Source organism: Paenarthrobacter histidinolovorans, assembly GCF_014647595.1.
GTDB lineage: Bacteria > Actinomycetota > Actinomycetes > Actinomycetales > Micrococcaceae > Arthrobacter > Arthrobacter histidinolovorans.
The window spans coordinates 689,395-773,265 of record NZ_BMPM01000002.1; the positions used below are offsets into that span (position 1 = coordinate 689,395).

At 63.9% G+C, this 83,871-nt stretch carries 77 protein-coding genes, 1 tRNA gene, 1 pseudogene and 2 riboswitches (1 of these 81 only partly in view); of the genes and pseudogenes, 30 read left to right on the forward strand and 49 right to left on the reverse strand.

The annotated features are described in order from the left end of the window. Positions 1-789 carry the 3' portion of a 5-deoxy-glucuronate isomerase gene (iolB, locus tag IEY62_RS07640; protein WP_189015530.1) on the forward strand. It extends 105 nt beyond the left edge of the window, so the window shows 789 of its 894 coding nt (coding positions 106-894); the start codon falls outside the window, past its left edge; it ends in the stop codon at positions 787-789. 65 nt (positions 790-854) lie between these two features. Here iolB and IEY62_RS07645 read toward each other — a convergent pair whose 3' ends face one another. From IEY62_RS07645 to IEY62_RS07705, 13 genes are all read right to left on the reverse strand, one after another. Beyond that, the gene (locus IEY62_RS07645; protein ID WP_189015532.1) at positions 855-1,727 is read right to left on the reverse strand and encodes a sugar phosphate isomerase/epimerase family protein; all 873 of its coding nucleotides are present in this window, start codon (positions 1,725-1,727) and stop codon (positions 855-857) included. A 9-nt stretch (positions 1,728-1,736) separates the two neighbouring features. Next, positions 1,737-2,750 carry a Gfo/Idh/MocA family protein gene (locus tag IEY62_RS07650; RefSeq protein WP_189015534.1) on the reverse strand — a complete coding sequence of 338 codons (1,014 nt, stop codon included), beginning with the start codon at positions 2,748-2,750 and terminating at the stop codon, positions 1,737-1,739. Positions 2,751-2,809: 59 nt separating this feature from the next. Continuing rightward, on the reverse strand, positions 2,810-3,727 hold the full coding sequence (locus IEY62_RS07655) for a sugar phosphate isomerase/epimerase family protein (protein ID WP_189015536.1): 918 nt from the start codon (positions 3,725-3,727) through the stop codon (positions 2,810-2,812). Between the two features lie 35 nt (positions 3,728-3,762). After that, positions 3,763-5,274 carry a CoA-acylating methylmalonate-semialdehyde dehydrogenase gene (locus IEY62_RS07660; RefSeq protein WP_189015538.1) on the reverse strand — a complete coding sequence of 504 codons (1,512 nt, stop codon included), beginning with the start codon at positions 5,272-5,274 and terminating at the stop codon, positions 3,763-3,765. A gap of 43 nt (positions 5,275-5,317) precedes the next feature. Next, positions 5,318-7,243: a 3D-(3,5/4)-trihydroxycyclohexane-1,2-dione acylhydrolase (decyclizing) gene (iolD, locus tag IEY62_RS07665; protein ID WP_189015760.1), complete on the reverse strand. Its 1,926-nt coding sequence runs from the start codon at positions 7,241-7,243 to the stop codon at positions 5,318-5,320. A gap of 21 nt (positions 7,244-7,264) precedes the next feature. Continuing rightward, positions 7,265-8,227 (reverse strand): Cgl0159 family (beta/alpha)8-fold protein, encoded by a 963-nt coding sequence (locus tag IEY62_RS07670; RefSeq protein ID WP_189015540.1) that lies wholly within the window; start codon positions 8,225-8,227, stop codon positions 7,265-7,267. Then, positions 8,224-9,264, reverse strand: a complete 1,041-nt coding sequence (gene iolC / locus IEY62_RS07675; RefSeq protein WP_189015542.1) for a 5-dehydro-2-deoxygluconokinase — start codon at positions 9,262-9,264, stop codon at positions 8,224-8,226. Before iolC ends, IEY62_RS07670 begins: the two co-directional genes overlap by 4 nt. 162 nt (positions 9,265-9,426) lie before the next feature. Next, positions 9,427-9,831: a tautomerase family protein gene (locus IEY62_RS07680; protein ID WP_189015544.1), complete on the reverse strand. Its 405-nt coding sequence runs from the start codon at positions 9,829-9,831 to the stop codon at positions 9,427-9,429. Between the two features lie 637 nt (positions 9,832-10,468). Continuing rightward, positions 10,469-11,371, reverse strand: coding sequence for a succinate--CoA ligase subunit alpha (gene sucD, locus IEY62_RS07685; protein WP_018779613.1), 903 nt, complete (start codon positions 11,369-11,371; stop codon positions 10,469-10,471). Positions 11,372-11,383: 12 nt separating this feature from the next. Beyond that, positions 11,384-12,553 (reverse strand): ADP-forming succinate--CoA ligase subunit beta, encoded by a 1,170-nt coding sequence (gene sucC, locus IEY62_RS07690; RefSeq protein WP_189015546.1) that lies wholly within the window; start codon positions 12,551-12,553, stop codon positions 11,384-11,386. A gap of 264 nt (positions 12,554-12,817) precedes the next feature. Further along, positions 12,818-13,507, reverse strand: coding sequence for a hypothetical protein (locus tag IEY62_RS07695; RefSeq protein ID WP_229785131.1), 690 nt, complete (start codon positions 13,505-13,507; stop codon positions 12,818-12,820). A gap of 23 nt (positions 13,508-13,530) precedes the next feature. After that, positions 13,531-16,065 (reverse strand): DNA helicase PcrA, encoded by a 2,535-nt coding sequence (pcrA, locus tag IEY62_RS07700; protein ID WP_189015548.1) that lies wholly within the window; start codon positions 16,063-16,065, stop codon positions 13,531-13,533. Positions 16,066-16,140: 75 nt separating this feature from the next. After that, a complete protein-coding gene (locus IEY62_RS07705) occupies positions 16,141-16,794 on the reverse strand; it encodes a response regulator transcription factor (protein WP_189015549.1) in 654 nt (217 codons plus the stop codon). 88 nt (positions 16,795-16,882) lie between these two features. On the opposite strand from IEY62_RS07705, the gene IEY62_RS07710 reads away from it, so the two are divergent. Genes IEY62_RS07710 through IEY62_RS07720 form a run of 3 tightly spaced genes read left to right on the forward strand, consistent with a single transcriptional unit; the run spans position 16,883 to position 19,892 of the window. Beyond that, positions 16,883-18,112, forward strand: coding sequence for a sensor histidine kinase (locus tag IEY62_RS07710; protein ID WP_189015550.1), 1,230 nt, complete (start codon positions 16,883-16,885; stop codon positions 18,110-18,112). Then, on the forward strand, positions 18,109-19,257 hold the full coding sequence (locus tag IEY62_RS07715) for a hypothetical protein (RefSeq protein ID WP_189015551.1): 1,149 nt from the start codon (positions 18,109-18,111) through the stop codon (positions 19,255-19,257). Before IEY62_RS07710 ends, IEY62_RS07715 begins: the two co-directional genes overlap by 4 nt. Then, the gene (locus IEY62_RS07720) at positions 19,251-19,892 is read left to right on the forward strand and encodes a LuxR C-terminal-related transcriptional regulator (RefSeq protein WP_189015553.1); all 642 of its coding nucleotides are present in this window, start codon (positions 19,251-19,253) and stop codon (positions 19,890-19,892) included. Before IEY62_RS07715 ends, IEY62_RS07720 begins: the two co-directional genes overlap by 7 nt. On the opposite strand, the gene wsfD is transcribed toward IEY62_RS07720, so the two are convergent. From wsfD to IEY62_RS07760, 8 genes are all read right to left on the reverse strand, one after another. Beyond that, a complete protein-coding gene (gene wsfD, locus IEY62_RS07725; protein ID WP_189015554.1) occupies positions 19,866-21,593 on the reverse strand; it encodes a glycan biosynthesis hexose transferase WsfD in 1,728 nt (575 codons plus the stop codon). The two genes, IEY62_RS07720 and wsfD, sit on opposite strands and share 27 nt — an antisense overlap. Next, entirely contained in the window at positions 21,586-22,374 is a 789-nt protein-coding gene (locus IEY62_RS07730; protein ID WP_189015556.1) for a septum formation family protein, read from the reverse strand. Before IEY62_RS07730 ends, wsfD begins: the two co-directional genes overlap by 8 nt. A gap of 79 nt (positions 22,375-22,453) precedes the next feature. Beyond that, positions 22,454-23,047, reverse strand: coding sequence for an exosortase S (gene xrtS, locus IEY62_RS07735; RefSeq protein WP_189015558.1), 594 nt, complete (start codon positions 23,045-23,047; stop codon positions 22,454-22,456). A gap of 5 nt (positions 23,048-23,052) precedes the next feature. Beyond that, positions 23,053-24,414 (reverse strand): glycosyltransferase, encoded by a 1,362-nt coding sequence (locus IEY62_RS07740; protein ID WP_189015560.1) that lies wholly within the window; start codon positions 24,412-24,414, stop codon positions 23,053-23,055. Positions 24,415-24,500: 86 nt separating this feature from the next. After that, the gene (locus IEY62_RS07745; protein ID WP_018779601.1) at positions 24,501-24,683 is read right to left on the reverse strand and encodes a hypothetical protein; all 183 of its coding nucleotides are present in this window, start codon (positions 24,681-24,683) and stop codon (positions 24,501-24,503) included. A gap of 40 nt (positions 24,684-24,723) precedes the next feature. Continuing rightward, entirely contained in the window at positions 24,724-26,013 is a 1,290-nt protein-coding gene (locus IEY62_RS07750) for a PVV-CTERM domain-containing choice-of-anchor G protein (protein ID WP_189015562.1), read from the reverse strand. A 154-nt stretch (positions 26,014-26,167) separates the two neighbouring features. Continuing rightward, on the reverse strand, positions 26,168-26,593 hold the full coding sequence (locus tag IEY62_RS07755) for a hypothetical protein (RefSeq protein WP_189015564.1): 426 nt from the start codon (positions 26,591-26,593) through the stop codon (positions 26,168-26,170). Between the two features lie 143 nt (positions 26,594-26,736). Next, positions 26,737-27,591 (reverse strand): inositol monophosphatase family protein, encoded by an 855-nt coding sequence (locus IEY62_RS07760; protein ID WP_189015566.1) that lies wholly within the window; start codon positions 27,589-27,591, stop codon positions 26,737-26,739. A 33-nt stretch (positions 27,592-27,624) separates the two neighbouring features. On the opposite strand from IEY62_RS07760, the gene IEY62_RS07765 reads away from it, so the two are divergent. From IEY62_RS07765 to IEY62_RS07780, 4 genes are all read left to right on the forward strand, one after another. Beyond that, the gene (locus IEY62_RS07765) at positions 27,625-28,245 is read left to right on the forward strand and encodes a hypothetical protein (protein ID WP_189015568.1); all 621 of its coding nucleotides are present in this window, start codon (positions 27,625-27,627) and stop codon (positions 28,243-28,245) included. A 177-nt stretch (positions 28,246-28,422) separates the two neighbouring features. Beyond that, positions 28,423-29,214 carry a hypothetical protein gene (locus IEY62_RS07770; RefSeq protein ID WP_189015570.1) on the forward strand — a complete coding sequence of 264 codons (792 nt, stop codon included), beginning with the start codon at positions 28,423-28,425 and terminating at the stop codon, positions 29,212-29,214. Further along, positions 29,211-30,665, forward strand: a complete 1,455-nt coding sequence (locus IEY62_RS07775; protein WP_189015572.1) for a PGAP1-like alpha/beta domain-containing protein — start codon at positions 29,211-29,213, stop codon at positions 30,663-30,665. The genes IEY62_RS07770 and IEY62_RS07775 overlap by 4 nt, the downstream gene beginning before the upstream one ends. Next, a complete protein-coding gene (locus tag IEY62_RS07780) occupies positions 30,662-31,084 on the forward strand; it encodes a hypothetical protein (protein WP_189015574.1) in 423 nt (140 codons plus the stop codon). Before IEY62_RS07775 ends, IEY62_RS07780 begins: the two co-directional genes overlap by 4 nt. Positions 31,085-31,138: 54 nt before the next feature. On the opposite strand, the gene IEY62_RS07785 is transcribed toward IEY62_RS07780, so the two are convergent. Further along, positions 31,139-31,924, reverse strand: coding sequence for a hypothetical protein (locus tag IEY62_RS07785; RefSeq protein WP_189015576.1), 786 nt, complete (start codon positions 31,922-31,924; stop codon positions 31,139-31,141). Positions 31,925-32,032: 108 nt separating this feature from the next. Here IEY62_RS07785 and IEY62_RS07790 point away from each other — a divergent pair. The 3 genes from IEY62_RS07790 (at position 32,033) to IEY62_RS07800 (ending at position 32,960) form a co-directional block, all read left to right on the forward strand. After that, positions 32,033-32,105, forward strand: a tRNA-Arg gene (locus IEY62_RS07790). A 1-nt stretch (position 32,106) separates the two neighbouring features. Next, positions 32,107-32,565, forward strand: a complete 459-nt coding sequence (locus IEY62_RS07795) for a DUF6314 family protein (protein ID WP_189015578.1) — start codon at positions 32,107-32,109, stop codon at positions 32,563-32,565. Continuing rightward, positions 32,562-32,960, forward strand: a complete 399-nt coding sequence (locus IEY62_RS07800; protein WP_189015580.1) for an NUDIX hydrolase — start codon at positions 32,562-32,564, stop codon at positions 32,958-32,960. Before IEY62_RS07795 ends, IEY62_RS07800 begins: the two co-directional genes overlap by 4 nt. 2 nt (positions 32,961-32,962) lie before the next feature. Here IEY62_RS07800 and IEY62_RS07805 read toward each other — a convergent pair whose 3' ends face one another. Then, positions 32,963-34,876 (reverse strand): ABC transporter ATP-binding protein, encoded by a 1,914-nt coding sequence (locus IEY62_RS07805; protein ID WP_189015582.1) that lies wholly within the window; start codon positions 34,874-34,876, stop codon positions 32,963-32,965. A gap of 3 nt (positions 34,877-34,879) precedes the next feature. Further along, complete coding sequence (locus IEY62_RS07810) at positions 34,880-36,541, reverse strand: ABC-F family ATP-binding cassette domain-containing protein (protein ID WP_189015584.1); 1,662 nt, start codon at positions 36,539-36,541, stop codon at positions 34,880-34,882. A gap of 210 nt (positions 36,542-36,751) precedes the next feature. Between IEY62_RS07810 and IEY62_RS07815 the strand changes: the two genes are divergently transcribed. The 7 genes and pseudogenes from IEY62_RS07815 (at position 36,752) to IEY62_RS07845 (ending at position 42,627) form a co-directional block, all read left to right on the forward strand. Then, entirely contained in the window at positions 36,752-37,474 is a 723-nt protein-coding gene (locus IEY62_RS07815; protein ID WP_189015586.1) for a hypothetical protein, read from the forward strand. Beyond that, a complete protein-coding gene (locus IEY62_RS07820; protein WP_189015588.1) occupies positions 37,471-38,178 on the forward strand; it encodes a hypothetical protein in 708 nt (235 codons plus the stop codon). The genes IEY62_RS07815 and IEY62_RS07820 overlap by 4 nt, the downstream gene beginning before the upstream one ends. 237 nt (positions 38,179-38,415) lie before the next feature. Beyond that, positions 38,416-39,231, forward strand: a pseudogene (locus tag IEY62_RS07825) (amino acid ABC transporter substrate-binding protein). Then, entirely contained in the window at positions 39,232-39,891 is a 660-nt protein-coding gene (locus tag IEY62_RS07830; protein WP_189015590.1) for an amino acid ABC transporter permease, read from the forward strand. Then, the gene (locus IEY62_RS07835; protein ID WP_189015592.1) at positions 39,878-40,666 is read left to right on the forward strand and encodes an amino acid ABC transporter ATP-binding protein; all 789 of its coding nucleotides are present in this window, start codon (positions 39,878-39,880) and stop codon (positions 40,664-40,666) included. Before IEY62_RS07830 ends, IEY62_RS07835 begins: the two co-directional genes overlap by 14 nt. A gap of 29 nt (positions 40,667-40,695) precedes the next feature. Next, complete coding sequence (locus IEY62_RS07840) at positions 40,696-41,592, forward strand: hypothetical protein (protein WP_189015594.1); 897 nt, start codon at positions 40,696-40,698, stop codon at positions 41,590-41,592. A 3-nt stretch (positions 41,593-41,595) separates the two neighbouring features. Beyond that, on the forward strand, positions 41,596-42,627 hold the full coding sequence (locus IEY62_RS07845) for a hypothetical protein (protein ID WP_189015596.1): 1,032 nt from the start codon (positions 41,596-41,598) through the stop codon (positions 42,625-42,627). A gap of 11 nt (positions 42,628-42,638) precedes the next feature. Here the strand turns inward: IEY62_RS07845 and IEY62_RS07850 are convergent, their stop codons facing one another. The 10 genes from IEY62_RS07850 to IEY62_RS07895 all read right to left on the reverse strand — a co-directional run bounded on the left by IEY62_RS07850 (position 42,639) and on the right by IEY62_RS07895 (position 56,113). Further along, positions 42,639-45,668 carry an alpha-mannosidase gene (locus IEY62_RS07850; protein WP_189015598.1) on the reverse strand — a complete coding sequence of 1,010 codons (3,030 nt, stop codon included), beginning with the start codon at positions 45,666-45,668 and terminating at the stop codon, positions 42,639-42,641. A 172-nt stretch (positions 45,669-45,840) separates the two neighbouring features. Next, entirely contained in the window at positions 45,841-46,704 is an 864-nt protein-coding gene (gene fdhD / locus IEY62_RS07855) for a formate dehydrogenase accessory sulfurtransferase FdhD (RefSeq protein ID WP_189015600.1), read from the reverse strand. 1 nt (position 46,705) lies between these two features. After that, positions 46,706-49,012, reverse strand: coding sequence for an FdhF/YdeP family oxidoreductase (locus IEY62_RS07860; protein ID WP_189015602.1), 2,307 nt, complete (start codon positions 49,010-49,012; stop codon positions 46,706-46,708). Between the two features lie 51 nt (positions 49,013-49,063). Further along, positions 49,064-50,407, reverse strand: coding sequence for a molybdopterin molybdotransferase MoeA (locus tag IEY62_RS07865; RefSeq protein ID WP_189015604.1), 1,344 nt, complete (start codon positions 50,405-50,407; stop codon positions 49,064-49,066). Then, complete coding sequence (locus IEY62_RS07870) at positions 50,404-51,300, reverse strand: NTP transferase domain-containing protein (RefSeq protein WP_189015606.1); 897 nt, start codon at positions 51,298-51,300, stop codon at positions 50,404-50,406. The genes IEY62_RS07865 and IEY62_RS07870 overlap by 4 nt, the downstream gene beginning before the upstream one ends. A 42-nt stretch (positions 51,301-51,342) precedes the next feature. After that, the gene (locus IEY62_RS07875; protein WP_039240018.1) at positions 51,343-51,843 is read right to left on the reverse strand and encodes an HNH endonuclease; all 501 of its coding nucleotides are present in this window, start codon (positions 51,841-51,843) and stop codon (positions 51,343-51,345) included. A 377-nt stretch (positions 51,844-52,220) separates the two neighbouring features. Further along, positions 52,221-53,003, reverse strand: a complete 783-nt coding sequence (locus IEY62_RS07880; RefSeq protein WP_189015608.1) for an NlpC/P60 family protein — start codon at positions 53,001-53,003, stop codon at positions 52,221-52,223. 94 nt (positions 53,004-53,097) lie between these two features. Further along, the gene (locus tag IEY62_RS07885) at positions 53,098-53,772 is read right to left on the reverse strand and encodes a C40 family peptidase (RefSeq protein WP_407671483.1); all 675 of its coding nucleotides are present in this window, start codon (positions 53,770-53,772) and stop codon (positions 53,098-53,100) included. Positions 53,773-53,833: 61 nt separating this feature from the next. Next, positions 53,834-53,995: riboswitch (cyclic di-AMP (ydaO/yuaA leader) on the reverse strand. 145 nt (positions 53,996-54,140) lie between these two features. Next, positions 54,141-54,977, reverse strand: a complete 837-nt coding sequence (locus tag IEY62_RS07890) for a M23 family metallopeptidase (RefSeq protein ID WP_189015612.1) — start codon at positions 54,975-54,977, stop codon at positions 54,141-54,143. Between the two features lie 4 nt (positions 54,978-54,981). Then, positions 54,982-55,222, reverse strand: a riboswitch (cyclic di-AMP (ydaO/yuaA leader). A gap of 195 nt (positions 55,223-55,417) precedes the next feature. Then, positions 55,418-56,113, reverse strand: coding sequence for a metal-dependent transcriptional regulator (locus IEY62_RS07895; RefSeq protein ID WP_189015614.1), 696 nt, complete (start codon positions 56,111-56,113; stop codon positions 55,418-55,420). Between the two features lie 302 nt (positions 56,114-56,415). Here IEY62_RS07895 and serC point away from each other — a divergent pair, with 302 nt between their 5' ends. After that, positions 56,416-57,546, forward strand: coding sequence for a phosphoserine transaminase (gene serC / locus IEY62_RS07900; RefSeq protein WP_189015616.1), 1,131 nt, complete (start codon positions 56,416-56,418; stop codon positions 57,544-57,546). A 78-nt stretch (positions 57,547-57,624) separates the two neighbouring features. Here serC and IEY62_RS07905 read toward each other — a convergent pair whose 3' ends face one another. Genes IEY62_RS07905 through IEY62_RS07915 form a run of 3 tightly spaced genes read right to left on the reverse strand, consistent with a single transcriptional unit; the run spans position 57,625 to position 59,988 of the window. After that, positions 57,625-58,935, reverse strand: coding sequence for an MFS transporter (locus IEY62_RS07905; protein WP_189015618.1), 1,311 nt, complete (start codon positions 58,933-58,935; stop codon positions 57,625-57,627). A gap of 43 nt (positions 58,936-58,978) precedes the next feature. Beyond that, positions 58,979-59,596 carry a DUF3027 domain-containing protein gene (locus tag IEY62_RS07910; protein ID WP_189015620.1) on the reverse strand — a complete coding sequence of 206 codons (618 nt, stop codon included), beginning with the start codon at positions 59,594-59,596 and terminating at the stop codon, positions 58,979-58,981. Between the two features lie 8 nt (positions 59,597-59,604). Next, entirely contained in the window at positions 59,605-59,988 is a 384-nt protein-coding gene (locus tag IEY62_RS07915; RefSeq protein WP_011773749.1) for a cold-shock protein, read from the reverse strand. A gap of 224 nt (positions 59,989-60,212) precedes the next feature. On the opposite strand from IEY62_RS07915, the gene IEY62_RS07920 reads away from it, so the two are divergent. The 5 genes from IEY62_RS07920 to IEY62_RS07940 all read left to right on the forward strand — a co-directional run bounded on the left by IEY62_RS07920 (position 60,213) and on the right by IEY62_RS07940 (position 67,511). Beyond that, positions 60,213-60,428, forward strand: coding sequence for a hypothetical protein (locus IEY62_RS07920; RefSeq protein ID WP_189015622.1), 216 nt, complete (start codon positions 60,213-60,215; stop codon positions 60,426-60,428). Positions 60,429-60,482: 54 nt separating this feature from the next. Beyond that, entirely contained in the window at positions 60,483-62,948 is a 2,466-nt protein-coding gene (locus IEY62_RS07925) for a helicase-associated domain-containing protein (RefSeq protein ID WP_189015624.1), read from the forward strand. Positions 62,949-63,058: 110 nt separating this feature from the next. Beyond that, on the forward strand, positions 63,059-64,717 hold the full coding sequence (locus tag IEY62_RS07930; protein WP_189015626.1) for a DNA repair helicase XPB: 1,659 nt from the start codon (positions 63,059-63,061) through the stop codon (positions 64,715-64,717). Between the two features lie 208 nt (positions 64,718-64,925). Next, the gene (locus IEY62_RS07935) at positions 64,926-65,399 is read left to right on the forward strand and encodes a hypothetical protein (RefSeq protein WP_189015628.1); all 474 of its coding nucleotides are present in this window, start codon (positions 64,926-64,928) and stop codon (positions 65,397-65,399) included. Positions 65,400-65,411: 12 nt separating this feature from the next. Then, positions 65,412-67,511 (forward strand): multicopper oxidase family protein, encoded by a 2,100-nt coding sequence (locus IEY62_RS07940; RefSeq protein WP_189015630.1) that lies wholly within the window; start codon positions 65,412-65,414, stop codon positions 67,509-67,511. A gap of 23 nt (positions 67,512-67,534) precedes the next feature. Here the strand turns inward: IEY62_RS07940 and IEY62_RS07945 are convergent, their stop codons facing one another. Then, positions 67,535-67,753 (reverse strand): hypothetical protein, encoded by a 219-nt coding sequence (locus IEY62_RS07945; RefSeq protein ID WP_189015632.1) that lies wholly within the window; start codon positions 67,751-67,753, stop codon positions 67,535-67,537. Positions 67,754-67,821: 68 nt separating this feature from the next. Beyond that, positions 67,822-68,745 carry a LysR family transcriptional regulator ArgP gene (locus IEY62_RS07950; RefSeq protein ID WP_189015634.1) on the reverse strand — a complete coding sequence of 308 codons (924 nt, stop codon included), beginning with the start codon at positions 68,743-68,745 and terminating at the stop codon, positions 67,822-67,824. A 69-nt stretch (positions 68,746-68,814) separates the two neighbouring features. Between IEY62_RS07950 and IEY62_RS07955 the strand changes: the two genes are divergently transcribed. The 4 genes from IEY62_RS07955 (at position 68,815) to IEY62_RS07970 (ending at position 72,127) form a co-directional block, all read left to right on the forward strand. Then, positions 68,815-69,450 (forward strand): LysE/ArgO family amino acid transporter, encoded by a 636-nt coding sequence (locus IEY62_RS07955; RefSeq protein ID WP_189015636.1) that lies wholly within the window; start codon positions 68,815-68,817, stop codon positions 69,448-69,450. 83 nt (positions 69,451-69,533) lie between these two features. Continuing rightward, positions 69,534-70,244, forward strand: a complete 711-nt coding sequence (locus tag IEY62_RS07960; protein WP_026267426.1) for a response regulator transcription factor — start codon at positions 69,534-69,536, stop codon at positions 70,242-70,244. Between the two features lie 2 nt (positions 70,245-70,246). Then, entirely contained in the window at positions 70,247-71,710 is a 1,464-nt protein-coding gene (locus IEY62_RS07965) for a sensor histidine kinase (RefSeq protein WP_189015638.1), read from the forward strand. A gap of 126 nt (positions 71,711-71,836) precedes the next feature. Beyond that, entirely contained in the window at positions 71,837-72,127 is a 291-nt protein-coding gene (locus IEY62_RS07970) for a WXG100 family type VII secretion target (RefSeq protein ID WP_189015641.1), read from the forward strand. A gap of 98 nt (positions 72,128-72,225) precedes the next feature. Here IEY62_RS07970 and IEY62_RS07975 read toward each other — a convergent pair whose 3' ends face one another. The 5 genes from IEY62_RS07975 to IEY62_RS07995 all read right to left on the reverse strand — a co-directional run bounded on the left by IEY62_RS07975 (position 72,226) and on the right by IEY62_RS07995 (position 76,834). Next, positions 72,226-73,290, reverse strand: a complete 1,065-nt coding sequence (locus IEY62_RS07975; protein ID WP_189015643.1) for a ribonuclease HI family protein — start codon at positions 73,288-73,290, stop codon at positions 72,226-72,228. Between the two features lie 208 nt (positions 73,291-73,498). After that, a complete protein-coding gene (groL, locus tag IEY62_RS07980; protein ID WP_018779556.1) occupies positions 73,499-75,124 on the reverse strand; it encodes a chaperonin GroEL in 1,626 nt (541 codons plus the stop codon). A 320-nt stretch (positions 75,125-75,444) separates the two neighbouring features. Continuing rightward, complete coding sequence (locus IEY62_RS07985; protein WP_011773737.1) at positions 75,445-75,648, reverse strand: cold-shock protein; 204 nt, start codon at positions 75,646-75,648, stop codon at positions 75,445-75,447. A gap of 168 nt (positions 75,649-75,816) precedes the next feature. Further along, positions 75,817-76,449, reverse strand: a complete 633-nt coding sequence (locus IEY62_RS07990) for a LytR C-terminal domain-containing protein (RefSeq protein WP_189015645.1) — start codon at positions 76,447-76,449, stop codon at positions 75,817-75,819. 49 nt (positions 76,450-76,498) lie between these two features. After that, on the reverse strand, positions 76,499-76,834 hold the full coding sequence (locus IEY62_RS07995; protein ID WP_404595049.1) for a DUF3263 domain-containing protein: 336 nt from the start codon (positions 76,832-76,834) through the stop codon (positions 76,499-76,501). A gap of 108 nt (positions 76,835-76,942) precedes the next feature. On the opposite strand from IEY62_RS07995, the gene IEY62_RS08000 reads away from it, so the two are divergent. Then, positions 76,943-77,710 carry a uracil-DNA glycosylase gene (locus IEY62_RS08000; protein ID WP_189015647.1) on the forward strand — a complete coding sequence of 256 codons (768 nt, stop codon included), beginning with the start codon at positions 76,943-76,945 and terminating at the stop codon, positions 77,708-77,710. 112 nt (positions 77,711-77,822) lie between these two features. Beyond that, positions 77,823-78,662, forward strand: coding sequence for a siderophore-interacting protein (locus tag IEY62_RS08005; protein ID WP_189015649.1), 840 nt, complete (start codon positions 77,823-77,825; stop codon positions 78,660-78,662). A gap of 73 nt (positions 78,663-78,735) precedes the next feature. On the opposite strand, the gene IEY62_RS08010 is transcribed toward IEY62_RS08005, so the two are convergent. From IEY62_RS08010 to IEY62_RS08030, 5 genes are all read right to left on the reverse strand, one after another. Further along, positions 78,736-80,223, reverse strand: a complete 1,488-nt coding sequence (locus IEY62_RS08010) for a threonine/serine exporter family protein (RefSeq protein WP_189015651.1) — start codon at positions 80,221-80,223, stop codon at positions 78,736-78,738. Between the two features lie 27 nt (positions 80,224-80,250). Next, positions 80,251-81,567, reverse strand: coding sequence for a peptidoglycan bridge formation glycyltransferase FemA/FemB family protein (locus tag IEY62_RS08015; RefSeq protein ID WP_189015653.1), 1,317 nt, complete (start codon positions 81,565-81,567; stop codon positions 80,251-80,253). Between the two features lie 111 nt (positions 81,568-81,678). Continuing rightward, positions 81,679-82,767, reverse strand: a complete 1,089-nt coding sequence (locus tag IEY62_RS08020) for a lipid II:glycine glycyltransferase FemX (RefSeq protein WP_189015661.1) — start codon at positions 82,765-82,767, stop codon at positions 81,679-81,681. Positions 82,768-82,884: 117 nt separating this feature from the next. Next, positions 82,885-83,706, reverse strand: a complete 822-nt coding sequence (locus tag IEY62_RS08025) for a DNA/RNA non-specific endonuclease (RefSeq protein WP_189015663.1) — start codon at positions 83,704-83,706, stop codon at positions 82,885-82,887. Between the two features lie 38 nt (positions 83,707-83,744). After that, a partial coding sequence (locus IEY62_RS08030) for an L-serine ammonia-lyase, iron-sulfur-dependent, subunit alpha (RefSeq protein WP_189015665.1) occupies positions 83,745-83,871 on the reverse strand: 127 nt, incomplete at its 5' end.

The following is an 83,871-nucleotide window of genomic DNA, read 5'->3' on the forward strand; positions in this document are numbered from 1 at the left end:
GGACTGAAGGTCGCGACGCTCGCCGCGGGCGCCGCCGTCGAACTTCCCGCCGCTCCTGAAGAGCGCATTGTGGTGCCGCTGAGCGGCTCGTTCACCGTAACCGTTGACGACGGCGAGTACGTCCTCGCCGGGCGGCAGTCCGTTTTCCACGGGCCCAGCGACGTCCTCTACACGGGAATCGGCAAGGCAGCCACCATCAGTTCGAACGACGGCGGCCGGGTGGCCATTGCGACCGCGCCGGCCAAGGCCGGGTACCCGACCCGCCTGATCACCGCAGCCGAGACGCCCGTGGAGCTTCGCGGTGCCGGTAACTGCTCGCGCCAGGTGCACAACTTCGGCACGCCAGCCGCGTTGGAAGCCGACCGTTTCATCGTCTGCGAAGTCATCACCCCGGCCGGCAACTGGTCCTCCTACCCTCCCCACAAGCACGATGAGGAGAAGGACGGCGAGACCAGCCTGGAGGAAATCTACTACTTCGAGACCCGGGTCGCTGCCGGCTCCCCCGCGCCTGAAGACGCCGACGCGTTCGGCCACGCCCGCGTCTATGCCTCCGACGAACGACCCATCGATGTCTCCGCTGAGGTCCGTACCGGCGATGTCGTGCTGGTTCCGTATGGCTGGCACGGCCCCGCCATGGCAGCACCCGGCTACGACCTCTACTACCTCAACGTCATGGCCGGCCCCGGCCGCGTCCGCGACTGGCTCATCAGCGACGACCCCCACCACGGCTGGATCCGCCAGACCTGGGAGGGCCAGGACATCGATCCCAGGCTTCCGTTTACGGCCTGAGCCCTTAGACAGCAAATGCCCCCAAGACGAGTTCTTGGGGGCATTTGCTGTAGGGACAATCCGCGTTACTTTGCCTGGGCGATGTAGTCGTTCATCGTCTTGAGCTGGTAGCGGGAAACGTCTTCAGCGTTCTCATCCTCGGCGAAGACCGACGAAACCATCACGGTGTTCGCCTTGTCCAGGAAGCCGATTTCTTTCAGCCCGCCAAAGAACTCATCCCAGTTCACATCCCCGTCACCGATCTTCAGATGCTGGTGTACCCGGACAGCATTGCCGGGCGGGTTGGTGATGTAGCGTAGGCCGTGTGACGCGTGGTGGTTCATGGTGTCCGAAACGTGGACCAGCCGGAGCTTGTCCCCGGCGGCCCGCATGATCTCCAGGGGCCGGTTGCCCATGTGGAACGTGTGCGAAGCGACATAGACCATGCCGATATTCGGCGAGTTCACGCCCCGGATAACCCGCAGGGCGGCCAGACCGTCCTCAACGAAGTCGTCCGGATGCGGATCGATCAGCACGTCCATGTCCTCGCGTTCGATGATGGGCAGAAGCTCTTCCATGGAACGGTAAAACGCGCGCTCGGACTCCTCTGCCTTCTCAGGACGCCCGCTGAACTCCGTGTTCATCGTCTGCACGCCAAGGTCCACCGCAATCTGGATGGCACGCTTCCAGTAGCGGACGGCAGCTTCGCGCGCGTCCTCGTCCGGACCGGACCAGCGCAGGACCGGCAGGACTGAGGCGATCTCGACGCCCGCGTCCTTGCAAGCTGCTTTCAGTTTGCCCACCAGCTCGTCGTCCGCTTTGGGGTGGTTGAAGAACGGGATGAGGTCCGCATGCGGGGTCATCTGCAGGTACTTGTAGCCCAGGTCCGCGGCCACGCGCGGGAACTCCAGCAGACTGTGACTGTGGTGGAACGGTGTGGGATCAAGTGCGATCTTCATGCTCAATCCCTACTTGTACAGGTCCGGTTTGGTGTTCAGCTGGACCTTGACCTTCTCGCCGGACTTCTGGGCCTCGACGCCGGCCTCGCAGCAGGCGGCGGTGGCGTAACCGTCCCAGGCGGTTGGACCGCCTATTTCGCCGCGCAGGGCGGCGTCCGCCCAAGCCTGAACCTCGACGTCGTACGCCGCTCCGAAACGCTCTTCAAAGCCCGGGGTGACGTTGCCACCCCACTTGCCTGCGGTCTGCACGTACGGGCCGTTGTCGCCGCCGATGCTCACGATGCCGTCCTCGAAGGATGCCTGGGTGGCCACCTGGTAGCCGAACTTGGCGTTGACGTAGATCTCGACGTCGGCCAGCACACCGGACTCGGTCTCCAGCAGAACGTGCTGGGGGTCGTGCTGGCCGTTCGGAGCGTTGCGTGTTGCCTTGCCCAGACGGACCTGTACGGAGGTGATTTCTTCACCGGTGAAGTAGCGGATCGCGTCGAACTCGTGGACCACGGAGTCGTTGATCAGCATCTCGTTGGTGAAGCCCTCGGGCGTTGTCGGGTTGCGGTGCTGGTGGTGCAGCATCAACAGCTCCCCCAATCCGCTGTTGCGGATGACCGATCCGAGCGCCGCGTACTCGGCGTCGAAGCGGCGCATGAACCCCACCTGGATCCTTTTGTGACCGAGCGCCTGCTCGGCCTCGACAACCTTCCAGGCGCTTTCCGCGTCCGGGGTCAGAGGCTTCTCGCAAAGAATCGGGAAGTCCTTTTCGAGTGCCTTGTAGAGGATTTCCTCGTGGAGGAATCCGGGGGTGGCAATCAGGACGGCGTTCACGTCACCGTTGTTGAGAGCCTCGTCGGCACTGGACAGCGCCACTGCGCCGTCAATGCCTTCGATGGCGGCTTGCGCCCGGGCGAGGTCGACGTCGACGACGGCGGCTACTTCAGCGCCGTGGATGCGGGTGCTGAGGCGCTTGATGTGGTCCGCACCCATGCGGCCCGCACCGATGACGGCAACGCGGAGAGTCTTGGTCACTGTTCTTATCCTTCGTGAGGTTCTTTTGGGGTGCTGCTGGCAGGCGTTACTGGAGTGCGTTACTCAACGCGGGTACGGGATCCGCAGGACAGCAGGTAGTTGCGGGTCCGCTTGGCGATGGGCATCGGAACATCGAAAGCTACCGGGTACATGTCCTGCTCCACGATGCCGAAAATGGGACGGTTGAGCGCCTCCACGGCGTCGATGACGGCGCGCAGGTCCGGGAGGCCGTTCGGCGGCTCAGTCATGACGCCGGCCAGGTTGGCAGCTGCCCAGGTCATGTTCTTCTCGTTGACCTCGGCAAGGATCTCGGGGTTGATCTGCTTCAAGTGCAGGTATCCGATGCGGTCCGGGTAGTTCTTGATGAGTTCCAGGCTGGATGCACCGCAGTACTCGGCGTGACCTGTGTCCAGGCAGAGGTTGAGGTACTGGGGATCCGTCGCGGCCAGCAGGGTCTCAATGTCCTTCTGCGCACCAACGTGGGAGTCCGCATGCGAGTGGAACTGCTGGTGCAGGCCGAAGTCCTCCAACAGGACCTTGCCCATCCGGTTGTGTCCGGCGAAAAGATCGGCCCACTGTTCGTCGGAGAGTTCACCGTTCTCCACGGCCTCGCCCGTGACATCGTCACGCCACATGGCGGGGATGACAACGATGTGTTCGCCGCCCATGGCTGCCGTCAGTTCGGCCACCTTGCGGGCCGGCTCCCACGCTTCGTCATACTGCCGGGCACCGCGGTGGAAAGCCGTGAAGACCGTGCCCGCAGTGACCTTGAGGTCACGTTGCTTGAGTTCTTCGGCCAAGTGGGTGGGGTCGTTCGGAAGGTAGCCGTAGGGACCCAGTTCAATCCATTTGTAGCCGGACTCCGCAACCTCGTCCAGGAAGCGTTCCCACGGTGTCTGCTGGGGGTCATCCGCGAACCAGACTCCCCAGGAGTCGGGGGCGGTGCCAATGATCAGCTTGTTCTCAACATCAGTCATTGCAGCGATTCTTTCTTCTGTGCCGGGCCGTGCCGCTAGTTGGACGGGAAGTTGTAGGAGGCTCCGGAGGCGTGGGCGGGTTCGGGCCAGCGTGAGGTGATGACTTTGCCGCGGGTGTAGAAGGAGACGCCTTCGGGGCCGTAGATGTGTTTGTCGCCGAAGAGTGAGTTCTTCCAGCCGCCGAAGGAGTGGTAGGCCACCGGGACGGGCAGGGGGACGTTGATGCCCACCATGCCCACGGTGACGGAGCGCTGGAACTTCCGGGCGTTGGCCCCTGAGGAGGTGAAGATTGCGGTGCCGTTGCCGTAGGGGTTGGAGTTGATCAGTTTGATGCCTTCATCGAGGTCGGCCACGCGGACCACCACGAGGACGGGTCCGAAGATTTCCTCGGTGTAGGCGGTCATTTCGGTGTTGACGTGGTCGATCACGGTGGGGCCCACCCAGAAGCCGTCTTCGTGGCCGGGGACCACCAGGTCGCGTCCGTCCACCACCATGGCCGCGCCGGCGGTTTCGGCTTCGGTGACGATCTTGACGATGCGTTCCTTGGAAGCCGGGGTGATGACCGGGCCCATTTCGGCGTCGGGTTCGGTGCCGTTGTTGACCTTGACGGCCAGGGCGCGTTCTTCGACTTTCTTCACGATCAGCTCGGCGGCGTCTCCGACGGCGACGGCGACGGAGATCGCCATGCAGCGCTCCCCCGCGGATCCGAAAGCAGCAGCGGCGAGGTGGTCGGCGGCGTTGTCGAGGTCCGCATCGGGCATCACGATGGCGTGGTTCTTCGCACCGCCCAGGGCCTGGACACGCTTGCCGTGCTTGGTGGCGGTTTCGTGGACGTACTGGGCGATCGGGGTGGACCCAACGAACGAGATGCCGTCCACGTCCGGGTGGGTCAACAGTCCGTCAACGGTTTCCTTGCCGCCGTGCAGGACCTGGAACACGCCGTCGGGCAGGCCGGCCTGCTTCCAGAGCTTGGCCAGGAGCATCGGCGCGGACGGGTCACGTTCGGAGGGCTTAAGGATGAACGCGTTGCCAGTGGCAATGGCCATTGGTGCCATCCACAACGGCACCATCACGGGGAAGTTGAACGGGGTAATACCGGCAACCACGCCCAGGGGTTCGCGGAAGGAGAAGACATCGATGCCCGTGGAGACCTGGTCCGAGTAATCACCCTTGAGCAGCTGCGGGATGCCACAGGCGAACTCGATGACTTCCAGGCCGCGGCCGATCTCGCCCTTGGCGTCGGAGAGGACCTTGCCGTGCTCGGCGGTGATCAGCTCGGCCAGTTCGTCCACGTGGGCAGCAACCAGCTCGCGGAACTTGAAGAGGACGGCGGTGCGCTTGGCCAGGGAAATATCACCCCAGGACTCGGCAGCTTTCTTCGCCGCGGCAACGGTGGTGTTCAGATCGGCTTCGTTGGCCAGGCGCAGCTCGGCAGTGACCTGGCCCGTCGCCGGGTTGTACACGGGCTGGGTACGCTCGCCCTCACCCGTGGTTTCAACACCGTTGATGAAATGGTGAATGGTGGTCAGTGTGGTCGTCGTCGACATGTGCGGACTTCCTTTGGTCTGTGGCTTTGAAGTGTGGGGGGAATCAGCCGAGCAGTTTGCGCTGGCGGTTCTTGTGGTCGGTATACGTTTTGTAGGCCTGTTGGGTGGATTCCAGATCCGAGACCTGCGAGACGGGGACGTCCCACCAGGATTCGGAGGATGGCGCATCCAACATCGGATCGGATTCCACGTGGATCACGATCGGGCCGGTTTCAGGGGCTGCCTTGGCTTCCTTGATGGCGGCGCCCAAAGACGAAATGACGTTCTCTCCAGGCTCGATCCGGATGACCTTGGCCCCCAGGGATTCGGCGTTCGTGGCGAGGTCGATGGGCAGGTGCTCACCGGCGTCGAAGCTGTGCTGTTCCTTGTCCAGGACGCGGTACTGCGTGCCGAAGCGCTGCGAGCCGAGGGACTCGGACAGCGAACCGATGGAGGCATAGCCGTGGTTCTGGATCAGGACCACGATCAGCTTGATGCGTTCGGCGACGGCGGTGACCAGTTCGGTGTGCATCATCAGGTAGGAGCCGTCCCCCACCATGACCACAACATCCCGTTCCGGGCCGCCTGCTGCGGCTTCGGCCAGCGCTGCGCGTTTGACGCCCAGGCCGCCGGGAATTTCGTAGCCCATGCAGGAGTACGCGTATTCCACGTGGTAGCCGAAGGGGTCACGGACGCGCCACATCTTGTGCAGGTCACCCGGAAGCGAACCCGCGGCACAGATGACGACGTCCTGGTCATCCATGGCCTTGTTGGTGGCTCCGATGATCTCGTTCTGGGCCGGCAGCGGGGTGTAACGGGTCTCGAAGGCCTCGTCCACAATCGCGTTCCAGCGCTTCTTCTCGGCAGCGATCTTCTCCTCGAGGTCGGCACCCACCCGGTAGCCACCCAGGGCCTCGTTGAGCTTCACCAGTGCTTTGCGGGCGTCGGCGACGATCGGCAGCGTGGTGCCGTGCTTGTAAGCATCAATCGGGGCGACGTTGATGTTCACGAACTTCACGTCCGGGTTCTGGAACGCCGTGCGGGAGGCGGTGGTGAAGTCCTCGTAGCGTGTGCCGATCCCGATGATGAGGTCCGCTTCGGCAGCGATGGCGTTGGCCGCCGTCGTGCCCGTTGAACCGATGGCTCCGAGGGAGAACTTGTGATCCCACGGGAGCACGCCCACGCCTGCCTGGGTGTTGCCCACCGGAATACCGGTCAGCTCAGCGAACTTGGCGAGTTCGTCGTTGGCGTACGCGTAAAGGACGCCGCCGCCGGCAATGACCAGCGGACGCTTGGCGGCACGGATGGCCTCCACTGCCCGCCTGATGTCGTCGTCCTCGGCCTCGGGGCGGCGGATCCGCCATTCACGCTCGGCCAGGAACTCCTCCGGGACGTCGAAGGCCTCAGCCTGGACATCCTGCGGCAGTGAAATGGTCACCGCACCCGTCTCCGCCGGGTCCGTCAGGACGCGCAGCCCGTGATGGAACGCGGAGAACAACTGCTCCGGACGCGAAACCCGGTCGAAGAACTTGGACAACGGACGGAAAGCATCGTTGACCGTGATGTCATACGCGTACGGCTGCTCCAGCTGCTGCAGCACAGGGTCGGCCGCGCGGGTGGCGAAGGTGTCACTCGGCAGCAGCAGGACAGGAAGCCGGTTGGTGGTGGCCAATGCGGCGCCCGTGAGCAGGTTCGAGGAACCCGGGCCGATGGAGGTGCTGATCGCGAAAGTTTGGCGGCGGCGTGTATGACGGGCGTAACCCACCGCCTGGTGCACCTGGGCCTGCTCATTGCGGCCTTGGTAGTACGGCATGATGGTGGGATCCGCAGCCTGGTACTGCTTCAGGGCCTGCCCCACGCCCGCCACGTTGCCGTGGCCGAAAATACCGAACGTGCCCGGGATCAGCCGCTCACGGTATTCCACGCCATTGATGGAATCCACGGTGTACTGCTTGGACAGGAACTCGACCACAGCCTGCGCCACGGTCATCCGACGGGAAGACATCTGTTCTTACTCCGATACTTTCACTGGAATGCGGGCATCCGCGCCGTTCTGCGCCGCATCGGCGGGCAGCGGCGCAGTGTTGTTCAGCAGCGAGGCGGCCGTCGCGACGGCACCTGCCACATCGCCGTCGTGCGGGTAAAGCAGTGTCCGCCCAACTGTCAGGCCACGCACGCCCGGCAGCGCCAAAGCTGCTTGCCAGCTGGCGAACACCTCGTCCTGGGTACCATCGGGGTCGCCACCCAACAGCACGGTAGGCAGGGTGGTGGAGGCCATGACACGTTCCATCTCAGCCACCACCGGAAGCTTCATCCAGGTGTAGGCGCTGGTGGAACCGAGGCCCTCGGCAATCCCCACGGACTTGATCACCGCATCTGCGCGGAGGTCGTTTCGGACCTTGCCATGGGCATCTCTCACGGACAGGAACGGCTCCACCATGGCGATCAGCTTGCGGGCTGCCAGGGAATCAATGGCTTTGGCAGTGGCTTCGAGTGTGGCCACGGTGTCCGGGTCGCCCAGGCAGATGCGGGTCAGCATCTTGCCGCCATCGGCACCCAGCGCTTCCAGGGCCTCGGCCGTGTGCCCGGTGAAACGGTCGTCGAACTCGTTGACCAGGCCGGCCAGGCCGCCACGGTTCATGGAGCCAAAAATGAGTTTGCCGTCCAGCGCGCCCAGGAGCAGGAGGTCATCCATGATGTCCGGAGAGGCGAGGATGCCGTCCACAGCCGGGTTGGCCAACGCGATCTGGAGACGGTCCAGGAGGTCACGGCGGTCCGCCATGGCCATCGGCTCGGAGCCGACAGCCAGCGCTCCCCGGGCCGGGTGATCAGCCGCGACGATGAAGTTCTGCGTCCCGTGCTTCAAGCCGGGATGACGACGGCGGGTGGCAGCTGCGCGGGCGACGGCCTCCGGGTCTTCAAGCCGTATCCGGCTCAGGTGCTCATAGCGGCGGGGGTCATCGTTGAGGCTCAACGCACTGCTCCTTCTGTATGGGTGGAGGAGGCTGCATAGGTGGAGGAGGCTGCAAGGGTGGCACCGGGAATGGGCCGGCCGCGTTCGGCGAGCAGCGAGGTGACCTCGTCCGGCGTCGGCATGGCATCCGCGCACGAAACGCGGGAGGCGACGATCGCGCCCGAAGCGTTGGCGTAATCGAGGACTTCGGAGAGCGGCCAGCCGGACAGCAGTCCGTGACAGAAAGCGCCGCCGAAGGAGTCACCGGCGCCCAGGCCATTGACGGTTTCCACCGGGACAGGCGCGGAGACGACGCGTTCGGTGCGGGTCTTGGCCATGACACCCTCCGCGCCGAGCTTCACGACGGCGATCTCAACACCGGCGGCCAGCAGGCGGTCTGCCTGCTCATCGGGAGTTCCCTCCCCTACGGCGACGGCGCATTCCTTGTCGTTGCCGATCGCTACCGTGACGTGCGGGAGGATCTTGGCGACCTCGGTGCGGGCTTCTTCTTCGGACGACCAGAACATGGGGCGGTAGTCGAGGTCCAGGATGGTGAACTGGCCTGGCTTCAGGCCGGTCCGGGGACGGGCACGGTGCGCGGCGATATGGGCGCTGCGGCTGGGCTCCTGGCACAGGCCTGTGACGGTGGACCAGAAGATTCCGGCTTCCCGGACGGCTTCGAGATCCAGCTCTTCGGCTTTGATCTGCAGGTCAGGGGCCGTGGGGAAGCGGCCGTAGAAGTACAGCGGGAACTCGTCGGTTGCAGGCTTGATCGCACAGAACGTCACAGCCGTGGGGTACTGCGCCACCGGGGAAACGAACGAATCGTCAACGTTGAACTTGCGGAGTTCGCGGTGCAAGTAGGTCCCGAATGCGTCGTCGCCGGTGCGCGTGATGACACCCGTGCGGCGGCCATGGCGTGCGGCAGCAACGGCCACATTGGAGGGCGAACCTCCCAGGTACTTGCCGAAGGATGTCACATCCTCCAGGTCCACTCCGATGTCGTTCGGGTAGATATCAACGCTGATGCGCCCGATCGTGAGTAGTTCGTGGGTCACGGTAATCGTTGACCTTTCTCTTGTGAACTCTGAACCTTTGAGCGCTGGGCCCCAATGCCTTGCCACCCCTCAGTGAGCGGGGCCACATGACTACTTTGCACCAGATTTCATGTCCTGTCAAAGGTTTGTACTGACATATTTACAACATGACACGGACGGCTTTTACTTGCTCGGAACAGCCAGTTCTCCAGTGACGTACTGGCTGCGCCCGAAGCCGAATGACCAGTCGCCGGGCGAGTTCTCCACGTACCCAATGAAGACATCCTCCCCTGCCACACCCACCCCGGCCAGGCCTGCGGCAATGGCTTCGAAGAGCGAGCTCTTGGCCGGCTGGCTCCGCCCACCTTGGGTGAAGATCTGAATCATGACCACCCCGGCGGTCCGCTCAAAACCGAGGCCCGCATCCTGGGCGACAATCTGCCCCGGGGCATGTTCGGTGAGGATGTGGAAGTAGTCCTGCTCGGGAATTCCATACTCGGAGACGATGGCATGGTGGATAGCGCGACTGATGGCGGCCAGCTCACCGGGAGAGCGGCCTGGGTTTACATCAATACGAACAAGCGGCATTGCAATCCTCCTGAAGTAGTTTGTCCTGACATACTAACAAACATAGTCGTGTGGAGTACAGCAAAGGCCTCAAAGTACGACGGCGGCCCGGCACCTTCCGTGAGGAAGGCACCGGGCCGCCGTCGAACGTGTTCTGCCTTGCGGCCGTGAACCTAGAGCGTTGCGTAAACTTCGCGCAGCAGCTTGGCGGTCTCGGACNGCCAACGAATATGCGCGTCCCCAGCACGGGCTTAAAGTACGACGACGGCCCGGCACCCTCCGTGGGGAAGGCACCGGGCCGCCGTCGAGAATAAGACACCCAAGCACGTACGCGACACCCATCCCGACCCACGACACCCACATCCGCGCGGCGCCAACGAATATCCGCGGCGCCAACGAATATGCGCGTCACACTCCGCGCTGCGCCCTCCAACAACGGAAGGGCACCGGGCCGCCGTCGAGAATAAGACACCCAAGCACGTACGCGACACCCATCCCGACCCACGACACCCACATCCGCGCGTCCCCGACGAATATCCGCGGCGCCAACGAATATGCGCGTCCCCATCACGGGCTTAAAGTACGACGGCGGCCCGGCACCTTCCGTGGGGAAGGCACCGGGCCGCCGTCGAACGTGTTCTGCCTTGCGGCCGTGAACCTAGAGCGTTGCGTAAACTTCGCGCAGCAGCTTGGCGGTCTCGGACGGCGTCTTGCCGACCTTCACGCCTGCAGCCTCGAGGGCTTCCTTCTTGGCCTGCGCGGTACCAGCGGAACCGGAGACGATGGCGCCGGCGTGGCCCATGGTCTTGCCTTCGGGAGCAGTGAAGCCGGCCACGTAGCCGACAACCGGCTTGGTGACGTTGGCCTTGATGAAGTCAGCGGCGCGCTCTTCGGCATCGCCACCGATTTCGCCGATCATGACGATTGCCTTGGTCTCGGGGTCAGCTTCGAACGCGGCCAGGGCGTCGATGTGCGTGGTGCCGATGATGGGGTCGCCACCGATACCGATCGCGGTGGAGAAGCCGAGGTCGCGGAGTTCGTACATCATCTGGTAGGTCAAGGTACCGGACTTGGACACGAGGCCGATGGGGCCCTTGCCCGTGATGTTCGCCGGGGTGATGCCAACCAGGGCCTCGCCCGGAGTGATGATACCGGGGCAGTTCGGCCCGATGATGCGGGTGACCTGCTTGCCGTCAGCATCCACCTTGGACTGGGCCAGTGCCCAGAACTCAGCGGAGTCCTGAACCGGTACACCCTCGGTGATGACAACCACGAGGCCGATGCCGGCTTCGATGGCTTCAACCACGGCGTCCTTGGTGAATGCCGGCGGAACGAAGACGATGGAGACGTCAGCGCCGGTTTCAGCCATGGCTTCCTTGACGGTGCCGAAGACCGTGATTTCCTTGTCGCCGTGCAGGACCGTGGTGCCGGCCTTGCGGGCGTTGACGCCACCAACAATGTTGGTGCCGGCCTTGAGCATCAGGGCGGTGTGCTTGGTGCCCTCGCCGCCGGTGATGCCCTGAACGATGACCTTGGAGTCCTTGTTGAGGTAGATAGACATTGTCGCGTCCCTTTACTTAGCTGCGTTGGCGAGCTCGGCAGCCTTGTCGGCGCCCTCGTCCATGGTGGCGGCCAGGGTTACCAGCGGGTGGTTGGCCTCGGTCAGGATGCGGCGGCCTTCCTCAACGTTGTTGCCGTCGAGGCGAACAACCAGCGGCTTGTTCGCGGAAGAACCGAGCTCGGCCAGTGCACCGACGATGCCCTTGGCAACAGCGTCACAGGCGGTGATTCCGCCGAAGACGTTCACGAACACGCTCTTGACCTGGGAGTCGCCCAGGATAACGTCCAGGCCGTTGGCCATGACCTCGGCGGAAGCTCCACCACCGATGTCCAGGAAGTTGGCGGGCTTGACGTTGCCGTGGTTTTCACCGGCGTAAGCAACGACGTCGAGGGTGGACATCACAAGACCGGCGCCGTTGCCGATGATGCCCACTTCGCCGTCCAGCTTGACGTAGTTGAGGTCCTGGGCCTTGGCCTTCGCCTCGAGCGGGTCAGCTGCGTCCTTGTCTTCCAGCGTTGCGTGGTGCACGTGGCGGAAGTCAGCGTTCTCGTCCAGGGAAACCTTGCCGTCGAGGGCAACGATCTCGCCTGCACCGGTGCGGACCAGCGGGTTGACCTCAACCAGGGTTGCGTCTTCCTTCTTGAAGACGTCCCACAGCTTCAGAATGACGTCGGCCACTTTGCCGCGCAGTTCCTCAGCGAAGCCTGCGGCTGCGACGATTTCGTCGGCCTTGGCCTGGTCGATGCCCACAGCGGGGTCGATCGCGATCTTGGCCAGGGCCTCGGGACGCTCGACAGCAAGCTGCTCGATTTCCATGCCGCCTTCAACCGAGCACATGGCCAGGTAGTTGCGGTTGGCACGGTCCAGGAGGACCGAGAAGTAGAATTCCTCGGCGATGTCAGCACCCTGGGCGATCATCACCTTGTTGACGGTGTGGCCCTTGATGTCCATGCCCAGGATATTGGTGGCGTGCTCAAGTGCCTCGTCGGCAGACTTGGCAACCTTGACGCCGCCGGCCTTGCCGCGGCCACCAACCTTAACCTGTGCCTTGACGACTGTTACGCCGCCGATCTTCTCGGCAGCTGCCTTCGCTTCTTCAGGAGTGTGCGCCACGATGCCGGCGAGCACGGGTACACCGTGCGCTTCGAACATATCGCGCGCCTGATATTCAAACAGGTCCACGGTTTAGTGTCCTTCTACGTCGAAGTAGTTTTCTGTTCAGCCGGGAACCGCGATGACCGCGATAGCCAGCTGCGGAAAGTACGCGGTAACAACCAGGATTGAAGCCGGTCACATTGCGTAAGGTCCTCTCGGAACTTTAGCCCTTTGAGGAGTCCCGCCAGCTACACACTACCTGTTAAGTGAGTAACCTTACACTTCTATCGTATGTAGAAAAACCGCATATTCACGCGGTTTTTGGGTTATTCCGCGTCCATGCCGAGCCCATCAGAAGCCCTCCTTCAGGCTCCCACGGACCGTCTTGCCGCCGTCGGAAACCAGCTGGTAACCCTCACGGCTGACGAAGAACGCCACACCACCAGAGACGTTTCCGCAGGCAACACCGCCGTTGTACGCAGAACACCGCAAGCCATTGCGTTCGATGTTCTGGCCGTCGGCCAACTCGCGGAGCTTGGAGATGGGACCGTTGCGGCTGCCCTTGGGCCCGAACTCGGACTCCATTTGTGTTACGCCGGAACGACACGAGCCGTACACGGCCTTGTCCGGAGTGAGCAGCGCTGTTCCGCCGAGATAGCCCAGCCCGGTGCCTGCGCAATCGTCAGCGATGTCGTCGTGCTCGGCCTTGGCGTAGGCGGCAAGCTCGCACTGCACCACGGGCACCACCGCGAACTTGTTGTTGGCAGCGTCCGAGTAGCTGTTGGCCTCATACGGCAGGTTGAGGTGGCCACCCCTTGACGAGGTCATGGCGCACACGATGTTCCGGTCCGCAGTGACGAAAGCTGTCACGTCCTCACCCGCAGCCAGAGTGGTCTGCTCAGAGACAGGTACCTGCTGGAGTTGTTCCAGGGGCGGCAACGGGGCAGGCGGAACGTAGTCCGGGTCCTTGGTGGCGAAGGAGCAACCCGACGCCACAACAAGAAGCAAAGCGGCCAGGATCCCCCACACTGTGCGTCGCATGCCACCAATTATGCCGTGCGGCTTCATGCATCAAGCTTGGTCAGCGGCGCGTAACGCAACAACAGGCGCTTCTCGCCGACGTCGAACTTCACCTTGGCGACCGTCTTGTCTCCCGCGCCTTCGACTCCCAACACCACGCCGTTGCCAAAGCTCGTGTGGTTGACCTTATCCCCCACCACCACGGAAATAACTTCCTTTTGCGGCTGCACCCTGTTGCGGGCGACGGCGGCAGGGACGTCGGCGTCGAACCCTGCGGTGGGGCTGGCGGCAACACCGCGCGAAGTGCCGGCACCCCAGAACGAACCACCGTAACGGTTCGAACCGATAGGGGCGCTCCCCCAACCGCCGGCCTGGCGGCTCATGCCTTCGCGTTTCCACTCCACCAGTTCGGAGGGGATCTCTTCAAGGAACTGGCTGGCAGGGTTGTACTGGCTCTGGCCCCACATGCTGCGGACCTCCGAGCGTGTAACGTAGAGCCGCTGGCGCGCCCGGGTGAGCCCCACGTACGCCAGCCGGCGTTCCTCGGCCAGTTCCTTGGGGTCGGTGGCCGAACGCTGGTGCGGGAAGATGCCGTGCTCCATACCGGTAAGGAACACCACCGGGAATTCCAGGCCCTTTGCCGTGTGCAGCGTCATGAGCGTGACGACTCCCATGCGCTTGGCTTCTGCCACGGCGGCATCAATGTCCGCGCCGGGAGCATCGGGGATCTGGTCGGCGTCTGCTACCAGGGAAACCTGTTCCAGGAACTCTCCCAGCGTGCCCTCGGGGTTGTCGCGCTCATATTCACGGACAACGGCCACGAGTTCGGCGAGGTTCTCCACACGGGATTCGTCCTGCGGATCGTTGCTGGCGCGCAGACCGGCCAAGTAACCGGTCTGTTCCAGCACGGCTTCCAAGGCTGCCGCGGCACCGGAGCCGGAGGCGACTTCCGCCAGGTCATCCAGGAGCTTCACAAAGCCCAGGACAGCGTTGACCGAGCGCGTGGCCATACCCGGCGCCTGGTCAGCGCGACGTGCCGCAGCCATGAAGGAGGTCCGGTCCCTTTCGGCGAGGGCGGCGACGGCGCCCTCGGCACGGTCCCCGATCCCGCGCTTGGGTTCGTTGAGCACGCGGCGGAGGTTGACGTCGTCGTCCGGGTTCACCAGGACGCGCAGGTAAGCCAGGGCGTCCTTGATTTCCTTGCGCTCGTAGAAGCGGGTGCCGCCAACAACCTTGTAGGGCAGGCCCACCCGGACCAGGACATCTTCAATCGAGCGCGACTGTGCATTGGTCCGGTAGAAGATGGCAACGTCTCCGGGACGGAGGCCTTCCTCGTCCTGCAGACGGTCGATTTCCTTGGCAATGAACTGGGCTTCGTCGTGCTCGTTCTCGCCCACGTAGCCGATGATCTTCTCGCCGTCGCCTTCGGCGGTCCACAACCGCTTCTCCTGGCGGTTGGGGTTGCGGGAGATGACGGAGTTCGCTGCGCTGAGGATGTTCTGCGTGGAACGGTAGTTCTGCTCCAGCTTGATGGTGCGGGCGTTCGGATAGTCGGCTTCGAACTCCACGATGTTGCGGATGTCCGCGCCGCGGAAGGCGTAGATGGACTGATCCGAATCACCCACCACGGTCAGCTCGCTGGGCTGGACTTCCGTGTCCGTGCCCAAGCCCACGATCTCCCTGACCAGCGCGTACTGTGCGTGGTTGGTGTCCTGGTACTCGTCAACCAGGACGTGCCGGAAACGGCGCCGGTAGGACTCCGCGAGCGCAGGGAAAGCCCGGAACATGTAGACGGTTTCGGCGATCAGGTCATCGAAATCCATGGCATTGGCTTGGCGCAGGCGTTGTGTGTAGCCCTTGAAGACATCAGCCACGGCGGTTTCGAAGGGGTCGTTGTGGTTCGCTGCGGAGGAGTAGGAGTCGGCGTCGATGAGCTCGTTCTTGAGGGCCGAAATCTTGTGCTGGATGGCCTTGGGCGCGAACTTCTTGGGATCGAGGTCCAGGTTCTTGGCCACCAGGGTGATCAGGCGCAGCGAGTCCGCGGAGTCGTAGATGGAGAAGTTCGAGTTCAGGCCCACGTTGGCGGCTTCACGCCGCAGGATACGGACGCATGAGGAGTGGAAGGTTGAGATCCACATGCCTTTGGCCCGCGCCCCCACCAACGCTTCAATGCGCTCCCGCATTTCCGCTGCTGCTTTATTGGTGAAGGTAATGGCCAGGATTTCGCCGTGATGGGCACGCTTGGTGGCGATGAGGTAGGCGATGCGGTTACTGAGCACGCGCGTTTTGCCGGAACCTGCGCCGGCAACGATGAGCAGCGGACTTCCGGCGTGCTTGACGGCCTCTTCCTGCTGCGGGTTCAGCCCTTGGAGCAGGGCATCCGCGGAGGGGAGCCCGGACGTGCCCGCGTTGCCCCATCCTCCTGGGGCAGAAGCATCCGGCCGGCCCCCGCCGCCCTCCTGGAGACGGACACCCGGCGCACCACCACCTTGGCGTGAAAGCTCCGGGGCAGCCTTGACTGCGGCTTTGGTGCCTGCTTTGAAGGGTCCGTCTGCGTAGGGGTCAAACAACATATCCATGGTGCCTACCAGTCTAGGCGGTGCCCCCGACACTATAGGGCGGTGCGTCCACAGCCCGGGCCCTGCCCGCGGAATCTACTGCCGCGGGTCCTCCAACAACCATCCCGCTGCAGTGAGCCGTTCCCGGAGCCCCAGCCTGGTCAGGGGTTCCGGACCGTCCTGGAACTTCCGGCGCACTGACGCCAGGTGTTTCTTCACACCGTCCACGGAGATGCCCAGCAACTGGGCTGTCTCAGCCATTGTCCCGGCGGCTCCTCCGAGGTAGACGGACACTACCTGGTGCTCCCTGGCTGACAACTGTGGTTCCCCCAGACCGGCATCCATGGCTGCGGCGACTTCAGGCGTGATGTGTTGCAGGCCTTGCGCTGCGCGCCGGAGCGCGGTCTCCACCACGCTCGCGGAGGCTGTCTTGGGGATGTACGCCATGGCGCCCGCCGCCATGGCCTGGCGCATCACGGCAGGGTCAAGGACCGAGCTGCACACCACAACCTGCGGGCCGGAGGAAAGGATCGCCTCGATCTTGGCGCGCAGCGGGACCTGGTCACCCAGGAGGACGTCCAGGATAACGACGTCGGACAGGGCACCCAGCCTGGCCGCAGTTTCGGCCCAGGAGGCGAACCGGCCCACCACCCGGATGCCTGTGGTGTTGTCCTGGAGCCACTGGGAAAGCCCTTCGAGCAGGACCGCGTGGTCTTCCACGATGTCCACCTCGATCGTGGGTTGGGACACCGGGTATCGCACTTAAATCGGTCCTCCCCGCATATGATTATGGCTAAGTGGTCATCATATTCCGATGACGGGTTTTGGGGAGACATTCATGGGGGCATGGATAACCCGGCTGGCAGCGTACCGGCCGACGTTGGAGCGCTCGGACCTGCTGGCCAGATCCGGGGCAGTGATGGGCTTCGTTTTCGTGGCTGCCTCGTGGCTTTACTTGTTTCCGATCATGGGCGGACCCCTGTGGCACCATGCCTTGGCATGGGCGCTTGTGATGGTGCTGGCGGTGTGCTTCGCGACGCTTATGCGGACCGATCTCTGGCCCCTCCGGCTGGTGATCGTCGTGGGACTGATCGCCCTGTCCGAACTCCTGGCAGGGGCCAGCTACCGCCAGGATTCCGATTCGCTGCTCTTGGCCCACAGCCTGCTGATTGGCGCCACCTCCACAGTGGCGTTGTCCTTGCGGGGTTCATGGCAGTCTGCCGCCTACACCGCGCTGCTGGCCGTCCTGGTTTTTGGGCACACCATCACGACATCAATCCAGCACCGCCTCGGTCCCACCACATTCTCGATTCTTGTGGGATTCTGGCTCATCATGCTCGCCATCCGTCACACTGCGCCCAGGGCCCTGGACATTTTCCTGCGCGACCAGGCCGTGAAGGCGGAATCCGTGGCTGCCCAGGCCATCGTCAGGGACAGGAGCAGCGCCGCCGCCCAAGACGCCCGGCATCTTCACGACACCGTGCTGCGGGGTCTGACCCTCCTGGCACGGGGCGGTGCCGGCCTGGCCCCGCAGGACTTCCGCAGCATGTTCGCCGCTGGTGCGTACGACGACGACGGCCCCGGTCTCCGGAGCACCGGCACCTTGACCGAATCCACCATGGCGGACGGCCGCCCGGCGGCCCTTCGCGGCGGAGGCGGGGTGGCCGTCGTCGAGTCTTCCACTGCCACGGACGTGGCCTCGTGGCTGAAGGCGCGGGCCCGCGAACACAGCCGGAACGGCTTCACTGTGGACGTTTTCGGCGAGGGTGGAACGCTGCCGCCGGATGTCTTGCTGGCGGTGGCTGATGCGGCCGGGGAGTGCATGGTCAACGCCGCCCGGCATGCCGGGAGCGATCACGTGGATGTGCTGATCTCCCGTACAGGTCCCGTGGTGTCGGTCCTCGTCAGTGATGCGGGCCGCGGATTCGACCCCGGATCCCTCCCGGCGGAGAGCTTCGGGGTGCGGCACTCGGTGGTTGAGCGCATGGCACACGTCGGCGGGAGCGCCAGGCTGTTGTCGACGCCGGGGCGTGGCACCACTGTTGTCCTCGAGGTCGAGGCGGCATGAGCCGATTGTTTCCGGATGTGCCCGGGGCCACTGCCGGTCCCCTTTTCCTCTCCCGGGGCATACTGGTGGGCGCCAGTCTCATTCTGTGGACTTTTTCGGCCATAACTCAGGTGGGGTCCTTCGATGGGAGCAGTCCTGATCACTCAGGGTTTACCGCCGTGGCCCTGGACCTCATAGGCTGCTGCGCGGCTTTCCTGGCGTCTGCGCCGACCACGCCCCGGCGGCAGCTTCCGTATGTTCGCCTGCTCTGGCTTGCCACGTCCATCACCTCGGGCGTGATGACGGCCCAGGGGGTGACATTGGCCTCGGGCTACCTGGCCCTGGCCTTCAACGTCATGCTGGGGACGGCCTTGGTTTTCCTTGTCTGCATGCGGTGGGACCTGATGGGTTTCATGCTCCTGTCCGCTGCCAACTCCGTCCTGAGCAGCTTCTACTACGCCACCACTCCACGATTCGGGTCCGGCGAGGGTCTGCTGATTTTCTTCATTACCCTGATTCCCGGGCTGTTGGGAGCTTTGTTCGTGGTGGGCATCCGAAGCCGCATGGAGGAACAGTTTGCCCGGCATTCCGCCCAGGCCTTGACCGCGTTGAACCAGCATGCTGATACCCGCAGTTCGGCCCACACCGAGGAGTTGTCAGCTACGCACCAGCAGATCCAGGAGCTGTTTGAGAGGGCAGCCCGAAGCGAAGGCCGTCCGCTGACGCCGGGCCTGGCGGAGGAAGCCCAATGGCTGGCCTCGCGGTTGCGTGCCCAGCTGATGGTGGCCCACAGCGGTAATTGGTTGACCGAGGCGTTGGTGCTGGCGGGCCTCGACTCCACGGCCACAGTGACGGCACAACCAGACCTTCTTCAACGAATCACGCAAGCACAGCGTCCGGCGTTCCTCGCTGTCACCATGCTGCTCTTGAAGCCCATCCCGGACGGGCCGCGCCAAGGCAGCGGCCAGCCCGGAACGGTGCATGTCTATGTGGAACCACATGTGGACGATCAGTTGCTGATTACCTGGCGGGTAACCGGGCTCAATCCCAACCGCTGTACCCCTGCCTTGTGGAGCGAGGTGGAATCCTTGGGTGCCCCACGCGTTCACTCGGACCCCGGAGGCGCCAGCATCATTGTCCACGTCAAGGCGCCCAGGCTATGGTGACGCGGCTGGTGGTGGTGGACCAGCATCAACTGATGATCGACACCTTGGATGCTTGGCTGCGCCGTAACGCTCCGGATCTGGTGGTCGCGGCGGGCTTGACCAGCGTTCCCACCGAGCTCCACCAGGAAGCCTTGGCCGGCCTTTCAGTGACGGTGGCTGTCCTGGGTACGCTCGATCACCGCGAACAACTGGTCCCGGCAGTTCACCAGCTGGTGCAGGCTGGATTGCGTGTGGTGGTCCTTGCCACAGCCTTGGACCGCTGGGATGCGGGCGCTGTCCGCTCTGCCGGCGCCTTGGGTTACGTGCCCAAGGCGGCCGGCCCCCGGCACACGGAGCTCGCCCTCCGCGCCGCCGCATCCGGACAGGAATATGTGCATCCTGACGTCACAGCCGGCCAGGAAAACAGCACACCGGTACGCATCACGCTTTCGCCGCGGGAACAGCGACTCGCCGAGCTGTACCTCGGGAGTGCCGCCATGTCCGTTCGTGGCGTGGCGGACGCCATGGGTATCAGCGAACAAACAGTCAAAGCCCACCTCCACCGCATCCGGCAGCGCTACGCCACGGCGGGCATCAAGCTCGGCAACGTCATCAGCCTGCGTAAGCAGTTAACCAACGATGGCTGGATCAGCTGACCCCTGCTGTGCCTTGGCCCTCCGGCCCCTGCGCTTTCGTTCCGGCACCTTTCCCGGCTCCGAAGCCAGGATGCTGATCAAGGCCACCAGCAACGGTCCGCACAAAGCCGCCATGAAGCCGACGATGATCATCTGCTTGTAAATTTCGGCCTGCCCGCCGTTGAGCATGACGGCCCAGAACTGGAACCAGCCTCCCAGCACGATGACGACAGCCAGCCTTCCCACGGCACTCCGCTTCCGGAAGGCCACGGCCAGGCCCAACAGCAGGGTCACCAATTGCATCCCGACGAACGCCACGGGAGCAGCTTTCGCGGCGCTGAACAGGCCCAACACCACGGGAAAACGCCGTTCCTTGTCATAAGGGCCATGCTCGAAACCTTCAAGGTAGGAGCCAACATAGCCCAGTTCCGGCGTCAGCATGGCAGTGACTCCGCGTTCACCCATGGTGATGAGCCGCTCCGGATGAGTGGCGTAGAAACCGGCGATCGTACCCAGGCTGATCTTCTCCTGGAACTGCGGGTACAGAGGGTTGTAAACAGCCGAACGCGTGGAGGCCACCGTAGTATCCATGGAGTTGATGAAACTTGGATCCAGCCCCAACCATTCGAGATCTGCTTCAGGGGTGGGGCTGTACGGAAGAAGCTCAACGAAGACTGCGTTGTAAAGGTTTACCTCTGCGAAGCGCTTGGGTTGGGCGTTGATGAACGCCACCGAAAACGCAACGATCAGCAGCACCGCCGTCGCGGGCAGCAGCAGTGCGCGCCAACGGTTGCCCCTCCTGACCGCGTCCTGCGCCGGCGTGCCTTCGGTTGGGGGCTCGACGACGGCCGCCTCACCGTCGGCTGCGCGCCGCGGCAATGGCACCCAGAGCATCGCCAGGGCAATAACGGGCAGCCATGCGGCAGTTTGTGTTTTTGCCGCAACGGTAAAGACGGTGGCGAGGACGACCAGCAGCAAAGCCAGCCACCGCGGACCGTTGCCGTTCCAATAGTGAAGCAGTGCCACGGACACGCCAAGGATGCCGAGGAAGGCCGCGGGCTCGCTGTAGGGCGAGATGAAGAAATCAGCAAAGACCCCGTCAGCCATCACGCCTGTGAACAGCGCGGCAATGAGGATACGGAACCAGGTCCGGCCAGGCAGTACGTTGATCAAGGCCGCGATCAACAACCCGAACACCACACAGCAGACAAGTCCAACCGCACGGGTGTCCAGTCCGGGTCCCCAGCCCGTAAGGGGCGTCAGCAGTTTCCCCAACCACAGGAGCAGCAGCTGGGAAGAGTAGTTGGGCTCCCCGGTGCCGTTGGCCCCGCAGCCCTCGCCGTAGAACTGGTGCGGGACCCAGGCGGGGTGGATGTATTTTGTGAACTCGGTGTAGTCCCAGGGCCGTTGGTTCATGACGCCAAGGGAGCAGACCAAGCCATGTCCCTCGCCCTGGTCGCCCATCCCCACGGGTTCCGGAACGAGCAACCGGACCACCATGAGGGCGGCAGCAACCAGCCCGGAGATCATGGCCGCACCATGGACTGGCCCCAGCGTCAACGCACCGGGGCCGAAAGTCCTGGCCAGGTAGCGCCCCAGGCTGCCGAGCGGCCGGGCCTTGGTGCCCTTGCGGCCACGTACGGGGGCGGGGGTGAAGGCTTTCTGCGCTTTCCCACCACGCTCACGGAGCTGCGTGGCGTTTCCGAATCCGTGCTCAGCCATTCTTTCCTGCTCCCCCTGTGACAGCCACGCGCTGGGGAGCCAGGGTTCCGGTCACCAGTTCCGGAGCTTCGCCCGGTGCTGGTTGCCGGGCGGATGCCACGGCGCAGCGCACTGTCCGGGCAGTGCCTACCGTCCGGATGATGGGCTGGACTCCAACGCCTGCGGGCAGCTTTTCTGTTCCGAGGAATTCGAGCGCATAGGGAAGGCAGCGCGCTTCCCGCCCGGCGGATGTTGCCAGTGACGCGTCCTGCGCAATCCATGCGCTGATGTCTTCCGCGGTATGGGGCTCCGAACACGGGACGTCTGTGCCGTCGTCGGAAAGAATGCCGTCCTTGTATTCCTGCCGGTAGCAGAGCCGCACTGCTGCGGAGTGGGGTCCGGCCAACGCATCCTTGAGGTCGAGGCCGATTTCCTGCGGGGTGCCGTGGTGGTCCGTAACCGCTACGTCGCAACGAACTGCCCGGCTGCCGGCGGCCCATGCGTCCCGGTCAGGGAAGTAACTGGTGATCGCCAGGCCAATGGTTCCGTCCCTGCTGGACGCCGAGAGATAAGCACGCAGGTCCTCGCTGGTGCACAGCCTTTTGCCGGCAGCCTTGAGCTGCTGCTGGTTGGGGCGTGCTTCCTGCTTGGCCAGGGGTTCGGGCATCGTGGTGACCTGGAAGGTCTGGGTGGTGTGGGGTTCGGCGCAGGGAACAGGCGGGCTGGGTTCGCTGCTGGCATCGAATTCTTCAGGGGTGACCACGGCATGGCAAAGTCCCGTTTCCGGATTCGCTGTGTCCACCCCCGGTTTCCCTTGGTCACAGGCGGACAGAACTGCCGTTAACATCACCGCGGCCATGACGGCCGACGCCCTGAACAGACTACGAGGAAGCACGCCGGCCCTTGCTGCGGGTCACGGTGCGGTTTTTGCGGACGACGGCGGCCCTCACCAGCACGATGATGGCCGCGACGAAGCCGAAAATCACCACGAAGGAACCCAGGAAGTGGTGCATGACATCGAATCCCTGCTGGCCCCAGCTCTGTTGCGCCGCGGCAATCATGAAGTAGCGGGTTGCGTTGCTGATGCAGACAATGAGGAGCGCGATGAGGGCCGCGGGCATGAGCCGGGACACGGGAATGCGTCCCATCAGGAAGAGGATCCCGGCCAGGCCTGCGATTGGCGTGAGCAGGACGGCGCTGGAGCACAGCCCCGTGACTTGGAGGGCGAATGGCTGGCCCCCGCCCACGTTGTGGAAGATGATGTCCCCTACGCTGTAGGAAGCCCCGCCGAGGACGCCGTCGAAAATGGCGGACATCAGCCAGGCTTCGGCTGCCCTGATGTGCTCCTGCTGCAGCATCGCCGCGGCCGCGGCAGCGATGAAGACCAGCCCGATGAGGCCCCCGCCACGGGCCTTCCGTACGGGGATCGCACGGGGTCCCATGGGGACGCTGATGTTGCCGGCTTCTGCGCTCATGGCCACTACGCTTCCTTCGCTAGGAGTTTGACGTCTGCTTCCTGGTTGCGGCGGGTCTTGGCCCACCCCTGCCGTCCCGTGATGAGGCGGTAGGTTGCCCTGAGGACCGTGACGTAGTTCTGGTACATGTAGAGCCAGTAGCCGAAGCCCCAGAGGACACCGAGCATGAAGTTCTTCTCCGGCGTGACCTGCTTCCGGTACACCAGGCCCCACAGTGCGAACGGCAGCACGCCGGTTGCGAAGATCAGGGGAATGATGAACCAGGCCGCACTGATCCAGGCACCAAAGCTGCCCATGGTCAGTGAGCCCTGGGCCACCATGGTGATAAAGAGCGTTGGCCACAGGACCAAGCCAAGTATCTGGATGAAGGGCTGGACCAGGAAGTAGCTGGACTCGATCGCGCCGACGTTGCTGAAGTACGGCGATTCGAAGATCCGCTTCAGGTAGACGCTGCACTGCATGCCGCCGTGGCACCAGCGCGTGCGCTGCGTCAGGAGACGGCGGAGGTCAGGGAGGGCTTCCTGGGCCACGTGCGTGTCATGCATGTAGACGGTCTTGTAACCACCCAGCATGATGTGGATCGCGAGTTCGTAATCTTCCAGGAGCGCCCCGTGCCAGGGCTGGCCGGAAGTTTTGGCGATGACGTCCAGTGCGGACAACCGCGTGAACTGGCCGTTCCCGCCCAGGCCGACCGTCAGGGTGTGCCGGCGAAGGGACTGCATGGCCGCGATGGTGGTGCGGAACTCCATGTCCTGCATCAGGACCAGGTACCGTCCGAAGGACTTCCTGAAACGCTGCAGGCCGGTGCCGCCTTCCAGGGCCGGGTCCTGCAGGTTGGACATCCAGACGGCGGTTTGGGCGGCGCCGACTTCCGGGTCACCGAACGCCAGCGGACCAGCCGCCTGACGGAACGCATTGTCGGCCAGGTGGCCATCGGCGTCGACCACCAGGACGATCACCGAAGAACGGTCGACGCCGGCCGGCAGCCAGGCGTCCAAGGTGCGGTAGGCGGCGTTGAGCGCATCCCCTTTGCCTGTGCGGGCCAGGGGGCGGCGTCGGCGCACCAGATGGATCATGGAATCGCGCTCTGAGGCTGCGTCCACGATGTCGGCCGTAGCGTCGTCGCTGTCGTCATCGACAACCCAGACGTGGGCCTGCGGGAATTGCCTGCGCAGCAATCCCAGGGTTTCGCCGATCACCACTTCTTCATCGCGGCATGGAATGAACACATGCCATGAGAAAGAGTCGGGATCGCCCTCGGGATCGGGTTTGCGCCGGAGGAAGGGCACCAGAATCACCAGGATGTACGACAGAAAAACCACCAGGAGCACAAAAGCCAGCGCCTGGGCGGATTCGAGTACCGACATTTACTTCCGATGCTTGGGCGGGGCCGGAAAGGCCCGGAAAATGGGGATGGCGGGACGGCCCGGAAAGAGCCGTCCCGCCGATGGTATTACGAGTTGGGATGTGCTCCCCGCTTTGCGGCTTTGAGCCTGCTGTTTCGCAGGACCACAAAACCGGTAATCAGCAGGGCTACCCCCACCAGGATGACCCAACCAAGGGTCGGGGCTCCTGTAACAGCGAGCGTGGTACCACCGGCGGCGGTGCCGCCTGCAGTCCAGTTATTGCCGTACATTGACAGTTCTCCTTTCGCCGTTGCTTGATCGCCGGGGCGATCAGGCAGCGGCTACCGCGGTGCGGCGGCGTGAGCGGACGAACAGCCAGGTGAGCAGTGCCAGGAGGGCCACGCCACCGCTGATGGCCATGGTGTCGGCGTTGACCAGCGGGATCGCCGCTGCGTCAAGGTTGGGTCCAACAGTCGCGTTGGCCAGGTTGACAGTGGCGATGGAGCCGCCGGCGACGGCGATCTGCAGGGCGCGCTGGGTAAAGGCGCCCGACGGTGCGGTTTCCTGGACGTTGACCTTGGCCGAAACGAGGGCAGTCAGTGCGGTGCTCAAGGGAGCCACAACGCTGGTTGCAACTGCTCCGGTCACGCCGTTCAGGGTGGTGGTCAGGACTGCCAGGGCAGGTCCGGCGACGAGCTGGGCGATCGGTCCAAGCCCGTTCACGGCGGCCGTGGCGGTTGCCAGGGTGCTGCTGACGATGGAGGTCAGCTTGTTGGCAACAGCCTGGGGCAGGAACGAGATCAGGTCGGTTCCGGCCGGCAGGGAGTTCAGGTCTGCTACGCCGGCAACAGCCAGCAGGTCTGCCTCGGTGACGGAGATGGTTCCGCCGGAAACCGGGTTGGCCACCGTGACGCCCAAGGGGGTCAGGACAGCGTTGGCCGTGTTGATGGCGGTGCTGATGGTGCCTGCAACGCCGCCGATGACAGTGCCGCCGACTTCAGCCGAAACGCCGGCCAGTGAGTAGGCACCCTGGGGGGCTGCGCCCTGGTCCTTCTTGGCTGCCGCCGCGAGGGTGGCCACCTCAAGGTTGACGTTGACCAGGTCAGTGCCGCCGAGGATGGCTGCAGTGCCCAGGCTCACGCGGGCTGCCGGGATGGCAGGATCGCCGGAGGTGGGAAGGCCGCCGGGGAGGGTCACCAGACCGGGAGCGCCGCTCACGGTACCGGAGAATGCTTCCGAGGAACCATCGTTGACTGCCTTGCCGTACTGGCTGACAGCACCAACCTGGATGATGCCGTTGTTCTGGAGCAGCGGGATGTTGCCCGCGCCCACGTTGACCACGCCGAAGACGGCGCTGAGGTCCAGCGGGTTGTTGGCTTCAATGACTGCCGGGCCGCTCGGCGGCGTGCCGATCTGCTGGGCAGTTGCTGCTCCGTTGGATGCGAGGCCGGCGAAGTTTGGAAGTGCCAGGACAGAACCGTCGATGATCTGTCCGCTGCCCACCGAGATGACGTCGGTGGGTGCTGCGTTTGCGGCCGGTGCGGCCACGAGGCCGATTGCCAAGGCCGATACGGCTGTAACGCCGACGGCTGTGGGCCACAGCTTGCTCTTGCTGTTCAAGTATTTCCCCCTTGCGAACGCTGCAGGACAGGGTTGCTCTGCAGCTAAGACCGTGGGGGCAAGCGCCCCCCCGGTGCAAAATAACAAGGAGAATCAGGCCAGGTCCGTGGGGGTACCCGAAAGAGTTAACCGGCGTCCAGTTCCCTTACCGGGGTCAGTTCGGCAGTTCCAGCTGGAAGCCGCACTGGCACCGCAGCAACTTCGTCCCGACGTTTACTGCCGAAGCGTCCTCGCCGGGATCGTCGGTCGACAGTGGCGCGTAGATGCTCTTGACGTTGGAGCCCGCCAGGGACATTGGTTCGCCGCAGTGGAAGTACTCTCCGGCGAAGCGGAGCAATCCCTCCAGCGAGCGCACTTTGTTCAGGACCGCTGCCACATCACGGAACCGCGCCGTGTGCAGATAGTTGCCCTGGCAGGTGCGGCAGACGTACCCAACCTGGACCTGGAGTTCGCCGGGATGCGGCGGCAGGGACTCGATGGATTCGATGGCAACATTTTCGTTCGTTCCGCAGTGCAGGCAGCCGAGGGGCCGCGTGTTTTGCGTCAGCCGTGGAAGGCTCGGACCACCAATCCCTTGCATGGCGTCTCCTGGGGCTCGGCAGCTGACCGGTCAGCACCTGGGCAGCGGGACGATCCATTCGTCCCACTACAAGGAAATCATTACTAAGGCTACTTAGCAATACCGTTTTGGATAGCGTGCGTTTTGGATAGCGTGGTCGGCAGCTAGGCGAACTGCGGCACCGAGGTGAGCGCGGCACCCAACTCACGGACCGCCGTCGGGCTTCCGGCAACGAACCAGTTCATCCCGTTAACTTTCACGACGGCGGTGTCCCCACCGGCCGCGCGAACGATCGCCTTACCGGGCAGCCAGTCCCATTCCGGGCAACTGTGCTGGAACCAGCAACCGAGTTCACCATCGGCCACCCGGCCCAGATCACAGGAACCCGAGCCAAACATCCGCAAGGACGCGGCGGTGATGGCAGCCGCGTGCCATGGCATGGCTGTGCGCGGATCTGCGAGCCAGGTGGGGTGGATATAGGTTGCGGCGGAGATCTCAGCCACGGAGACATCGCCCGAACCGGAAATGGGTTCTCCGTTGAGCGTGGCGGGCCGGTCTTCGCCGCCCAACCAGAGCTTGTCCAGTTCCGGCTGGTAGATGGCCCCCAGCAACACCGACGGATCCACCTCCGGGCTCCCTGGATCGCCACCCTGGACGGTGTCATCACGCTTCAGAGCGATTGCCGAGCACCAGTACGTGGAGCCGTGCAGGAAGTTGTAGGTGCCGTCTACGGGGTCGATCACCCAGGTCCGTCCGCTGGTTCCGGCCACAGAGGCGCCCTCTTCGCCGAGGATGCCGTCCCCGGGCCGGCAGCGCCGCAGTTGTTCCAGGACGTAGGCCTCGGCTGCATGGTCAGCTGCGGTGACGACGTCCGAGACGGACGTTTTGCGTTCGCCCTGCAACCCGCCCATCCGCATGAGCAACGCCAGTTGCCCCGCTTCCCGGACCAGGGCGCTGGCCAACTGGTAGTCATCAAGTGAGGGATCGAGTTCAGTTGCGGTGTGCCTGCCGGTGGTCATGGATCCAGCTTAGGTGGCGGGATAATGAATGACATGGCCAAGACACCAGCGCAGCGGATCAAAAAGCACGGAGCAAAGGCAGTGGTTCCCGACCACACGCTGCCTCCCGTGATTAACACCACCACCGGGCGCACGCCGCAGAAGGCACAAAGCAACTCCAGGTTGATCGTGATTGCCGGAGTGGTGGCCAGCTTGTTCCTCTTCTGGTACCTGCACCTGTTGACCCTGAACCAGATGACGCAGCTCTCCGGCGGGCTGGCAATGCCGGATTCCATGATCGGTGGTTTCTCCCAGGACTACATCGCCCAACTCCGTGCAGCCATGGATGACCCGGCCCGCGGCCAGCTCAATTACGTCCATAAGACGGCCGGGACGTTGTTCCCGCTGATCTTCGGCTTCAGTTGGCTCCTGCTCATCGGCACCAACGTGGCGCGCAAGTCCTGGCGCTGGGCCATGTGGGCCGCTCCCCTGCTTTTTGCCGTGGCCCACTTGTGGTCGAACGTGGCCATCGACTCGGTGCTGGCAGCAGAATCGGCCGACGCCGGTTCGGTCGCCGTGGCATCGGCAGTCACCGTTGCCTCCTGGGTACTTTTCCTGGTGAGCCTCGTGTGCGGTGTGGTTGCCGTGTTCCTGGGCAGGAAGCGCGCCGCCTGAGCTGCGTCCTTCCGGACTGGGGCCGCCTGAGCCACGGCCCGCCCCCTCCCCCGCCGTGATCCCTTCCCCTCAGAGATCCGTCAGGGCACTTCTCCCCATTCCACCCCCGGGCCCGCCCCGATAGTGTTTCGCTTGCCGCCAAATGCTGGCGTGCAGTAAGTGGATTCTGGGGGATCAATGGGGGAAATTCGGGCCGGTTCCCGGCTCAACATCGTTGAAATCAGCGGCTTCGCGTGGGCAGAGACTGTCCGCAGGGCCGCCGAAGCGATGGACAGCGGCGCGGAAGCGGACTTTGCTGCCTATCAGGATTCCCTGCAGGCGCAGGTGGGTGATTCGCAGGAAACCGGGGACGAATTGCGTCGCGCCGGCATTCTCGATGCCCACGGCGTGATGTCGCCACAATGGATCCTTGCGGTTCACCTTGCTGCGTCCGCGCCCCTGAAAGCCTCCACGGTGGTGCAGTCCAACCACGCGGTCCCATCAGTGAATGAGTCTGTCCACACGGAGATCGGGCTGGCCGGAGGCCGGGGTGTCGGTATTTCCTATCGCCGCCGCATCAGCCACCAGGCGAACGGTGTGGTGGTGACGGAAGTCCGCAACGCCGTCGAGGTTTCCTTCTTCCTGGAGGAAGATGCATGGGCAGCCGTCAGCCGGCATTTTCCGGACCTCCGGCGGCTGGAGCCGTTGCCCGAAGCGACACCAGGGGAAACCGCAGCCAACGCCACCTGCACCATCCACCTTGACGTTTCAGCCAGACCGGCATTCCCGGCGGGTTCCCGCCCTTACATCAGCCGGCGGGTCTGGGCCGTCGCAGACCAGTTGTACTCAGCGGAAGCGGGGCCGGGAGGCGAAGCCGCGACGTCCCTGACGGCGGTCCCGGCCACCGACATCGCGCGCGAATTCGCGTGGTCCCTGCTGGGGGCCCGGGAATACCTTGGCAGCGCTGCCGAACGGAGCGTCAGCGCATGAGCCTTTACGGAATGGACGTCGAAGGCGGGCGACGGCTCAGCAAGGAGTTCGCCCGCAGCAGCCAACGCTTGCTGGACCTGAGCGGCAGCCTCACGCCGCTGATCGCAAACGTCGACTGGCACGGCGACGACGGGCAACGGTTCACCCACGACTGGAAGGCCTACCGGAGCCAACTTGTTGCTGCCGGGCATGCGCTCGCTGCAGCCTCACATGCCGTACAAAGGAATGTGGACGAGCAACTGGCCGCCAGCACTGCGTCGGCCGGATCCGGGGGCACGTCCACCCTTGACCGCCTTTTGGACTCGGCCGCCGGGGAGGCCGGGGACCTGTGGGATGCCTTTGGAAAGACCACCAGCGTCCTCGCCGGGACGGCCTCCGCCATGTGGAACCTCGCCCAGGACCTGGCTCCCCTCCCCGTGGGAAACCTTATGGACGCCGAGGAGAACCGCCTCACCCGGTTCGGCGACTGGGTGAACATGGGCTGGGGATGGCTGACCTCCGGCGAACCGCCGTCGATCACCCAAGTGGTGTCAAACGGGGTGCTCTTTGTGGCGGCAACATGGAACACCGCCGCCACTGTGACGAGTCTTGGTTTCCACAATCCGCACCTGTTCGATGACGGCCGCCCGGTCGCCGGGGAACCCATCCCCCTTACCGTTGGCAAACCCGGGACCGCCGATGTGAACGGCAGGGCTGTCACGCCCGTGCCGTCAACCATCAGCTCCGTCCTGGCCGCCACGGACGCCGCCTACGCCGACGCAGGAATCGCAGGCACCGAAGATACGGGCATCCGGATCACCACAGTCGACAAGCCAGGAAGTCCCCCCGCCTACATCATCAGCATCCCAGGAACCACCCGCTGGATGCCGGACGGTGCAGCAAACCCCACCGATCTCACCGGAAACCTTGAACTTGCCGGCGGAAACCTGTCCACCGCCGCCCAGGCCGTCCGCATCGCCATGGAGAAGGCGGGCATCCCCCGGGACGCGCCAGTGATGCTGTCCGGGCATTCGCAGGGCGGCATGATCGCCACGGCCTTGGCATCCGACAACAGCTTCACCGACAGGTTCAACGTCACCAACGTCGTTACGTACGGATCGCCCGTGGATTCGGCGCCCATCCCGGCGTCCATCGACGTCCTGGCCCTTCAGCACGCCGGCGACCCCGTCCCGCAGGTGGACCTGGCGGATGCCACCTTGCTTCCGGGCGGCAGCATCACCACGAGCCGGGACAACAACGCCACGGTAGTGACGCTGCCCAATCCGGACATCGACCCGGGATTTGCAGGCATCAGCTACCACGACTCCTACCGCTACGTTGATTCGGTAGCCCAGCAGGAGGCGGGTGGTCCCATCGCCCAGTACAGTCAAAAGGAATCCACCCAGCAGTTCCTGACAAGCGACGCCGGCCAGGTGTCCTCAACCGTGTCCAACATCTCCCGAAAGCAGTGACCTTGAAGAAACGTCGCACGCCCGTACCGGCCCTGATCATCATGATGCTGATTCTGGGCATCACGGCGTGCGGCGTGGGCGGTCCGTCCAAGGCCGAGCGGCTCGGCAAGGACATGCAGGACGCTGCGGCGTCCGTGCCGGGAGTAAAAAACGCCCAGGTCAACGTGAACATGAATACGTCCGGAAACTTCATCACCGCCAAGCTCACAGGAACCGGCTCCGATCACGCCACGCTTGCAGAGGCCTTGGAAGCGGCTCTTCCGGCGATGCTGGAGAAGACCAAGGACCTGGACTCCGGATCCTTCTCGGTCAGTATCTTTTCACCCGACGACTCGGTTTCGGTGGGTGCTGGTGATCTCGGCTACGCAGGAGGGACTTCGCTGGTGGACTTCCGCGAGTACTTTCTCAACCGGCCCTAAGACTCAACCGGCCCTGAGACTCAACCGGCCCTGAGACTTAACCGGCCCTAAGACTCAACCGGCCCTGAGCGCCTTCCGTTCCGTGCGCACCCGCTGTGCGATCACCAAGCCCGCTGTTGCCAGGCCAATAGTCACCGGATAACCCATCAGCCGCTCCAGGGTCCCAGGCTGGGGGACTTCCATGCGAGTGATCCCACCGACCACGAGCGCCCCCAGGCAAACCACCGCACATGCTGCGAGAAACCAACTGACCGGTGTCTGCCGGAACCAAAGTACTGCCAGCAGGAGCAAAGCGAACCCGCCGCCGATGAAGAACATGAGGGCCCCCGCAAAGTGCCACGGTGAACCCACGTCTTCGGGTACCAATCCCACAACCACCGTGCCGACACCCGCAACGCCCGTCAGGATCCGGATGGCGACCGCCATGATCCATGGCACCGCCAACACACGGATTGGAGTGGAGTCCTCCTGCGTTGCCCGGAAACGCCTGGCCTGGACGTCCGGCCTCGCCGCGACGCACAGCAGCCCTGAAGTGAGGAGGAGCGCACCCAGGACCAGCGCGAGTCCCTGGAGCACGAAAGAGGCATTCATCAGCCAGTGCAAGGGCGAACAGACAGCCCGGTCCTCATACAGTCCGCAGGAAACAGCGCCCAGGTCGCTGATGAATCCTGTGGCCCTGCTGTAGGGCTCCGGACCGGCCCAGGCCTCGATCACAGCGGCCTCGGCCACGAAGTACTGGACGACGCTCAGGTGCGCCCACCCGCCAATATTTGCCCTGATGCTGCGGACATCCGGAAGGAACCATCCTGCCGGTGCCGACGCCGTTGCATGCCCGTTCATGGTGGCCAGCCTAACTGTGTTCGGGCATCGCCCCGGCAGCTTGTATGCTTGTAGTCGTGTCCGGGCCCTTGAGCTCCAGCAGTGGGATTCCGAGCCATGGACACACAGGCCCTCGTAGCTCAGTGGATAGAGCACGGCTCTCCTAAAGCCGGTGTCGTTGGTTCGATTCCAATCGAGGGCACTTGAAGCACCAGCAGCCCATCCAGGACTTGCGGGCCTACCTGGCCGGCAGCTGGAGTGTGGAGCGGACCCTCCTGGACAGGGCCTCCGGCACCCGCGGAACCTTCACCGGCGTCGTGCGTTACAGCCGGAACCCCGACGGCGGCCTGGACTACCGCGAAGACGGCACCATGCACTGGCCCACCCACACAGGCCCCGCTTTCCGCGAATACGTCCTCACACCCGGCACGGCGCCGGACTCCATGGACGTGTCCTTCCCCGACGGCAGGCCGTTCCACGTCATGGGATTCTCCGAGCTGGGGCATCAGGACAAGCACTGGTGCGACCCCGATGATTACCAGGTCAACTACAGCTACGACGGGCCGGATTCGTTCAGCTTCACCTGGGACGTCAAAGGCCCCGCCAAGGACTTGTTGCTCGAATCACACCTGGTCCGCATCCACGCCGGGAGGCACGAATGACAACAACTGACCTCATCGTGGTCAGCGCCGTCTGCGTCTACAACAGCGAAGGGCAGCTGCTGACGGTCCGCAAGCGCGGCACGGACAAGTTCATGCACCCCGGAGGCAAACCCGAACCCGGCGAAACCGCGGCCCAGGCCGCAGCCCGGGAACTGTCCGAGGAAGTCGGCATCGAGGTCTCGCCGGAGCAGCTGGAACCCCTGGGTGTCTGGCTCGCAGTGGCTGCGAACGAGGCCGCCACGAACATCGAAGCCACCGTCTTCACAGCCCCCGGAACCTGGGAAGCGCACCCCTCGGCCGAGATCGCTGAGATCCGCTGGCTGGACCTCTCAGCACCCCTGCCCACGGACCTGGCGCCGCTGCTGACGGACCACGTCCTTCCGGCGCTCAAGTAGCGCTACAGCTCCGGGACGGCTTCCTGCGCCACAGCCGTGGCCTCCGCAAACTGCGTCTGGTACAGCTCGGCATAGCGGCCGTCCGCTGCCAGCAGCTCGGTATGCGTGCCACGCTCCACGATCCTGCCATCCTCCACCACCAGGATCGCGTCGGCGGCACGGATGGTGGACAAGCGGTGGGCAATCACGACGGCGGTACGCCCCTCGAGCGCCTCACCAAGGGCCGCCTGCACGGCGGCTTCGTTGGTGGAGTCCAACGCAGCCGTAGCTTCGTCCAGAATCACCACGCGCGGCTGCTTGATGAGCAGACGCGCGATGGTAAGGCGTTGGCGCTCGCCGCCGGAGAGCCGGTAGCCGCGCTCCCCCACCACTGTCTCCAGGCCATCGGGCAGGGAGCGGATCATCGGCTCCAGGCGGGCGCGCCGGAGAACGTCCCACATGTCGTCCTCGGTAGCGCCCGGCCGTGCCAGACGCAGGTTGGAGGCAATGGTTTCGTGGAACAGGTGGCCGTCCTGGGTCACCATGCCCAGGGTGTCGCGCAGCGAGTCGAAGGTGATGTCGCGGACATCGGAACCTGTCCGGGGTCCGGCACCACCGAGGCGGACAGCCCCGGAATCGACGTCGTACAAACGGGAAAGCAACTGCGCGATGGTCGACTTGCCGGCACCGGAGGAACCCACCAGCGCCACAGTCTGGCCCGCTTCAACCCGGAAGCTGACCCCGTGCAGGACTTCCTCCCCGCCGCGGGTGTCCAGCGTGGACACTTCCTCCAAGGATGCCAGGGACACCTTGTCCGCTGAGGGGTAGGAGAAGCGGACGTCATCAAATTCCACCGCTACAGGACCGGGAGCAACCTCAATGGCATCCGGCTTCTCGGTGATGAGCGGCTTGAGGTCCAGGATCTCGAAGACCCGCTCAAAGCTGACCAGGGCGCTCATGATTTCCACCCGGGCGTTGGACAGTGCGGTCAGTGGCGCGTAGAGGCGGGTCAGCAGGAGTGCCAGGACCACCACATCGCCCGGGGCCAGCTGGCCGCTGAGAGCCAACCAACCGCCCAGCCCGTAGACGAGGGCCAGTGCCAACGCCGAGACCAGGGTCAGGGCGGTGACGAAGGTGAACTGGAGCATTGCGGTGCGGATGCCGATGTCCCGTACCCGTCCTGCCCGGTCGGCAAATTCGCGCGATTCCTCGTCCGGGCGGCCGAACAGCTTCACCAACGTGGCACCGGGCGCCGAGAAGCGCTCCGTCATCTGCGTGCCCATGGCGGCGTTGTGGGCGGCGGCTTCGCGGCGGAGGTCGGCCAGTTTGGAGCCCATGCGCCGCGCGGGGATCAGGAAGATCGGCAGCAGCACCATGGCAAGCACCGTCACCAGCCAGGAGGTATTGAGCATCACGGCGAGGGTCAACGCCAGGGCCACCACGTTGCTGACCACACCGGACAAGGTGCCGGCAAAGGCGGACTGGGCACCGATGACGTCATTGTTCAAGCGGCTCACCAAGGCGCCGGTCCGGGTCCGGGTGAAGAAGGCAATGGGCATGCGCTGCACATGGTCGAACACCCGCGTGCGCAGGTCAACGATGACGCCCTCACCAATGATCGACGACAACCAGCGCGTCAGCAGTCCCACTCCGGCCTCGCCGACAGCCACAATGGCGATCAGGACGGCCAGCCAGATGACCGTTCCCACGCCGGCGTTCGCGATGATCGCGTCCACCACTTGTCCGGCCAGCACCGGGGTGGCCACGGCCAGGAAAGCGCCGGCAATGGAGGCTATGACGAAGGCAATCAGCTTCCCTTTGTGAGGGGCAGCGAAGGCAAGGACCCGTTTGAGGGTTTCCTTGGAGAACGGCTTGGAGCCGCTCTTGGCAGTGGTGATGTTGTACAGCGAGCTCCAGGCCACGCGGTCCATGCTCATGGGTTACTTCTCCTGGCTTGGGGTGTGGTGGAGTTCCCGGACTTGTCCGTTGTCCAGGTGCCACCGCGAATCGAGACGGACGTTTTCCAGCAGCCGGCGGTCGTGGGTCACCAGCAGCAGCGCACCGTCATAGCTCTCCAAGGCCTCTTCCAGCTGTTCGATCGCCGGAAGGTCCAGATGGTTGGTGGGCTCGTCCAGGACCAGCAGGTTCACTCCGCGGGCCTGCAGCAAGGCGAGCGCAGCCCGGGTCCGTTCTCCCGGTGACAAGGAGTCCACGGTGCGTGCGGTGTGGTCTGCTTTGAGCCCGAACTTGGCCAGGAGGGTGCGGACGTCGGCGCTGCTCCAGTCCACGAGGACGGCTTCCACCGCGTCGCTGAGCGGCTGCCCGCCGTCGAGCAGTCCACGCGCCTGGTCGATTTCGCCGATGGCGACGGACGCACCCATGGAGGCCTCGCCGTCGTCGGGTTGTTGCGTCCCCAGCAGCAGGCGCAACAGGGTGGACTTGCCGGCGCCGTTCGGACCCGTGATGCCGATCCGCTCGCCGCCGTTAAGTTGGAGGTTCACCGGCCCCAGCGTGAAGTCGCCCTGGCGCGCGACGACGTCACGCAAGGTCGCGACGACGGCACTTGAGCGGGGTGCCTGGCCGATGCTGAACTGCAGCTGCCACTCCTTGCGGGGCTCCTCCACCTCAGTGAGCCGGGCAATGCGGGACTCCATCTGGCGGACCTTCTGCGCCTGCTTCTCTGAGGATTCGACGCTGGCGGCCCGGCGGATCTTGTCGTTGTCCGGGTTCTTTTTCATGGCGTTCCGGACACCCTGGGAGCTCCACTCCCGTTGGGTGCGCGCGCGGGAAACGAGGTCCGCTTTGGTGTTGGCGAACTCCTCGTAGCGCTCCCGGGCGTGGCGTTTGGCCACGGCACGTTCCTCGAGGAAGGCTTCGTAGCCGCCGTCGTAGACTGCTACCGAGTTCTGGGCCAGGTCCAACTCCACCACGGTGGTGACGCAGCGGGCCAGGAATTCGCGGTCGTGGGAGACCAGGACCGCTCCGCCGCGCAATCCCTGGACGAAGGCTTCGAGGCGCGCCAGCCCGTCCAGGTCCAGGTCATTGGTGGGTTCGTCCAGGAGTACCACGTCGAAGCGGCTCAGCAGCAGCGCGGCCAATGCCACGCGGGCAGCCTGCCCGCCGGAAAGGCCGGTCATCATTGCCTCGCTGCCAACCTCCAGCCCAAGGTCGGCCAGAACGGCGGGGATGCGGTCTTCGAGGTCTGCCGCGCCGGAAGCCATCCAGCGGTCGAAGGCAAGGGAGTACGCGTCGTCGGCGCCCGGAGCCCCGGAGCCAAGGGCCTCGGCGGTGGATTCCATCTCGGTTGTGGCTTGCGCGCAACCGGTGCGGCGAGCGATGTAGCCTGCGATGGTCTCCCCTTCCGTGCGCTCGTGTTCCTGCGGCAGCCAACCCACGAACGCATCGGACGGCGCCAGGCTGAGGCTGCCTTCCTGCGGCTGGTCGACGCCTGCCAGGATGCGGAGCAGCGTTGACTTTCCGGCGCCGTTGGCACCCACTACGCCCACCACATCGCCGGGCGCCACAGTGAGGGACAGCTTGGAAAAAAGTGTGCGGTGGCCATGCCCACCGGCCAGTTCCTTGGCCACCAAGGTTGCAGTCATTTGTCTATCCTCCAGCAAGGAAACGCAGATCATCAGGCCGCGATTTCCGCGGGCATGGAAAAACCCGCTGGTCCGGACTTGGGGGGTGTACGGACCAGCGGGTTCAATCATCAAGCATAATTCAATGTGGCGTCGGCGTAAAATCGATCTGTACTCCCACTTACCGCAAATTTGTTGGTTTGCCGCGCCCCACATCACAGAGAGTTCCACATGCCCTTACCGTCCAAGGCGTTCCAGCGCTGGCTTCATGGCGTTGCGCCCGATGCCAGCACGGCGGACGTCTGCAGGATCGCCGGCATCAAACGGACAACTTTGGCCCAGCAGCTGGTCCGCGGCAAGGTGGCCGAGCCCACGCTGGTGAGCATCAGCCGGGGTTTCAACATCAACCCTGTGCAGGCCCTGGCCACTTTTGACCTTTACTCCGATCTCCGCGGCGAGCCCGTTCCGCCCACGGGCTGCGAACTGGTGAGCCAGGTTGCCACGATCGATCTTCTGCGCGCGGTGGTGGAGCGCAGCGAGCCCGGCTCCGCGCCGGTGGCCCGCCTTTCGGAACCACCGCACCCTACGTCGGTGCGCAACTGGGTGGACGCGATCGACGACGGCGAGTTGCGGCACCGGGTCAGCGACACCACCGGCATCGCGCCGCAGAATTTCTCCGCCCATCTGACAGCCAACAGGCTTCCGCCGGAGCTGGCGATTGCCACCTCGCGTGCAGCCGGGGTCGGACCGGCAGGAGGGTTGGTGGCCGGAGGACTGATTACGGAAGCCGAAGCCGGCTGGCCACCCACTGCACGCCGGGAGGCTCTGGACAGGATGTCCCAAAGTGAGCTGGTGACACTTGCCGGTGAGAGGCTGTTGGCTTTGGGAAAGACCCTTCGCCGCCAGGAACAAGACCACGAACGAACTGAACGAATTTGGGAGAACCTCGGATGACGGCTGTCCTGCCCTGGGTCACGCTGGTAGTTTGCCTGGCGATTACGGTCGCACGGATTCCAAGCGCGTTGCGCGGGGAGAACAGGGTGGTCTTCTACATCTTTTCGTTGATCTCCTTGAGCATCTTCATCAGCATCGAGGCTCCCTACCTGGTGATCGACGGCTGGCTTGGCGGAATGAACATCGGGAACCTGATCCTGCGCTTCCTCCTGTATGCCACGTTCTTCTTCATGGGAATCAAGATCGCCACCGCGTTCGGTTCCCAATCAGCAGTGCGGGCCATCCGCGGGCCCGTTGGCATCACCGTTGCCGCAATCGTGGGGGTGCTGACAATCTACTTCTTCCTCATCACCGACACCCGGGGTTCGTCGGCGGGTATGAGCGGGCTGGTCTGGGGCCCGTCCCTGGAGGCTTACGCGTTCATGGGCCGCTTCTACCCGGGATTCGTTGCCGCCTGCCTGGTGCCTGCCATCTGGCGCACGGTAGCGAGCCAGGCCCCTGTACTGCTCCGCGTCGCTTCGGGCCTGCTTTTGCTGGGGCTTTCATTGCTTTTGTTGTCGCAGCTGTTCCCGCTGATCCCCTTTTCGGAGGCTTGGCTGCGGGTGCTGATCAACTACTCCGCAGCCATGTTCACGTGCATCGGATTGGCCGGAATCTGGTTCTCGAAAGCCGTTGCGCGTCGAAAACGGCGTCTCTCAACGTAAGACTTTCACAAAACCATTAGATCGTGGCACAATCATGAATGTGTGAACGCGGCTGCAGCCTGACACCGGAATCAGAGAACGGGTTTCCGGTGGATGTGGCGCCCACGGGATCACAATTGGGGGGATGAGTGGTGGCGGGCTGTTGGGGACCGCCCCCACTCAGCCTTTTTAACGCACCTTTACCCGGCACTGGTGTCCACCGCCGTGCCCTAACCCTCCGGTGACTAAGATGGCTCCATGAACAGCCTCCGCACCCGACGGTCCATCCTTGCCGCAACCTTGGCTTCCGCTGCCCTCGCCCTTTCCGCCTGCGGTGGCGGATCAGCCCCGGCCCAGTCCGGCGGGGACACCTCCCTCTCCGACGTAAAGTCCAAGGGTGAACTGGTGATTGCCACCGAGGGCACCTACCGCCCGTTCAGCTTCCACGCTGAGGGAGCCGGCGACCTCACCGGATTCGACGTCGAGATTGCCAAGGCCGTAGCCGAAAAGCTCGGCGTCAAAGCGTCCTTCCAGGAGACCCAGTTCGACGGCATCTTCGCTGGCCTGGACTCCAAGCGTTTCGACACCATCGCCAACCAGATCTCCATCAACGATGACCGCAAGGCCAAGTACGAGTTCTCCGCCCCGTACACCATTTCCACCGGCGTAGTGGTCACCAAGTCTGACAACTCCAGCATCAACAGCTTCGCCGACCTCAAGGGCAAGACCACGGCCCAGTCCCTCACCAGCAACTTCTACAAGATGGCCGTGGAAGCCGGAGCCAATGTCTAGGCCGTCGAGGGATGGGCCCAGTCCGCCACCCTGGTCCAGCAGGGACGCGTGGATGCCACTGTGAACGACAAACTCACCTACCTGGACTACGCCAAAACAACTCCGGACTCCGGCTTGAAAGTAGCAGCGGAAGCACCGGACAAGACCGAGAGCGCCTTCGTCTTCCGCAAGGGATCCAGCGAGCTCACCAAGGCCGTGGACAAGGCTTTGGAAGACCTCCGTGCGGACGGAACCCTGGCGAAGATTTCGGACAAGTACTTCGGCGCGGACGTCACCAAATAGATGAACTGGGACCTCATCTGGAGTTCCTTCGGACCGCTCATCACCGGCGCCGTGACAGGGACCATCCCCCTGACTCTGGCTTCCTTCGCCCTTGGATTGCTGCTGGCCTTGGTGGTGGCCCTGCTGCGGTTGAGCCCCAACCGGGTCCTGTCCGGCATCGGCCGGTTCTACGTTTCGGTTATCCGCGGCACTCCCCTGCTGGTGCAGCTGTTCGTGATCTTCTTCGGCCTGCCCAGCATCGGGGTACGGCTTGACCCGTGGCCCAGTGCCATCATTGCGTTCTCGTTGAACGTGGGCGGCTACGCCGCGGAGATCATCCGCGCCGCCATCCTTTCCGTGCCCAAGGGCCAATGGGAAGCCGGCCACACCATCGGCATGTCCAACCGGCAGACGCTGGTGCGGATCATTCTGCCGCAGGCTGCCCGGGTCTCGGTTCCCCCGTTGTCCAACACCTTCATCTCCCTGGTGAAGGACACGTCCCTCGCATCACTGATCCTGGTCACCGAACTGTTCCGGAACGCCCAGCAGATCGCCGCTTTCAGCCAGGAGTTCATGGCCCTGTACCTGCAGGCAGCCCTGGTCTACTGGGTGATCTGCCTGGTTCTTTCCACGGCGCAGTCCGCTGTGGAAAGAAGATTGGACCGCTATGTCGCCCACTGATCCGTCAACCATGGTCCTGGAGGCGAGGAATCTCGCCAAGGCCTTCGGCAGCAACACAGTATTGCGGGACATCGATATCACCATCCGCCGCGGCCAGGTGGTGGCCCTGATCGGGCCCTCCGGCTCCGGCAAAACCACGGTCCTGCGTTCGCTCAACGGACTGGAAGTTCCCGACGCCGGCACGGTCACCTTCGGCAGTGGCGATGCCTCGAGCGGGCTGGCCATTGATTTCGGGGCCAAGGTTGGCAAGAAGGAGATCGCAGCGCTCCGGGACCGCAGCGCCATGGTCTTCCAGCACTACAACCTGTTCCCGCATATGACGGTGCTCAAGAACATCATTGAGGGGCCCGTGCAGGTACAGAAGCGCCCCAGGGCCGAAGCCATAGCGGAGGCCGAGCGCCTACTGGAACGCGTGGGCCTGGCCGACAAACGCGATGCTTATCCATTCGAGCTTTCCGGCGGCCAGCAGCAACGTGTTGGCATCGTCCGGGCTCTCGCTCTCAAGCCGCAGCTCCTTCTGTTCGATGAGCCCACGTCGGCCTTGGACCCGGAGCTCGTGGGTGATGTCCTGGGCGTCATCAAGGAGCTGGCCGAGGAAGGCTGGACCATGGTAATCGTGACGCACGAGCTTGCCTTCGCCCAGCACGTTGCGGATGAGGTGATCTTCATGGACGGCGGCGTCGTGGTGGAACGTGGCCCGGCCGCTGAGGTGCTGCGCGCACCCCGGCAGGAACGCACCAAGCTCTTCGTGAAGCGGCTCCAGCACGACGTTTAGCCTTTATCAAAAAATTGGGGGATCAGACTTTGGAAGAGACGACCGTGGAATCCGGGCGGGGCAGTTCCCGGCGTACAGGGATCATTGTGGTCGCAGTGGTCCTGGCCCTGGTTGCCGGCGGTTTCGGCGCGTGGTTCGCCTTTCTCCGGCCGACCGGAGTGCAGCGGGCGGATGTGGAGCGTCTGGACAAGCAACGCGGGATCGTGGACAGCTCCATGAACCTCTATGACCCCCTGCTGGAGGAATTCACTGCCCGGTACACCAACGTGGTGGCGGAGGAAGAGGACGAGCAGGCAAAAGAGCAGGTATTGAACCGGGAAAGCGATCTGATCAAACGCGAGTCGGCCGCCAATACCGGCAGGCTCGATGCCATGGCTGCCTCCCCCGTGACGCAGGAAGCAGAGATCGCCGAAGCCTTCCGGCGGTTCAAGGACCAGTACGGGGCCGTGATCGCCTACAACGACCAACGGCTCATCAACACGGCCAACATCACCCGTTCGGTGGGCGGACCTTGCGCCCCGCTCCACAAAGACCTCAACGTCAGCGGCGGGAACTACGCGCAGGAGTACGTCACGACGGCCGATTCCTGCCTGCTGGCCCTGGCAGGTGCCAAGGACAAGGCAGACGCGGACGCGGTTCAACTGCTCGGCGGCATCGAAGAGGTCATCAAGGGACAACGCGCCAAGCAGCAGGAAGTCCTGGACGCTACGGATGACCTCGCGCGCCTTGCCAAACGCACGACGGCGGGAGTGGCCTTGCTCGAGATCAACGAAGCCCTGAACAAGGTCCGGACAACTTATGAGGAAGCCGTGAAAGCCAGCTCAACCAAGCTTGTCGACGACGCGAATGCCTCCAATGCCGAGCTCGAACGCCTCCTGAAGGCGCGGCTGGCCACCTTTGATGCCGCCGGCCAGGAGGGGAAATAGGCCATGACGATTGAAGACCCCGCAAGCACCACCGCTCCCACCCGCTCACGGCGCCGGCCTGTCATCCTGGTGACCAGCATCGTCCTTGCCGTACTAGTGATTGCCATTGGTGCTTTAGTGGCAGTGAACCACATCGCCGGGCAGCAAAAGACTGAAAGCCTCGCCGCGCTGAAGGAACAGCGCCTGAACGCATTGGGCGATGCCAGGGGCAAGGTCCAGCCGGCCGCCAACGCCTACCTTGCCGCCTACAAGAAGGCCCGGAACGCCCCCGCCTCCCGTGACCAGGCCGTGCAGGACAGCCAAAAAGAAAAGGACGAGTTCCAACAGGCCACTGGCAATGCCCGTTCTGCCCTGCAGGAACTGAAATCCGTAAACGGCTCCAGTGAAAGCGCTGTGGGAGTGGCCGTTCAACAACTGGTCGAATCCCATGAGGACTACTTTGACTACATGGAGGGCCTGGTGGAGTCCTACCCGCAGTTTGAGGGACTCTTCCGTGACGATGACGCAGCCGGCTGCAACGGCCTGTTCGTTGGCTCGAAAGCGGCCACCCTGCGGGAACGCCAGACCCTGCTGGCCCAGGCTGCGGCTCCGTGCCGGAAGGCCGCCGCTGACCTGAAAGATTCCAAGAACAACGCTTACGTAGAGTTCGCCCGGACTTTTGACAACAACGTGGCCGACCTTGAGGAACACGCCGAAGTGACGGCCAAGGGCGAGGAAAACTACGCTGGGTTTGTCCGGCTCAAGGACGACCTCGTCAAAAGGGCAGACGAGGCTGAAGCCCGCAACGCCCCGGAGGCGGAAGTGCAGAAAATTGCCGACGACGCCAAGGCCGTCAACGCCCAAATACGGACGAACCGCTCCGAGTTCGACTTCGCAGCCAAGCGCTACCTTGCCGGGGTAAAGGAGATGCCCTCCACAGTGGAGAACGTCTTCGCCACGGAAATCGCAGCCGACATCAAGCACTTCGACGCAGTGATCCCGGCCCGCGAACAGATCCTAAAAGACACGATCGACGTGGAGTTGACCAACAAATAGCCCCGGCCCTTCTACCGGGAAAAGCGCAGGGTGACCAGCTGGAACGGACGCAGCACCAAGCTGACAGTGCAGTCATCATTCACCGTCACGCCAGGCGCGTCTGTGGCGCGCTCCAGCAAGTCCGTGGCAGAGACGCGGCTGGCGTCGAAGCCGGCCTTCACAACAGCAACTGACCGCTCCCCCAGGGACTCATAGAGCCGCACCACGACGTCACCCGAACCGTCCTCTGCCAGCTTCACGGCCTCGACCACAATGGCCGGGTTGGATACGGACACCACCGGCTCCACCGCGTGTCCGCCGGTAACGAACCGCGGGCTGAGGTTGGTGCGGTAGCCCTCCTCCACGGCGTCGGCTATTGCCGCGCCGGGCCTGATGGACAGCTCAAGCGTGTGCTCGCCCCGGTCTGCTTCCGGATCCGGGAAACGGGCCGAACGCAGCAGCGAGGTGCGCACCGTCGTCGTGGTTCCGCCGTCTTCGCGGACCGCGCGGGTGACGTCGTGGCCGTAACTGGAGGCGTTGCTGATGGCCACGCCGTAGCCGGGTTCGGACACGTGGATCCAGCGGTGGGCGCAGATCTCGAACTTTGCCGCTTCCCACGAGGTATTGGTGTGGGTGGGTCTGAACACATGGCCGAACTGGGTTTCCGAGGCCGAGCGGTCTGCCCGGACATCCAGGGGGAAGGCGATCTTCAGCATCTTCTCCCGTTCCTGCCAGTCCACCGTGGTGGAGATCCCCAGGGACTTTGCGCCGGCGTCGAGCGTCAGACGTTGCGTGATGGTCGAGCTCCCTGCCGTACGTTTGACGACCACGACGACGCCGGTTGCTGTGCGTTCGAGGTCGATGCCATCCGCTTGGGTCAGCGGCGTGACGTTCCGGCGATAGAACTCCTCGATGTCCCAGGCGTCCCATTCATTGGGGGTATCCCGGAACACTTCGAGCAGGTTGCCGGCCTGCCCCGGGGCGATGGCCTCCCTGCCGCCGGCATGGTCCACCACGGAGGTGAGGAGGCCGTTTGCATCCACCACAACCCGGATCAGTCCGTTGTCCAGCACGAAGCCATCGCCGGAATGCTCCACCTCAACGGCGGAATCGTCGTGGCTGGCCTTCGCGATGCCAAGAGCGGGCACACCCTGACGCTGGTGTGGAGCGGCGTTGAGCAGGAACTCGCTGCTGCCTGGCCCTGCAAGCGCCTGGGCCGCGTGGGTAATGATCCGTTCAAGGTCCCGGGCGATGGCCTCATAGTTCCGCTCGGCATCCTGATGGACCCACGCGATGGAGCTGCCGGGAAGGATGTCGTGGAACTGCTGGAGGAGGACCAGGCGCCACAGCCGCTTCAGCTCCTCCCGCGGATAGTCGTAGCCCGCCCCAAGCCGGACAGCGGCCGTGGTGCACCAGAGCTCGGCCTCACGCAGGAGGTGCTCGCTGCGCCGGTTGCCCTTTTTGGTCTTGGCCTGGCTTGTGTAGGTTCCACGGTGCATCTCCAGGTACATTTCCCCCACCCACACCGGAAGTTTCGTGTACTCGGCTTCCGCCCGGGTGAAGAATTCCCTGGCCGTGCCCATCCGGACCTTCGGCGAGCCTTCCAGATTCTCCGTGCGGTGCGCCGCAGCCACCATTTCGCGCGTGGGTCCGCCACCGCCGTCGCCGTATCCGAAGGGCACCAGCGACATGGTGCCGCGGCCGTGTTCCCGGTAGTTGCGCTCGGCGTGCGCCAGTTCGCGGCCGTGCAGCTCAGCGTTGTAGGTGTCCACCGGGGGGAAGTGGGTGAACAACCGGGTACCGTCAATGCCCTCCCAGGAGAAGGTGTGGTGCGGCATGCGGTTGACCTTGTTCCAGGAAATCTTCTGTGTCAGGAACCACCGCGAACCCGCTTCCTTGACGATCTGCGGAATCGCACCCGAATAGCCGAAGGAGTCCGGGAGCCAGGCTTCCTGGCATTCGATGTCGAACTCCTTGAGGAAAAAGCTCTTCCCTTCCACGAACTGCCGCGCCATGGCCTCGCCGCCGGGCATGTTGGTGTCCGATTCCACCCACATGCCACCCACGGGGATGAACTGGCCGGCTTTCACTTTCTCGCGGATGCGCACGAAAAGCTCAGGGAAGTACTCCTTGATCCAGGCCATCTGCTGCGCCGAGGAGCAGGAGAAGACGAAGTCCGGATCCTCGTCCATGAGTGCCACCACGTTGGAGAACGTCCTTGCGCACTTACGGATGGTTTCGCGGACAGGCCAAAGCCAGGCGGAGTCGATGTGCGCATGGCCCGTCGCCAGGAGTTCGTGGGCTGAGGCATACGCGGGGCGGCCCAGGACCTCCTTCAATGCTTCACGTCCGGCGGCGGCGGTCCCTGCGACGTCATCCGGGTCCATGATGTCCAGCATGCGTTCCAGGGCACGCAGGATCTCGTGTCGACGAGGCAGCTCCATGGGCAACTCATGCATCAGGCCACTGAGCGTCCAGATGTCCTGGTTGAGTTCCCATACGGTCTCATTCAGTTCCGCGATGGCGATCCGGCCCAGCCGGTACCGCGGCTCATCGCCCGATGTAGCTTTGTCCCCCAGCGGAGTGGGGGCAAAGAACCAGCCCTGCGCCACATCCGGGTTGGCTGCCGCTTCCACATAGAAGTCAACGGACTGCCCTCCACCCAGCAGCTTCAACGGGACGTGGTAATTCCGGGGTGATATTGCTTTGATGATGCTGCCGTCGGCACGCCAGGCTGTGCCTTCGCACTGGAAACCCGGCACATCGCTGTTGAACCCCAGATCCACGATGATCTCCACGGCAGTGGCATCTGACATGCCCCAGTCCGGCGGGACTTCGCCCTGCAGACGCAACCACTTGGTGCTCCACGCCTTGCCCCAGGGCGCCCCGGGCTCCTGCGGTGTGAAGAGTTGGCGCATCGCTTCCGCGGCAGGCACCGGCTCCCCGGGTGCATCCCAGCTGCTGAGGTGCAGCGGTATCGCCCTGCCGTAAATGGCCGGAAGAATGCGGTCCCGAACGAATCGGTCGAGACGCTGTTCAGTGATCCGGCGGTCGTCGTGCAATTAATTCCCCTTTGGGCGTTGGCTGGGTGGCCAGGCTTGGTGACCGGGCTCCGGCATGCTTGGCGTGGACGGCATTTCAGGTTTCGCCGCGCTTCCAATCGATGGATAAAATCTACGGCGTTCGCGGTCAATAGCCAAGTGATTGGACACTATCCCCAGGCACCGGCCAGCTTTAACCTGGTTGTTCCGTGATCCGGTCCCGGCCCGCGTACACGTTCAGGCTCGATCCGCGGCTGAAGCCAACCAGGGTGATGCCGGATTCCACAGCAAGCTCAGCGGCGAGGCTGGAGGGTGCGCTCACAGCGGCCAGGACCGGGATCCCGGCCATGGCAGCTTTTTGCACCAGCTCAAAGGATGCCCGGCCGGAGACCTGCAGCACCGTTCCGCGCAAGGGCAGTTTGCCGGCGCGCAGTGCCCAGCCCACCACCTTGTCCACCGCATTATGCCTACCGACGTCTTCCCGGAGGCACAGCAGCTCGGTTGTGCCGTCGTCGTGAATCCGGAAAAGTCCGGCTGCGTGGACGCCGCCGGTCTTGTCGAAGACCGCTTGGGCCTCGCGCAGCCGGTCCGGAAGGGCAGCCAACGCGGCCACGGGGATGGTGACGTCGTCCTCTTTGGGGCTGTGGCGGGAGGACTTGCGGACGGCCTCGATCGAGTCCGTGCCGCAGATGCCGCACGAACTGGACGTGTAGACGTTCCTGCCCGTATCCGGGCGCTCCACATCAGGGCGGAGCTGGGCGTCTACCACGTTGAAGGTCTGCACCCCGTTCTCGTCCTCGCCCGAACAAAAACGCTCGGAAATCAGTTGCGAAGGCTCCCACACGATCCCCTCCGAAACGAGGAAGCCCGCCACCAGGTCAAAGTCGTCGCCCGGGGTCCGCATGGTCACCGAAAACGACATGTCTCCAAGGCGGATCTCCAGGGGTTCCTCCACCGCCAGCACGTCTTCCTTGAACCGGACGGGATGCTCCAGGGCCTGGGGCGAACCGTCCAGGACGAACTTGTGCACCTTACGGCGTTGCGTCACGCGTCCCACGTCAGGATCCGTTCTCCTCATGGTTCACAAAGCGCACCGTCATGGCCTTGTAACCGGGGGTATTTGATTCCCGGGCCACCAGCTCACGATGCACCAAGGCGTTGGCTTCCGGGAAGTATGCCGCGGCGCAGCCCCTGGCGGTCGGGTAACCGATGAGCCGGAACCGGTTGGCCCGACGCTCCGTTCCGGCGAAGGTGGAAATGACATCCACCAGATCGCGGTCCTTGAAACCCAACTCCGTCAGGTCATCGGGATGGACCAGGACCACCCGCCGCCCATCCGAGACGCCACGGTAACGGTCATCCAGGCCGTAGAACGTGGTGTTGTACTGGTCGTGACTGCGCACGGTTTGCAGAATCAGGTGGCCATCGGGGGCTTCAAGGTACTCCAGCGGCCGTACGGAGAACCGGCCCTTTCCGATGTCCGTGGCAAACGTCCGGGTATCACGGGGCGGGTTCGGCAGGACGAACCCGTTCTTGGTGCGGACCCTGGCGTTGAAGTCTTCAAAGCCGGGAATGACGCGCGAGATGTGGTCCCGGATCACGTCATAATCCTCGGCCATGGCCCGCCAGTCCACGCTGTGGTGGTCACCGAAAGTAGCTTGCGCCATGCGGGCTACGATCACCGGTTCACTGAGCAGGTGCTCGGAGACCGGTTCCAGCCTTCCCTGGGTCTTATGGATGACGGACATGGAGTCCTCCACCGACAGGAATTGCTTGCCCTTGGGGTGTTTGTCGTCGGTATCGGTCCGCCCCAGCGTCGGCAGGATCAGCGACGTCCTCCCATGAACAATGTGGGCGCGGTTGGGTTTGGTGGAGATGTGCACGGTCAGCCCGGCCTTCTTCAGGCCCTCCTCCAACGCGGCAGTGTCCGAACCGGCGGCGGCAAAGTTCCCGCCCATGGACACGAATACGTCCACCTCGCCCTTTTCCAGGGCGTGCTGGGTTTCCACTGAGTCGTAACCGTGGTCCCGGGGCATATGGAATCCGAATTCCTTGTCCAGGGCAGCCAGGAAGGATTCCTTGGGTTTCTCCCAGATCCCCATGGTGCGGTCGCCCTGCACGTTGGAGTGGCCACGGACCGGACAAGCACCGGCACCAGGCTTGCCGAAGTTGCCCTGCAGCAGAAGCAGGTTGATGATCTCCCGCAGGGTGTCCACCGAGTGTGGCTGCTGGGTCAGCCCGAGGGCCCAGCAGATGACGGTCGCCTTGGAAGCGGCCATCATCCCGGCAACCTTGGTGATCTCGGCACGCGACAGGCCCGTGGCCCGTTCCGTTTCTGCCCAGTCCAGCACCGAACGCGCTTCCCGGTACGCGCCAAAGCCTTCGGTCTGGCCTTCGATAAAGGAATGGTCGACGACGGTGCCCGGGTTGCGCGTCTCTTCCTCCAGGAGCAGGTGGCCAAGGGCCTGGAACAGCGCGAGGTCGCCACCGACCTTGATCTGCAGGAACTCATCGGCGATGGTGGTCCCGCCACCGATTACGCCGTTGAGGGACTGGGGGTCCTTGAAGTTCAGGAGTCCGGCCTCTGGAAGCGGGTTCACGGCCACCACTTTGCCGCCGTTGTTCTTGCAGTCGCGCAGGGCGGACAGCATCCTCGGATGGTTGGTTCCGGGGTTTTGGCCCACAACCAGCACCAGCTCGGAGTGATGGATGTCCTCCAGCGATACGGTGCCCTTGCCGATTCCGATGGTGGGGTTCAATGCACTGCCTGAGGACTCATGGCACATGTTGGAGCAGTCCGGCAGGTTGTTGGTGCCCAGGCTTCGCGCGAACAGCTGGTACATGAACGCGGTCTCGTTGGCTGTCCGGCCGGAGGTGTAGAACACGCATTTGTCCGGCGTGGTGGCATTGATGTGTTCGCCGATCAACGCGAAAGCGTCGGTCCAGCTGATCGGTGCGTAGTGCGTGTCCCCCGGCCTGATGACCACAGGCTCGGCGATGCGGCCTTGGCTGCCCAGCCAGTACTCGGTCTTTTCTTCAAGTTCGGCAATCGAGTGTTCGGCCCAGAAACCGGCGCCGACGGTACGGGTAGTGCTTTCCTCGGCGATTGCCTTTGCACCGTTCTCGCAAAACTCTGCCGGACTCCGCCTGCCGGTGATCGATTCCGGCCACGCACAGCCTGGGCAATCAAAGCCGTCATGCTGGTTGACCCGCAGCATGGACCGGACGGTGCGGGTTACACCGGCCTGGGCATAGCCGCGTTCGAGGGCGACCGTAACGGCCTTGACACCTGCTGCGGCTCGTTTGGGCGGATGGATTTGCAGGTCATCTTCGTTGATGTCCTGTTCGGGAGCATGCCTGTTCATACGTCCATCATTGCACCTTGCATCCCGGACCAGAGCCGCTCATGGAAGCGTTCAGGCGTCCAGCCCGCTCCAGTCGACAGGACCAGCGGGAGCTTTGCGCTGTGGCCGGGCCGGCGTCTTCCGCGCTTTGTCCTCAGCCGCCTTCGGCACGGGCAGCGGCTTCCCCCAGGGCAGCGGGAACGCAGGGACCAGTTCCCCCAGTTGGACGCCATGGGGAGGCACAATCAGCACCCCGTCAGCACCAGCCAATCCACGCATCATTCCCGGGCCTGCGTGCTGGGCAGGCGATGCCAGGCCATACACCAGCTTGAAGGGCATCAGGCGCGTCCGCCCTGGCTCGGCATCGATGGTGGTGCCACAGGGCACCTCTCCTACTTCAGCCAAACGTCCGTGTCCCAGTGCCGCAAGCAACGGCGCCGCAACGGTAAAGAGCGCCATCATCGCAGCCAAGGGATTCCCCGGCAGCCCCACCACGAAACGTCCATCCGGAAGTTCCGCCAGCACTGCAGGGTGCCCGGGCCGCATCGCGATGCCATCAATCAGCAAGCGACCCCCCAGTTCGGCCACGGCCCTCCGGAAATGGTCGGTACCGGAGCGGCCCGTCCCGCCAGTAGTCACCACGACGTCGGCCGGAGGCTCTGTTTCGGCGTCGGGTCCACCCGGTTCCGGTTCGGTGTCCTGAAGCGCAGCCATCCATTCCTCGTAGCTGTCGCCAACGCGGAGCTGTTCGCCGGCGATTCCGCCCAGGAGTTCCACCACGGCACCAAGCTGCGGCCCGAAGGTGTCCCTGACCTGGCCAGGTTGCGGAATTCCGCGCTCCACCACTTCCGAGCCCGTCAGGAGGAAGCGGACCAAGGGTTTTCCAAGAACGTCCACATGATCCAGGCCGGCAAGGGCCGCAAGGGCAATGTGTGCGGGGTTCAGGCGTGTTCCGGCCTTGAGCAGGACGTCGCCTTCGGCAGCTTCCTCTGCGGCCCTGCGGATGTGCTGGCCGTTGCGCGGCTCCCCCGGCTTGGCGGCGCCGCCCAGCGCAAGGACGGGCAGTCCGTCGTCGTCCGTGGTGATGACGCCGCTCTCGCTGCGCAAGACCGCCTTGGCACCAGGCGGAATGAGTCCACCGGTGACTATTGGGCTCGCCTGGTGGGGCGCCAGCCTCTGGCCGGGTTCGCTGAGGATCCATGGGCCGGTGCCGTTGACGGCCCACCCGTCCATCGCGGAGGAGGCGTAGTGGGGCATGTCCTGGATAGCCCGGGCGTCCGAGGCCAGGGTACGGCCGAGGGCTTTCGCCAGCGGTACCGGCCCCGGGGGTATGGGCGTGGCAGCGTCGAACGCACGCTGCCGGGCCTCCTGCCAGGTGTGTGCCGCGTGGTGGCCCTCGCCGGGGGCCTCCGTCATCCGGCGTCAGTCCCGGTCTCCGAGTACTCCTTGGCGATCTTGCGGGCCAGGTCCAGGGCCGCTTTCATGGAGGCATCATCGCTGGCCTGGCCAATACCGCGGGCCATGCCGGCTGCGTAGCCGGCAATGAAGGTGGTGAGAGGCGCGGCCGGGCGAACCACCGAATGCGCGGCCACCCCGGCCACAGCCAATACCTCATTGATGTCTATTTCGACGCCCTCGAGCTCGAACGCCTGCAGCAATATGCGGCACCAGTCCTCGAGCGTTTCTTCCTGGCTCTTCACGTCCGCCTCCAAGTCGTAGTCAATACCCAGCACCGCGGCGTCCTCCCACGTATCCACGTCATCCGTAGACCCGGCAGGGACGTCAACGTCCAGCAGGTTCAGCCTAGCAAGCAGCTTGAACACTGAAGAGTTCGTTAACACGGACCCTTGGACGGCCGACGCCACCTCCCGGGCCAAAGCGGCGGTGCTGTAAATACCCAACAGCGGCTGTTTCCGCCCGTCAGCGGATACCGCCATGGCCCCTTCCACGCCGGGGTTCGCAGAGAGTGCTTCCCGCAGGCGGCCGATTCCCTTCGCGGCCTTGGGCATATCGCAGGCCAGGACCAGCGTCCACGGGGATCCCGCTCCAGCAGCATCCAGCGCCGACAACCCTGCGGCAATCGCCGCCGCCGGGCCAGCGAAGGCAGGCTCCTCCCGCGCGAGCAACACGGATCCAGGCAATTGCAGGCCCTGATCCCCGGGCCCAACCACCACGATCGCCGCAGCAGCCCGCGCAGCCTCCAGCGCATGCGAAAGGAGGGTGCCGCCGTCGTACTTCAACGTGGGCTTGGGCACGCCACCGAGGCGGGTGGCCCTGCCACCCGCCAGAATCACGGCGTTGAACTCCATCCGCCCAGCGTACCCGGACGGCGGGAGGTCAGCAGAAATCGATCAGGCAGCGGATTCCGGTAAAAGGAACGGGTCCCAGTCCGGCGCAGGTTTCTCGAGTTCCTTGATCTGCCACATGGTCCCTTGGGGCACACCAGGTTTGAACCGGAGCTTCCAGCCCATTTCGGCAAGTGTGTGGTCGCTCTTGGCGTTATTGCATTTCAAGCACGCCGCAACCAGGTTTTCCCAGGAATCCGCGCCGCCCCTGGATTTGGGGTGGACGTGGTCTATGGTGTGGGCTGTTTTCCCGCAGTAGGCGCACCTGTGACCGTCGCGGCGAAGAACCCCGCGGCGGCTCACGGCGGTGATCTTGTTGTACTTGGGGCGGATGTAGCGGTTGAGGAGGATCACGGAGGGGCGTCCGAGAATCTCCTGTGGCCCGACGACAGGCTCGTCGCCTTCGGCCACTACGCTTGCTTTCCCAGTGAGCACAAGGACCAGCGCCCGGCGGAAGGTTATTACCGCCAGCGGTTCATATCCAGCATTCAGAACGAGTGTGCGCATGCACGTACCTCTTCACGGCCGCACCCGTCAGGGGCACGAGGGCCGGCTGCCCTCTGCATGTACGGGCTGTGGATCGACAACACAAGGGTAAGCACTTATATGCCGTATCAACGAATTTATTTGTCGTTTCGCTCACAGTGTTGGCAAAAGTTCATGCGTGGTTAAGGGTTGGGCCGGGGTCCTGCGCCGGGACCGCGTGGCGTCGCTACCCACTTTGAGGCATATCTGTGCCGACACGCTGGCCCTTCGCGGCATGTCACCGGGTTGGCGCAATCAAAGTGGGTGGTGGCGGCACCGCGAACCTCGCAGGGTGGGCCGCAGCTTAAAGCAAAACACCCCGCAGGCAGATGCCTGCGGGGTGTTCCGGGAGCTGATGGTTAGCCGTTGACGCGGATGAAGACCGGGCCCGAGCCGACGTTGACGCTGAACAGTGCCGTGGTGGATCCGTTCCATCCGCCGTGGACTGCCATGCCGTTGCCGACATACACAGCGATGTGTGCCTGGCCGGCCAAACCGCCGTTGGCGTAGTAGGCGAGGTCGCCGGGCTGCGCTTCTGCTGCGCTCACGGTGCGGCCAAGCGAAAGGTAACCGGCAGGCCAGTCGTGGAAGTGGATGCCCACAGCTGCCAGCGAATTGGTGACCAGCATGGTGCAGTCCTGCGTCACACCGAGCTGGGCGTAGGCGGCGGCTGCAATGGCTGCGCCGAGTCCGCTGGACGCAGCCGGAGCGGCAGGTGCAGGGGTGGCAGTGTTGACGGCCAGTGAGGCGTTGGTTGCCGGAGCCGCGGTGGCCTTGGACGTCGTGGACGCCTTGGCCTCAACCTTGGCCGGAGCTTCTTCAACCACGGGAGCAGGAGCTTCCACAGTGGTGACCACGGGACGCTCGTAAGAGATGGCAACCGTGGAGTCCGCGGCGATGGTGGCCTGTGCTACAGACTGGACATCCAGGGCGGACGTCGACGTCGATTCGCGGTCGACATTCGTTTCAGCAGCATTGGCAGCGATACCGCTGGTCAGCACCAAGCCTGATGCTGCGGCGATGACTGCTGCCTGGCGGCCGACGCCACCGGCGTTGACGGTGACGGCCTTTGCGATGACGGCAAGCGAGCTGGTCTTGGGGGCCTCAGCGCGGTGCCGTGCAACTTTGTGTGCACTGGTCATTGTTTTCTCTTTCGTATCCGCAGGCAGTTGGGGTACCTGTGGGTAGTGGGTCAGCTGGCAGGGGTACGTCAGCAGGCCCCGAATCGGGTTGTTTCTAGCGGAGGGTGAAGAACGAAGACGTGCCGGTGGAGGCCACGGAGTGCAGCAGGGTTCCCTGGCCCGGGTTCAAGGCGCTGATCATCATGCCGTTGCCGACGTAGATTCCTACGTGCGCACCGCCGTTCTGCATGACCAGGTCACCAGGCTGTGGGGCGCTGGTGGGCTTCATGGCCGTCCAGGCGTTGACGCGGGGGATGCTGATGCCTGCCTGGGCGTAGACCCACTGGGTGAAGCCGGAGCAGTCCCAGCCGCTCGGAGTGGTTCCGCCCCATACATAAGGCGAGCCGATTCCGGTGTAGGCAATCGCTGCGAGCCCGGATGCTGCCGCGCTGGAGGTGGACTCCTTGGCTTCGGAGGACTGGGCAGTGACCGCGGTGGCTTCATCAGCCGTGCGCTCGGTAACCAGGGCTGCACGCTGGACAACCTTGGGGGCTTCCTTGGTTGCCACAATGGGGCTCTCGAAGGAAACGGTGGCTGTTGGCTCTGCGGTGACCACGGCGGTGGCAGCCAGCTGTTGGGTGCTGGAGACTTCCGAGGTGGAGACGTCGGTGTCAGCGGCATGAGCCGGCAGTCCGACAGTGAGGACGAGGCCTGAGGCTGCTGCCAGCACTGCGGCCTGGCGGCCAACGGTACCGGCGTTCGATGAAACAGCCTTCGAAAGAGTGTTCAGCGGGTTCGAACGAACCGATTCAGCGCGATGGCGCGCAGGGGTAGTGCGTGATGACACGTAGGTAGCCTCTCCCAATGCCTGCGAGGTGAGCTGTCGGATTCGGATGGGAGTCATCCGGCCGCGCTGCTTCCTGGGAAACTTTGCGACTTAACCCCAAGGCCTTCATTCGAAGGCCAGAAGTGGTTCCCCCGCCCCTGCCAGACGATTTTTGCGAACGGACCTCGAGTGGTGGCAGAGCTAGGCAATCCACTCAAGTGCACCGGCCCCCTAAAAAGCCGATGCGCTCTGAAGGTTATAACAATTGAAAGCGAATGTCACATTCAGGTCACGAGGCCTGTCATCAATGCGAGAGAGCACCATCAACTGGCTTAGAGCCAGCCCATGGGGTCAACGACTTCGCCGTTGACCTGAACTTCGAAGTGGAGGTGGCAGCCGGTGGAGGCGCCTGTGGTGCCGCTCAGGGCTACGGTATCGCCGCGGTTGACCGTCTGGCCCACCTGCACGTTGAAGGACGACAGGTGGTTGTACGTGGTCTCCAGGCCGTTGCCGTGATCCACAACCACGCGGTTGCCTCCGCCGTACTCGTGCCACCCGGCAAAAGTCACTTTGCCTGCTGCAGCTGCGTGCACGGCAGTTCCGCACTGGGCCACGAAGTCCTGGCCGCGGTGGAAGTCACCGGTGCCGCCCGTGAGGGGGCTGACGCGGTAACCGAAGGGGGAAGCAGTGGTCAGGGTGTCAAGGGGGCTGCCAAGGGTGCCCACGGAAGAAGCACGCTGGATGCTTCCGGCGGACTGGGCGCTGAGGAGTTGCTTCAGCTTTCCGTCGGGGTCCGCGGCGGTGGCGACAGCTGCACGGCTGAAGTCGATTTTGGCTGACGCTGCAGCGGAAACCTCGGGCTGGCTGCTTACAGTGCCGCCAACGGCCAGGGCAGATTCCGACTGGCCCGATTCGGAGGTGGCCATGACGGGGCTGGTGGCCGGCAGGCCGACAGTCAGGGCAAGTCCGGTGGCGGCAAGCGCAACTCCGGCCTTCTGCCCGACGCCACTTGCTGCTGCAAAGTCGGCAACCTGGCGCAACGGGCTCTTACGGCGGCGCACCTGACGTTCGGTGTCGCGGGGCCGGATCTCCGTTACGACGCGGGCTGGCCGCAGCTCAGTAGCGGGGCCGGACGCACGGCGGCGGCCCCTGACGTTCTGCGATGTCAAACTCTGTTCCTCTCTGAAAAGCCTGCGAAGTTAGCTGTCGGATTCGGGTCAGAGAGTTCAAAGACCCGGTCCGCACGAAGCGCTCACGGCACACAGGTATCCCAGGAGGGACTTGCATCAATGGGCACTTCTGCTGCGGACTTCACCCCAAGGCTGCTTCTTTAGACAGCCGCTTGTGGTTCCCCCGCCTCTGCCAGTGGTGGTGGTTCACCCGATCCGCTGGCAGAGCTCGGCTCCGGATCAGGTAACGCTTTGGTATCAGCGCTAGTAGATAACTATAGGGGATTAAGGCCCTTGGTAATAAATTCGTTATCAACAGAAACACGCCTGCGGCAGCGGGCCCTTATCACCAATCTCGAAAAACCGCAGGTCACATGCGCGCAAAAGGCCCTTAAAGTGAGCTTTGACACTGATCGGAAGGCAGCTGGACAGGCGGTCCGTCAGTTGAGGGACACGAAGACGTGTGCGGCAACTTCAGGTGGGAGCTCCAATGCGCCCTCGATGCCGGGCACCCGGACGGAGATGTATTCGCCCACACGCTCAAGGGACACAGGGGCGCCGGGCCGGATTCCGCCCTCATCCAATTGGGTGAGGAGTTCCGGCTCCACCTGGATAGGCTCGGCCAGCCGTGTGACGACCACCCGGGAGTCGGAGGCGTAGCCGTCCATGGCCTGCAGGAGGTTGACATCGATCCTGGGGAACTGCTGGCCGGCCATGCCCCCCAGCGCCTCCAGTCCCGGGATCGGATTTCCGTAGGGAGACTCTGTGGGATGCTCAAGCAGTTCGTAGAGCCGGCGCTCCACGCGCTCACTCATCACGTGCTCCCAACGGCAGGCTTCATCATGCACGTAGGCCCAGTCGAGTCCGATGACATCGGCCAGGAGCCGCTCGGCCAAGCGGTGCTTACGCATGACTTCGGTGGCGCGCTTGCGTCCGACTTCGGTCAGTTCCAGGTGGCGGTCGTTGGAAACGATCACCAGGCCGTCGCGCTCCATCCGCCCGATGGTCTGGGAGACCGTGGGGCCGGAGTGCCGCAGGCGTTCGGCTATGCGGGCCCTGAGAGCCACAATGTTTTCTTCTTCAAGCTCCAAAATGGTCAGAAGATACATCTCAGTGGTATCGATCAGATCCGTCATCCAGCTCAGCTCTCCTCGAACGCAGTTTCTTGCGTAATCTCCACCGTACCGCGTCCCATACCGGGGTGGGCGGTGCCACCGCCACCCTTGAACGCCAACCCCCAGCCTAGCTTATTTGGAATTACTCCGGATAATTCCGATCGCATTCCGGTCGCATCTTGTCCGTCTGCGTTCCACGTGGCGGACTATGACAGGCGCAGGTTCCTGCACACGGGCCGTGTCAGGCAGAATTGGGGTGTCGAAGGGGCAGCTGACGCCACCTGCCGCGACCCATCTTGAGCCGATACCCTTTGGAGCCACACGTGAGCGACAACAGCATCACCATACCCGCCGACCTCTTGCCGAAAGACGGACGCTTCGGCGCTGGACCGTCCAAGGTCCGCCCGGAACAGCTCGAGGCCCTGTCTGCCGCTGCCACCACCATCCTGGGCACCTCCCACCGGCAGGCGCCGGTCAAGAACCTGGTGGGTTCCGTGCGTGAAGGCCTCAGCCAGTTCTTCCGCGCGCCCGAAGGCTACGAGGTTGTCCTCGGCGTCGGCGGTTCCACCGCATTTTGGGACATCGCAGCGTTTGGCCTGGTTGAAAAGAAAGCCCAGCACCTCTCCTTCGGCGAGTTCGGTTCCAAGTTTGCCGCAGCCACCAACAAGGCTCCGTTCCTTGATGCATCCTCCATCATCAAGTCCGAACCGGGCACCCGTCCTGTCGCACAGGCAGAAGCCGGCGTTGACGTGTACGCGTGGCCGCAGAACGAAACGTCCACCGGCGTCGCGGCTCCCGTCAAGCGGGTCCAGGGCGCTGACGAAGGTTCGCTCGTCCTGGTGGACGCCACCTCCGCCGCAGGCGGCCTGGACGTGGACGTCTCGGAATCGGACGTCTACTACTTCGCGCCGCAGAAGAACTTCGCATCCGACGGCGGCCTGTGGCTTGGCCTTTTCTCCCCCGCTGCGCTGGAGCGGGCCGCCCGCATCAAAGCCAGCGGCCGCTGGATCCCTGACTTCCTGGACCTCCAGACAGCCATCGACAACTCCAAGCTGAACCAGACGTACAATACTCCGTCGCTCTCCACACTGGTGACGTTGGACGCCCAGGTGCAGTGGCTGAACAGCAACGGCGGCCTGGACTTCGCCAGCAAGCGCACGGCAGATTCCGCCAACCGCATCTACTCGTGGGCAGAAGCTTCCGAGTACGCGACGCCGTTTGTTGCCAATGCCGAGGACCGCTCGAACGTCATTGCCACCATCGACTTCGACGATTCGATTGACGCTGCCGCCATCGCCAAGGTCCTGCGGGCCAACGGCGTCGTGGACACCGAGCCCTACCGCAAGCTCGGCCGCAACCAGCTGCGCATTGCCACCTTCGTGGCCATCGAGCCGGACGATGTCTCGGCCCTGCTCGCCAGCATCGACTACGTGGTGGGCGAACTGAAGAAGTAGCCCCCAACCGGGAGAAACGGAGCCGCCTGGGTCACGTCCGGGCGGCTCCCCCGTTTAAGGCTCCAGCGCCAAGGCTCCTTAGCGAACCAGTCCAGGGCCGCCGTCGCCGTCTTCAGCAATTGGACCGGAGAGCAGCGACTCCACCCGGAAATGCCGGAGGCCGCGGGCCCTGCGATCGAAGCGGAGCCGCAGTTGCTTGGCCCGGATGATCCACACCAAACCCACGACGGCGGTGCTGACGCCGGCCACCGCCGCGACGCCAACAGCCCAGCGGGGGCCGCCCACGTTGGCTACCCAGCCCACCAGCGGAGCGCCGATGGGTGTGCCGCCCATGAAAATTGCCATGTAGAGGGACATCACGCGGCCACGCATAACCGCCTCGGTGGTGGACTGTACGTAGCCGTTGGCGCTGGTTATCAGGGTCAGGGCGAACAGGCCACACGGCACCAAAGCGAGCCCGAACATCACGGCGTTGGGGGCCAGGGCTGCCAGGGCACTTGCCACACCGAAACCACCGGCAGCGGCGAAGATCAGCCTGAGGCGGGGCCGGCCACGGCGGGCGGCCAACAGCGCCCCGGTCACCGAACCGATGGCCATGACTGAGTTCAGCACCCCGAAAGCGCCTGCGTCCATGCCGAACTGCGTTCCCACCATCGCAGCAATGAACAGCGGGAAGTTGAGCCCGAAGGTACCCACGATGAAAATGGCCACCAGGACCACTTGGATATCGGGCCGGCTCCGGACGTATCGCAATCCCTCCCGGATCCGGCCCTTCCCGGCGGCCGCACGTGGCTGGGCGCGAAGGGACGCTACCGGTATGAGCTTCAGTGCCACAAGCATGGCCACAAAGGAAACAGTGTTGATGAGGAACACCCAGCCGGGGCCCACAACCACCGTCAGCACGCCGGACACTGCGGGGCCGATCATGCGGGCCACATTGAAGGAAGCGCTGTTCAGTGCCACCGCGTTGGACAGGTAGTCGTCGGTGACGAGTTCAGAGACGAACGTCTGGCGGACCGGCGCGTCCAAGGCAGTCACAATGCCCAGAAGCAACGCGAAGACGTACACGTGCCAGAGCTCAGCCACGCCCAGCAACACCAGGATGCCCAGTCCGGTACTGAGCAAGGCCATGGCGATGAGCGTGATGAACAGCAGCTTGCGGCGGCTGTACCGGTCAGCGAGCAGGCCCGCCCAGGGGGCCAGGAACAGTTGCGGCCCCAGTTGCAGGGCCAGGGTTATGCCCATCGCCCCGGCATCATGGGCGGTCAGGTGGTCGAACACCAGCCAGTCCTGGGCAGTGCGCTGCATCCAGGTTCCGATGTTGGATATGAGCGCACCGAAAAACCAGATCCGGTAATTGAGGATTCCGAGCGACCTAAACGTGGACATCACTGTCCGCCGTCCGTTCAGTCACCCAGTCTTTCCGCAATGCTTATTCAGCCCCGGTTTCGTCGTTGTCCGCGGCGGGCTCTGCAGCCTCGTCGTCGTCCTGTTCGTCGTCTTCGTCGGAGGGCTCGGCAGCCTCGTCTTCGGCAGCCTGCACGGACTCTTCAGAGACGTCACTTTCAGTCTCTTCCACCAAAGGTGTCTCGTCCTCGGGCCGGACACGCTTGGCCCAGGGCACCCATTCGGGCGCCAGGATGGAGTCCTCGGAAGGCAGCAGCCCGAGCTCGCTCACGGTGACGATCTTGGAACGGGAGTTTCGGGTCACCACGGCATACCACTGCCAGCCACCGTATCCGGCGAGCCTGGATTCAAACAGGTGGGTGACCACGCGGTCGCCCTCGGATTTGGCGCCAAGGTGCGCGCCCACTTCACCCGGTTTGGCGATGCCCTGTACAGCCTCACGGGCAGTATCGACGGCGGCCGCCAGGAAAGCGTCCGGCTTGCCTGTGCGCCACACAGGCAAACCGGCACGAGGCTTGCTTGCCGTGGGCTTCCGCGCGGGAGCTTCCCCGTTGCCGGAAGCCTGGGCACCACGAGGACGTGCCCCGGTGTTATCCAGGACATCCTGTGCGGGCGTTGTTTCCTGTGCGGATTCCGAGGTCATGGCCGGTCCTAGGCTTCCAGCTCGTCGGCAACCTTGCGCAGCGCCATGCTGATGGCCTTGGCCTTGTTGCCGTCGGGGTACTTGCCGGAGGACAGCGAACCGGAGAGGTTGTCCAGGACGGTGACCAGATCCTGCACCATCGGCGCAAGGTCCCTGGCATTCATACGCTTGGCCTTGGCGATGGACGGAGTCTTTTCCAGGACGCGAAGTCCCAGCGCCTGGGCACCGCGGCGGCCGTCCGCCACGCCGAACTCCACACGGGTGCCGGCCTTGAGCTCCGTTACGCCCGCGGGCAGGGACGTCTTGGGCAGGAAAACTTCCTGGCCGTCTTCAGCTGCGAGGAAGCCGAAGCCCTTTTCCTTGTCATACCACTTGACCTTGCCGGTAGGCACGTAATCAACCTTCTTCGTTCTTGCAGTGGGAGACACGCCGGGCCGTTACCGCATCCGCAGATAGCTGCGGGATCGAAGGTGACAGCCCGGTCCGTGTTGGTCTGTTCCTTCAAGGTTATCCTGCCGGACCCCCTAATCCCGCTTTGTCGGCCATGCCCGGGCAAGCTGCGGCTTCATTTCCTTCGGCAGGCAGCCCGCGACGCTCTGCTGCTAGCGTTGACGGCATGACTTCCCCGGGTTACCGCCGCCCCCTCATGATTGCCGCCGTCGCCATTGCCGTCATTTCCCTGGCAGCTGTTGCCGCGGTCATCGCGGTGGCCTACAACGGTGGCGTGGCGCCCGTTTGGGTTACCTCCACCGCCCTTTATGGACTGCCTGTGGCCTTCATGCTCGCGGTGGTCCTGATGCTGGACGCAGTCCGGCAGCGCCGCCGCCAGTAAGACCACCAACCCAGGATCGGGCAGGAGTTGCCGCGGGGCGGTAACGTTGGATTGATGTCCCTTATTCGCGCGCTCAGCAAGGAACTGGAAGCGCGCAGCGACAACTCGCTGCGGGCTTTGTTTGCCGCGCGACCGGATCTCATCTCCCCCATGGCGCCGGACTTTGCGGCCTTGGCTGCCAGGGCGAGCGCACGCGTCAGCGTCCAACGGGCACTTGAACGCCTGAACAAGCCCGAAATGCAGGTCCTGGAAACCCTCCACCTGTGTACCAACACCGATACCGGGCACAGCGTTTCTGCGGCAGGGTTGAAGAAGGTCATTGCAGGCTCCACCCTTTCGGCTTTGGACCCGATCCTCGCAAAGCTGCAGGAACTGGCCTTGATCCACCGGGCGGACCCGCCCCAGGGTTCGCCTCCCACCTCGTCCCGCCAACGTTTCTACCTTCCGGTGGGCAGCCTCAAGGACGTGATAGGCATCTACCCGGCGGGGCTGGGCAGAAGCTACACGGAACTTGTGCGGCTGCAGCCTGCCTTCGCCCAGCGGGTGGTTCAGCTGGTTGCCGAGCTGAACCACAGCGGCCTGGGAATCCACCCGGCCAGCACACCCATGGATGCTGCCCTTGCCCTGCAACGCTGGACGTCGACTCCCGAGAACCTGCGCGGGATACTGTCCACCGCTCCGGAACGGACCCTTGGCCTGTTGAACAAGTTCGGCGGCTGGGCCATGGGCGCAGTACCCCAGGCACAGAGGCGGGCTTCCGTCACGCACGAAAGCCACGACGTCGGGCCCATCGACTGGCTGTTGGCGCGCGGCCTCCTGGTGCCCCTGGATGCCGGCCACGTGGAGCTGCCCCACAGCGTCGGCATTGCGCTCCGTGGCGGCGCCATCATTGACGACTTCACTCTTTCCCCGCCGGTTCCGGAGTTGGGCCACACCAGTGCGGCACTGCGGCGCAACGCTGCCATGGGTGCCATCGCGGAAACACTGCGGCTTGCGAACGAGCTGCTGTTCGCTGTGCGGGAGCAGCCCCTCGCCACGCTCAGGAGCGGAGGCGTGGGCGTCCGGGAACTGCGGCGCCTTGCCGAGTCGATCCGTTTGGGTGTGCACCAGACAGCGATACTCCTGGAGCTGTGTGCATTGTCCGGCCTGCTGCGCCTGGATGTGGACAGTTCAACGTGGATCCAGCCGCCGTCCCTGGAATGGCTCACCCTGCCCCGGCAGGAACAGTGGCTGTGGCTGGTCAATGCCTGGTTGGCCAGCGAGCGCGCGCCGTCGCTGGTGGGGCAGCCTCTGACAGGCCCTTCGTCCACGGCCGCCCATCATGGCGCTGCGGGCACCACCATCAACGCTTTGTCGGCGGAGGCCCAGCGGCCTGATGCCCCGGTGGTCCGGCGGAGGGTCCTTGAAATCCTGAACGAGCTGACAATCGAGGCAGCAGCTCCGGACGGCAAAGCTCCCGTCCTGGACGCCGGGGCAGTACTCCAACGTGCCGAGTGGGCCCAGCCCAGGATGTCCCGCCGTTTCAGTTCCCTGGTCCGGGGCATCCTCGAAGAGGCCGCGCTGCTGGGATTGATGGGCTCAGGTGCGTTGACACAGCTGGGTTCGGCCATTGCCACAGCCCAACCGGAGCAGGCCATAACCATCCTCGGCGAGCATCTGCCGGCCGCCGTTAATCACATCCTCCTGCAGGCTGACCTGACGGCCGTGGCCCCGGGCTACCTGGCTCCGGAGCTCAGCGAGACGTTGCTGCTGATGGCCGACGCCGAGGGCCAGGGTCCGGCGTCGATCTACCGGTTCTCTGCCATCACCATCCGGCGGGCCCTCGACGCCGGACAGGACGCGGAGTCGCTGTTGGCCTTCCTTCGTGAGCACTCGGCCACCGAGGTCCCCCAGCCCTTGGCCTATCTCATCCAGGACACAGCTTCCCGCCATGGCCGCCTGCGGATTGGAACCAGTGCCAGCTTCATTCAAAGCGACGACGAAACGGCCATCACCGACCTCTTGCAGGAAGCCAGGACCTCCGTACTGAGTCTGGTGCGCATCGCCCCCACCGTGCTCACGTCTTCGGCCAGCCCCCGTGAAACTGCCCGCGTCCTGCGCGAGCTGGGACTTTCGCCTGCGGTGCAGGAGGCCGAACCCGCCGTCGTGCGTTTCAAACGGACCACCGCCGTGCCGGGAAGCGCGCGGCCCGTCTATACGGCACCCCGGACGGCTCCGCCGGACGACGACGTCGAGGCACAGTTGACGGTTCTTCGGCAGCATCGGAGCGTCCCGGCCGAGGCGACGGGCGAAGCGTCCACGCAACTGGGCCTGGAGACGCTCCAAACCGCGATCCGGCTCAAGCAGGCGGTCACCATGAACGTGGTGGACAGCCTGGGGAATGCCAACACCGAAACCGTTGTTCCTGTATCCGTCTCCGGCGGACGGGTCAGGGTGTTCGATCCTGCGAAGGACACCGAACGGGTGTTGTCCATCCACCGGATCATCGATGTGGAACCCGCAGGTGAAATGCGTTCATGAAACAACGCTGCCAGCCAAACCGCGCTTTGACGGTGCCAAGCGGGGATTCAAGCCAAGTGGGGATTCAACTGTGACCGTGAGGATTACGCTGTGACCGTGAGGATTATCCTGTGAACAACGGTCCGCTGATCGTACAAAGTGACAAGACCATACTGCTGGAAGTCGACCACGAGCTCGCTACCGAAGCCCGGCACGCCATTGCGGCCTTTGCCGAGCTGGAACGCGCCCCGGAACACATGCACAGCTACCGGCTCACGCCCTTGGGTCTGTGGAACGCCCGCGCTGCGGGGTTGGACGCCGAGCAAGTGCTCGATACCTTGCTGAAGTACTCGCGCTTCCCCGTGCCCCACGCATTGCTGATCGATATCGAAGAGACCATGTCCCGCTATGGCCGGCTGCGGTTGGAGAAGGACCCCCAGCACGGCCTGGTGATGCGGACCGACGATTACCCGGTGCTGGAGGAAGTCATCCGCGCCAAGAAGATCGCACCCCTGCTGGGGCCGCGGATCGATGGCGAAACCGTGGTGGTGCATTCCTCGCAGCGTGGACAGCTGAAACAGTTGCTGCTCAAACTGGGCTGGCCCGCCGAAGACCTCGCCGGGTACGTCGACGGGCAGCCACACCTCATCATGCTGGACGAAAGCGGCTGGCAGCTGCGGCCGTACCAAAAGCTGGCCACGGAGAACTTCTGGGCCGGCGGCAGCGGCGTCGTCGTGCTTCCCTGCGGTGCCGGGAAGACGCTGGTGGGAGCGGCGGCCATGGCCACGTCATCCACCACCACCCTGATCCTGGTGACCAACACTGTTTCGGCACGGCAGTGGAAGGACGAACTCCTCAAGCGGACATCCCTCACCGAAGATGAAATCGGTGAGTACTCCGGTGCCGTGAAGGAAGTCCGGCCCGTCACGATTGCCACCTACCAGGTGCTGACAACCAAGCGCGGGGGCCTCTATCCGCACCTGGAACTCGTGGACGGGCACGACTGGGGACTCATCATCTACGACGAGGTCCATCTGTTGCCCGCCCCGATTTTCCGCATGACAGCGGATCTGCAGGCCCGTCGTCGCCTTGGCCTCACCGCCACGCTGGTCCGTGAGGACGGCCGGGAAGGCGAGGTCTTCAGCCTGATCGGTCCCAAACGTTACGACGCGCCATGGAAGGACATCGAAGCGCAGGGTTACATAGCGCCCGCGGACTGCGTCGAAGTACGGGTGGACCTCCCCCGTGATGAACGCGTGGCCTACGCCATGGCCGATGACGCCGACAAGTACCGCCTGTGCGCTACCTCGGAAACCAAAACAAAGCTCGTGGAAGACCTTGTTGCTGTCCACAAGGGCGAGCAATTGCTCGTGATCGGACAGTACATCGACCAGCTCGATGAAATTGCCGAACGCCTGGATGCTCCGCTGATCAAGGGCGAAACCAGCGTCAAGGCCCGCCAGAAGCTGTTTGATGCGTTCCGCAAAGGCGAGATCCACACCCTGGTGGTGTCCAAGGTTGCCAACTTCTCCATTGATCTTCCTGAAGCGTCCGTGGCCATCCAGGTGTCAGGTTCCTTCGGTTCGCGACAGGAAGAGGCCCAGCGGCTGGGGCGTCTCCTGCGCCCCAAACAGGACGGCCGGGCCGCACGGTTCTACTCCCTGGTGGCCAGGGACACGCTCGACCAGGACTTCGCCGCCAAGCGCCAACGGTTCCTGGCCGAACAGGGCTACGCCTACCGCATCATGGACTCCAAGGACGTTGGCAAAGACGTGGGACAGGAACAATAGCGGGCCCTCCGGGAATGTACCTCAGGCCCCTTGCTATTCACCTCCAGCGAATTTACGATTTCTAGTGAAGCTCTCCGCCCTATGTGGTTGCCCCTGGTCCAGGCAGTCCGGCGGCCAGCCGTCGGCGGTGGGGGAAGCCCGCAGCCAGGGAGCCGGCGGTTCGAAGGCCTAAAAGAATCCGACAAGAAGTTTCCCCAGAGGATTCCCCATGCGTAAAGCCCTCCTGGTCATTTCCGCAATTGTCCTGTTGTCAGCACTCGCACAGTTGTTTTTCGCAGGATACTTCCATTTCCAGAACACCATCGAAGCCCAGCATGAAGCGGGCGTTTTCCACGTGATGAACGGCCAGTACGTGCTGCGTTACTCGGCGCTTCTCGCCGCCATCGTGGCCGCCATTGCCCGAATGGGTGCCCGGACCATCTGGCTGGCAGCCGGAATTTTCCTGCTCTCCTGGGTCCAGCTGTTCATTTTCATCATCGGCGGCATGTTGACCGGATCTTCCGAAGATTTCATCACTCCTGCCGGATCGTGGGTTGTCTCCATCCATCCCCTCACCGGACTGCTGATGATCTTCATGTCTTACTGGCTCTTCACCCGCGCCCGCGCGGCTGCCCTCAATCCGCAGCCGTTGCCTCCGAAAGCTGCAGCTTCGGATGCTTCTGCCTCCTCCAGCGCAGCCTGAGCAAAGGCAGCTGTGAATACCTCGCAGCTGCTGGCGGTGGATTTGGTGTTGTCCGTCCTCGCGGCCGCAGCCTGGACTGCTGCAGCGTGGATGACTGTTGTTTCCAGCACTGACCGCAAGCCGGGGCCGCGCCGCGGGTTTGACCTGGCCTTGCTGTTGGTAGGTGCCGCCGTCGTTTTGACGGTGTCACGCTATGCCTTGCTTCCGTCTTTGGTGGCCGGCAGTTGGTGGTTTGCCAGCGAACGCATAACCATCAGCCTGCCTCTGACCGCCATCCCCGCGGCTTGGGCCGCGATGGCCGGTGTTCCGTTCTTGCTGAGGAGGCGGAACACCGGCTCCAAAACTGCCGGGGGCCGGTGGGGGTTCGGGAAAACCCGCCGGGCGGCCGTGACGGCACTGGTGGCCGCCGCTGCAGCCGCCGTGGCGTCGCTGGCCTTGGTCCTGGTCCTGGGCCCTTTCCCCGCACCATGGAGCATCGCAGTGCTTCTTTTCATGGCGGGCGGAACAACGCTGATCGCCTGGATCGCCCTGGCCAGCCCGGGCGGCGCCGGCTCCGCCCGCACCATCGGCAGGCGGTCCACGACGGCGGCGGCCGCCGTGGCCGTCCTCATGCTTTGCACGGCGTTGGGATCGGGAGTTTTTGCCTGGCTCGGTAGCCGCTCCGCCGATGGCGCGGCGATCGCTGCCGCAGTCGGACATCACCGCGGTACCGGCGCCCCAACAGCGGAGGACTCGACGCCGGTGACCAGCCTTGTGGGGGTCATCCCCGGCGACGCGGTGGTCCGGCACTATGAATTGACCGCCCGGGTGGAGCGGCTGACTTTGCCATCCGGACAGACCACGGAAGCCTGGACCTTCGGGAGCGTTCCTGGTCCGACGCTCGAAGCCACGCTTGGCGAGGTGGTGGAGGTGGTTCTCAAGAACCGGGACGTGGCCGCCGGTGTCACGGTGCATTGGCACGGATACGATGTGCCCAATGCCATGGACGGAGTGGCAGGAGCTACACAGGACGCCGTGATGCCGGGCCAGTCCACCACCTACCGTTTCACCGCAGCCCAAGCTGGTACCTACTGGTATCACACGCATCAGGATTCGGCCGAGGGTGTCCGCAAGGGGCTCTACGGCGCATTCGTCGTGCACCATCCCGCGGAGGTCCGTGCCGACACGGACATCGTGGTGGCGGGGCACGACCTCAGCGGTCTGGGGTTGCTGGGCTCCTCAGACCGCAGCAGTGAATACAGGGCCGCCCCCGGGACAAGTGTGCGGATGCGGCTGGTGAACACGGATTCCCTGCCCCAGCGCTACCTTGTGGAAGGGACTTCCTTCAAGGCCGTGGCAGTGGACGGAACCGATGTCAACGAACCCCAGGACATCACCGGAAAGCTGGTGCGTCTGGGAGCGGGCGGCCGGGTGGATATTGCTTTCACCATGCCGGCCTCCCCCGTCACCCTGCGCTCGGACTCTGCAGCCGACGCCGTGGTGGTTGTTGTCCCGCCCGGGTCGCCGGCACCGGCCGAAGGGCGGGCACCGTCCGGCGTTTTCGCGACCACTCCCGTGCTGGATTTCCTGGATTATGGCCATCCACTGGCCTCCGGCGGGCCACCGCCTGGGGCGACGGCGGGGGCAGCGGCGGTGGCAGCGGCGTCGGCGGGGGCCTCCAAGTCACCTCCATCCGCTGTTACCCGCGAAGAGGTGGTGGTGCTGGACCGGCAATTTCGTTTTGTGGATGGGGTACCGCGGTATGCCTTCACTGTGAATGGGGCGGCGTATCCGCTGGTGCCCTCCATTGAGGTGGCCGAGGGTGACACCGTGAAAGTGACGGTCGTGAACAGGACGGCCGAGCCACATCCGATGCATCCGCACGGTCATCACGTGCAGGTTCTGAGCAGAAACGGCGTAGCACCCAGCGGATCACCGCTGATCCTGGACACAGTGGATGTACAGCCCGGTGAAGTGTGGGAAGTCTTGCTGCACGCTGACAACCCGGGTATCTGGATGGACCACTGCCACAACCTGGATCACGCTGCCGAGGGCATGATGATGATGCTCAAGTACGAAGGCGTGTCGTCCCCGTTCGTCCACGGCGGCCACGCAGGGAACCGGCCCGAATGAGGACCTGCGACCTCAGCTATGGGTCAGGCGACCAACCGCTTGGCGGGCGTGGTGTCCACCTGGTCGATCACGGCCCAGGAGTCGGCGTCGCGGAGTTGCGCGCTGGCAAACCGTTCTGCCGCCATGAGGTCCTGGAAGTCTTCACGCCGAACCCGTCCGGTGTCCGTGTCCAGGTAGGTGACATGAAATTCGACCTCACCGGTGGGGTGGTGGATGCTGACTGGAGCTGCTGTGTTTGCCATGTTTTAAGTGTGGAACGGGGCACTGACATTTTTGGAAGCATCGGCGGGCGTGTTCGGATTTAGCGCTTTCAGGGGCTGCGCAGGTACTGGGCCGATACCTTGCGGACAGTCTCACTGAGAGTGTCCAGTGCCGAGGACGCCGTGCGCCACCGCTGCCAGTAGAGCGGCACATCGAAAGGCTGCCCCGGAGCGAGCTCGATCAGCCGGCCGTCCGCAATGTCCGGTCCGCACTGGGCTTCCGGAATGAGGCCCCAACCAAGTCCAAGCCGGATTGCGTCGCCAAAATCCTGGGATGCCGGCACATAGTGGCGGGGGCCTTTCCTTTCGGGAACCGGCCCCCCTTCGGCCTTGACCCAGGACTGAACGAACGCCCACTGGTAGGTGTCCTTGCGGTCGAAGTCCACTGTGGGCGCAGCATTGAGTGCCGCGCCGTCGAGCCCTGTGGGGAAGCCCGGGAACCACCGGGCCACGAACGTCGGAGCCGCCACGGGGAGGTAGCGCATGATGCCGAGACTTTCGACGCGGCAGCCTTGGACGGGCTCGGGTGTAGCCGTCACAGCAGCCATGACCGTGCCCGAACGGAGGAGCGAGGTGGAGTGCTGTTCATCGTCCCGGTGGAGATCGAAAGTGACGTTGAGGCTGCCGGATACCTGGGCCAGCGCCTTCAGGAACCACACCGCCAGCGAGTCCGCGTTGACCACGATCGGGAGGGCAAGTTGAGGACTGCCGCCATCCAAACCCAGTTCGTTGCCCGCGTCGGCTTCCAGCTGGCCCACCTGCCGTGCCAGCCGCAGGACAACTTCACCGGCTTCAGTTGTCTGGGCAGGATTGCTGCGTTGCAGCAGAACCCTGCCCGTGGACTGTTCCAGCGCTTTCAACCGTTGGGACACCGCCGACGGCGTGATGTGAAGCATGCGGGCTGCAGCCTCCAATGTGCCCTCGGAGAGGACCGTGGCAAAGGTGAGCAACTGTTCGGAAGGAAACTGCGGCATAAGCACAGCTTACGCAGCTTCAGAATCTTTAGCTGGTCTTAGGTTAGCTATTTCCGTAATTTCGGGAGGGTGACTTCCCTTGACTTCTTCCATTCCGCAGGCCTCGGCCTGGCCACGGGCCTTGCCCTCATTGTTGCCATCGGCGCCCAGAATGCCTTCGTACTGCGACAAGGCATCAGGGGCGAACATATCGTGCCCATCGTCGCTGTGTGCGCACTCTCTGACGCCGTCCTCATCGCGGCGGGAGTCTTCGGCACAGGTGCGCTGATCACGGCAGCGCCTGCCGCCGTCGTCGTCCTCCGCTATGTGGGTGCCGCGTTTCTGGTGACGTACGGCGTCATGGCGGCCAGGCGGGCCATGCGTCCGGAGTCGCTGACGGCAGGCGCAGCCGACGACCGCGGCCCCGGCACCAAAGGCAGTGCGGTGGCGGCGGTGGCTACCGTCCTCGCGCTGACCTGGCTGAATCCGCACGTCTACCTGGACATCGCCCTCATCGGTTCGTTGGCCAACGCCCAGGGCAATCCCCTGCAATGGTGGTTCGGTGCCGGGGCCATGGTGGGCAGCATTCTGTGGTTCTGTTCCCTGGGCTTTGGTGCGCGGTTCCTTCGCGGCTTCTTCGCCCGCCCCTTGTCCTGGCAGTTCCTGGACGGCGGGATTGCGGTGACCATGGTGGCCTTGGGGGTCGGGCTGGTTCTGCAGGCATAACAAACCTGACGCGTCGGCGGCACTTGGTGGGCTCACATGCAGCATTCAGAGAACTCCCAGTTTCTGGGAGCACTATGGGTGTCATGAAAAAGAACGGTCCTGAAGCCAAGCTCCTTGTGGTAGATGACGAGCCCAACATTCGCGAGCTTCTTTCCACGTCGCTGCGTTTCGCCGGCTTCGAGGTGGTGGCCGCCGCCAACGGTCGCGAAGCCCTCGCTGCCGCCGACCTTCACGCCCCGGACCTGGCGGTCCTGGACGTCATGCTTCCGGACATGGACGGCTTCACCGTCACACGCCGCCTCCGCGCGGCAGGCAAGCACTTCCCCGTGCTTTTCCTGACCGCAAAGGACGACACCGAAGACAAGGTCACTGGCCTGACCGTCGGCGGCGATGACTACGTCACCAAACCCTTCAGCCTTGACGAGGTCGTGGCCCGGATCCGCGCCGTCCTCCGCCGCACGCAGCCGCTGGAAGACGACGACGCCGTCATCCGCGTTGACGATCTTGAACTCGACGACGACGCCCACGAAGTCCGCCGGGGCGGCACGGTGATCGAGCTCTCGCCGACCGAGTTCAAGCTGCTCCGGTACCTGATGCTCAACCCGAACCGCGTGCTGTCCAAGGCCCAAATCCTTGACCACGTGTGGGAATACGACTTCAACGGAGATGCCTCGATCGTCGAGTCCTACATTTCCTACCTTCGGCGCAAGGTGGACATCGACCCCGATGCCGCAGCCCTCATCCAGACCAAGCGTGGCGTGGGCTACGTGCTGCGGACGGCAGAGAAGCGCTGACCTTGCTGCAACGCTGGAAGTCGGCTTCACTGCGGTCGCAGCTGGTAGCCATCATCATGTGCCTGCTCCTGCTTGCCCTGGCCGCAACCGGTGCCGGCACCCTGACGCTCGTCAAGAGCTACCTGCAGGGCCAGGTGGACGACAAGCTCAAGGCCGCCGTCGCTTTGGCGCAGGACCGGCAGTCCTTCGACAGGCTGACCGAGCCCAACAGTGCCGTGCCTGCAGACACTGCAGTTCCCACGGATTACTCCCTCACGCTTTACGTCCCTGACCTTGCGCCATATCCGTTCGGCGGCAGCCAGAGTGATCGGCCCGCAATTTCCAACATCACCCCCCTGGAAGCCAAGCAGCGCGCCAACGCACCCTTCCAGGTCAAGGGAACCGCCGGAACCAACTGGCGGGTTGTTGCCGTGGGAGTTGTGGCCAACGGGCAGAACGGCGTGGTCATCATTGGGCTGCCACTGACCCCCGTGGACAAGGTCATGGAGCACGCCGTCCTGGTGGTGGTGGGCGTGGGACTGCTGACCCTGGTCCTGGCTTTCTTCATTGCCACGTGGACGGTCGCACGGTCCTTCCGTCCCCTTGCCAAGGTGGAAAAAACCGCAGCAGCCATTGCCGCAGGGGATCTGTCCCGCCGTGTGGAAGTGGATAATCCGCACACCGAAGTCGGCAGGCTGGGCGGTTCACTCAATGCCATGCTGGCCCACATTGAGGCGTCGTTCGCGGCACGTGCTGCCTCAGAGGGCCGGATGCGCCGCTTTGCCGCGGACGCGTCCCACGAACTGCGGACTCCCCTGGTGACTATCCGTGGTTTCTCCGAGCTGTACCGGCACGGCGCCCTCTCAACCGAGGAAGACGTGGCCATGGCCATGGGGCGGATCGAAAGCGAAGCCAAGCGGATGGGCTCCATGGTGGAAGACCTGCTGCTTCTGGCGCGGTTGGACGAACAGCGCCCGCTCCAGCTCAAGCCGGTGGACCTGCAGCTGCTTGCCCACGACGCCATGGTGGACACCAAGGCCTCCTCCGGCGACCGGACCATCACCCTCACCGGTCTCGACGGCGGATCCCCCTCCCCTGCGCCGGTTCAGGGAGATGAAGCGAAGCTTCGCCAGGTTATCGGGAACCTGGTGGGAAATGCCTTGCGTTACACGCCGGAGGGAAGCCCGATCGAGCTCGCCGTCGGTGTACGCACCACCCCCGGCGGAAAAGTCTCCGTGATTGAGATCCGCGACCACGGGTCCGGAATTCCGGAGTCGGAAACCAACAAGATCTTCGAACGCTTTTACCGGGCGGACACGTCACGGACCCGGGAAACCGGTGGCAGTGGCCTGGGACTGGCTATTGTGGCGGCGATCGTCGGTTCCCACGGGGGTTCGGTCCAGGTGAAGGAGACCGACGGCGGTGGGGCCACTTTGGTGGTCAGCCTTCCCGTCCGTGAAGAACCGGACGAGGTGCCGTCCACGTAGTGCTCTTGCAAAGAGCGCTGTTATCCACATAGCGATGAAGAGCCATTACGGGCTGCGGGCACTATTCCTAGGCTGGATGCAGTGGCCACGCTTCCCGCGGGACCTCTTCATCGAAAGGCAACATCCATGACTGTCATCGCCGTTGATACCGAGCTGCTGCAGCTCAAGTCCGCCAACGTCAAAGGAACCGTGGACCGCATCAGTTCAGACGTGCACACCATGAGGCGCGGCCTGGAGGATCTGCAGGCAAGCTGGAAAGGCTCGGCGGCCAACAACTTCCAGGCCCTGGTGGTGGAATGGTCGCTCACCCAGAGCAAGGTCGAAGCCTCGTTGGATTCCATCACCATGGCTCTGGCCTCTGCCGCAACAAGCTACTCAGAGGTGGAACAGGGCAATACCCAACGTTTTACTTACTAGGATCCCCCTCGAAACCCCTGCAGGGCCGTGGACCCCTGCAGGGCCGGCTGCCTTCCCCCTTTGCATCCGGCCCTGCAGGCTACGCCAATCTGTTCGAGCTACTGTTTTTCGAGCGTGCCCTGGTGGAACCGCAGCCGCCACTGACCCCGGTCAAGCGTCCAGACGGAGCTGCGGAGCGCTGATCCGGTGTGGGTGAAACTACGGTAAGTCAGCAGGATGGTGTTTTCGCTCAGACGGTCCGCACCCAGGAGTTCCAGTTCCGTGGCCTCGCCCGGGTCTTCTTCCAGGGCCATCATCATGGCGTCGCGCGTCCAGTACCGGCCCGAGCTGCCAATCTCGGCGAAGTCCGGGTGAAGCAAAACTCCGATCCTCCCAATATCGGCCCTCACGTCAGGCCTGAGGAGTTCGCGTTCCAGGGCGAGGACGGTGTCCTCCGCCGAAAGCTCGGGTGCTGAAGTATCGTCCCCCAGTTCGCTGAACAGGTCGGGCTGGCCGAAGAGGCCCGACTCTCCGAACAGCGTGGGCTCGAAATGTGGCCGGATGCTGCGGTCCAGCCGTGCGGGCGAGGAGACTGCAGCCGGGGCGGCGACGGAACCGACGCCGGAGGCCACTGCAACGGGCTCGGACCGGACTGGTGGCTGTGCTACCGCTGTGGCTGCCGGGGATCCGTCCCGGGCCGTGGTTCCCGCCTCCTTGGCTCCCGGGAAGCCAGGGCCGCTCCGCGGCGCAACGCCCTGCTGGTAGGCGGTAGCGACCGCGCGTGCACGCTCATCCGCGGCCTCGTTGAGGTCATGGCCGGCATGGCCCTTGACCCATTCGAACTTGTACTTCCGTCCCACGATCGCTTGGTCGATGTCTTTGAGGAGGTCGACGTTCAGTACGGGCTTACCGTCTGCCTTCCGCCACCCCTTGCGCTTCCAGCCCGGCATCCACTTGGTAATGCAGTTGATGACGTATTGGCTGTCGCAAAGGATCAGCAGATCTTCGTGAGGTACGTGGGCCGTCGACCGGAAAAGGTCCAGGACAGCCATCAATTCACCCTGGTTGTTGGTGCCGTGCGGCCACCCTCCCGCACGCCAGCAGGAGTCATCAACGTACCAGGCCCAACCGGCCGGTCCAGGATTACCGAGGGCGGACCCGTCGGCGGCAGCAATAATCGTCATGCATTAATCCTGCCAGACCCCACCGACACTTAATCCGTGGTAGTACCCAACTGAGTAGCAGATCAGGTCGTTCCCGGGGCTCAAAACGGCATGTACTGCTACCTGCTTTGGGGCTCGACGCAAAACGACGGCGGCCCCCACCCGAAGTGGGGACCGCCGTCGTGCGTTGCAAGCGTGAGCTTGGCGCTGTATCGCTACAGCCGGGGGCTTAGAAGCCGCCCATGCCGCCCATGTCGTCGCCGCCGGGAGCCGGAGCGTTCTTCTCGGGCTTGTCTGCAACAACAGCTTCGGTGGTCAGGAACAGACCAGCGATGGAAGCAGCGTTCTGGAGAGCCGAGCGGGTGACCTTTACGGGGTCGTTGACGCCGGCAGCCAGAAGGTCTTCGTAGACGCCCGTGGCAGCGTTCAGGCCGTGGCCGGAAGGCAGGCCACGAACCTTGTCCACCACAACGCCCGGCTCCAGGCCGGCGTTGAAAGCGATCTGCTTCAGCGGTGCGTCGATGGCAACCTTGACGATGTTGGCACCCGTTGCCTCGTCACCCTGCAGGGTGAGGTTGGCGAATGCCTTGGCGCCTGCCTGGATGAGGGCAACGCCACCACCGGCGACGATGCCTTCTTCGACAGCAGCCTTTGCGTTGCGGACTGCGTCCTCAATGCGGTGCTTGCGTTCCTTGAGCTCAACTTCGGTGGCGGCACCGGCCTTGATGACTGCAACGCCGCCGGCCAGCTTGGCCAGGCGTTCCTGCAGCTTCTCGCGGTCGTAGTCGGAGTCGGAGTTTTCGATCTCGGCGCGGATCTGGGCCACGCGGCCTGCGATTGCGTCGGCGTCGCCGGCACCTTCAACGATGGTGGTCTCGTCCTTGGTGACAACAACCTTGCGTGCAGTACCGAGGAGGTCCAGGCCGGCGTTTTCGAGCTTGAGGCCAACTTCTTCGGAGATGACCTGGCCACCGGTGAGGATGGCGATGTCGGCCAGCTGGGCCTTGCGGCGGTCACCGAATCCCGGAGCCTTGACGGCAACAGACTTGAAGGTGCCACGGATCTTGTTGACGATCAGGGTGGCCAAGGCCTCGCCCTCGATGTCTTCGGCGATGATCAGCAGCGGCTTGTTGGACTGCATGACCTTCTCCAGAACCGTGACGAGTTCCTTCACGTTGGAGATCTTGGAGTTGACGATCAGGATGTACGGGTCTTCGAGGACCGTTTCCTGGCGCTCAGCGTCGGTGACGAAGTAAGCGGAGATGTAGCCCTTGTCGAAGCGCATGCCTTCGGTGAGCTCGAGTTCAAGACCGAAGGTGTTGGACTCTTCAACCGTGATGACGCCTTCCTTGCCCACCTTGTCCAGGGCTTCGGCGATCAGGCTGCCGATTTCCGGGTCACCGGCGGAGATGGAAGCCGTGGCTGCGATCTCTTCCTTGGTTTCGATTTCCTTGGCGGAGGCCAGCAGTTCGCTGATGACTGCCTCAACAGCCTTCTCGATGCCGCGCTTGAGGGACAGCGGGTCGGCACCTGCGGCAACGTTGCGCAGGCCTTCCTTTACCAGTGCCTGGGCGAGGACGGTTGCAGTGGTGGTACCGTCGCCAGCGACGTCATCCGTCTTCTTGGCAACTTCCTTGACCAGTTCTGCACCGATCTTCTCGTAAGGGTCGTCCAGCTCGATCTCCTTGGCGATGGACACGCCATCGTTGGTGATCGTGGGGGCGCCCCACTTCTTTTCGAGGACGACGTTGCGTCCACGCGGGCCGAGGGTGACCTTGACGGCGTCTGCGAGGATGTTCAGACCCCGCTCGAGGCCGCGGCGTGCCTCTTCATCAAATGCAATGATCTTGGCCATAACGGCGGTAGTCCTTTCGGGACAGTCGTTAAGAAGGTACCTGTCAGATGGGGTGCCCGCGACGGACGGTCCTTCACGTGCGGCCTCTGTATGCCCCGCGTTCCGAACCTCACCCCACCAAGGTGTTTCTTGATCCCCCAGCGATCCCACTACTGTCCGCCACCGGGGAAACCCGGGCCGGATTTAGCAGTCGAACCGTAGGAGTGCTAAATCAATAATTAGCACTCGACCGGGGAGAGTGCAAGCAGAGCCTGCACTTTTCGCAGTAAAAACGCGGCTTTCAGCCGATAGCTGAGGGCGGGGCCGGTCACGTCCGGAAGTCAGGCGACGCGAACGCCTTCGGCCTGCGGCCCCTTCTGGCCCTCGCCCAGTTCGAACTCCACCCGCTGGCCCTCCTCGAGGGCGCGGAAGCCATCCATCTGGATCGCCGACCAGTGCACGAAGACGTCGTCACCGGACTCATCCACAGTGATGAATCCGTAGCCTTTTTCGGCGTTGAACCATTTGACGGTTCCCAATGCCATGATGCCCACACTTTCGCAGTAGCCAAGACCGGTTGCCGGGATCTCCGGACCGGAATTAGTCCACTGTAACCACAGTCACTACGCCGGCGCTGCCCCCAAGGGCCAGGGCGCTGCTTTTGTTATTGAGGCTTAACCGAGTTGGGCGTTGTAGGCTTTCCAGCCGCGCAGTTACTGGTAGCCGGGTCCCGCTACAACAACCAGTGGCTGCTGCACATCCGGGGTTTCGACGATCGTCTGGATGCCCAGGAGGGCGCCCAGGGCCTCTGCGTTGGCCTTCTGCGCAGGGGCGTTGTAGAAGATAACCGAGGTCTGCTGGGGCACACCGCCCCAGTTGGCTACGGTGCTGAGCGTCCAGCCACCTCCCTGCACCAGCCCTGCCACCCGGCCGGCCAACCCGGCTGTACCGGCCCCGTTGTACACAGCGACAGGGACGCTCTTGTCCACGGGCGCCGACGACGGCGTCGCCGACGGCGAGGTCGACGGAGTGCTCGACGGCGTCGGCTGGGTGCTCGGTTCGCTGGAAGCGGGCGGGGCGCTGCTCGATTCGGAGGGCGCAGCCGACGGCGACGTCGACGTTTGCTGGGGTGCCGGCGTCGAGACGTTTGACGACGCACTCGGCGCGACCAGCCCGAGGTTCGGGAGGATGAGGAACGCCACGAGGCCGAGTACCAAAGCCACGGCTCCAACGGTCAGGACGGGCCACAATGTGGGCCGCGCGACGTCCTGGCCGTCGCGGTGAACGCCCTGCCGGGAGGTGTTCTGTGGGACCTGGTCGAATTCGTCCCTGGCATATTTGGTCATGGTGAAGCGTTGTCCTTGCTGGTTGCTGCTGACAGATCAGCCTGGCGATTTACGCGTCCGACCCCAAGCGCCGCGCTGTCCGCGCGCGTTGGCGGGACGTACGTAGTCTACGCAATCTCTTGACGAGCATGGGGTCGTGGGCCAGCGCGTCCTCGGTGTCGATCAGTGCGTTCAGGATCTGGTAATAGTGGGTGGCAGAGAGGTCGAAGAGCTCCCGGATGGCCTGTTCTTTTGCGCCGGCGTACTTCCACCACTGCCGTTCCAGCGCCAACATCTGCTGATCCCGCTCACTCAACGGGGAGTCACTCCGGGTTTCGGCCGCGAGATCTTCCAAAGCCAAACCGTCCGCCTGCGGCGCCATTGGTTCCGGTGCTGGTTCTGCCACGGCACACTCCTTCGACGCTTGTTGGGGAAAATGTCCTACCCCCATGTTACGGGCGAATAACACCGCTGTCATTCGCCCGACCTGCGCCACGCGGGGGACAATGGCGGGGTGACTGGCGAGGATGCTCTCTTTGATCTTGAACCTGCTGGCCCGGCGGACGCGGGCTTTGCTGCACTGCTCGACCGTCCACTCGAGGAGCTGATGGCTCCCGACTGGGCCGAGGCCCTGCGCCCGGTCGAAGGCGGGCTACGTGACGCTTTGGCTTACGCCGCCCGGCGTGCAGACGACGGCAAACAGGTCCTCCCCGCATCCGGGAACATCCTTCGCGCGTTCCAGCAACCCTTGTCGGAGGTCAAAGTCCTCCTCCTGGGCCAGGATCCTTATCCGACACCGGGACACGCTGTGGGACTCTCCTTCTCGGTCTCACGCGAAACACGGCCCATCCCCCGCAGCCTTGCCAACATCTACCGCGAGCTTCACGACGACCTCGGCCTCCCACCCCGCGTCCACGGCGATCTCAGCGCGTGGACGGAACAAGGCGTCCTCCTCCTGAACCGCGTCCTCACGGTTGAGGCCCGCAATGCCGGCGCCCACCGCGGGAAAGGATGGGAGGCCATCACGACGGCGGCAGTCACCGCCGTCGCGCGGCGCACGGATGGTGCGGGGAATCGGAAGCCGCTGGTCGCGATCCTGTGGGGCAAGGACGCCGAAAGTGTCATGCCGCTGCTGGAGGGAGCACCGTCTGTGGTTTCCGTCCATCCCAGCCCCCTCTCGGCATCCCGGGGCTTCTTTGGCTCCAAACCCTTCAGCAGGACCAACGAATTGCTGGTCGAACAGGGCGCGGACCCCGTCGACTGGGAACTGCCCGTCCTTTAGGCCCCTAACGCTCACTCACATTCCAGCCCAAGCACGCCGAACGCGAGCGAGCGTCTGTAACCTTCGACTCATACCCGGCCGGGCCACAGCCCATTAGCTTAGGCTTACCTATATGACTGCTCTCCCCGTCACCTCGTCCGCCACACGCAAAAGCCGTCCGCAGGTCAACCTGACCGTCTTGCGGAACGAGCGCCTTTCGCCCCATATGGTGCGGATCGTGGCCGGCGGACCCGGGTTCGGCGACTACGCCAACAACGACTACGTTGACCGGTACGTCAAGATCGTCTTTCCGCAGGACGGCATCGACTACGAGCAGCCCCTGGACTTGTGGGCCATCCGCGAAACCATGCCACGCGAACAGTGGCCGCACACCCGGACCTACACCATCCGCTGGGTTGACCTTGAGGCCCAGGAACTGGCAATCGACTTCGTGGTGCACGGGGATGAAGGCCTGGCAGGCCCGTGGGCGGCCGCAGCCAAACCCGGGGACTCCCTGATCTTCACCGGTCCCGGCGGCGGTTACAACCCATCCCCCGACGCCGACTGGTACCTCTTCGCCGGCGACGACGCCGCGATCCCGGCCATCGCGGCGTGCGTTGAAGCCCTTGACGACGGCGCGCGCGGAACCGTCTACCTCGAGGTGGACAGCGAAGCGGACATCCTTCCCATCTCAGCGCCGCAGGGCATCGAAATGCACTGGCTGCTGCGCAAGGGCACACCGGCCGGCTCCAGCGATCTTCTTCTGGAAGCGTTGCGCGGCATGGAATGGCTGCCTGGCCGCGTGGACGTCTTTGCCCACGGTGAGCGCGGCTACATGAAGGGCCTCCGCGAGATCTTCTTTGCCCAGCGCAGCTTGGAGCGTTCGCAGGTTTCGTTGTCGGGATACTGGGCGCAAGGCCGCGTTGAGGAAGTCTTCCAAGCCGAAAAGAAGCTCCCGGTCGGCCAGATCTAGCTCTGGTCCGGCAGATTCCGGACAAAGGAAAGGGCGCCGCATCGCGACGCCCTTTCACGCTGTTTCGCAGTCCTTAGCGTCTGCGTACCCGGCGCCGCTCATTGCTGGAAAGGCCCTTGGTCAGCGGCCGGGCGAGGTTGTCGCCGAGCACGATTCCAGCGGCTACCCCAAGCACAATCGCGCCTGCATTCAGCATTCCGCCCGCACCAAGCAGGATGTTGCCGCCTTCAACGGTCAAGGCATACATCGAACGGAAAATGGTAAGTCCAGGCAGCAGGATCAGGGCGGCCGGAACAGCCACGACCAACTGCGGAGCGCCCAGCTTCAGCGCCACCACACGGGCCAGGAGACCGATGACCACCGCTGCGACGGCAGGTGACAAACGGTCGCCGAGGCCGGCCTGGCCGACCCCCCACAAAACGAAGAAACCCACCAAACCGACTGCCGCCGTCGGGACCAACAGCCGCATCTGAGTCTGTTCGGTGACGCCGATGGCAACCACCGCAACGGCAATCAGGATGGCTTGGCCCCACAGAGGATACGCGTCGGGGAATGTCTGGGTGACATCCAGGACGGCACTGCCCATGAGTGTTCCCACCACTACGGCCACGCCGATGCCTGCCACGATCGCGCCAAAGGTCAATAGCGTGGAAAGGAACCGGCCGGCTGCCGTCACGGGGAAACCGTTGATGGCATCCTGCACCGATGACACCAACCGGCCTGTGGGAAGCAGCAGCAGGATCCCACCGGCCACAACAATGGATGGCGCGATTTCCACCCCCGCCCAACGCAGCATGAGGGCGACGAAAGTGACCAGGAAGGCACACGCCATGGTGTTGAAGAAGTCGGCTGTCCGCCATCTCACGAGCTGACGGGAGAGCAGGCTGATGAGGATGTTGGAACCGAAAGCCACCGCCGAGGCACCAATACCGCCACCCAGCACGCCCACGAAGACCGCGGCGAAAATACCGAAGGCGATCGTTACCATCCAGCGAGGGAAGGGCTTGGCGCTGCGAATGATCTCATTCAACCGGCGGACGGCTTCGTCACGGCCCACTCCCCCGGCCACGATGTCCGTGACCAGCTGATGGACCTGCGCCAACCCGGCGTAGTTGTTGGTCCAGGACCGCACTACACGCAGCAGCGTGATGGGGGTCTGGTCCTTGGGAGCGTAATTGATGGCCACCGACTGGTTGGTGATGTCCACCTCGACGTTCTTCAGGCCGAGCGCAGCCGTCACAGCGATCATGCTGGTCTCGACTTCCAACGCACCCGCACCGTACCGGAACATCACTTCGGCCAAATGCAGCGCAAAATCGATGGTCTTGCGGGCTGAGGCGTCCACCCCAACCACCTGGATGGTGGGATTGGCGTAGGGACTCCCGGCGAGCCGGTCCACGATGTTCATGGGAGCGGTAGGCGGACTATCGCCCTGCACCAGGCGCATGAGCATGCGTTTGGCATTGACGTTCTGCCGGACCTGGGACGGCCGCAGCGGCTGGGTCTTGGGCAAACCGTCAGTATGCGGCCGGCCGGTGGACCCGTCGGGGCGTTCAGTCACGCGGTGATCCTCCCTTGGCTTGTTTGATTAGCGGTTACCCCGCAGTTTTCGTACTACCGGCAATTTCTCAAGCGGCAATCGTCCCAGAACTGTCTGGGCGGCTCCTGCGAGCTTCCTGGCCACGCGGTACGCGCTGTACTTCAAGGGATTGATCGGAGCAACGAAGTCACCCAGCAACTGGACTACCTCGCCGCCGAAACCCTTTTTGAATTCATAGCCACCGTGGCCGGTCTCATCCTGGCCCTGGATGCCGAACGTTCCGTAGAAGTTGTAACGGGAGTAGCCGTTATTGAGCGCGTGCAGCATCATGCCCCAGTAAAGTGACGTTGCGCCGTTGAAGTAGATGTAGTCCTGCACGGTGCCGCCGATGACGCACGTGAGTTCATCCCCGGAGCACGCAAAGTGAATGGCAGCCACAGTGGCCACGCCCACGGAATCGGGGAAACGCTCGATGTCCTTGAGGCTGCGCTCGTAGCTGTCCACAAGGTCCTGGACCACCTTGACGCGGTTGGCCTTCTTCTTGCTGCCGGTTTCCTCAACTTCCCTCTTGAGGTCCGCCAACGTTGCGGATTCAGCTTCCAGGCGTTCGGTGATGGAGGCCCGGTACTCGGGGATGTTGATCTTGGCCATCATGAGCTTGGTGAACTCATCGGAGGTATTGCGGAGCAGTTGCTCGTAGTACTCGCGTTCGCGGTACGTGAAGCCCTTCTCGTCGCCGGCAGTGCTCAGCGCATTGTAGAAATCGTCCAGCGTTTCCAGCGTGGCCTGTTCCAGGTACACGCCGTTCTTCTCGGCCTTCCGGATGGCCTTGCGGGTGCGGTAGTTCATGCCCATGATGAGCTCCTCGGAATCGGCGATCCCGTCGAGCTGCTTGATGAACATCCAGTTGATGTTGGCGAAATTCATGTCGAAGCCCTGATGCTCGAAGCCCAGGCCTTCCAGTTCCTTGAGCAAGGGACGGTTGTCCTCAACTTCGGGGTGTTCTGCGCCGTCCTCATCGCGCGCGATGTACCGGAGGTTGGGTGAGATCCGCAGCTCTGCGGCCTTCTTCGAGGCCGCGTGCTTCTTCAACTGCCCGACGACGAAGCGAACCACTGCGGGGTCGCTATAGTCCATCAGCGGCCCCTTGGCGCAGTCAGCTGTCTTGTAGCCGAAGCGGTTGGAGGAGTACACAAGCTTGCCCGCTGCGATGATGCTCCCGCCCCGGGTCACACCAAAGAGCTCGACTTCCTGGCCGCGGGCGCGTTGGAAACGCGTCAGGTCCATGGACTGGATGAAGCTCCCCTGCGGGTGTCCCTTGGCAAACGTTTCGAAATCAGCGTCGCTGAGAATCACGAATTCCATGTCGGTTCCAGCCTCGATCGGAGTCAAAGAAATTACCTCGCCTAAGTTAGATTTGCGCCCGTTGGTGGCCGGGGCGGGCCTGTTCGTTGGCTTGCTGGCTCTCGCTGCCCGTCAGTAGAACTGGCCTCCAGTGCGCATCGTTTCGAGTCGACGGAACACCCGCTCGGCCCCCTTGAGCCACAGCTTGTAACGGACCGGACCCAGCACGAGGTCGTAGCAGCCCACGAAGTCCGTGACCGTCTTGGTGAAGCTTGTCTTGAACGATCCCAGGCCATACAGGGGGTGGGTCTTGTCCTTGATCCGGGCGCCCGGAGGCGTGCCGCAGAAGTCATACTCGACGCAACCAAGTTCCTGCATGCGCTCGATGGCAGCCCACTGAACCAGGTGCGAGTCTCCGTACTGCTTGCGGTTCTGGGTGGAGCCGCCGTCCTTGTAGGTGGCCTTGGAACCGTAATTGATCACGAAGGCGCCCACGCTCGGGGCACCGTCCTCGTAGACAAAGAAGAACTGCCCTTGGCCGCGGTTGCAGAACCCGCCCCAGAACGTTGCATAGTACTCATAGCTCCGCAGGGGCATTGCGCCTTTGGCGTTCACGGTGTTCTGCATCAGGGCGTAGAGCTTGCGGTAGCTTTCCTCGCCGGCCTCTTCTTGGAGGACCTCGCAGCCCTCACGCTCTGCCCGGCGCACAGCATTTCGGGCCCGCGACGAGATGCTGCGGAGGACTTCATTGGCGGGTGCGGAAATGTCCAGCACCGCAGTGGAATCGTTGGATTGGATGTTAGGAGCCTTCACCAGGCCGACCGCCTTCAGTTGCGCAGTCACCTCAGGTGACTCCACGACGTCGGGCTCTATCTTGATGGTGAAGACGTTCATCTTCTGTTCCCGCGCAAAGGCTGCGACGGCGTCCAGCATGGGCTTGATGTCGCTTACCTCGGCAGCATCCGGTCCCTTGATCAGGTACCAGAGGCGGCCCAGGACGGGGAACTTCTTCTCCAGCAGGAGGTTGTAGCTGGCGTAATCAGCGGTCTCGATGACGAGCCGGCGGACCAGCCAACCGTTGCCGTCCTTGACCTCCGCGTAGGCATCCGACTGCAGCATATTGCCACCGTTCGGATTGGCAGTGACGTGCTTGTCCCAGTTATCGATTTCCTCGGCAGTGGCAAAGCGGGCGGTAAATTCTCGCAAGGTGGCCGTGTCCAATCTCAGGGTTTTGGTGCAGTGTTCAAAAGCATCGTGCGCATGCGGACATGCAGCCCCAAGTCTATCGGGCTGAGAAAAATCCTCTGCCTTCCGAGCAGAAACGCGCCCTGCGGGTGCCTAGAGCCTGATCTGCTCCATGCTCTCCAGTTCGATGGCTTTGGGCTGCTTGCCCAGTTCACGCTGGCCGCTGCCAAGACGGTCGGCGTTCGCGAGGCGGCTGAGGCTGAGCCCGGTGAGGTCGGCTATCTCTCCGATGGGAACCTGGAATGTCCGGAAGGGACCCAGGGGCGGGGGTTCGCCTTCAAGAAGCCGCTGATCAATGGCCCTTTTCAGTTCAACCTTCCCGAGCAGTGGCGACTGGTCCAGAATGAACCCGACGGCGGCCAGCTTGGCATCGTTGGTCCATGCCGCAATCTTCCAGAACTTCCGAGGGATCTGGACGCCGCGGTACGGCTGATCATCCTCAAGCAGGACCGGCCCCGTGAAGACGCTGAGTTTGGCGTCATGGGCATCGGCGTGTCCCAAAACATGGTCCTCCAAGCCCACCCAGAGTTCCTTGCCTTGGTTGAAATCGTCCACTTGTGGCGCCGCATTGGTGAACGAGAATGTGTCCTGGTTGGCCCTCTTGGCAGTGGCAGCGTCGCCCCACACGGGATCCAGCCGACGCACCAAGTGGCCGCGATCAAAGGCGTTGTTCTTGTAAACGTCCGGACCTGCCTGCTGTTCCCTTGGGACCCTGTCATCGAAGTGCCAGGTTCCTTCCCGCGCCAGTGGGTTCAGCTCTGCACCACTGATGTTGACCCCCACGATCGCCGCAAGCTTCCGGGCAGCCCGGAAGCGCACGGAGAAATGGGTGTAGTCCAGCAGTATCGTCGTTGCCGACGGACTGGGCAGTTCAAGGCGTGCCCGCAAAAAATCCCTGTCGTATCCCCCGCTCATGGATACAGCATGGCACTACGCACTGACAGTAAAAAGACTCAGCATTCGACGACGTTGACGGCGAGGCCGCCCATCGCGGTTTCCTTGTACTTATCGGACATGTCCTTGCCCGTCTCACGCATGGTCACGATCACCTCATCCAACGAAACCCGGTGCGTCCCGTCC

Excerpts from the sequence above, each read along its gene's own strand:
- IEY62_RS07645 (WP_189015532.1), bottom strand. The coding sequence starts at position 1,727 with ATGAAGATCGCACTTGATCCCACACCGTTCCACCACAGTCACAGTCTG.
- IEY62_RS07655 (WP_189015536.1), bottom strand. The coding sequence starts at position 3,727 with ATGACTGATGTTGAGAACAAGCTGATCATTGGCACCGCCCCCGACTCC.
- IEY62_RS07660 (WP_189015538.1), bottom strand. The coding sequence starts at position 5,274 with ATGTCGACGACGACCACACTGACCACCATTCACCATTTCATCAACGGT.
- iolD (WP_189015760.1), bottom strand. The coding sequence starts at position 7,243 with ATGACCGTGGCGCAGGCTGTGGTCGAGTTCCTGTCCAAGCAGTACACC.
- IEY62_RS07680 (WP_189015544.1), bottom strand. The coding sequence starts at position 9,831 with ATGCCGCTTGTTCGTATTGATGTAAACCCAGGCCGCTCTCCCGGTGAG.
- sucD (WP_018779613.1), bottom strand. The coding sequence starts at position 11,371 with ATGTCTATCTACCTCAACAAGGACTCCAAGGTCATCGTTCAGGGCATC.
- IEY62_RS07695 (WP_229785131.1), bottom strand. The coding sequence starts at position 13,507 with ATGCGACGCACAGTGTGGGGGATCCTGGCCGCTTTGCTTCTTGTTGTG.
- pcrA (WP_189015548.1), bottom strand. The coding sequence starts at position 16,065 with ATGGATATGTTGTTTGACCCCTACGCAGACGGACCCTTCAAAGCAGGC.
- IEY62_RS07710 (WP_189015550.1), top strand. The coding sequence starts at position 16,883 with ATGGGGGCATGGATAACCCGGCTGGCAGCGTACCGGCCGACGTTGGAG.
- IEY62_RS07715 (WP_189015551.1), top strand. The coding sequence starts at position 18,109 with ATGAGCCGATTGTTTCCGGATGTGCCCGGGGCCACTGCCGGTCCCCTT.
- IEY62_RS07720 (WP_189015553.1), top strand. The coding sequence starts at position 19,251 with ATGGTGACGCGGCTGGTGGTGGTGGACCAGCATCAACTGATGATCGAC.
- wsfD (WP_189015554.1), bottom strand. The coding sequence starts at position 21,593 with ATGGCTGAGCACGGATTCGGAAACGCCACGCAGCTCCGTGAGCGTGGT.
- xrtS (WP_189015558.1), bottom strand. The coding sequence starts at position 23,047 with ATGAGCGCAGAAGCCGGCAACATCAGCGTCCCCATGGGACCCCGTGCG.
- IEY62_RS07740 (WP_189015560.1), bottom strand. The coding sequence starts at position 24,414 with ATGTCGGTACTCGAATCCGCCCAGGCGCTGGCTTTTGTGCTCCTGGTG.
- IEY62_RS07745 (WP_018779601.1), bottom strand. The coding sequence starts at position 24,683 with ATGTACGGCAATAACTGGACTGCAGGCGGCACCGCCGCCGGTGGTACC.
- IEY62_RS07755 (WP_189015564.1), bottom strand. The coding sequence starts at position 26,593 with ATGCAAGGGATTGGTGGTCCGAGCCTTCCACGGCTGACGCAAAACACG.
- IEY62_RS07760 (WP_189015566.1), bottom strand. The coding sequence starts at position 27,591 with ATGACCACCGGCAGGCACACCGCAACTGAACTCGATCCCTCACTTGAT.
- IEY62_RS07765 (WP_189015568.1), top strand. The coding sequence starts at position 27,625 with ATGGCCAAGACACCAGCGCAGCGGATCAAAAAGCACGGAGCAAAGGCA.
- IEY62_RS07770 (WP_189015570.1), top strand. The coding sequence starts at position 28,423 with ATGGGGGAAATTCGGGCCGGTTCCCGGCTCAACATCGTTGAAATCAGC.
- IEY62_RS07775 (WP_189015572.1), top strand. The coding sequence starts at position 29,211 with ATGAGCCTTTACGGAATGGACGTCGAAGGCGGGCGACGGCTCAGCAAG.
- IEY62_RS07785 (WP_189015576.1), bottom strand. The coding sequence starts at position 31,924 with ATGAACGGGCATGCAACGGCGTCGGCACCGGCAGGATGGTTCCTTCCG.
- IEY62_RS07800 (WP_189015580.1), top strand. The coding sequence starts at position 32,562 with ATGACAACAACTGACCTCATCGTGGTCAGCGCCGTCTGCGTCTACAAC.
- IEY62_RS07805 (WP_189015582.1), bottom strand. The coding sequence starts at position 34,876 with ATGAGCATGGACCGCGTGGCCTGGAGCTCGCTGTACAACATCACCACT.
- IEY62_RS07810 (WP_189015584.1), bottom strand. The coding sequence starts at position 36,541 with ATGACTGCAACCTTGGTGGCCAAGGAACTGGCCGGTGGGCATGGCCAC.
- IEY62_RS07815 (WP_189015586.1), top strand. The coding sequence starts at position 36,752 with ATGCCCTTACCGTCCAAGGCGTTCCAGCGCTGGCTTCATGGCGTTGCG.
- IEY62_RS07820 (WP_189015588.1), top strand. The coding sequence starts at position 37,471 with ATGACGGCTGTCCTGCCCTGGGTCACGCTGGTAGTTTGCCTGGCGATT.
- IEY62_RS07830 (WP_189015590.1), top strand. The coding sequence starts at position 39,232 with ATGAACTGGGACCTCATCTGGAGTTCCTTCGGACCGCTCATCACCGGC.
- IEY62_RS07835 (WP_189015592.1), top strand. The coding sequence starts at position 39,878 with ATGTCGCCCACTGATCCGTCAACCATGGTCCTGGAGGCGAGGAATCTC.
- IEY62_RS07845 (WP_189015596.1), top strand. The coding sequence starts at position 41,596 with ATGACGATTGAAGACCCCGCAAGCACCACCGCTCCCACCCGCTCACGG.
- IEY62_RS07860 (WP_189015602.1), bottom strand. The coding sequence starts at position 49,012 with ATGAACAGGCATGCTCCCGAACAGGACATCAACGAAGATGACCTGCAA.
- IEY62_RS07865 (WP_189015604.1), bottom strand. The coding sequence starts at position 50,407 with ATGACGGAGGCCCCCGGCGAGGGCCACCACGCGGCACACACCTGGCAG.
- IEY62_RS07870 (WP_189015606.1), bottom strand. The coding sequence starts at position 51,300 with ATGGAGTTCAACGCCGTGATTCTGGCGGGTGGCAGGGCCACCCGCCTC.
- IEY62_RS07875 (WP_039240018.1), bottom strand. The coding sequence starts at position 51,843 with ATGCGCACACTCGTTCTGAATGCTGGATATGAACCGCTGGCGGTAATA.
- IEY62_RS07880 (WP_189015608.1), bottom strand. The coding sequence starts at position 53,003 with ATGACCAGTGCACACAAAGTTGCACGGCACCGCGCTGAGGCCCCCAAG.
- IEY62_RS07895 (WP_189015614.1), bottom strand. The coding sequence starts at position 56,113 with ATGACGGATCTGATCGATACCACTGAGATGTATCTTCTGACCATTTTG.
- IEY62_RS07905 (WP_189015618.1), bottom strand. The coding sequence starts at position 58,935 with ATGTCCACGTTTAGGTCGCTCGGAATCCTCAATTACCGGATCTGGTTT.
- IEY62_RS07910 (WP_189015620.1), bottom strand. The coding sequence starts at position 59,596 with ATGACCTCGGAATCCGCACAGGAAACAACGCCCGCACAGGATGTCCTG.
- IEY62_RS07920 (WP_189015622.1), top strand. The coding sequence starts at position 60,213 with ATGACTTCCCCGGGTTACCGCCGCCCCCTCATGATTGCCGCCGTCGCC.
- IEY62_RS07925 (WP_189015624.1), top strand. The coding sequence starts at position 60,483 with ATGTCCCTTATTCGCGCGCTCAGCAAGGAACTGGAAGCGCGCAGCGAC.
- IEY62_RS07935 (WP_189015628.1), top strand. The coding sequence starts at position 64,926 with ATGCGTAAAGCCCTCCTGGTCATTTCCGCAATTGTCCTGTTGTCAGCA.
- IEY62_RS07945 (WP_189015632.1), bottom strand. The coding sequence starts at position 67,753 with ATGGCAAACACAGCAGCTCCAGTCAGCATCCACCACCCCACCGGTGAG.
- IEY62_RS07950 (WP_189015634.1), bottom strand. The coding sequence starts at position 68,745 with ATGCCGCAGTTTCCTTCCGAACAGTTGCTCACCTTTGCCACGGTCCTC.
- IEY62_RS07960 (WP_026267426.1), top strand. The coding sequence starts at position 69,534 with ATGAAAAAGAACGGTCCTGAAGCCAAGCTCCTTGTGGTAGATGACGAG.
- IEY62_RS07970 (WP_189015641.1), top strand. The coding sequence starts at position 71,837 with ATGACTGTCATCGCCGTTGATACCGAGCTGCTGCAGCTCAAGTCCGCC.
- IEY62_RS07975 (WP_189015643.1), bottom strand. The coding sequence starts at position 73,290 with ATGACGATTATTGCTGCCGCCGACGGGTCCGCCCTCGGTAATCCTGGA.
- groL (WP_018779556.1), bottom strand. The coding sequence starts at position 75,124 with ATGGCCAAGATCATTGCATTTGATGAAGAGGCACGCCGCGGCCTCGAG.
- IEY62_RS07985 (WP_011773737.1), bottom strand. The coding sequence starts at position 75,648 with ATGGCATTGGGAACCGTCAAATGGTTCAACGCCGAAAAAGGCTACGGA.
- IEY62_RS07990 (WP_189015645.1), bottom strand. The coding sequence starts at position 76,449 with ATGACCAAATATGCCAGGGACGAATTCGACCAGGTCCCACAGAACACC.
- IEY62_RS08005 (WP_189015649.1), top strand. The coding sequence starts at position 77,823 with ATGACTGCTCTCCCCGTCACCTCGTCCGCCACACGCAAAAGCCGTCCG.
- IEY62_RS08015 (WP_189015653.1), bottom strand. The coding sequence starts at position 81,567 with ATGGAATTCGTGATTCTCAGCGACGCTGATTTCGAAACGTTTGCCAAG.
- IEY62_RS08025 (WP_189015663.1), bottom strand. The coding sequence starts at position 83,706 with ATGAGCGGGGGATACGACAGGGATTTTTTGCGGGCACGCCTTGAACTG.